The organism is Noviherbaspirillum aerium, assembly GCF_008929045.1.
Taxonomy (GTDB): domain Bacteria; phylum Pseudomonadota; class Gammaproteobacteria; order Burkholderiales; family Burkholderiaceae_D; genus Noviherbaspirillum; species Noviherbaspirillum aerium.
Genome location: NZ_VFAH01000018.1, coordinates 1 through 115,009, shown reverse-complemented (window position 1 = coordinate 115,009; position 115,009 = coordinate 1). Strand labels below are relative to the sequence as shown.

Here is a 115,009-nt window from a genome sequence, read left to right as displayed (position 1 = left end):
GGGCAACCTCTTGCGAGGTGTCGCTCACTCAAAATACTGACAGAAAAATATCTTGCGATACTTCCTATTTGTTTCTCTTGTGAGCACTTCATGTTGTTTGAGCTTGCAGCTTGCGCCGCCGGCTCGCCTCATCAAGCGCCCACACTTATCGGTTGTTGGTTGTTAAAGATCCAGTTGCTCGCAGCGGGCCAGGCCCGCCGCATCGCTGTCGAAGCGTTTTGTTCGTCAGCAGCAGAGAAACGAGATTATGCAGCATTCAAAGCGTGTCGTCAACCACCTTTCGTCCGTGCTGGTGATGTCCGAGCGGCTGGTGCCGACATCACCGCGCATGACTTCTTTAAACAATGCAGCTCGGTTCTCATTACTTTACGGCACACTTATTTCATTATCGATGCCTGACTTACACCACGTGACGGACAGTCCTCCATCTTACGTATGCTTAGCGGCTTGGCCTCGCGTCCATAGGCTATTCCGTCAATGTGCCGTATCAACGACTCGGTTTGTCACTTCATTGAAGCGAATCGACGCGTAGGCTTGCGTACTATTCTTTTCTCAAACTTTGAGCATGCCGGATGGTATCCATACACGCGTCGACCAAGCGGTCCGCCTTGGCAGCAAGATCGAACGAGCCGTCCGCGAAAAGCCAGTTCCTTATAGTCCCGTCAATTCCTGCGTGAAACATAACGGCTGCCAGAGGTACATCGATATCGGACGCGAGCTGTCCTTTCTCGACGGCAAACTCCAACATTTTAACCAAGCGAGCTCGTCCATTCAGGAATGCTTCTTGCTGACGCATGTACGCCGGATCCGCGGGATCAACAAATTCGCACTTGTTGTAGAGGATATCGAACACTTTGCGCATATGAATGTCTGTAGCGGCCTGCTTTAGAAAAAAGATGCAGACGCTTCGCAGATGGCCGAGCGGATCGTCATTGTCGGAGTTGACGCCTGAAGATGCCAGTTCCTCCATCGGCAGGCGAACACGTTCGCACATTGCGTTAAAGAGATCGCTCTTGTTCTTGAAATGCCAGTAGATAGCACCTCGAGTCAGACCGGCTGCTTCGGCAACGGCTTCCAGTGTCGTACGCGCATATCCGGCGCGGTGGAATACATCTTCCGCAGCGTCGAGTAAGTGGTTACGCGTTTCCAGTGCTTCTTCCTTGGTTTTCCTTGCCATTTGGGTAGGGAGTGTAATTGGGTCGATAGCATAAGCCAACAACATACATTCAGGTTCGTATGTATAATACACCCATCGTGCAGATAGCGAATAACAAAATGCAGTTGAAAGAGCTTTCACTGCATATTCTTGCAATCTGCAGTAACTTATTCCACTTTTCCTTCGGAAAACCGTCATGAGAGCACTTTACCGATATACCCCGCTGGCGGCTGTCTTGGCTGCTGCGCTGAACTTGTCGAGCTGCGGCGACCAAATCGCGAGCGCCCATGCACAGGCTCCCGGAGGTATGCCGCCGCCGGAAGTTTCAATTGTCACGGCGTCACCCGAGAGACTGACGTTGTCCAACGAATTGCCCGGACGTCTCGAGGCGACGCGCGTTGCCGAAGTAAGGGCCCGCGCGGCCGGCATCATTACCAAACGTGCATTCCGCGAAGGCAGTGAAGTAAAGGCTGGCGAACTGTTGTTTCGTATCGATCCCGCCCCGTTTGAAGCCGCGGTAAGCAGCGCGCAGGCTACGCTCGCACGGGCCGAAGCCAATCTGTCGCAGGCAACCACCACCGCTCAGCGATATAAGCCGCTGGTGGAGACAAATGCAATCAGCAGGCAGGAATATGACACTGCGCTGGCAACGCAGAAGCAGGCGGCCGCTGACGTGCAGTCTGCGAAAGCGGCATTGGTGACTGCCCGATTGAATCTCGGCTATGCCACGGTCAATGCTCCAATTTCCGGTCGCATCGGACGTGCATTGGTCACGGAAGGCGCTCTGGTCGGTCAGGGCTCCGCAACTCCTCTGGCGACGATTCAGCAGCTTGATCCTATTTATGTGAACATTACCCAGTCGGCATCCGAAGCGCTGAAGCTGCGTCGCGCCATGAGTGCGGGACAATTGCAGAAAGCTGGCAAGGATGAAGCCAAAGTCAGCATTGTCATGGAAGACGGCGAGATCTATCCACAGGCAGGCAAGTTGCTGTTCTCCGATCAGACGGTCGATCCCAGCACGGGCGCGATCACACTGCGGGCACTTGTGCCGAATCCGGATCGTTTCCTTCTGCCTGGCATGTATGTGCGTGCGCGGGTGGAACAGGCAGTGCGCGAAAATGCGATTACGCTACCGCAACAGGCAGTTCAGCGCACACCCAAGGGCGCGGTCGTCATGGTAGTCGGCGAGGACAACAAGGTCGCACCCCGCCCGGTGAAAGCGGACACCGCGCAGGATAACAAATGGGTGATCAGCGAAGGACTCAAAGGCGGTGAGCGCGTTATTGTCGAGGGCTTCCAGAAGGCACAGCCGGGTGCGGTCGTGAAAGTGGTGCCTTGGAATCAGGCCGCCTCGCCTGCGCCGGCTCCCGCGCAACCCGCATCTCAGCCAGGCAATCAACAGCAATCCGCTCAAACGAAATAAGAGAGCAATCGAATGGGAAAATTCTTTATTGATCGCCCGGTTTTTGCCTGGGTGATCGCGGTCTTCATTTTGCTCGGGGGTGCGCTGTCCATTACAGGATTGCCGGTTGCGCAATACCCGACGATCGCTCCTCCGTCCGTGGTCATCACCGCGATTTATCCCGGCGCGACTGCACAGACGCTGGAGAACAGTGTTACCAGTCTGATCGAGCAGGAGCTGAACGGCGCTCCGGGCCTGCAATATATGGAGTCGCAGAGCCAGGGCAACGGCCAGGCGCAAATTACGGCGACTTTCGAACCCGGTACCAATATCGATCTGGCGGCGGTCGAGGTACAGAACCGCATGCGCCGTGTCGAGTCGCGGCTGCCGCAGGCCGTTACCCAACAGGGCGTGCAGGTGACCAAGGCACGCAGCAACTTTCTGATGGTGATTTCGCTGTCGTCCAAGGACGGGAGCATGGACCCGATCGCTCTGGGCGACTATATCTCCCGCAATATTCTCAATGAAGTCAAGCGCGTGCCGGGAGTCGGTGAAGCCATCCTGTTCGGTACGGAACGCGCAATGCGCATCTGGATCGATCCCGATAAATTGGTCGGCCTCCAGCTGACGCCGACCGATGTCGCCAACGCGATTCGCGCACAGAATGCTCAGGTCGCTTCCGGTACGCTGGGCGAGCTTCCCGCACCTGGCAGCCAGCAGGTCACCGCTCCGATCGTAGTCACCGGCCAGCTCAACAGCACCGAGCAGTTCGGCAACATCGTACTCCGTGCCAATACCGACGGTTCGGTCGTGCGTCTGCGTGATGTTGCGCGTGTTGAGCTCGGCGGTCAGGCTTATGCTACATCGGCTCGGACGAATGGCAGGCCGTCATCGGCGATTGGCCTGCAATTGTCCCCGACAGCCAATGCGCTCGCTACCGCCACTGCGGTACGCGCCAAGATGACGGAACTGGAAAAGTATTTCCCTGCTGGAATTCAGTACGACATTCCCTATGACACGTCGAAATTCGTGAAAATTTCGATCGAGGAAGTCGTCAAGACCCTGCTTGAAGCGGTGTTGCTGGTGTTCCTGGTGATGTATCTCTTCCTCCAGAACATCCGCTATACCCTGATTCCGACCATCGTGGTGCCGGTCGCGCTCATGGGCACCTTTGCCGCGATGTACGCGTTCGGCTTCTCAATCAATGTGCTGACCATGTTCGGCATGGTGCTGGCGATCGGTATTCTGGTGGATGACGCCATCGTGGTCGTGGAGAACGTCGAGCGGATCATGAGCGAGGAAGGTCTGCCGCCGGCCGAGGCCACACGCAAGGCCATGGGCCAGATTACCGGCGCCATTATCGGCATCACGCTGGTGCTCATCGCCGTGTTTATACCGATGGCATTCTTCGGTGGAGCGGTGGGTGCGATCTACCGCCAGTTCTCGCTGTCCATGGTGGCTTCCATGGCGTTCTCGGCACTCATGGCCCTGACGCTGACACCCGCCCTGTGCGCTACCCTGCTCAAGCCGGTGCAGGCTGGACATCATCACGAAAAGCGCGGCTTCTTCGGCTGGTTCAACCGGAAATTCAACTCGGCCACCAATGGCTATCAGCGCGCCGTTGTCGGCATGCTCGGCAAGACGGGCCGTTACATGATCGTGTACGGCTTGATCCTGGCCGTGGTCGGCCTGCTGTTCATGCGCCTGCCCTCATCCTTCCTGCCGAATGAAGATCAGGGCTATATCCTGACCAATATCCAGCTGCCGGCCGGCGCCAGCGCCAATCGTACGCTGGATGTGGCAAAACAGGTCGAAGGCTATTTCCTCAAGCAGCCGGGGGTCGAGCATATTATCGCGGTGATCGGCTTTTCCTTTTCCGGCAGCGGTCAAAACGCGGGAATTGCCTTCGTACCGCTCAAGGACTGGAATGAGCGCGGCGCGGACACGGCGGACAAGATTGCGGGCAAGGCCATGGGGACGCTGACCGGCATCAAGGACGCGATTGTGTTCGCTTTGAATCCGCCACCCATTCCTGAACTCGGCACGGCGACAGGATTCAACTTCCGTCTGCAGGACCGCAGCGGCATGGGCCGCGAAGCCCTGCTGGCGGCGCGGAACCAGCTCCTCGGCATGGCAGGCAAGAGCAATTTGCTCGCCGGCGTGCGTCCGGAAGGTCTGGAAGATGCGCCACAGCTCCAGATCGATGTCGATCGTGACAAAGCTAGTGCGCTCGGCGTGTCGTTTGCCGACATCAACAGCACGCTGTCGGCGGCACTGGGCTCGTCTTATCTCAATGATTTTCCCAACCAGGGCCGCCAGCAGCGCGTGATCCTGCAGGCGGAGTCGACCAAGCGCGTGCAGCCTGAAGATCTGGGCAACCTGTACGTGCGCAATGCATCGGGCAACATGGTGCCGCTGGCAACCTTCATCTCGGCAAAATGGATCAATGGACCGGTCCAGATCGTGCGTTACAACGGTTATCCCTCAATGAAGATTGCGGGCCAGGCTGCACCGGGCTTCAGCTCCGGCGAAGCGATGGCGGAGATGGAGCGGCTGGCTGGACAATTACCCCCTGGATTTGGCTTTGAATGGACAGGCCAGTCGCGCGAGGAGCGCACTTCCGGAGCACAAATGCCGATGCTGATGACGCTGTCGCTGCTTGCGGTCTTCCTGGTGCTGGCCGCTCTTTATGAGAGCACGTCGATACCCCTGTCGGTGATGCTGGTGGTGCCGCTTGGCGTGCTTGGGGCGGTACTTGGCGTAACGCTGCGCGGCATGCCCAACGACGTCTACTTCAAGGTCGGTCTCATCACCATTATCGGATTGTCGGCGAAGAACGCGATTCTGATTATCGAATTCGCGAAGGACTTGCAAGCGCAAGGCAAGGGATTGATCGAATCCACGGTGGAAGCCGCCAGGTTGCGTTTCCGTCCCATCATCATGACCTCGCTTGCTTTCATCCTCGGCGTGTTGCCGCTGGCAATCGCCACGGGCGCCGGCTCTGCCAGCCAGCGCGCGATCGGCACCGGGGTGATGAGCGGAATGATCACCGCCACCGTGCTTGCCGTGTTCCTTGTGCCTGTGTTCTTCGTGGTGGTGCGACGTCTTTTCAAGGCAAGCAAGCGCCAGGAGGAGTTCTGGGCCACTCATTCACCGAAAACCGCCCCGAATGACGTAGGGGGTATCTGAATATGCTTAAGTTACGCAATTCTGTTTTCCTTTTGCTTGCTGCAGGCGTGCTGAGCGCCTGCTCCCTTGCACCGAAATACGAACGCCCGGCTGCGCCGGTCGCCACGGCGTTTCCGGAGGAGCCTTTCCCTGCCTCCAAGCCGGGCGGAGTCTCGGCAGAAACAGGCTGGCGCGATTTCTTTCATGATCCTCGATTGCAGCTGCTGGTCGAGTCGGCCCTGGTGAATAACCGGGATCTGCGCATCGCTGCATTGCGCATCGAGGAGGCACGGGCGCAATACAATGTCGTTGCCGCCGACCTGCTGCCCAACCTCAGTGCCGCAACGGGGGGATCACGAGGCCGGACTTCGGCAGCGACTTCCCCGCTCGGGAGGTCGGCAGTTTCCACCGCCTATCAGGTTGGCCTCAACCTCGCCGCCTTCGAACTTGACTTCTTCGGCCGTGTCCGCAGCCTGAACGAAGCCGCCCTGTCGCAATACCTGGCTACGGAAGAAGCGCAGCGCGCGGCGCAGATCAGCCTGGTTGCCGAGGTAGCCAAGGCGTATCTGGCGGAACGTGCGTTTGCCGAACAGCAGGAGCTGGCGCAGCGCACCCTGAAGGCACGTGAGACAGGATTCAAGCTGGCTCAGCAACGCTTCGAGGTGGGAGCATCCTCGGCGCTGGATTTGCGCCAGAATGAAGTGCTCGTCCAAACTGCGCGGGCATCGCTCGCCACCCTGGTGCGGCAACGTGCCCAGGCGCAGAATGCGCTGGCTGTTCTGGCAGGCAGGCCCTTCGCCGAACTGCCGCCGGCACGCACCCTGTCGGAGCAAAACATCGTGGCCGAGCTCCCTGCAGGCTTGCCTTCCGATCTGCTCGCCCGCCGTCCCGACATTCGCGCCAGCGAACAGCAGCTGATTGCGTCCAATGCCAACATCGGAGCGGCGCGTGCAGCCTTCTTTCCCCGTATTTCACTGACTGCCGGCATCGGCAGCGCCAGCACCGATCTGGGGGACCTGTTCGAAGCAGGCACGCGGACCTGGTCGTTCGTGCCGCAGCTGGTGTTGCCTATTTTCGATGCCGGCCGCAATCGTTCAAACCTGACTCTGGCCGAAGTCCGCAATAACATCGCGGTGGCCAACTATGAAAAAACGATCCAGGTAGCCTTTCGCGAAGTCTCCGACGCCCTGGTGGCTCGCGGCGCCATTGATGAACAGATCGATGCCCAGCGCCGGGTACTCGAGGCGCAAGCGGACCGCCTGAAACTGGCTGAGCTGCGTTATCAGAACGGCGTTGCCAGTTCCCTTGATGTGCTGGACGCGCAGCGCGAGCTGTTCTCTGCCGAGCAGACACTGGTGCAGGCCCGCTTGCTGCGCCTGACGAATGCCGTGGACCTTTATCGGTCGCTGGGCGGAGGGCTTAACGAGAAAGCCACTCCCTGATTCTGCTCAATTAGTTGCCTGGTCAATAGCGCGAACCGTTTTGGTCTCGCGCTATTTTTTGCACATGGCCACCGAAACATAGAGCGGATTGCAGGTGAGTGCATGGACGAATCGGCCTGCTTTGGGTGCAGGGCACGGCGGGAGGAGCGCCGTGTGGCGGGCCACACCAGCGACGAACAACGCCGCCATGCGCCCAAAGCAGGCCGATGCGACCGCACATTCATCTGCAATCCGCTTTAAAACGACGCATCGAGCCTTGGTCAGCACGACCAGACGGTAAAACGGCAGCCGGGATATCCGGCTGCCGTTTTGAAGATGCGTGGGTTCCATTGACGACAATACTAAATGGCCGCACCTCGCTCGGACACCGCCACAGAAGATATCATCGAGCCACCCTGCGCACGGTTTACACTAGAGCATCTCACTGATTCGGCCGCGGACGACGAAACTGTCGCTTCTTGGGATAGCCATTCGTCTGTGTTTTGCCGCCACCTTGCTTGCGCGGCCAGTTCGATCCGGCGTTCATCGAGCCCGGATTGTCGAGCCAGGCGCTTAACTGCTCGGATATCTGGGCAATACCTCCCGTAACACGCAAATACCGGTTCCTGAATGTTTTGCGAAGAAATTCATCCGCTGGTGCGGGTATGTCCTCGCGCAGACCGACCATTCGCTGGCAATTGCGCAGAGACGGAGCCGTACGAAGATCGTCCAGCGACACCGCGGTCAATTCCAGCTGCGGGAACCGAGGCTGCAAATCTTCGAAGTCACGCGTGCTGATCCCGATCAGCGCGATCATCGGCTTGAATGTGCTGTTCGGCGACGGCGGCAATTTGGGATCGAACAAAGGCTGCACATCCATTTCGGCCAGATGTGCATCTTCATCATCGGCAGCGGAACCTGCCTGCAGCGAGGCTTCCGTACCTTGGGTGGCGTAGGCGGCCTGCCTTGTGAGCGGCTGGTTCACCTGGTGTCCGCGCTTGGGCCGATGATCGGCCTGCGTTGTCTGTCCGGTCTCGGTCAGCGCGGATTGGAACAGGGAGGACAGCGCCTGCGTGCCACCCTTCTCCATCAGTTTATTGACAAGAGCAGTGGCCAATTCCTCACAAACCATGGTGACGAAGGGACGCGCCATTTCAACGAAATTCTCCGCTGCGACCTGCGGAGGAATCGGGGCCGCCTGTCTGCCCCGGTTGTGGTCCGCCGATGGCTGCGGCCGGGATGCGCGTGGCCGCTCGTTGGCCGACCGGGTCTGAGACAGTGGAGCGGCAAGGTTCTCTTCGCCGGATCGGCTCTCCTGGGCAGGTTCGTTCCCGATGGACCGCGCATCATTTGCACCCGCTGCCTCGTCACGCTGTTGCAGATCCGCGATGCTTTGCGCCGTATTCTCTTCAAGACCTGTTTGGCCATCTGTCTCGACGGCGCCCGGCATCTCCCGATTGCCATCCGTGCCTGCCTCGGCCAGCGATACCGTGGTGTCGGCCGGTTTCGGCGCATCAAACAAGTCATTCTGGGGAACCGCATCGAGCTTTTGCAGAATGCTATGCAAGCGCTGCCGGATAGCCTGGAAACCTTGCGAGATCGAGATCAGCTTGCGGTGCCGAGGCTCCGGCAGGGCGTCCTGCGCGTTGAATACGTCCTTGGCCTTAACTTCTTCCAACTGGTGTGACTTAAGTAATTCGCGGCCCTTCATTTCCAGAAGGCGTGAAGCAATTCTTTCCCACTCTTCTTCTGTCCACTTAATGACGGTGGGCGCCGCTGCCGGTTCAGGTTTACGAGGCATAACTTCTCAATACAAAATTGGTCTTGATGACGGCTCAATGGCCTTGTTTTATTCCTGTGCGTTTTCACCCGGTTCAGACAGCTGTTTCACGCTATCTGTCTATGGGCACGCAAGTTCCATTTAAGTTCCATACCACCAAATCCACAGGACAAGGGCTTGTACCGCTGCATGCTGCGAGGATAGGTCGACGCCAGCTCGCTCTACTCCAGGCGATGGACGAAATTGATGGGGGACACATGCGAACAATAAAAGGATAGCACGATCGGTCGTAAAAGAATGGCTGTTTCTTACGATTTGAATAAATCTCGGCCTTTATGAGAACAAAGAAGCAATAATGCCCGCGCAATACAAAAAGTCACAAGGTTCAGTGCCAGAAAGTCGCTGTCGGGATTGCATCCTGCAAGAGCACATCGCCGCCTTGGCGCGGCACCAGCCCCGATATCCGGGCTCTCTTGAAAAAGATGCGGTGCTTTATTTTATCTATGGCACGTTACCTAAGCCTGCCCGCTCCCGGGGACGCCTCGTCTTATCATCATGTTGATTGCGAAAACGCGCTACTAATCGAAGCTTTGCGCCTTTATGTTCTTAAGTTCGCGGCCCTCATGAAAATGCTGCAGGCATCTGCGACCATGTGCTGAATCGGGCCACACCATTCCTAGGTTTTTAGTGCATTCCTCCGCGATGTCAGAAATCCAAGACAAGAGACGTTAAGCATGCATGGTTCCACCGCTTGCAGGCTCATTCAATATCGATATGGCGCGTTCATTTGGCATCAAGTAGGAGGAATGGAATGGCTTGCCTACAGCCGTTCAATTGCACCGCGATCCTGCGCCCCTTGCCATATTGGCCTCTCCCGAAATGGAAGCGGCTGAAACGGACCGGACCGGAACACCGGCCCTCCTCCGGCTTTTCCTGTCACCAATGCGCTGCGAGAACAGCTGCATGAAAACCAGCATGGACCGGTGTATTCGCGGATCGCCGGCAGGCAGCGCGATGAACTGCCTATGCAGCGATTGCGCGTCGAAGGGTCGATGCAAGAGGTACCGCGTGTCATGCTTCGGTGATGAAAAATGAAGCCGGATCAATAAAACCGGATGACGGGCGCCAAGGCATTAAATTAAGAATCTTCTTGATAAATCTTCTTGATATTTATCAGCCTCGACTGGCGAACAAAACTTGTTTGCCACTGTCAACCTCTTCATTCATTAAACTGCTCATCGCCTGTAGGCAAACTGCAGCGAGCGGTTCGAGCCAGCTACGAGGAGCATTCGCGTACTTCATCTACATACCTATGAGGTACGCGCGGCACTCTAATCTCAGAATGAGGATGCGCAGTCGGTTTTCAAACAGGCTCTCATTCCTTCTTTATTTTCGTTAAGGAACCTCACATGCGTACAACCGTATCGGCAGCAAGGGCTGTGGAGCTTGAATTACAGCATGCACGAGAGGGAATGCTGTACTACACAAAACTGGTTGAAAACCTCGAGGATGTTCTGGAGACCCTGGCGGCAATCGAATCACCGTCAGCTGTCAGGCAGCCGAATAGCCGTACAAGGGCTGCATCGAAGACAAAGTTGAAGCCGGCCACGCGAAGCCGGCGAGCCGCATCCAGTTCTCCGGCCAAGTCGAACCTGCCTCCGACCGGAAAGGATTTCTGGCCGAGACTATTGACGGACGTCCCGCAACCAGCGGCAGAAATTTTCAAGGCAGCCGTAAGCGCGCTTGGTATTCGTCCATCCGCCGACGACAGGAAAAAGCTTACCCAGCGCATGTCCAATGCGCTTAGCGTCATGGCCAAGAATGGCGATATTCATGTGGAAGGCGACCGCCGGACGCGACGCTACGCCAGAAATCCCGGCGGCGGAAGCCATGCCTGAACATGTAATGATTTTCTACTGAACCCGTCAGCTGCAGCACAGGTAAAGGCAGTCAAGCAAACGCACGTTGGCTTGCACCGGATGGCTGCAGCCTTGCTCACGTGAGCCCAATACCTTATCGGCATCCCATCGCACGCTTGAGATGGAATGCGGCGGATGCGCCCCTTCACCAGAGTGCTCCGGTGCTGCATCTAGAGCGGTTTTACCCTGACCTGCCTGCCGATCCCGGACGGATTGCCGCCGGCACTGCGTTGTGACGCCTTGTCCCAGCAGCAATCTGGCTCGGCCTCGACTAGGCTTTGTTTGATAAGCGTTGCGAGCGGTTCAGATTGGCGCCGAGGAGCGTACGCGTACCGGGTGTACGCCGAGCACCGCAGGCGCCAATCCGGATCGCGCAGCAGCTTATCAAACACAGCCAAGCAACGGCTCAAAGTCCAACAGCCAGGCCATCTCCATCCGGACTAAGCCAGCCCTCCATTGGCGTTAATGATCTGCCCGGTAATCCAGCGCGATTCCTCGGATGCGAGAAATGCGATGACATCGGCGATGTCTTCGGGCTTGCCGAGCCTGCCAAGCGGCGTCAGCTTGGGCGCTTCCTCGCGACGGGCGGGAGGAACCATTTCAGTATCGGTCGGACCCGGCGCTACGGCATTCACAGTGATGCGCCTCGGACCAAGTTCACGCGCAAGCGCTTTCACCAACTGCTCGACGGCCGCCTTGCTGGCCGCATACAGTCCGGCGTTCGCCTTCGGCGCAATGGTAAGAACAGTCGAGATGCCAATGATGCGGCCATCCTCGCCGAGGCGTCGCGCGGCTTCCGAAAAAGTCAGCAGGGTGCCGCGAGTATTGGCAATAAAGGCTTGTTCGAAATCGACATGTGTCGCTTCCGCAATCGGCTTGAAAACAACATTGCCGGCATTGGCCACGACAACGCGCAAGCGGCCGAGCCTCTCTTCCACCGCATCGAACAGACCGGATAAATCGGTGAGCACCGACAGATCCGCCTGCAAGGCCATTGCCCTGCCGCCCTCCCGCTCAATCTCCGCGACCACAGCTGCTGCCTCCTCGCCACGTACCCGATAGGTGAGGGCAACGGCCATGCCATCGCGAGCAAGCCGCCTTGCAACGGCACGACCGATACCGCGGGAAGCTCCGGTTACAAGCGCTACGCCAGCATGTGAATTTTCCATTGTCATCTCCTGAAAAAGTAAAGGTGAATCGCGTCACCGACACAGCAAAGTCTGACATGGCAAATTGTTTTTGATAATCTGGCAAATGTTTTCAGGATTTTAAACATTGTTTTTAGAATGGATGCGGCATGGACCACTTCAATCGCATGTCTACCTTTGCACGAGTCGTCGCCGACGGAAGCTTTTCCGCAGCGGCCAGAAAGCTGCAGGTGTCTTCCGCGGCGGTAGGAAAACAGATCCAGCTGCTGGAGAACTGGCTGGGCACGCGACTGTTTGACCGTACGACACGGCAGCTCAGGCTGACCGAAGCCGGCATGGCGTTTCATGAACGCTGCACACGCATTCTCGAAGACCTGGAAGAAGCGCAACGTGCCGCCGGTGCGCTTCAGGCGCAGCCCACAGGCCGCCTGCGCATAAACAGCCCGGTGTCGTTCTCGACCCTGCATCTTGGCGGGCTGCTCGCCGACTTCCTCAAGGCCTACCCGGACATCAGCGTCGACATGGAGCTTAACGACAGAATGGTCAATCTGGTGGAAGAAGGATTTGATCTGGCCGTCCGCATCGGCAATCTTCCGGACTCCAGCCTGGCCGCGCGCCGCATCGGAAAAAGCCGCTTCGTTCTGTGTGCTTCTCCTGCCTACCTCAAGCTTCGTGGTACGCCAAGGCGGCCCGGCGATCTTGCAGGACACGACTGCGTCGAGTATGCGCTTGGCATGTCGGAGTGGCAGTTCACGAGTCGGTCGGGCAAGCGGGAATCCATCAGCGTTTCAACGCGGCTCCGGGCAAATAACGGCGCCATGCTCAGTGCTGCGGTAAGCGGGGGATTCGGCGTGACTTATGTCCCGAGTTTCATCGTCAGCCGGGATCTGGAAGCCGGCCGTCTCGTACCGCTTCTGCCTTCCTACAAAACCATGGAAACCGGCATTTACATCGTCTACCCGGCCGGTCGTCATGTGCCGGCCAAAGTGCGTGTCTTTATCGATTTTGCCGCCCGGTATTTCGGGGATCTGCCCTCCTGGGAACGTCCTCCTGCCAAACGCAGGCAGATGAAGCGGGACACCGCGTAACATGCGCTGCCGGCTTGAGGGGCCGGCACATCTACAGCCGACGATTGCCCGGCTCGGCCCGAGAATGTCATCCCGATGTTTTTCAATGCGATGCGGGCCTCCCCGAACGCCGTAAATCCGCGATGCCGAGGCATCTGCAGGTTGCCTCATACAGGCGCATTCTCGAATATCTCCCTGATCCAGTCGGTGAATACGCGGACTCTTGCCGATAGCTGCCGGTTCTGCGGATAAAGCACGGACACCGGCAAGGCGGGCGGCCTGAGACCGGGAAGCACGGCGCGAAGCTGGTCGGAGCGCAATTCTTCGGCGATGCGATAGCGCGGCACCTGTACCAGCCCAAGTCCCGCCACCGCGCATGCGGTATAGACATCCGCACCGGTGACGGATACGGACGATGCCAGCGTCAGCGCCTTCACTTCGTCGTTGATCACGAATTCAAGCGGGTAAGGCTTGCCGCTCATGGATGACACGAAATCGACGCTGCGATGCCGGGCAAGGTCCTCGAGCGTCCGCGGCGTTCCATATTCGGCAAGATAGGCAGGGCTTGCGCAGGTGACCTGCTCGAGCAATGCGACCCGGCGCCCGATCATCGAGGAATCCTGCAGATTCCCGGCGCGGAGCACGCAGTCGACTCCCTCGCGGACCAGGTCCACCAGCCGATCACCTTCGCCGATCTGCAGCTCGATTTCCGGATATCGTTTCAGGAATGCGGGCAATGCGGGAATCACGAAATGGCGAGCCAGGGTTCCCTGCAGATTCACTCGCAGCAAGCCCTTGGGCTTCGCCTTGCCAAATGCCGCCTCGGTTTCCTCCAGGTCGGCCAGCAACCGCACGCAACGCTGATGATAAGCCTCGCCATCCAGCGTGGGCATCACGACCCGTGTCGTGCGTTCCAGCAAGCGCGTGCCCAGGCGATCTTCCAGCCGCTTGATGGCATTGGTGACCGTCGCGCGCGGCAACTGCAGATCCTCGGCAGCGTGGGTAAAACTGCGCCGCTCGACGATGCGGATGAATATCTGCATTTCCTGGAAGCGATCCATCATGGCATGTCACTTTATTGTTATTGGAAATGGAATAGTGATCTCCATGGTAAGGCAATTATCAAGTTCCGGTAATAGACCATCATTCAGTCAACGCCATCAACGAATGAAAGGAAATCACCATGTCCAAGCAAGTCCAGCAAGTCGCCATCATTACCGGCGCATCCCGCGGTATCGGCGCAGCCGTCGCCGCACGCCTCGCCAGGGACGGCTTTGCCGTCGTGATCAATTATGCAAGCAGCGCGGATCAGGCCGACCGGCTTGTCGGCGCGTTGCGCGAGACCGGCGCCCGCGCGATCGCCGTCAGGGCCAACGTCGCATCCGCCGCCGAGGTGACGCAGCTTTTCGACACTACAGAGCGCGAACTCGGCAAGGTGGATGTTCTGGTCAACAATGCCGGCATCATGAAAGTCGCGCAGCTGGCCGACACCAGCGATGCACTGTTCGATCAGACCTTTGACGTCAATGTGCGAGGGTCTTTCAACACCATGCGCGAAGCGGCACGGCGCATGAACAGCGGGGGACGCATCGTGAACTTCTCCAGCACCGCGCTCGCCCTCAACATGCCGGGCTATGCCATCTACAATGCGACCAAGGCGGCGGTGGAGTCCTTCACGCATGTGTTTGCGAAGGAATTGCGCGGCAGGCACATCACCGTCAATGCGGTCGCACCGGGACCGGTTGCCACAGACCTCTTACTTGACGGCAAAACATCTGAACAGATTGCGCACTTCGCCAGCATGCCGCCGCTCGAACGCCTGGGGCAGCCCGACGACGTAGCCGACGTCGTGTCCTTCCTCGCCGGACCCGATGCCCGCTGGGTGAATGGACAGGTTCTGCGTGCCAACGGAGGCCTCGCATGACCGGCGCAGGCCGGCGAAACATTGCCGGTCTTGCAATCAGGCGGAGATAACTCATGCGCCCGGTTTCAACGTGCCGGGTTTTCCTTGCGGAAGATGTTTGATTAACTTCAAGCGAAAATTGATAATGATCAATTCAGCGATTTCATCATGGTAGATTGCCTGCCTGTCCTGGCGAGCTGGCAATCCGTCATCAGGTCACCAAGTTAACCAGCGTTCAACTCCTCCGCCTCCAATGTCAGATTTGCACATTCTTTCCGCTTCAGATGAAGAATCTTCATTACACGAGGAGCTGGAAAAATATCGCTTTCTCACCAGAATCGATGATGCAATCCGCTCGCTGGTGGATTCGGCAGATATAACGCAGACGGCAGCGACGCTACTCGGACAGACACTTGAAGTCGAGCGGTGCGCCTATGCCTACGTCAACGAGGATGACGACAGCTTTACGCTGACCGGCAACTATACTAATGGCGTGCCCAGCATTGTCGGGCGCTATGAAAGCGCCAGCTTCGGCAGCGAGTTTGTACGCCTGAGCCATCTCGGACTGCCTTACATCGTAGAGGACACTGAAACCGACGAACGGGTGAAGGACGTGCTGGAGGCCTACCGGCAGACGCAGATCCGCGCCGTTGTCAGCATTCCCGTCCTCAAGGCCGGGCGATTCCGGGCCGGCATGGCGGTCCATCAATCGACGCCGCGCCGCTGGAAGGACCATGAGGTCAAGCTCCTGACGGCGGTGGCCCACCGGTGCTGGGAATCGATCGAGCGCAATCGCATCGCGCTGGAATTGCGCAATGCCGAGGAGCGCATCCGCAACAGCCACGACTACTTGCGTCTTCTGATCAACTGCACGGAAGAAGGCTTTTATTCCATCGATTCCGAAGGCGCTACAGTCCTTTGCAATGCCGCGTTTCTGAAACTGCTCGGATTCGAGCGCGAGGAAGAGGTGATCGGCAGGAAGCTGCATGCCCTGATTCATCATTCCCATTCCGACGGTTCGCCCTATTCCGAGAAAGACTGTCCGATATACAAGGCCGCAAGAGACGGGGTCTCCGCCTATGTGCAAGATGAGAGTTTTTTCCGTAGGGACGGCTCCAGCTTTCCCGTCGAATACCGTGTGCGGCCGGTGTGGCGGAACGGGCGGCTCGACGGCGCAGTCTGCACCTTCGTCGATCTTACCGACCGCAGGCATACCGAAATGGCGCTGCAGCAAAGCGAAGCGCACCTGCAGTCGCTGTTCGAACAGACCGCGGTGGGCATTTGCGAAACGGATGGCACCGGACAGATCATCCGCGTCAACGATCGCTATTGCGAGATCGTTGCGCGCACACGTGAAGAACTGCTTGCCAGGAAGATGCAGGACATCACGCATCCCGATGATCTCCCGCGCAATCTTGCCCTGCTCCGGAAAGCCGTCGCCACCGGCCAGCCATTCGAACTCGAGAAGCGCTATGTGCGGCCGGACGGCAGCATCGTATGGGTCAACAACACGGTCAGCCTGATTCGCACGCCAGGAAGCCAGCCGGTTCACAGCATCCTGGCGGTGACGCTGGATATCAGCGAGCGCAAGCGGGTGGAAGACGCATTGAGGCAGGCCGATCAGCGCAAGGATGAGTTCCTGGCCATGCTCGCTCACGAACTGCGCAACCCGCTTGCGCCCATCGGCGCGGCGGGCGAACTGCTTGCTATCGGTCAGCTCGACAGGGAACGCATCATGCAGACCAGTGCCGTGATTTCCCGCCAGGTGCGGCATATGAGCGGCCTGCTCGATGACCTGCTTGACGTGTCGCGCGTGACGCGCGGCCTGGCTACGCTGGACAAGGCGGATCTGGATGTCAAGCATGTGATCGCCGACGCCATCGAGCAAGTACGCCCGCTCATCGAAGGCAAGAGGCATCGCCTGACCGTGGAACTGGACCCCGAACCGGCACACGTGCAGGGAGATGCCAAGCGGCTGGTGCAGATCCTGACGAACCTGCTCAATAACGCGGCCAAATACACTCCCGAACAGGGCAGCATCAGCCTGACCATGCGGGCACCGGACGGACAGGTCATCCTCGAAGTCTTGGACAATGGCATCGGCATCACCCCCGGACTGCAGCCGCATATCTTCGATTTGTTCGCGCAGGCCGAACGCAGTCCGGACCGCTCCCAGGGCGGGCTTGGCATCGGCCTGGCACTGGTCAAGAGCCTGGTGACCCTGCATAACGGAACCATCACCTGCCACAGCGCAGGCCTGGGGAAAGGAAGCCGGTTCACCGTGACGCTGCCACGCCAGGGCCGACCGGCAATCAGGGCCGCGCAGGCACAGGATGGAGTGCAAGTTCGGGCGGGCTCCTCCAAGCTGCGCATCCTGGTCGTGGATGACAATGTCGACGCTGCCCAGCTGCTCGGCATGTACCTCGAGGTCGCGGGTCATGAAGTCGCGGTCGAACATGATTCGCGGCAGGCATTGATACGCGCGGGAAGGGAGCTGCCCGATGTCTGTATTCTTGACATCGGCTTGCCTGAAATGGATGGCAACGAACTGGCACGCCGCCTTCGGGCGCAGGAAGGCACGGCGAAGATGGCATTGATTGCCGTGACCGGTTATGGCCAGGAACAGGACCGGCTCAATGCCATGGCCGCCGGCTTTAACCATCATTTCGTCAAGCCTGTGGATGCGGCAAAGCTGCTTGCCTTGCTTTCCGACATATCGAAAGCAAGGGGCATTGCGCTGGAGCAGTAATCCGCGATACGGCCGATATTGGGCATGATTTCATTATTGCCTAGCAAGGAATACGCAGGCTGGGGGCCGTATAGCCTGCACACTGTTTGTGCAACCACATCGGAGGGAAGCTGATGCACACTCCTGCCAACCGCGGTCTATACCGGTCCGCGCTTGCCCTTTGGCTGGCGGCGGCATGCATGCTCGTGTGGCTGAGTCTGGGCGTCGGCATCATCGGGAAGGATGGCGACCAGGCGAACCTGATGTATTTTGCTGTGCTTGCAATAGGGGTTGTCGGCGCGCTCGCCGCGCGATTCCGACCGCGTGGAATGGCACGCACCCTGTTCGCCATGGCGCTTGCCCAGGCATCCATCGCCGTCGTTGCCGTCGCTGCGGGAATGGGCCTTCCGTACAGCGGCCCGGCCGAGCTTCTGCTATTGAACGGGTTCTTCATCGCCGCATTCGGCGGATCGGCCTGGCTGTTCCGGCAGGCCGCACGCCCGTACTCCATGCACTCATTGCACCGCGAACGGGACGAAGCCTGATTCTCCAAACTGGGCGATACTTCCACTGATACTCGCATTATTGACGGAACCGATGAACAGCGATCAGCACAACGCCTTGCCATCCAATGCCGAGCAGGCACGACAATGGATTGGGGACCTTCGTGAACAACTTGCGCAGCGCGGCCTGGTCTTCCGCGACCCGCCGGAGGCGCCCACCACCTGCTGCGGACGCGGCTGCAATGGCTGCGTTTGGGAAGCTTATTTCCATGCGGTAGGATACTGGTGCGGCCAGGTACGCCAGATAATCACGGCAATGCCGCAAGTGCCGTAAATGCAACGGGGTCATCATCTGATTTGCCTGGAATTGATATGAAAACACCTTGCCAGCCGAAGCGTTACCGCTTTGCCGGCGGGGAGCTGGCAGGTGAAAAGTGACAAGCAAACAAGTGCGGCGAACAATGAGGAACAGATTCATGCAGCAGGCAGGCATTCCATCACCCTTTGAACCGGCGCGATAAGGCGCGGACATTCATGCGCGCCATCGATCAGTTGCCCAATTTTCAGGTCTCCCCGTTCGGGACCAATGCCGACAGCTTTCTGTTCGATCTGGTCAAGCTCGACGGCAGAACCGATGTGCCCCGCCCCTTCCTGCATCGGCACAGCTACTACCACCTGCTATGGATATCGGAAGCGCGCGGACAGCACCTGCTGGACTTCGAAACACTGGAGGTGAGGCCGCGTTCGGTTTTCTTCATCTCGCCGGGACAGATGCATGCCTGGGGCTCCGAAATTCCTCCCTCGGGCTATGTGCTCAATCTCAGTGCCGAGTTCTTCATGCAGATCTATCACCGGCAGGATGACATTCCCTTTTTCGGCATCGCCAATGCCCATCCCGCACTCTATCTGTCGGTGGAGCAGCATGAAGCATGCCTGCCGCTGCTGGCCGAGATCGAGCGCGAATATGCGCACAGGGATGCCTGGAGCCAGGATGCCATCCGCTCCTGCGTGCTGATGCTGCTGACCCGCTTGCGGCGCCTGCTGCCCGAAGGCTCCGGCGAACAGGCGGCGCCGAAGCATTACAGCCTCGCCAGGCGGCTGAAGCTGCTGATCGAACAGCACTATCTCGATTTCAGGTCGGTGAAGGACTATGCCAATGAATTGCTGGTGACCGAGCGGCGACTCAACGAGGCGGTCAGAACCGCGACCGGAAAGACCGTCATCGCGCTCATGCAGGAAAGGATCCTGCTGGAAGCCAAGCGCCTGCTCACGCAATCCGACCTCGACATCGCCCAGGTTTCCTATCGCCTCAATTTCGAGGACCCGGCCTACTTTTCCCGCTTCTTCAAGAAGCATACCGCCGTCACTCCGCTTGAATTCAAGAGAACATTTTCCGGGCCGGTGTATTGATGGCGCCCATGTCGTTCTGGCAACAAGACGGGCGCTGCGGAAAAGTCCAAGAAAAAGGTCGTTAAGTCCTAACGGTTTCCCGCATCGGTCGTTTAAGCTCTGCTTCAGATGGTTGAGGCCGTCCCCGTCCCCGTTCTCATTCACAACAACAAGACCATCCGGGACGGTACGAATAATTTCGTCAGGAGACACGATGACAACTTACCTACGATGCACGGCCTTTGCCGTCGCCATGCTTTCCCTTCCCATGGCCTTTGCGCAGAACAAGGCCGAGGATTTCCCCAACAAGGCGGTGCGCGTCATCCTGCCGTTCGCGCCTGGAGGCGCAACCGATGCGATTGCCCGTACCGTCTCGCAGAAACTGTCGGAAAAATGGGGGCAGCCGGTGATTGTCGATAATCGCGCCGGAGCGAACGGCAACATCGGCGCCGGACAGGCGGCGCGGTCGGCGGCTGACGGCTACAGCATCCTGATGGCGACATCCAGCCATGCCATCAATGCTTCGCTGTACAAGAAGCTCGACTATAGCCTGAGCAAGGATTTCGCGGCCCTCTCCAACCTGGCGACCGTTCCGCTGATCCTGGTGGCGCATCCCGATGTGCCGGCCACCTCGGTCAAGCAGCTGGCAAGCCACGCCGCCGCCCAGCCGGGAAAGCTGAATTTCGGCTCGGGCGGGGTAGGCACGGCGGCCCACCTGGCCGGCGAGCTTTTCAATACCGCCTCCGGCGCGAAAATGGTCCACATCGCCTACAAGGGCGGCGCGCTGGCGATGAACGATCTGCTCGGCGGACAGATTCAAGTCATGTTCGCCAATCTCCCCGAAGCCCAGGCCCAGGTGAAGTCGGCCAAGCTGCGTGCGCTTGCCATCACCGGCAGCCAGCGCAATCCTCAGCTCCCGGATGTGCCGACGTTTGCCGAATCCGGCTTCAAGGATATCGATCTCAAGTCCTGGTTCGGCATGTTCGCGCCGAAGAACACGCCCCAGGCGATCGTCGACAAGCTCAGCCGCGATATTGCCAGCGTCGTGGCGGACCCGTCAGTCCAGCAACGCCTGAAGGAACTGGGCGCCGAGCCCATTGGAAACCGGCATGAGGAATTCCAGGCATTCGTCAACAGCGACATCGAACGCTGGCGCACGCTTGTCCAGAAGTCCGGCGCAAGCGCAGATTAATCACAACGCAAATCACCACCGACATCACAACGGAACTCAGCAGATGATCATTGACTTAAGAACTTACACCATGGTGCCCGGACGCTTGAAGGCGTTTCTCGAGTTGTATGAGCGGGAAGGCTTGCCGGTGCAGCGCAAGCATCAGGGCGACCCGATCGGCTACTTCGTGACCGAGATCGGCACGAACAACCAGGTGGTGCACATGTGGGGCTATGAAAGCCTGGCTGACCGCGAGAAACGCCGCGCGGCGCTGGAAGCGGATCCGGAATGGGCCGCCTATCGGGTCAAGAGCGGGGCGGCGGGCAATGTGCAGCACCAGGAAAACAAGATCCTCAAGTCGGTGTCGTTCTCGCCGATGTAATACCAGTTCCGCGTGTTCCATGCCGAATAGAACCGGTAGATTTTTCGGTTAGGACGCGGCCTCATGGCATGGAATGACGCGGGATTGGTATCAGCTGGTTAAGTTCTGACGATATCCGGCGGGATGTGTCAGATTCCGAACTTCCGAGTTCGACCCGAACCAGTCAGTTGGCTTCCTCGAAAGCGGACATAGCCGTGTCGTTTTTCAACGATTAAGCTGTCACGGGCAAGGCGTCGTGGTCGAGCAACGAGTTGTGTCCGAACCGTTTCTTCCCAAGGTTTGCGACGTCTTGTGTGCTGAGGTCAATTTATGAATCTCAGGGGGCACATCCGTGAGACGCTCGCCGAAAACGATAGCCGACTGATTGACCGCCTGCTTCCATTTCGCAGGCGGCATCTTCCATGCTTTCTTATGTTGCGCAAGGCATAAAGCCGTTATCGGTAAAAAGGCTCGACCTTGCCTTTTACCTTGATCATCATCGGATTGCCCTTGCGGTCACGCGCCTTGCCGGCCGCAACCTTGATCCAACCTTCGCTGATGCAATATTCCTCGACATTGGTGCGTTCCTTGTCATCAAGCTTGATGCCAACATCGTGCTCGAGGACAGCCGCATCGTAGTAAGGGCTGCGCGGATCGACCGAGAGACGGTCAGGAAATGGGGGGAGTTGTGTCATGTCGTTCATGGACGGGAATTATCTATCATTCTCTTGCGCAAAACAATTTTTTAGCACGCGCCTGCCTTGCCGCCATGCTTTTCAAGTTTCTGCCACCGCGTCGCGGCGGGCAGATTGCGGAATCCAGCATTTCCCAATACCCGATGACCAAGCCCGCAAAGGCCCGCCCAATTGCACGGCCGATGTTGATACCGACACCGTGCAGCGAGACTGCTGCCGCTAGGTCGCCCTTGCCCTCGACCAATTGCGGAAGACTGTTTTCGACTCACAACAGCCCTACAGTTTCCTTGGAAACGGACCTCCGCCGTTATGCATGAGCGGCGAAGCGTTGGACAAAACGGCATTAGATCGGCCGCTGGATGGAGGAGTCAGGCTCCACGCGTCGGAGCCTGGGGAAAACTCTTGCTCGACTCATGGATGTTCACCCAGGGCAGCTTGCCCTCGCAATAGATACTAAGCTCTGGAACAATATTTTCATGATCTGCAACAGTCCCGAGATAAAGCATAGCGAGCCCCTTGTATGTATGCGGGTTCGAGTTGAATATTGGGGTGCCGCAAGTCGCGCAAAAGTATCGCTTTGTGCGGTCGCTTACTGCATAACTAGAAAGAACCTCGTGCCCAGAGGTGACGGCGAAGTGCTCTTCCTTTACCACGACGTATGAGGAGAGTGGCGCCCCAGTCATGCTTCGACACATTCGGCAATGACAGGCAACGACTTGCAGCGCCCTGTTAGACACTTTGTACTGAACTTGGCCGCACTTACAACTTCCGAAGGGTTCGATCATCTTTGCCCGTACGTTTGAAAGCATAAAAAGAGGAGAACTGTCTCTCGCGATGTTGCGTATTGTATATTGAATGAATTTAGCGTATCGACGTCCGGTATTGGCCGGCAAGCGTCCTGCTACCGTGCGACGCGGCTTACCGGCTCCGTGCTAGACCTCCGTCTGCTCAGCAATCTCAAGCGCATCGTCAACCTCAATGCCGAGATACCGTACGGTGCTCTCTCTAGCTTGGTGTGCCCTGGAAGAAGCTGGGCCGCCCGTAGGTTCTTCGTTCGTGGGTAGATCAACGTCGCCTTTGTTCTCCGCACGGTGTGAGTGCCATAGGCTGCTGTATTTAGACCGATTGATTCCACCCAGGAGGCCACAATGCGCGCGTACTGGCCGGTCGATAGATGGGGCAACTCAGCCACTCGGCTTGGAAACAGGCATTGGTTTGAAGGAAGATGCGCTTTCTCGATCAACGCTATGACCGACTGCCGGGTCTGCTCAGCGATCTCGCATTGCACTGGCCGGTGCGTCTTGCGCTGCATGATCATGGCGCGGTAGGATGTTTTCTGCCTGGGGCGATGTCGCAAACCCGTAAGCTAAGCAAATCCCAGCCGCGCAATTGCTGCCTATGGCAAGGTTGGACAATGCCAAGTCTCGAGCCTTATCGGCTAGTTGAAGACGTATGCGGATCGCCCAAATCTCTTTTAGCTTGAGCGGCGCCTTTTTTCAAATTAGCCGGCAGTAGACGGAATATCATGTACGTCTTCAGCAACGTTGACTTGACGATGCAGATTTTAGTCTTCGAGCAGGCTGATACCCTTAACGGTGTAGCTAACCCGACTAAAACCATTACCCTTAATGCACCGCAATCGACTTCAGGCTTCGCAAGAGACATTGCCCTTGATGCTCGTACCGATTCGATGTATCTGCTTCGTAGCGACGGGTCGATTCTGCCCTTGACAAAGTCAGTACGAAAGCGGGGACTGTCATTGTGGATCGATACATAGCGCCTTCTTGGTATGCGGCACAAATTCAGCTCGACACCGAACACGATCGACTATACGGATCCGGAAGTCCCGTAAGTCCCACTGGCGTGTATCGCATTGAGGCGTTGAGTACTGCTAAGGGGACGGTCGCTGTCAGCGGTGCGCCTACGTCAGACATGGGATCGGTACGCGCCTTTGCCGTACCTCAGTAGCCATGCTAGAAATGCCCCATTCATAGGGGCATTCTATGACTACGTGGGGTGCATGCCTAGATGTTCGACAAGTGCGAGCGAAGGATGTCCATCGTCGGTCAAATAGATATACCCGTTCTAAACGACCGCTCTGGAGTGCTGATATATTACTGCCACCGTCTTCTAATGGCCTAACCCGGAAGTTCGGCTAATTTCAGAGCGCGATGGAATCCGACAGAATTTAGCAGATCAAGTCCGGTTTGCTACATATAAGCAAGGCAGGTTTCCATCACCATCAAACAGTCGCATCCACCGGCTGCCTTTATCCCTGCATTTTCCCCAGCACCCGCACAGCCGCATTGCCGAGATGCGTACGCATGGCGGCCTGCGCCCGCTGCGCATCCCCGTCGATGATCGCTTCCATGATCATGCAATGTTCGGATTCGATCTGCGCGTATCGCCTGGCGCAGCTTTCCGGGTGGGAGAACTGCCGGGACAGGTTCATGGTGAACAACAGATGCGGACGCAGCGATTCCATGACGGAGACGAAAACGGGATTGCCTCCCGCACGTGCAATGCGCATGTGGAACATGATGTCTGCCTCGACGGAAGCCCGGTCGGAATCGCTGTGTTCATGCAAAGCCTGAAATGCCGCTTGCAGCGCGTCGACATCTGCGGCATCCCGATTCAACGCGCCGTGCCTGACGGCGCCAAGCTCCATCGTGCGCCTGAACTCGACATGCTTGCGGATGTCGTCAACGCTAGCCAAATCCCCATGGCAAAGTCCGACTGACTCCTTGCAAAGCGAAGCGCCGGGATATGCACCGTCCGTCCTGCGGCCGGCCGGCATGCCCTTGGCCCGCAGCCGGATCAGGGCCTCGCGCACAGTCGGCCGGGAGACATTGTATTTCCTGCACAGGGCGGCTTCCGTGAATTGGCATCCGCCGACTTGCAACTCGCCGCGCCGCACGGAGTCTTCGATGGCCTCGTACACCATCTCGACGAGATTGGAACGGCGGATCAATCGCGGCATGGATTCTGTTGACATCGTCGATGCTTTCGGCAACCTGATTGCTGACGGAATAGGGACGGCGCACGCACCAGGGACGTCGCACGCACGTGGCGGCGTGCATGTGGCCGCCTGGAACCCGCTGTTCCCGCTATGTGGTCAGGCTGTTCTCCGGCCTTTTTCCGGCGAGCGCGTCGGCCAGGCTCTTGAGCACCATGTCTCCCATTGCCGTTCTGCTTTCCATCGTGGCGCTCGCGCGGTGCGCCTGCAGCACGACATTGTCCATGCCAAGGAGAGCCTGCGGCACGTGGGGTTCGTCGACGAACACATCCAGCCCGGCGCCGGCAATGCGGCCGGTTTGCAGCGCATGGACCAGGTCATTTTCATTGACGAGCCTGCCGCGCGCGATGTTCACCAGGAAGCCATTGCTGCCGAGCGCTTCCAGTATCTCGGCGTTGACGATTCCCTCGGCCTTGTCCGCGGCGGCGCAAAGCACCAGCGCATCGCTTTGTTCGGCGAGCGCTTTCAGACCAGGCACGAATTCCCAGGACAGTCCCTCGATGGGCTGCAGATCGGTATAGCGGATCGGACAGCCGAATGCCGAGACGCGCTGCGCGACGGCGCGGCCCACCCTTCCCATGCCGACGATGCCGACACGCATGCCGCTGAAGCGGCGCGCCAAGGGAATGGCGCTCGGCTGCGGATGCTTGACCCACATGCCGTCGCGGACGAAGCGGTCCACCGCGGCGATGTTGCGGCAGGTCGCAAGCAGCAGCCCGAGGGCGAGATCGGCCACGTCTTCCGTCAGGGCGCCGAAGGTGCCGGTAACCGGGATGCCGCGCTGGCGCGCATAGGCAAGGTCCACCGCATCGGTGCCCACGCCGTTGACTGCGACGATTTCCAGCGCCGGCAGCTTCTCCATCAATGCCCGGCCGATGCCGGTATGGCCGCCGGTGATGACGCCGCGAATGGACTTGCCCACCTCGCGGATGTAGGCATCCTTGTCGTCCTGCTCGAAGTAGCGCCTGACGGTATAGAGCGCGTCCAGCTGTTGATTGATGGAGGGGATCAATATGGGATTGAGTTGCAGGATTTCCGGTTTCATCATCTGTTCCTTGGTTGCTTTGCTTTGTCTTGGTATGGAGAACTGCATCCGCATTCAATCCGCGACAATTCCTTTTTCCTTGATCAGGCGCGCATACTTGCTTCGGTCGGCATCGATCAATGCCTGAAATTTCGCCGCGTCACTGCCCACCGGGACGGCCCCCAGGCTGGCAAACTTGTCGCGGATCTCCGGCGTATTCACCGCCTCCTGCACATCGGCCGAAATGCGTTCGATCAGCGCCTTCGGCGTACCGGCGGGCGCCAGCAGTCCCATCCAGGAGGTAGCGCTGAATCCGGCGACCGCCACTTCGGCGACGGTCGGCACATTCGGCAGGGCCGCCGCGCGTGTCGCGCCCATCTGCGCCAGCGGTCGCAGCTTCCCGGACTTGATATGGGAATTGAGCTCAAGGATGGTCGCAATCGACATGTCGACCTGGCCCGCCAGCAGATCCTGGATGGCCGGGCCGCCGCCCTTGTAAGGCACATGCAGCAGCTTTGTCCCGGTGCCGCTGGCCAGCAGTTCCGCCGCCAGATGCATGGAGCCGCCCGAACCGGAGGAGCTGTAAGCCAGGTTGCCGGGCTTCGATTTTGCGAAGGCAACGAGTTCGCTGAGCGATTTCGCCGGCGAGTTCTGATTGACCACCAGCAAGAGCGGCAGCTCCGCGATCAGGGAAACGGCGGCAAAGGCGGTATCCGGGTTGTAGGGAATCTTCTTGTAGAGCGACGGGTTCACGGACTGGGTGCCGAGATTGCCGATCAGCAGCGTATAGCCGTCCGGCGTTGCTCTTGCCACATAGTCGGCGCCGATCATCCCAGCCGCGCCGGGCTTGTTTTCGACCACCACCGGCTGGTTCCATTTCTGCGACAGCTTCTGCGCAAGTATCCTGGTGCCGGTATCGGTTCCGCCTCCGGGAGCGAAAGGCACGACAAGCGTGACCGATCTGGAGGGGTAAGCCGCAGTCTGGGCATGGGCCGCGACGGTGATCAGGCAGGCGGCAGCCGCCGTCAATACAGCACGCAAAGTCATCATGATTGGCATCCTATCTTTAGTGTTAATCTGAATCGCCTCGGAAACTTCATTCAAAGGCTAAAGGCGCACGGACGCGGCGGCCGTCGCTGGCCGTTCGCTACCATCCTTGAAGCGGCTTGCGAGCCATCCCTGCCCTGTCCAGACGGGCTTGCGCAGCCGATGTCCAGCGATCGGGCAAACCTGCGATTGCTTGGCGGGCCGCCTCCGTCTCCAACTCTTTGCGCCTGTGCCGACGCGCTTCGTTTGAAATTGCATGGAGCAATTGTAGAAACCCTGACGGGTTTAGTCTAAGCTAGATGCTGTATCGATTAATTCAAAACCTGTATTAATGAAATTTCGACTCGTGCCTGAACATGTTTGAACTATTCCAGCTGCGCTGCTTCGTGGTCGTCGCCGAAGAATTGCATTTCGGCCGCGCCGCCGCGCGCCTGTTCATGACGCAGCCGCCGCTGAGCCGGCAGATACAGTTGCTGGAACATGCGCTGGGAGTGCGCCTGCTGGAACGGTCGACCAGGGCGGTGACCCTGACGACCGCGGGCCAGAGTTTCTACATGAATGCGCGTTATCTGCTGAAGCAGGCAGACCAGGCGGCCATCGAAGCGCGCCGCATCGATACCGGGCAGGCGGGACGGGTCACGCTCGGCTTCACCGCGGTGGCTGGCTACGATCTCATTCCGGACCTGCTCTCCGCGGCAAAAACCGAGCTGCCGGCGGTCGATATCCTGTTGAAGGAAATGGTGACCCTGGACCAGATCGCCGCGCTCAACTCCAACATCATCGATCTCGGATTCATGCGCCCCCTGAACGCCCGGCATTCCTTTGCGAAGGAACTCCTGATCGCCGAGCCGTTGATGCTGGCCGTGCACGTGTCGAATCCCCTTGCCCGCAAGAGGAGCATCCGTCCGGCAGACCTGAAGTCCGAATCCCTGATCATGCACTCTCCCGACGAGGGCAAGTATTTCTACAACCTGATCACCGCATTCCTGGGTGCGGCCGGCGTGCATCCGTCTTATGTGCAATACCTGGAGCAGAACCACACGATCCTGTCACTGGTGCGCAAGGGGCTCGGCGCTGCGATCGTTCCCGCGTCGGCGCAGCATCTGCAGTTTCAGAATATCGTCTTCAAGCCGCTCTGGAAGAGCGAGATCCAGGCCGAAATCTATCTCGTCTGGCGTGCCGACAGCCATAACCCGGCGCTAGCCCAAGTGCGCGAATTCACGCTGAAACATTGCAGGCGGATCGCTGCGTGATGAAACGCCGCGCGGGAACGCCTGGTGTTCCGGCTTGAAGGATGGACGCCGATGACGGTTCATCTGCACTGGGTATTGCAGTACATCAGCGTAATGAAGAAGAGCCCCACGGCCAGCAGTCCGTGCGCCCACAGCCAATGCTTGGCGTTCAGCACATACCCCAGCCTTACCTGCTTCGACCATCCGTACAAGGGCTGCTCGTACACGTCATAGTCGGGTGATCTGCTCGGGTCCGGAAAGTCGACATGGACGCGTATCGAATGAGAAGGCATCGATGACAATACCCAGGCATTGAAGAACAGCGCAGCGCCGAGGAGCCCGAAAGCCGCCAGCGCGAAGAACGATGCCGCTTCCGGCAAGGGATGAAACCTGGCCTCATCTTCATTCATCACCAGGAGCGCGAGACCGCCGATTGCCGCCGTCTGGATACCCGACATCCATTTCGACCATTCGCTGATATTCGCCAGCGCTTCCTCCGCGCCTTTCTGGGTGGTGGCGATGACATTCTTCTTCCGTTTTGCCGCCATCAACAGCACAGCGATGATCCAGAGGATTGCTCCCGCAATTTGCGTATCGAATGTCATGGCTGCCTCCATGTGAGGATCGCGAATGATTTCAGGCTTCCGGAGATGCGGTGCCCGTGCCTTCCCGGCTCTCGCCGCGCCCGCTCGCCTTGAAAGCGGCGGCGATGCCCTCGCGGGTCTTCTTGTACTCATGCCAGTCGAAGCGGCACAGGAACCCAGCGGCCGCTTCCGCGCCGCGGGCAAAGAGATCCTGCTTCTCCTCGTCTTCCATGCTGAAATTCAGCCAGTTGTGGTCTCCGGTGTCGATCATTGCCACCAGTTGCTGATAATCGGGGTTTTGCGCGATGAAGTCCTCATCCAGCGTATGGCGGGCGGCATCGAAGATGGCGCTCAACAATTCGGCGGGCTTCGTGATCCGGGTCGGCGCATTCCGGTTGATTCCGATCTTGACGCCGAATGTCGGCGCAAGCGGTACCCGGTAAGGCTCATGAAACAGGTTGATGGGAAAGTTGGACATGATGCCGCCGTCCATGAAGATCACTTCATGCGGCAAGACGCCGCAATAGCCCGCGCTGGCCCATTGCGCCGCCGTGTTCTGCGGACATCCCGAGACGCGGTAGGGATGGAAGAAGAACGGTATGGACATGGAAGCGCGGGCATAACCGGCCGGGTTGACCGCGCCGGGATCTTGCCAGTACAGGTGCGCCATTCTCGGAAACTCGACCTTGGTCTCCGTGGTGACGTCGGCGGCCACCATGGCAAGCCGCCCCGCCTTTTCTGCAGGAGAAAGCGCGTCGCCGGGACGTATTCCACTGCGCATGCGCAGCGAGGCCGGCACGTCGGCCAGCCTGGCTTCCAGTTCTTTCGTCGTCTGAACCCCGGCGTCCGCGAGCGCTGCGGTCAGCCATTCGAGAAATGCATCTCCCGGGTGGAGGCCAAGGTCTTCCTTCAAATTGTCCATGACCTGGATTGCCTTCCACAGCAGCTTGGTCATGCGGGCCTTGTTCAATACCGCACTGGAAAAGTCGCGCGCATCCGCATCGCCGTCGATGAACGAGGCAATCGGCATATTTGCCAGGAGGTGTGCCAGCCGGTCGGATTTTTCATCGACGGGCCTTCCCAGGGCGGCCAGCATGACGGCGTTGATGGCTCCCGCAGAGGTGCCGCCGATACCGAGGAAGCGGATGCCCGCCTTCTCCAGCACATGGGTATAACCGACCAGGGCAATCCCCAGTACCCCGCCGCCTTCCATGACGAGATCGACATACTGGTGGCCGTCATCGTCGATGAGGTCGGAATACTCCCTGTCGGCACATGTTCCGGCGGCAGCGACCGCGGCCATGACACGCTCGTTTTTAGTGAAGTAAGTGGCGTCCAGCATATGGCCTCCAGTGGCATTTTTCCGAAGAAGGGGGCATGCGCTATGCGCATCGACGCATGCGCCACACCTGGCGAGCGCATCTGCATGCGCTGCGCTATTACGATTGCGATTGCATGATGTTTAATTTGTCAGCCTGGAAGAGGATTCGAAGGCCATCAGGTTGCGAATGCGTTGCAGCACCGACGCCGGTTGAAGCAGGCGGGATGCGACGCTGTTTTCTTCAAGGTAACGCTTCACATGGTAAGGCCGAACAAACCTGATTGGCGTCCCATTGATCTCGGTAAGCATACCCGCCCACGCGTTCTCGTAAAGCCGGGCCAGATCCTCGGTATCCGCATTGGTAAACACGCTCTTGTCGCCATAGTTCATGACGGTGAATTTGGAGTCGCTGCCAAACTGCACGGAAGGCGAGAATGCTTCGGAAATGTTGGCAAACCAGTGCCGAAGTCCGAAAATATGGCCTGTCTCATGAATCAGGGTTTCCACCTGTTCCGCCGGGTCCAGATCGAATAGCGATGGATATACCACGAAGTCATGACGGCCATCATCGGGAAAGAAAGCGCTCGCTGCGACGCATCCATTGATATCACAATCCTTTTCGCTTTTTACCGAGATCTGGAAGTCCCAGGCATCTTCCTGTTCGTTAAAACGGATTGGCGCAGCGTCTCCCCAGGCATTGAGAGCCTCGCCGAACAACTGGCGAATGACTGATTTCAGTTCCTCGGGATAGGCAAAGTTGGCAAAGGATCTTTCCTGGAAGTGCCAGCGCAGCGTCTGTCCCTGATCCCACAACGGGACGAATCCCTCTGTTGTATGAATGCGGTGTTCTAGCGGCGACCTGTTTTCCGGCAGCGCATGGCCGCGCGGCTCGGTATCGCACACGATGTGCAGGTCCTTCCCGAACACATGGTACTGCTGCTCCCTGGCTTTTGCTGCGGTCTCAGCAGCTAATTTGGAAAGGATAAGTGACATGGCGTTCTCCTATGGAGATATGGAACATGAAGATGGATATGAAGAGACATGCACTTGCGCGGGGATTGCCTTCAGCCTTGCAATCCTCTTTCAAGCGCAACCCTGCCGGCCCATTCCGGATGGTCGATGAAGGGATTGCGGTTGCCCTGGACTTCAAAGATGGCCTGGTTGCGATGCCGTTCGTAGTCGGATACGGCATCACCCTCATGCCATCGCTTGAGAATCGCCAGGCGTTGCGGCGTCATCTGGCTGATGCCGGAATCGATGGTGCGCGGATAACGCAGGAGGAAATACATGGTTGCCCTGGCCGCCGGCCCCTTGCCGGAGATCGGCTCGAATTGGTCCTCCTCGCGCCGGCCGCACTGCTCCATGGTTGCCTCGGTGTCGGGAAAATCAAAATAGGCATGGTTGCCGCGGAAGGAATTGCATCTGGATTCGCAGGCGAACAGGTGATGCAGGTCTCCGCGCATCGGTTCGCGCTTGCGGAACCAGGACTGGGGAACGGTGTGCTCGCAGTTATACGGCGCGCCTGCCTCGAGCATTTCCTCGATCACGGCTTCGGGCATGTTCGAAAAAGCTTCATTGGCGCGCATTGACACGCGAAGCGCTTCCCGCCTCGCTTCGATGGCGAAAGCTTCGTCGATGAATTCCCTGGCGTCGAACACCTTGCCGCTATAGATGCTCTTGATTGCCAGCCGACGTCCTTCCTTGTGCAGGTCGATCCACAGATAGAGCAGCTTGCCGGGCGCGTAGCGGGGCTGCGTATGATGCGTGCTTTCAAGCAGCCCCGAGAGCGCGGCAAAATTCGCGTCACGGTTGCCCGACAGGACCACGGCGGCATAGTAGGCCGCGGCATCGGCGGCGTCCTGCTGCTTGTCGTAGTAGGGCCGGCCGCGGCTTCGTTCCAGCTCCCTCAGTGCGTCCTCGCGTTCCCGTGACAGCGATGCCGGCAGCGGCGACAGCGTCGAGTGCGGCGGCAGCGGAACATCCGCGTCCGGCGGATTGCTGCTGTCAGGTCCGTCAGCTCTGTCCGCTCTAAAAGCCCCGCCAGGCCTGTCTGCGCCGGCAGCAGCGCTGCCCCGAGCTCCAGGATCGCGCATGGGCAGATCCGCCGCGCCCGCGCCGTCCGTGCCATCCCCGGAAGGGTCCGCAACCGGCTGGAGCTTGCCAATGGAAATGCTGATCTTCAGCGGCAAGGTAACTTCGATGCGGCCAGCCATGTCTTCTCCTTGATGCCGCTGGTATTCGGGACGGTCATTGGTAATCCGGCGGCGGGCGGCGACTGCCAGGGCGACATAATCCGGGCGGCTTGCCTCCAGTACCGCATCCAGCGCCCTCGCCTGCTCACCGCGAGCGCTCTTGCGCCGCTCGCTCAGCAGCCGGACCAGGGCGGTCACGCGTATGCCTTCGTTGCCCAGCCATTTCACGCGGGCGTCGTCGTCGCCCGCGTAGGGCTTGCCATCCAGATCCAGCACGTTGCCGCTGGCATCCACGGCGGGGACCGCCTGATGGTGGAGCGCAATGACTTCCCACAAGCGGCTCATCGCCGGCGCGCCGGACGACCCCGGCAAGGTGTCCGCCTCGTAGTGCGCATAAACATGCGGATCGCGCTCGCCGGCGAGTTCCGGCAAGGCCAGCAGCCTGTTGTCGCGGACCACCCATTGCATCGGCTCGCCGCTCGGGTGCTGGATGATGTTGACCGGGTCGCCGACCTCGATCTTGCCCTCGACGCCGACTAGTGGCAGCCAGCCGAATTCATGGATGCCGAAGGCCCCGGCAATCCGTTCGCCGACGGCGACGAAGCTGCAGTCATGCTCGCGGTCGGTCTCGAACAGCGTGTCGGGATCGAGCCGGAACACCGTCGTCGGCATGGCTTTACCATAGGGATCGTTGCGGTAGTCGAAGGTGATGGTTGCCGAGCGCGCCTCTTCCTTCGACATCATGACGTGATTATTGGTTACAAGCACGCCGGGCGCCACGAGGAATCCGGTCCCGCGCAAGAGCATGCGCCCGACACGGTCCTTCAGCTCTATCAGGCACACCGCGCGGCCGACCGCCAATCCGATTTCAAGGAACGCGCCCGGCTCGAAGTCCGGGCGGCCGACGACACGTTCCATGCCGCGCGTGCCGAGCCAGTCACCCAGCCGCACCGCCTTGGCGGCACCGGTTTCGGCGGCGACTTGCGGCGCCATGGCAAGCAAGCGACGGGCCGCTGCCATTTGCCTGCGGGGCGTATCCGCGGGTTCGCCGCGATCCAGCATGCTCAGGGTGCGCTCGTGTTCCTTGTAGAGCGACCGCCACCTCGCGGCTGCACTGCGCCAGTCGCCGCGTCCCAGATAGTCCCCGAGCATATGCACCTCCTGTCACGAATTCTCCGCGTGCCCGGACAGGCGACAGGCGACAGGCAGGCATTGTCTCCGGCCTGCGGAAGACAATGCCTGGCCTGACGCTGCCAAGCATCACGAATACGTGCAACCGATAGTTACATTACTCAATGGGCGCGCAAGATACAGGGAACACGCTGTGACTATTGATCTAGGTCTAAATGGAGGGTGTCGTGTTGTCAGCCACGCATTGTCCGGCCACGAGAAAGCGCTTCTGACTGCCGGGTCTGATGCGGTGCCAATCCAATGCGCCCATCTAAAGGGATAAGAAGGATATCGTGATGTCGCTTGCGTACCACCGCGCCCGTGAATGATAACGCTCCCACGTCGTCACGCGCGCAATGAGATCGATCGACTGTTTCGAATGGCAAGGCATGGAATGAATTCCTAGAACGGTTTCCATGGACAATGGATGGAGCGAGCGCAGCGCGGGCTCATGCATGTGATGGCGTGGAATTGAGATGAAGTCAGCCCCCTTCGGCCGTCTTCTTCTTGAGAATGCTGATGCTTCCATCGGACTCGAGGAACATGCACTGCACGTCGTCGAGAGAACAGTCGGCTTCGTGCAGTGCCTGTTCAATATCGTTTTCGGTGACCCTTGCCGCGCGCCGCGCATCATCGAAGATGTGCCCGTCGCGGCCAAGCAGCACAGGCGTGCCGTCGACGATCTTGGCCAGGGTGCGGCTGCGCGCCGTCGCCGTCCCGACCAGAGCGTTCAGACCGATAAGTGTTGCGGCGACGATCAATCCGCCGGAGACGGATTCATCCGATCCCGACAAGGAATTGGAAACGGATTCACTGAGAAGCATGACGACCAGCAGGTCGAATGGACGGAACTGGCCCACCGTCCGCCGCCCCGAGATACGCACCATCAGCAGCAGCACGCAATAGATGATGGCGCCTCTGGCGATGAACTCCCACCAGGGTAGTTGCATGTCGAACATGGGCTCCTCCGATCCGGATGCAAGTCGATGGCGTTGATGCCGCCTGTTCGACCTCATCCGTTCGGCGGAAGTGTCATGAATTGCGCAACCACAAACTGGTGGCCGACATTTCCCGGTTCAGTTGACGAGGTTAGCCGGCATCCCTAACGGGCATAGCCGGCTTCACTACCCCGGCCGGATCAGGTGGAGAAAGCGGGGATACCCGTAATCGCACGGCCCAGGATCAGGGCGTGCACATCGTGCGTGCCTTCATAGGTATTGACCACTTCAAGATTGACCATGTGGCGGATCACGCCGAATTCATCCGAGATGCCGTTACCGCCCAGCATGTCGCGCGCCATGCGTGCGATATCGAGTGCCTTGCCGCAGGAATTGCGCTTCATCATCGACGTGATTTCCACGGCGGCGGTGCCGGCATCCTTCATCCGGCCGAGCTGCAGGCAGCCTTGCAGTCCCAGCGTAATGTCGGTGATCATGTCGGCGAGCTTTTTCTGGATCAGCTGGTTCGCCGCCAGCGGCCGGCCGAACTGCTTGCGGTCGAGCACATACTGGCGCGCCGTTTCATAGCAGAATTCGGCCGCGCCCAGCGCTCCCCAGGCAATGCCGAAGCGGGCGGAATTGAGGCAGGTGAACGGCCCCTTCAATCCGGTCACGTGCGGCAGCATGTTCTCTTCCGGCACGAAAACGCCATCCATCACGATTTCGCCGGTGACCGAAGCGCGCAAGCCCATCTTGCCGTGGATGGCCGGCGCGCTGAGCCCCTTCCATCCCTTTTCCAGAATGAAGCCGCGAATCACATCGTCGTCGGTCTTGGCCCAGACGACGAACACATCGGCGATCGGGCTGTTGGTGATCCACATCTTTGCGCCGGACAGCAGATAGCCGCCCTCGGTGGTGCGCGCGCGCGTCACCATCGACCCCGGATCGGAGCCGTGGTTGGGCTCGGTCAGGCCGAAGCAGCCAACCCATTCGCCGCTGGCGAGTTTCGGCAGGTATTTCTGTTTCTGCTCTTCGCTGCCGAATTCATTGATCGGCACCATGACGAGGGAAGACTGCACGCTCATCATCGAGCGGTAGCCGGAATCGACCCGCTCCACCTCGCGGGCGATCAAGCCGTAGGCAACATAATTGAGGCCGGCGCCGCCATACTGTTCGGGAATGGTCGGACCGAGAAGTCCGAGCTCGCCCATTTCATTGAAGATGGCGCGGTCGGTGCGCTCGTGGCGGAACGCTTCGAGCACGCGCGGCATGAGCTTGCCCTGGCAATACGCCCGCGCGCTGTCGCGCACCATGCGTTCTTCCTCGGTGAGCTGGGTATCGAGCAGCAGCGGGCTTTCCCAGTTGAAGACTTGCTTGTTTGACGCCATGACATTCCTCCATTGCACTTCAAGATCCTGAAAATGGGCACTAAAGAACCAGTATCCCTTCGTCGCATCACGAGATGCTACTCAGGCAAGCACTGTGCCGCAAGCGATAAATCCGTACAGGCTTGTGCGAAAATGGAATTCCGAAAACAGAGAGCCTTCCATCATGCGACGCAAGATTCCGAACACCGGCGCCCTGGTGGCATTCGAAGCCGCCGCGCGGCATGAGAGCTTCACGAAGGCGGCGGAAGATCTCGCCATGACCCAGAGCGCGGTCTGCCGCCAGATTTCCTCTCTGGAAACTTATCTCGGGGTTCCGCTGTTCCGGCGCACCAGGCGCGGCGTCAGGCTGACCGATGCCGGCCTCGCCTACAGCCGGCAGGTATCGGCAAGGCTGGAGGCTGTCGAGCAGGATACCCTGAGCATCATGGCGCACCAGGGGCGCAGCGCGACGCTCGAACTCGCGGTGGTGCCGACCTTTGCGACCCAGTGGCTGATGCCGCGCCTTGCCGGGTTCATAGGCGAGCATGCCGATATCACGGTCAACCTGACTACCCGCACCCGGGCATTCCTGTTCGCCGACACCCAGTTCGATGCCGCCATCTACTTCGGCGACGCGCACTGGCCCGGCACGGAAGCGCATTACCTGATGCGGGAAAACGTGGTGCCGGTGTGCAGCCCGCGCCTGCTGAAGTCGGTATCGAAGCAGGGCAAGCCGGTGTCTGCGGAGACCATCGCCACGCTGCCCCTGCTGCAGCAAGGCACCCGGCCCTATGCATGGCGGCACTGGTTCGAGTCGGCCGGGGTCAAGGCCGCCAATGACCTGGCGGGACCGCGCTATGAACTGTTTTCGATGCTGGCCCAGGCGGCCAGGCATGAGATCGGCGTGGCGCTGATTCCGCCGATGATGATCGAGGAGGAGCTTGCCAGCGGGCGCCTCGTGATTGCTTGCAACCACACCTACGCCAGCACCAGCGCCTATTACCTGATGACGCCCGAGCAGAAAGCCGGCATGCCCGCCCTGCGCGCATTCTCCGACTGGCTCGACGGACAGGCGGCGCAATATCGCGCCGCCACCGGCATGGATGAGGATATCTAGAACAGATGGACGATCAACGCATCAGCTTTCATTAAGCTTGATGCCCTGCCGTTTCACGAGGCTCTTCATTTTTTCCAGCTCCGTCTTGATTTCGGCGGCATGTTCGGCCGGAGTATTCCCCACCGGCTCCGCGCCGCTGGCTTTCAGCCGCTCGCGCACCTCGGGAATGGCAAGCACCTTCACCACGGCCGCATGCAGCTTTTTGACGATGTCGTCGGGCGTCTTGGGCGGCGCCACCAGGCCATACCAGGCGGGATCGTTCACCTGTTTCAGGCCGAGCTCGGCAAAAGTCGGCACATTCGGCAGTACATCGAGGCGCTTGGACCAGGAGACGGCAAGCGGACGCAGCTTGCCGCCGGTGATATGCGACAGCGAGGAAGGCAGGTTGTCGAACATCATGTCGACCTGGCCGCCAAGCAGATCATTCAGCGCCGGACCGGCGCCGCGGTAAGGCACATGCAGAATGAAAGTCCCGGTCGATACCTTGAACTGTTCGCCAAGCATGTGCTGGATGGTGCAGGTGCCGGAAGTGGCATAGGTCATTTTCCCCGGATTCTTCTTGAGCTGTTCAAGCAACTGCTTGACGTCTTCGATTCCGGCCTTTTGATTCACCGTCAATACGTTCGCCGTGCGCGCCAGGTTGGTCACGGGCGTGAATCCGCTGAGAGGATCGTAGCTGAGCTTCGGATTGCAGGCCGGGTTCACCGCATGCGTCGATACGGTGGAAATGCCCAGGGTATAGCCATCCGGCTCCGCCCTTGAAACGGCCGTTGCGCCGATGCTTCCGCCGCCACCGCCACGATTCTCGACAACCACCGCCTGCCCCAGTTCCTTGCCCATCCTGTCGGCCACGACGCGGGCGACGATGTCGGTGGTGCCGCCGGGGGCAAATGGAACGATCAGCGTGATGGGTTTCTTCGGATAAGCGTCGTTCTGGGCCTGGGCCTGGGTATGGGCGGCGAAGGCAAATCCTGCCGCAAGCAGCAGCGCAAAGGGTTTGAGTCTCATTTTCTCTCCTGGTGAATTGCAGCGGGCATCTAATAGATGGTGAACAGCATGTGCCCAACGTTGCGCGCCCTCTTTTGCATGCTTCATGCCAGCTTGCCTGAAATTCCAAGCCCTTGATTTTGCACGTCATTTGATGCCGCCGGCAGACTTGCCGCAGCAAGCGCGTGCGGCTATCCGCAAAGCCGGACAGCCGCTTTTCCGGGAATCCGCATGACCGGGTCTGCGCATCCGATCCGGTGTAAACGCCATGTGCGGAAGCCTCCCAAAATCGGCTAGTATTGTTTTCCCTGCCGCCCTGCTTTCCGCCTGGCGGACCGTCATCATCCCAAGCCGGACGGCAACGCATCCGACCATTTATGAGATTCGCCAAACCCAAAGTGCTGATCGCGCTTGCCGTGATTGCCGCCGGCATGCTGATCTGGGCCGTATATCTGACGGCCCAGAAAAGAGCGGCCGATGATGTGCATGCGACGGCCGAACGGCAGTTGCGAATGATCGCCGTGGATCTTGAGTCGCTGCTGGAACGCTACGAAACCCTGCCCTTCACCCTGAGCTTCCATCCGGATGTCATCAAGGCGCTGCAGCACCCGGACTCCTCGCCGACCTTGTTCGCCCTGAACGCGACGCTGGAGGCGATACAGCGGCAAGCCAAGGTCAGCGCCATTTACCTGATGGACCGCGAAGGGCATACACTGGCCGCCAGCAACTGGAACCAGCCGCTGACCTTCATCGGCCGCAACTTCGCCTTCCGCCCGTATTTCCAGAACGCGTTCGCGGGCGATTCGGGGCATTTCTACGGCATCGGGAACGCCACCAGCGAACCCGGGTATTTCATTGCCCAGCCGGTGTACGCCGCGCCGGCGGTGCGCTCCGGCACGCCGATCGGCGTCATCGCGGTCAAGATCAGCCTGGCCGAATTCGAGCAGACCTGGCGCAGCAGCGAAGATCCGATCGCATTGGCGGACCGCAGCGGCGTCGTCTTTCTGAGCAACAGGGAAGCCTGGCGCTATCACAGCATCGAGCCGCTGAACGACGCTGCGCAACTCGCGCTGGCGGACACGAAGCAGTACGCGGAAAAGTCGATTGCCGCGATTTCCTCGCTCCCCAAAGCCGATTCAGCCGGTTTCGGCCCCTACGTAGGCAAGCATGTCGGCCGCCTTCAATGGCAGCTGATGCTGTTTCCGTCCATGGCGCGCATACAGCGCGCCGCCATGTATGCCGCATTGTCCGCCGCGCTGGTGATCGGGCTTGCCGCCATTTCCCTGCTGGCGATGCACCAGCGCCGGCGCCGCATCGAGGAACGGCTTGAATCGCGCCGCGCGCTGCAGCAGGCGGCCGAAGAACTGGAACGCCGGATCGGCCAGCGCACTGCGGAACTGCTGGAAGCGAACCGCCACCTGGAAGACAAGTATGCGAAGCTGCAGGAAACCGAGCAGCTGCTGCGCAGCACGCAGGATGAACTGGTACAGGCCGGCAAGCTGGCCATGCTGGGACAGATGGCGGCGGGCATTACGCATGAATTGAACCAGCCGCTGGCGGCGATCCGCACTTTCGCCGACAACGCCGTGACGTTCCTCACCCGCGGACAGCCGGACAAGGCGCAGGACAACCTGGGGCATATCAGCGCCGCCAGCGCGCGGATGGGCTCCATCATCGGCCAGCTGAAGGGCTTTGCCCGCAAGAGCCAGAACAAGGTGGCGCGCGTCGACCTGGGCCGCGCGATCGAGGCATCGATCATGCTGCTGGAGACGGAGTTCAGGCGTCTCGATGCCAGCCTGGAGACCGACATTGCCGAGGGCGTCGCCGTTTCCGGCGACATGGTGAGGACGGAGCAGGTATTGATCAATCTCCTGCGCAATGCGCTCGATGCGGTGGACGCGCTGGATGAAGCAGGGCAGCGGCATATCTCGGTGAGCCTGCGCCGCGAAGGAGACGAAGCCGTGGTGCGCATCCGCGATTCCGGTCATGGCATCGCCGCCGATGCGGTTGCGCATCTGTTCGAACCGTTCTTCACCACCAAGCCTTCCGGCAAGGGGCTCGGACTCGGCCTTGCCATCTCTTCGTCCATCGTGCAGGCGATGAACGGGCAGTTGAGCGCGCACAATCGCAGCGAGGGCGGCGCCGAGTTCATCCTGCGCCTGCCGCTGCAATCATCGACATCACGTCAGGACGGGAGCCAACTTGTCAGTGCTTGAAGCGATCCTCGTAGAGGATGAACAATCGGTGCGCCTCGCCACCATGCAGACGCTGGAACTCGGCGGCTTCCGGGTACGGGATTTCGCGGACGCGGAGCAGGCCTTGTCCGCCATGCCGCCCGACTTCCCCGGCGTAGTGATCACGGACGTCAGATTGCCCGGCCGTTCCGGGCTCGACCTGCTCAGGCAGCTTGCCTCCATCGATGCCGATCTGCCGGTCATCATCATCACCGGCCATGGCGATGTCGAGATGGCGGTCGAAGCGATGCGCGCGGGCGCCTACGATTTCGTCGAGAAGCCTTTTGCCGCGGAACGGCTGATGGACAGCGTGCGGCGCGCGCAGGAGAAGCGACGCCTCGTGCTGGAGAACCGGCGGCTGAAGGCGGCCTGGACGGCCCACCCCGACATGCCGGGGCTCATCGGCGAGTCGCCCGCCATCGAGAAGGTGCGCATGCTGATCCGGTCGATCGGTCCCACCACGGTCGACGTCCTGATCAACGGCCAGACCGGTACCGGCAAGGAAGTGGTTGCGCGGCAATTGCATGCAGCCAGCGGACGCAAGGGGCCGTTCGTCGCGCTCAATTGCGGCGCCCTTCCCGAGACGGTTTTCGAGAGCGAGATCTTCGGCCATGAAGCCGGCGCTTTCACCAGCGCCCAGAAGCGCCGCATCGGCAAGCTCGAGTATGCGAACGGCGGCACCGTCTTCCTCGACGAGATCGAGACCATGCCCCTGCCGCTGCAGGTGAAACTGCTGCGCGTGCTTCAGGAGCGGAAGCTGGAGCGCCTCGGCGCCAATGTTCCGATCGACATCGATTGCCGCGTGATCGCGGCCAGCAAGGCGGATCTGCTGGCGCTCAGCGCGGAAGGAAGGTTTCGCGAGGATCTGTACTACCGCATCGGCGTGGTCAGCATCGACTTGCCGCGCCTCGCGGAACGGCGCGAAGACATACCCTTGCTGCTCGCCCATTTCCTGGAAGGCGCGGCCCTGCGTTTCCAGCGCCCCGTGCCGGTGTGGAACGCGGCCGAGATCGCGCAATGGCAAACGCGGGAGTGGCCTGGAAATGTGCGCGAACTGCGCAATTTCGCCGACAGGCTGGTGCTCGGCGTGATCGAACGCGATGGGATCATGCCGCACGCGAATGATGCCGGCACGCTGACGCTGCCGCAACAGATCGATGCCTACGAGCGCCTGCTGATCACGCAGGCATTGACTGCGCACGAGGGAAACGTCGCCATCGCTGCGGCACACCTTGGCATACCCAAGAAAACCCTGTACGACAAGCTGAAAAAGCACAACCTCGGCCTTGGCCGGGCAGTCGATCGTGAATGACCATTCCGAGCCGCCGGCATGCAATCGGCTCATATAACCAAAATGTATAGCTCTTATTACGAAAATAAAGAGGACAACTATGATGCGGCGCAGTAAAGTAGCACCTGTCTCCTCCAACTCTTCTTGAATTGGATTGAACCCGCAAGCTGCAAAGCCTGCGGGTTTTTTTTCGCCTTTGAAAATGTCCTGTAAAGGCGGAGAATGCCGGATTGCTTTTCGGCGCACCTCGGAAGAACGCCGCCTCCCTCATGCAAATTCAACATATCCGCGAGCGTCTTCGCGCGCTAGGCGCCAAGCCTACCCATGAACAACGCGTCCTGCGCGACTGGCTGCAGGCGCGGCCCTATGATCACGGCCGCCGGCGGCCGAAGGATTTCCTGCCGCAGCCGGTGCGCGATGCATTGCCGCAACTCGATGCCGAACTGCGCGGCATGGCACGCCTGCTCTCGACCCATCCGGCGGACGACGGTTCGGCGCGCCTGCTGGTCGGGCTGGCGGACGGGCAGACCGCCGAAAGCGTGCTGCTGCCGCGCGGCGGACTGTGCGTTTCCAGCCAGCTCGGCTGCGCGGTCGGCTGCCAGTTCTGCATGACAGGACGCGACGGCCTGCTGCGCCAGCTGACCAGCGGCGAAATTCTCGCTCAGGTGGCGCTGGCGCGCACCCAGCGCGCGGTAAAGAAGGTGGTGTTCATGGGCATGGGCGAGCCGGCGCATAACCTCGACAACGTGATGGAGGCCATCGAGCTGCTCGGCACCGAGGGCAATGTCGGACACAAGAACCTGGTGTTTTCGACGGTCGGTGATCCGCGCGTCTTCGAAAGGCTGCCGCAAGGGCCGGTCAAGCCGGCGCTGGCGCTGTCGCTGCACACGACCAGGCCAGACCTGCGGCAGCGGCTGCTGCCGCGGGCGCCGCGCCTGACGCCGAGGGAACTGGTGGAGCTGAGCGAGGAATATGGCCGCTCGACCGATTATCCGGTCCAGTATCAATGGACCCTGCTGGAAGGCGTCAATGACGGCGAAGACGAGCTGCACGGCATTGTTGCCCTGCTCAAGGGGAAATTCGCCGTCCTCAACATGATCCCCTACAACACCAATCCCGGCCTTCCTTTCAAGCGCCCCTCATGGGACAAGGCACGCGACATCGCCCGCTGGCTGCATCGCCACGGCGTGCTTACCAAGCTGCGCGACTCCGCCGCTCAGGAAGTGGATGGCGGCTGCGGGCAACTGAGAGCGCGCGCAGAGGCCTTGAAGCCCCGGCCGGTGATGGTCCGGCGCCTGTCGGAGCGAAGCTGAAGCGACCTGCTCTCGCATGACGCTACCCGCCGGCGCACGGCAGCCCCGGCGGCAAATCGCGGCTTCCTCTCGTGCATTGTCGAAACATTTTGCAAGGATGGAAATCCTGCAAGAAGGACAAGTGTCATTGACACCACATTTTGGTAGCGCTACCATCTGTAAGAAATCAACAGCGCATGCCTGCCGTACCAGCGACCTGAACTTCCGGTTTTGCTCTCAGGGTCCTGCTGCTCCCGCCGTGATTTCCGCACTCGTGATATCGATGACATTGCCACCGCCATGCGCCACCACAGCACTCATTCATTCGTCCGTCCAACAAGGAGACAAGGCATGACCAGCAGCTTGAACAGCAAGCGTCGCAGTTTTCTCAAGGCAGCTTCCGGCACCGGATTGCTGGCCATCGGCGGCAGCGCCCTTTCGCAATCTTTCGAGTTCAAGCCGAATCAGCGCTATCCCGATCCTGCGGTCCTCATTCTTGATCCGAGTTTCGCGAAATACCGGATCTACAGCAGCACTGTCGAACAGCTCGGCACCGGCATGCGCTGGGCCGAAGGACCGGCATATTTTCCGAACGCGACGCCTGGCAAGCCGGGCTACCTGCTCCTGAGCGACATACCGAACAATCGCCTGATGAAGTTCGATGAAGCGACCAACAAGTTTTCGGTGCACAAGGAAAACGTGAATTACGCCAATGGCAATACGCGCGACCGCCAGGGCAGGCTCGTGAGCTGCGAGCATTCGGTGACGCGCCGCGTCGTGCGCACGGAAAAGGATGGCCGGATGACCGTGCTGGCGGATCGCTTCAAAGGCAAGCGTCTCAATGCGCCAAACGATGTGGTCGTCAAATCCGACGATTCCATCTGGTTCACCGATCCGCTGTTCGGCATCAACGGCGAATGGGAGGGCCAGCGCGCCAAGCCGGAACAGGACACGACCAACGTTTACCGCATCGGCAAGGACGGGCAGATCACCGCCGTGGTCCGCGACCTGGTCAACCCGAATGGCCTGGCTTTTTCGCCGGACGAGAAAAAACTGTACGTGGTGGAGTGGAAGGGTACGCCCCATCGCAGCATCTGGAGCTTCGATGTCAATGACGACGGCACGGTCGGCAACAAGACCAAGCTGATCGATGCGGATGGTCCCGGTGCGCTGGACGGTTTCCGCGTGGACCGCGACGGCAACCTGTGGTGCGGCTGGGGATTCACCGGCGCCTTCCAGCCGGAGGCGACCGATGTCGGCGGCGGCATGCGCGCCCACCTGCCGCTTGGGAAATCCGAGGAATTCGACGGCGTGAAAGTGTTCGACAAGGACGGCAAGCCGATCGGCTTCATCCGCCTGCCCGAGCGCTGCGCCAATCTCACCTTCGGCGGACCCAAGCGCAACAGGCTCTACATGGCGAGTTCGCATTCCTTGTATGCGCTGTACGTCGAGGCGCACGGCGCAGTGTAGATCTCCTTATTGATCCGGCCCGAAAAATGGTTCATTTTCCGGGTCGCTGATCTTACCGTCTACCTCTGGAATTCCCGTGAGGCCGGCGCCAGCTGCCCGCGGATCAGCCATGCGCGGCTATGGCTGCCCTGCAACAGGCTGGCATTGGCAATGGCGATGCGGCCGTCGCGGTCCACGGCAAGCTTTTCCATCAGCCTGCCCTGATGGCTGCCGTTGGTGCCGCCTTTCGGGTCGGCGCTATGCGGTATTGCTGCAGGCGCGGAAAAGCTGCGTCCGCCGTCCGGCGATATCACGATTCCGAGGCCGCGCGGGTCCTTGCGGACATCGGGATACTGTTCATAAACGACCACCACCCGGCCGCGGCCATCCAATGCCAATGCGGGGAAATGCATGCTCTCCCTTCCTCCCGCCGGTACGGCAATCTCCTTCGGCGGCTTGAAGCTGCGCGCGCCATCAGCAGACTGCGTGTAGCGGATCGAATACCTGCCAAACGGACCGCCGTCGCTCTGGGCATACGCCAGGTGCAGCGCGCCGCCGGCTCCCACGGCCAGCTTCGGCGCATCGGCATACCGATCGGTCGGCGCAACCACCACTGGCGTGCCGAATGATGCGCCGCCATCGGCCGACTTCGCCACCTGGATATCGGCGCCATCGTCTTCACCGGTGGTCCATGCCAGATACAGCGTGCCGTCTTCGGCGAGCGCCAGCGACGGCGCACGCACGGGCTTTTCCTGCCCGCCACCGGCAATGCGCCGAGGACGGCTGAAGCCGCGTCCGCCGTCTTGCGAGCGGCTGAACCACAGCATGCCGTCGTATTCGGTCCAGGCGAGGTACAGCAGGCCGCCCGGTCCCGCCACCAGGTCTTGGCTGCCGTTGTGCCAGACCTTCGGATTGATTCTTCCCTTGCCGTCGCCGCCGACGGAGTCGGACACATTGAACGGCGGCGAGAAGGAGCTGCCGTTGTCGTCGGACCGCGCGATCAATATGTCGCCGCCATGGGAACCGCCGGAAAATATGATTTCCTGCCACAGCACATAAATCGTGTTCTGCGCATCCGGCGCGCGTTCCATCCGGGGGAGCCAGGAAAATGTCGAAGCGCTGCGGGATATGTTGAGCGGCTCGCCCATGCTTTCGCCGGGTTTTCCGCCATTGGCCGGAATGCGCCGGAAGAATACGTCCTTGCCTGCCTGGTCGACCCAGGCCACGGCGGCATCGCCTTGCGGGTCCAGGCTGACCGTGGCGTCGTCGACATAGCGGTAGCGTGAGTCGTTCTGCTGCCAGGGCCCCTTTTCGCCCGCTCCCTGCGCCACTTCGACAGCTTCCAGCCACGCCACCTCGGCGGCCGTCGATGGCGGCGCGGCACCGGCAAGCACCATACAGGCGATCATGCCGCCCAGGGCAGCCATTCCGGCGGCGCTGCGGGTCCTGCCCTCACGCCCGCGGCAGCAATGCCAGCGTGCCGCCATCGGCGAGTCCGCCGAAAAACTCGGCAATACATGCATCGAATACATCGTCTTCTCCCGCTGCGCGCGCGAACAAGGTGACCGAGGAATGGAATTTCATGTGATCGGGATAACCGAACAGCTGCTCGACCGATCCGCCCTTGTTGCCAAGAACGAGCCGGCAGCATTCGCGCAGGCGCGCGCCCAGCAGCGGATGGGCGAGATAGGCACGGGCTTCGTCAAGCGAGCCGATCGCGTATTTCTGCGCCATGGCGCTGTGTCCGAGGCCCGCAATCTGCGGGAAGATGAACCACATCCAGTGCGTGCGCTTGCGGCCCTGCCGCAATTCCTCGAGGACATCGGCATAGACGCTTTCCTGGGCCGCAACGAATCGCTGAAGATGGTAGGGATCGTTCATGCTGCCGCCTCCTTCTTTCTTGGTCCTTCCATACCGGTCAGGCCGTCCTGACCCATCCAGAGTTTGGAACGCCCGGCGCTGAAAAAGTTGGGCGGGACCGCATCGGATTCTGCGGTCCGGCGGCCGGCGGTCCGGCGATTCATCTATCTGCCTGCCAGCCTACCCTCCACCCGGCTCCAGCGTCACCTTCCTTTGCAGTTCCAGCAGTTCCTGCGGCCAATGACTCTTGATGTAGGCCAGCACGGCTGTAATCTGTTCATCCGACAGCTGGCTCGCATAGGCCGGCATGTCGCTCTGGTAGCCGTCCGGCGCGGTCTTGCCCGGCACCAGCCCGTTCTTCACGATGTCGAAGAGCACCTTGTCCGGGTGATGCCAGGTATGGCCCGATGCATCATGCGGCGGTGCCGGCAAACGTCCGTTGGCCAGGCGCAGGCGCCACTCCGGCTGTCCTTCAAGCTTGGCGCCGTGGCAGGCGGCGCAATGCGAAACGTAAATGCCTTTGCCGCGTTCCACCAGGCTTGCGTCCGACGGGTCGATGAAGGCGGGCGAAGATGGCGCGCCGTTGCGCAGGAAAATGCCGGCCGCGGCGAGGACTGCCACCAGCGCGACACTGATCATGAGGAGTTTTCTGGTCATGCTTGCGGACCTGTTGTGGTGACCTGTTGCGATGGATTGATCATGAGAAAGAAGGGCATCCGTCGGTATAAATTGCCGCAACCTGCACTTTATTTGATGCAACAGCTGCGGTTAGGCAGCATCGATGGATACAATATGCCCGGTCGCAAGCCGCCTGCCGTAAACAGATTCCAACGGATTTCTTCCGGTTTCATCGGTTTTCATGAAACGTCCGGTAGAAGCCGGCTTGCCTTTCGGGGTTTCAGGAGCAAGTATGTCAGAACAGGGAGAAGCCCTCAGCCAGAGGCTGGGAGCCATTATCGAGAAATTGCCGCCAACCGGGGTGACCTTGAGTCATCTTCTGGATCATGTCGGCCAGGACGGGCTGATGATCCTTATCGCCCTGCTGTCCCTGGTGTTCATCATTCCCGTTTCCATCCCGGGAGTGAGCACCGTTTTCGGAGCCGCCATCCTGCTGATTGCCGTCAGCCGTCTGTTCGGACGCAATCTGTGGTTGCCGGAATCCGTTCGCGAGCGCGAGATATCGACCGAGAAACTGCGCCCGGTATTGCAGCGCGCGCTGAAATGGCTGCATCGCCTCGAGCACGTCAGCCGTTCGCAGCGCATGGTCTGGCTGACTTCGGGCAAGACCTGGAACCTGATCAACAACCTGGCACTGATTCTCGGCGCGGTCCTGCTGATGGCGCCGTTCGGCATGATCCCGTTCAGCAATACCCTGCCAGCGCTGGCGCTGCTCTGTCTCGCTGTCGGCCTGCTGCAGCGCGACGGCCTCTGTATCCTGCTCGGGCATGCCGCCAATGTGCTCTCTATCATTTATTTCGCCCTGCTGATTGCCGGCGGCGGCATGATGCTGCGCCAGGCCTGGGAGCACTTCACCCGTTGAGGGGACGATGACGCTCCAGGAATTGCCTGAAGGCGGGCAGGCCTTCCGCCCTGTATTCAGCCATGGCGGGCGCGAGCTGGTCACTTGCGGCAAGCAGCGCGTTTAACGCCACCGGATTGCTCACCAGGTCGCTCAGCTTCCACAGGTAGGTCTTGATGCCGAAGACGATGGCGCCCGAGCGCGGCAGCTTCGCAAAGGTTTCCTGTTCGGAGCGCAGATAGCCGTGGGCAGCCCATCCATCCGCATCCATCACTCTGGCCGGCCCGGTGATCACGTCGGGATGCAGGAATAATTCGCCGTCCGGCTTCATGCCCCAGTTGCGGCGCCAGGTTCTCATGCCGGGCTCCATGCGCGCGAAGAACCGGTCGACGCGGGCCGCGAACTGTTCCATGTAATGCCTGACATGGCCGTCGTGGATCTCGCGAGGCGACTTGCCGAGGCGTGCCGCCCGCTGGCTGCGCTGCCGTTGCGCATGCCAGTCGGCCGACGCAGCCGCATCGCCCTGCGGTTCCGGCTTGTCGAACTGGCTGCGCAATGACCAACCGTTCGGAAACAGCAGCGCGCCCGATTGCAGGATGTAGCCTGCATTCGCTTCCCGCTGCGCCGGCAGCAACAACAGCATGTCTTCGCTTGCCAGCAGGGCCACGGCCACCAGCGGATCCGCGCCGCGCGGACTTACATCGATCGCCAGTCCGGTCAATGGCGACAGGACAAGATCGCCATCCCGCTGAAAATAGCCGGGATAGGTATCGAGCAGATAGGCGACCACCTCATCCCTCAGTTCCAGCTCGGCCTGTCGCACGGTATCGCCGGGAAGACGATCGATCACATGGCGCAAGCGCTGGCCGAGCAGGTGATGGCGAAGCCGGATCTGTGCCGGATAGGTGCGATCGAGCAGCAGCCATTGCAGCCCGGGCTGCCAGGCATTGATCATTACGGTATGGGGAACGGCCCGGAAGCGTTCCATGTCGTCGTTGCGCAGGCTCTCGATCAGTTCCGTGCTGACGGGCAGCCTGTCCGGATACACGCCATGCAGCGTCATGCTCTTCCTTTCCCTGCGTCATTGTCCACTGCCTCGCCGGCAGGCCTCCATACTGAGCATAGCGCTGCGCAGGCGGCGGCGCCATGTTTGCCCTGTTCCGCGCTGGCACGGTGGCACGGTGGCAGGGTGGCATGGCGGCTTGGCAGCCTGGCGCAAGGCAGCGGGCGCAATCTCCCTCATAATGAAGCGGCTTTCCTTGTCGCAGGATACCGACGCATGCATACAGGCAAACCTACCATTCTCTTGTTTGACGTCCCGGCCGCATGCCGGCGCCGCGGATATGCGGACCTGGTCCGCGCCGGCCTGGTCCTGATGGCGGCATGGCTTCTTTTCGCATGTGGCACCGTCGGGGCCGCCGACACGCTGAAGGTGGGCTCGAAACGCTTCACCGAATCCTACATCCTCGGTGAAGTCCTGATGCAGGCCGGCGCGCCGCATGCGCGGTCCGAGCACAGGCAAGGCCTGGGCAATACGGCGATCGTGTTCGAAGCGCTCAGGACAGGAAGCATCGATATGTATCCGGAATACACGGGCACGATCGAACGCGAAATCCTGAAGCAGGAAGCGCCGGTCTCGGCGGAAGAAGTGCGGCGGCGGCTGGCCGAACTCGGCATCGGCATCGGCGTGCCGCTGGGCTTCAACAACAGCTATGCGCTCGCCATGCGCGCGGACGATGCGAAGCGCCACGGCATCCGCACATTGAGCGACCTGGCGAGCCATCCGCAACTGCGCCTCGGCCTGTCGCACGAGTTTCTCGGCAGGGCCGACGGCTGGCCGGGCCTGTCACGGCGCTACGCATTCCGCCATGCCGCCATCGGCATGGATCACGGCATTGCCTACGACGCCCTGTCGCACCGCCAGGTCGATGTCATCGACATCTATGCGACCGATGCGAAGATCGAACAGCTTGGCCTGCAGGTGCTGGCCGACGACCTGCGCTACTTTCCCCGCTACGATGCGGTGCTCCTCTACCGGCTCGATGTCGAGCGCCGCTTTCCCGCCGCCTGGCAAGCGATACAGGCGCTGCAAGGCCGTATCCGGGCCGAGGACATGATACGGATGAACGCCGCGGCGGAAATCGGCGGCAGGAGCTTTGCCGCCATCGCCGGCGGCTTTCTCGGCCACGGCGTCTCCGGCACAGGCGGGAAGGAGGCCGCATCCGCTCCCGGCCTGCGCGGCAAGCTGTTCGACGGCGATCTCTGGCGGCTCACCCGGCAGCATGTCTTTCTGGTGGCCGCATCGGTAGGCGTTGCGGTGCTGATCGGCATTCCGCTCGGTATCGCCGCCGCATTCCTGCCCGTCCTGAGGCATGCGATCATGGCCCTGGTCGGCGTGCTGCAGACCGTTCCTTCGCTGGCCCTGCTGGCGATGCTGATTCCGGTGCTCGGCACGATCGGCATGCTGCCGGCGCTGATTGCGCTCTTCCTGTATGCCTTGCTGCCCATCGTGCGCAATACCTGCATCGGCCTGCAGCAAGTGCCCGCTGGGCTGAGGCAGGCGGCCCTCGCGCTGGGCCTGTCGCGCCGGCAGCGCCTGCTGCATGTCGATCTGCCGCTATGCATGCCGGTCATTCTCGCCGGCGTGAAGACCGCCGCCGTGGTGAATGTGGGCACGGCGACCATCGCCGCCTTCATCGGCGCCGGCGGCTACGGCGAACGCATCGCCACCGGCCTGGCGCTGAACGACAACACCATGCTGCTGGCCGGCGCCATCCCCGCCGCGGTCCTCGCGCTGCTGACGCAATGGCTGTTCGATCTCGCGGAACATGCCTATCGGCGCATTCAATCCTTTCCCCCGGCATCCGGCGCAACGGACAAGTGATCCGGCCGCAACTGCGGCGTTGTCATCGACGCCATGGGTTCCGAAGGCGCTTGCCCGCCGTCGCGGCGACAGGCCGCAAGCATGTCCAGTTCAGGCCGGTAAAGCCGGTTCCTTGTTGCCATCGCGCCTTGCAGCGTGTGATACAGGTTGTCGTGGCTGTAGCGGTTCGGTGACTGGCGCCGCAGGCAGGCGACATCCATCCCGAATCGCTCGCGGTATCCGTCCGACATCCACAGGATGAAAGGAATCCGCTTCTGTTCCTCCGGCGCCAGCGCATAGGTCGCGCCGTGCAGGTGAATGCCGTTCTCTCCCAGCGATTCGCCATGGTCGGACACATAGAGGAGAAGCGTGTCGAAGCGGTCAGAAAGACGCTCGAGGAGGGCAATCTTCTCGGCCAGCAGCCAGTCGGTGTAGACGATGGTGTTGTCATAGGCATTGCGCACTTCTTCCAGGCTGCAGCGCGGCAGTTCATTGGTGCGGCAAGTTGGCGTGAAGGTCTCCATCGTCCGCGGATAGCGCTTGTAATATGCCGGCCCATGACTTCCCATCTGATGGAATGCCAACAGCATGTCGCCGGCCGACTGCCGCAACTCCCGCTCAAGTCCGTGAAGCAGTATCTCGTCCAGGCAGGATTCGGCATCGCAAAGCGCTGCCGAATCGCGCTGGCGGAATTCGATGGTCTTGATGCGCGCGCTCACGCCCTTGCTGCCGGCGTTGTTGTCACGCCATTCCACCCTGATGCCCGCTTTCGCGAGGGTGTCGAGGACATTCGCCTGGCGCCGCGCCTGCGCCAGGCTGAACTCCTCGCGGCCGAGATGGGAAAACATGCAGGGCAGCGAAATTGCCGTGGTGGTGCCGCAAGACACCACATGGCTGAAATAGTGGAGAGAGGCGATCCGGCTCAGGCGCGGATTGGTGGGTCTTGCGTATCCGCCGAGCTGGAAGTTGGCGTGACGCGCGGTCTCTCCGACCACAAGGAACATCAGCAGTGGCTTGCCGCCCGCTGCCGGGCCTGCCTGCGTCAGGCGATAGGGCTGGCCGCCCGGTTCCGCGATGTCTTCGGCCGGCCGGCCGGCGATGGTCTCGGCAGCGAAGCGGGCCGTGCCATCAATCGCCGCTCCCGGCACGGAGAGATAGCGCAGATGCGCGCTGCGTTGCAGTGTCTCGAAGTGCGAGGGAAACGCCTGCCAGGCCAGCGCGGCCAGCGCCAGTCCGCCGCCGAAGAATGCGGCGCGATGCCGCAGATGGCGGCCCGGACTCATGGGCGCAATGCTCGCCCGTCCCACCAGGAACAAGGGCAGCACGCCGAAACCGATGGCATAGAACAGCAGGCGCGGACTGAACAGGCCGACCGCTTCCCGCCGGTCGGTTTCCATGAGGCTGCGGATCATCTCCTGATCGATGGCCAGTCCGAAGCTGTCCGCGCAGAAGGACGCCATCGAGCAGACGGGGAACAGGAATACGACAACTCCCTTGAGCAGCCTGCGCCCCGGCACAAGAAGCAGCGCGGCGGCATAGCCGAAAAGAAGCACCAGCAGCAGCAGCACGAGGAACAGCAGGTCCGCCAATCTGCCCTGCCAGAAGACGGCCGCCGTCTCCTGCCAGAAGCGCATGTTGAAAGTGGCCAGGAAAAAGCCGGCAACGGTCAGTGCAAACGTGACGGGCGAGCGGAAATGCCAGAAACCGCCCCTGCCCTCGCCATCATTCGGGGCATCGTGCACGGGATCGCTGGATGCGGGTACCTGCGGCATACCTGAAGGGCAGTTCCGCCGGAAAAAGTTAGCCGAGAATGGTGGGCGTGCCGATTTCAGGCATGGGAGTCTTTCCGTAGGAATGAATGAGGTTGAGCACCCGCATCAGTTCCTCCGGACTGCTCGGATTGAAATCACCCAGATGGTCGTTGGTGAGGGAATACAGCTTCAGCGTGGTGCCAATCCCGCCCTGGTCAACCACGTGCACTTTCGCCACATGCGCCAGGTTGATATGCCAGCCGTCGCCAATCTCGATAAACATGCTTTCTCCTGTACAGGTTGATCATGGTTTGACTGGGTAGACATCCGTACAGGAAAACAATTCTCCGGTTCGGCATCCCGATGCAGCGTCCTGCCAACGGGGCCCGCAGCAGCTATTGCATTACGGAAGTTAGAATGAAGGCTCATTTATTGACTGGTATGCCCGATGATGTCATCTCCATTGTGTCGGCTGCTGTGGTGCGCCGCAGGAACCGCCGGCGCGGTCATGCTGGCACTGCTGCTGGTCGCTCCACCGGCCTCGCCCTTCCTGCTGGCCTCCCTCGGCGGTTCGGCGATCTTCCTGTTCGGACTGACGCGCGCACCGGCGGTGCAGCCGCGCGCCTTGTTCGGCGGACACCTGGGCGTGGCGCTGATCGGGATTCTCTGCTACCAGCTGTTAGGGGATGCGCCCTGGGTCTATGCATTGGCGCAGGTGATAGGCCTGTGGTACATGCTGCTGACGAGGACAGTCCATCCGCCGGCCGGCGCCAATGCAATGATCATGATTCACAGCCATGCCGGCTTCGGTGCGCTCTGGAATCCGGTGCTGCTGGGTGTCGCCTCGATGGCACTGGTGGCTGTTGCGTGGAGCCGCCTCTATCCGGGGCTGGTCCACTATCCGGTGGAATGGAAGGCACCGTCGCCGCCACGAATCTTCTGGGGCGGCTGGGACGACTGATGCCGGGGTGAAGATGCCCTAAAGTCGGCGCACCCGGGTTGCACCCACGTCAACCGTCGTGGACGAATGGCTATGACAAGGAGGCTTCGCTCGCCCGCTGCATTGACTGTAGGAAAACCCCGAATGGGGTAAAGGATTTCTGTAAACCTTTGTTACGAAAGCGTTTTTCCTCTAATCCACATTCCCTGTGGAAAACTTTGTGGGTAACTCTTCCAAGCGGCGAAAAAGCCTTGAATTCATGCGGTTCCAAACAGATTGCCTGTTTCTTGAGCAAAAAATAGAACTGATAAAAATCAATGACTTAGGAGACACGGATATCGACAACTGTTGGAGCTTTCGCAAAGCTTCCGCACATCCGGCATGACATTTTTCCATGTGCACAACTCCGGCATTTTTCTTCCTGTCAAGAGGCCGTGTACGTTTTTTCTGATTGCCTTGACAATGGCTGCAGGTTTCATCCGGCGGCCTCTACAGTAACGATACGAGAGGCTGTCATTGAAAATCCAGGGAAATGGCTTGGCTGTGTTTGCCCAGCTGCGCGCGGTCCGGATTCGCACCTGTGGTGCTCGACGTAAGTCCATACGCATGCGCTCCCGCTCATCAACGCAATGCAACTCCGAATTGCCCCTGGCACTTGCCAAGTACAGCTAGAACGCTTCCGTGACAAATCCTCAGGGATCGTCAGTCTGGTCATCACGAAGCGCTCGCAATGCGAAGGCGGGACGGAACCGGCTCTCCCGCCGGCTCCGTCCCGCCTTTGCTTGCCGTTCTGTTTTTAGCGCAGGCGAGCTACGGCGCCAGCTTCTCCTGCCTGCGACTCATCCAGCTTGAAGACGCTGACCACGCGCGCAAGATTGCCTGCCTGGTCCTGCAGCGATCGGGCAGCGGCAGCCGCCTCTTCCACCAGGGCCGCATTCTGCTGGGTCGCATTGTCCATCTGCGTGATCGCCAGATTGACCTGACCGATGCCATCGCTTTGCTCGTGGCTTGCCGTGCTGATTTCGCTCATGATGCCGGTCACGTTTTTCACCGACGCGACAATCTGCTTCATGGTCGATCCGGCTTCATCGACCAGCGTGCTGCCGGCTTCCACCTTCTCGACCGAGTCGTCGATCAATCCCTTGATCTCCTTTGCCGCCTGCGCGGACCGTTGGGCCAGGGTCCGCACTTCGGAGGCGACGACGGCAAAGCCGCGTCCCTGTTCGCCGGCACGCGCCGCCTCCACCGCCGCATTCAAGGCGAGGATGTTGGTCTGGAAGGCGATGCCGTCGATGACGCCGATGATATCCACGATCTTGCGCGAGCTTTCCTTGATGGAGCCCATGGTCTGCACCACCTGGTCGACCACCTGTCCGCCCCTGGTCGCCTGGCTCGACGCCTCCACCGCCAGACGGTTGGCCTGATTGGCGCTCTCGGCATTCTGCCTGACCGTCGCCGTCAACTCTTCCATCGCCGACGCGGTTTCCTCGAGGCTGGACGCCTGCGCCTCGGTGCGTGAAGACAGGTCCAGGTTGCCGGCGGCGATCTGCGTCGTGGCGGCGGCAATGGTTTGCGTGCTGTTGCGGATGTCTCCCACGGTTCGGTTGAGCGACGAGATGAAACGGTTGAAACCGCTGGCCAGCTCACCCACTTCGTCCTCGGATTCCACGGTCATGCGCCGGCTGAGGTCGCCGTTGCCGTCCGCGATTTCGCCGAGCATCCTGGCGGCGCGGCTGACCGGCGCGGCGATGGCACGGCTGATGAAAAAGATCATCAGCAGCCCCAGCCCGCCGCCGACCAGCGCCGCGACGATGGCCGAGATCGTGGCGGAGCGGGCGACGTTGCCGAGCACTTCGACTTCCGGCACTTCCGCAATCACATACAGGTTCAGCTCGGGCACATAGGAAGAAGCGACGAAACGGGTGCCATCCGACTCGAAGGTGGCATGAACGAACTTCTTGCCGTCGAGGAGCTGCCGGCTCAGTTCGGCCGAGAAGCCCGGACTGTCCTTGAGAAAGTGCTTGCCGTCGGCCAGCGCCGAATTGCGGTGGATGAGATAACTGCCGTCCGCGCGCACCAGATAAACGAATCCCGATTCGCCGACGCGATAGCTGCGGATCGCATCGGCCATCGCATCAACGGACAATCCCAGACCGGCAACCACCGGCTTGTCGGGGGCGGCGTCCGCACGCACATTAATGAACAGCATGTATTTGTCGGCGCCGGCGTCCTTGTCGATATCCAGCGTGTACGGCTTTCCGCTGGCCAGAAAGCCGTACAGCCACTGATCGCCGGCGGCCGCCTTGTCGAGTGTCCGGTTGAGTCCGGTGTCGGTGAAGTATTTGCCGGTCGCGCCCGACACCCAGAATATGGAAGCCGCCTTGCTCTTTTCCTTCATCTGCGCGGCATAACGCTGCCAGCCGTCGATGCCCGTATCGGCCAGGCCCTGCTGTTCCCACTGCTGCAGGAAGCTGTTGTTGGCAATCGCCTGCGATGCTGCCAGCGGCTGCGCAATCTGACGCAAGATGTCGTTGCGGATTTCACCCACCGTGGCCGGCAGCTCCTGATTGACAACGCGTTCCTTCGCATTGCGGCCGGTCAGCGTAATGCTGAGAACGGAAGACACCAGTGCGAACAGCAGCAGGCAGGAAGCCATGCTGAACAACAATTTCTGCTTGATCGAGAGACGACGTATGAAGCGCACGAGGAACTCCTTGGTGGAGATGGCGGATGACGGAAAACGCGCAAAGAAACATGACGATTTGTGTAAATAAATCGTTACACATGTTGCCCGAGCGTTTCCGCTAGGTATACCCCGCGCCCAACTTGATATCGGCAATGTTGCGTGATAGCCACTATAAGAAACACCATATGAAGACCGGTAGGTTGTTTGCGATTTTCATATGCCGTCTCGCGCCAAGCGCGCAGCGTATTGCGCAGACTCGACGTCTTGACCGACTTGCAGTCGCCGCACTGCTGGCGGCAAGGCGCCGACAAAAACCGTACAGACGTACGGCAAGGAGGTGCGACTGGCAAGCGGCATGCTGATCGACACGCTTATATTGAAATGACATCTCCGGTCCATCCCTGGAGATACGCAGGCATATAAGCCTGGCGCATGGCGTTTATGAAGTTGCCCTGATAGATGAAGCCGTCACAGTCTTTACAGTATTGGTGTGAGTTGAAAATGTGTTGGCAGCCAATGTGGCGGGGTCATGCCGCGATAAGGAACCAAGCAACAAGGCATGGCAAGGCCGAGGCCTTGCGCATTGTTGACGCGGTATCGGTGTGAATCTCGTTCACCATGTGCTCAGCAGATTGTTAACTCGCAAACAGGCTCTGGCTTCACATCAATCAATGTCGTTAGGAGAAATTACCATGACTGCCATAACGATCGGTTCTTCACGTTCCTATATCCGGAACGTTCATGCTGCCGTTCATGATCTCATCGTCGCCCTGCTCGCCCTGGAACGCGGATGGCCGGCAGAGCCAAGGGGCAGGCGTCGCCGGCCTGAAGGCGTGTCCCTGCACCAGGCCTATGCGGATGTGCTGGCGGCACATGCCCTGCCCAAGGAAGCGGCCCCGGCGCGCGGGACGGGCCGGGGCATTTCGCACGCAATGCTTCCCTACCACTTGTGGTCGGCGCGCGCATTGCATGACTGACCACGACTGGCCATGACTAGCGCCGGAATGCGACGCCAGGCCAGGAAGGATGCAGACGCATTCCGCGATTACTTCAGCAATGCCGTCCGGCTTGCAATGATTGCCATCACGAGGCTCAGCGAACCGATGAAGCCCATCGCCGCCTGCATGCCGACGATCTCGGCCAGCGTGCCGACGATAGGCGGACCCATCAGGCTGCCGCTGTAGGACATGGTCGCGACACCGGCGAATGCCATCGGGCCTTCCTTGCCGGCGGCGCTGTAGACGAAGGGGAACAGCAGCGACAGGCCCATGCCTGCAGCGGCAAAGCCGGCGAGCGCGCAATACGGATTGGGTGCGAATACGGCAAAGAACAATCCGCAGGCCGAAAGCAGAGCGCCGCAGCCTACCAGCCTGCGCGCGCCGAAGCACGCCTTCATGCGATCGCCGCAAAGGCGCGCGACCAGCATCATGACGGAAAAGGCGGTCAGGGCCAGCGGCGCGAAGCCGTCGGTGACCTGGAAATGGTCTTTCAGGTAAACGCCGCTCCAGTCGGCGATGCTGCCTTCGGACATCGAGCCGAGAAAGCCGAGCGCGCCCAGCCAGACCAGCGGTCCGCGCGGCAGGCAGAATATCTTTTCCTCAACGGCTTGTGCCTTGTCGTCGCCGTCAAGGGCATCACAGGCCAGCTTGAGCATCAGCGAAACCGGAATGCCGATGAGCAGATAGTGCATGAAAGGCTTTACCTGCATTCCCGCCATCGCGCTGCCGAGCGCGGCGCCGATCAGGCCGCCTGCGCATCCCCAGGCATGCAGTTTCGACATCTCGGAACGGCCCGTCGTCTTTTCCAGCTCGGTGGCAATGGACTGCACCGAGACATTCATGCAGCTGGCCGCCACGCCCAGCAACAGCACCGCCAACATCAGCGCCAGCACATTGGGCGCGGCGCCGATGCCGAGCAAAACCGCCAGCAGTGACTGTCCGGCGATCAGGGCGGTCTTGCGGGCGCCGAACCGTGCCATCAGGCGCGATGACACCGGATGCGACAGCAGGGCTCCCAGTCCGCCGCAGAGCAATACCATGGACAAAGTGGAATGAGAAATACCCAAGCCTTCACGCAAGGCGGGAATGCGGCCTGCCCATGAACCCATGATCAGTCCGAACTGGGTGAATATCGCGGGCAGCGCGAATGCTTGAAAGGAAACCGAGGGAAGACGTTGTAACGTGGCGCTGGAATGCATCATTGATCGTATTGTTGAGTATCAGCAATACGCCTGTGATGTATTCCTTGGGGAAATAGTTTCTCAAATGAAGCTTATATCAGTCATTCAGGAAACAAATGAGAAGGTCCTGAATGTTTGAGAAACTCGCCCAATTCGATTTTACTCAATTGAATTGGGCTTCTTTCATCGTTCCTCTTTGAGATGGTGAGCGGGAAGGCCAATGGCTAATGGTCAACGGCCACCGCGCAGGCCCGGTCATGCGCGCATCTTGAAACGATGGCGATGATGCCGGATCCCTATCCTTTCCGGAGATTGGCAGGTGCTATCCGCCCCGACGTCGGAGCGACGTCTTCCGGCACTGGAAGTCAGCCATGAAAGACCTATACTTTAAAAGTCCTTCTCACCGTGATGGAGGCGATGATGTACCGCAAGATCCTGATAGCCTATAACGGCACACCCGAAAGCGCGTCCGCATTGCAGGAATGCATTCGTCTGAGACCCGATCCGGACGTCGAAATCCATCTACTGGGTGTGATCGATGATCCAACCCCTCCCATCGTGGGCGACTTCGGGACACCGATTCACTTCAATCCGGACGAGCAGATCGCAGAGGACAGGAAGAAGATGGACCGCGAGCTGACTCATGGACTGAAGATACTGAGAGATGCCGGTCTGAATCCGGTCGTTCATCTCGAGGTCGGTGAACCGGTGGCCGTGATTGATGAAGTGGCACGAAAACTGGGTGTGGAGCTGGTCATCGTGGGTCATGGTCGCCATCGTTCCTGGGCCACACGGTGGTGGCGCGGATCAACCGATGCATCATTGATCGAGAAGATTTCCTGCTCGCTGCTGGTTGCGCCCGAGCGGCACCGGCCATCGACATTAGGCTATAGAGGCTTCGGACTATAAGCTATAAGCCGGCCGCTGCGGCTTCTGTCATGTCCATCTGCGTCGCTGCCGGCCTTGTTGCCGAAGCGCCTGCGTCGCGTCCCCGAGGAGGAAGGCACTACAGCGATGGCGCGGGCGGCAGGCCTGTGACCGCCAGGATTTCCTGTTCATCGAGGGTTTCCCGGTCCAGCAGCGCACGGACCAGTGCATCAAGCTCTCTTCGATGCTCACGCAGCAGGCGCGTGGCGTCCTGGTGGCTTTCATGAATGATGCGATGGACTTCGATATCGATGAGCCGCGCGGTTTCCTCGCTGAACGGTTTCTCGCCGCCGAATCCTGCTGAGCCGCCGAGAAAGGCATTCTGGCGCGGCGCAAGCTGCACCATGCCGAGCTTGTCGCTCATGCCCCAGCGCGTCACCATGTTGCGAGCCAGATTGGTGGCTTGCTCGATGTCGTTTTCCGCACCCGTGGTACGGGTGCCGTAGACAACTTCCTCGGCCACGCGGCCGCCGAGCATGCCGATGATCCTCGCCCGCAGATAGGCTTCGGGATAGTTGTAGCGGTCGGTCTGCGGCCGCTGGTAAGTCACGCCAAGCGCCTGCCCGCGCGGCACGATGGTGACGCGATGCACCGGGTCCGCGCCCGGCACCAGCAAGCCGAGGATCGCATGCCCGCTCTCGTGGTAAGCGATGCGTTCCCGATCCGCTTCGCTCAGCAATATGGGCCGCTCGGGTCCGAGCACGATCTTTTCCAAGGCGTCCAGGAAGTCCTTGTGGCGCACATCGGTCTGCTCGCGCCGGGCGGCAAGCAAGGCGGCTTCATTGACCAGGTTCTTCAGGTCGGCGCCGGAAAGCCCGGGCGTGGCGGCGGCCAGTTCCGACAGATTCACGTCCTTGGCCAGCGGCACCTTGCGGGTATGCACCAGCAGGATGGCTTCGCGCCCGTTCTTGTCGGGAAGATTGACGACCACGCGGCGGTCGAAGCGACCGGGCCTGAGCAGCGCCTTGTCCAGCACATCGGGCTGATTGGTGGCCGCCAGCACGATGATGCCTTCGCGGCTGGAGAAGCCATCCATTTCGGTCAGGATCTGGTTGAGCGTCTGTTCCTGTTCGCTGGACCCGCCGATGGCTGTCTGCCCGCGCGCACGGCCGATGGAATCGAGCTCGTCGATGAAGATGATGGCGGGTGCATGTTCGCGCGCCTGCTTGAACAGGTCGCGCACCCGGGCCGCGCCCACGCCCACGATCATTTCCACGAACTCGGCCGCGCTCATCGAAAAGAACGGCACGCCCGCTTCCCCGGCGACCGCTCTTGCCAGCAGCGTCTTGCCGGTACCCGGCGAACCGACCAGCAGGACCCCCTTCGGCGCGGCGCCGCCCAGGCGCGTGTACTTGTCGGGATCCTTCAGAAAGTCGACCACTTCGACCAGTTCGTTTTCCGCCTCGTCGATGCCGGCCACATCATTGAAGGTCACGCGCGAGTCCTGTTCCTGATCGTAGCGGCGTGCCTTGCTCTTGCCAATGCCGAACAGCGATCCGCCCATGCCGCCGCCCTGCTGCGCGGCGCGGCGATAGAGCCAGACATAGAAACCGATGAGCAGCAGCGCCGGACCGAAGCCGTAGAGCAAGGTGGCAAGCGCACTGCTGTTCTTGATGGGCACCGCGCTGATCTCGACCTTGTTGGCAATCAGGAATTGCTCGAGGCCGGAATCGACGAATGCCGGCAAGGTGGTGGTGAAGGTGGGCGCAGTGCGGCTGGGCGTTTCCGGCAGCGGCCCGGGACGTTGCTCCCCGGCCTTGCCTTCCGGCGGCCAGGTCACCGGCGCATTGAATCGGCCTTCAATGCTTGCGCCCTGGCTATAGATGGACTTGACGTTGCCTCTGGCCACTTCCTGCTTGAAGACGGTGTAAGGCACCGTCACCGGTGCGTCGCCGTCCGGAAAGAAGGTGCGCATGATGAAGTAATTGGTGAACAGGATGGCCAGGAATATTAGCCAGGCCTTGCGCGGAGGCATCTTGGGGGATCCGGCGGCCGGACCGCCGGGCCGCTGGCCGCTTGGCGGAACGGGTTTCCTGTACAGGGGAGAATTGTCTTCGCGTTTCATATGACAATTCGTCCGGCGTGGCACCGCGATAGTTTCTCTCCCATGGCGGGCCGCAGTTGTTTTATCTCAAGCTCCGTGATCGTTGCAGGCTTGTTGACCGCAACCGGCTGCGAACGCCGCTTAGCGCGGTGACCCGGGACGCTCGATCAATCTGCTGACCGACTGCACCGTCTCATGCCGCTTGCGCACTGCCTTGCGTTGCGGACCGAGGGTACGCAGCCGCGCATAAGTGTGGTTAGCCATCTTGATGTAGACATCCCCGAGGTTTTCGAGGGCGACCGAATAGCCGGCATCGGCGCGCAGCGCGTTTTCCAGCAGCACGCGGGCGTCGCCGTAACGGCCGTTGGCCGCCTGGATCACCGCCATATTGTTGAAGGGTTCAGGCATGTTGGGATGCTCGGCCGCAAGCGCTTCGAAGGAATGGAAGGCCTCGTTCCGCCTGTCGAGCGCCATCAGCGACATGCCGCGATAAAGCCGTATCTGCGGCTGGGCGCCCACGTCGCGCGGCAGCGCGTCGATCCGGCTCAGCGCTTCCTGGTAACGGCCCGCCTGCAGCAATCCGGCAACATCCTCGGCCTCGCCCGCCGCCGCCATTGCCGCGGCCGACAGGCTGACCGCTGCCAGGCAAAGGGACGCAATGCGTTTGCTGATCAAGATGTTCAATGGTTTCATGGCTTGCGCCTCCTATGATGTTTTCATTCCCTCGCTTAAAGGTTGATGTCAGGAGCGAGGCTTGTTAATGACGAGAACGTCCCTGGCGCAGCAATCCACGAGCTGGCGGTACACCTCCGGCGCGACATTGATGCATCCCTTGGTGACATAGCGCCGCATGTCGGCACGCCCGCCCTGCAGGCGCTCGAGGCGCCGTTCTCCCGGATTGAGGAGATAAACGCGATGGATGGCCCAGAGGTATTTTTCGTTTTCCTTGAAGACGAGCACGCTGCCGTCATAGCCGGGATCCTCGACACGCCGATGCGACAGGGAATAGGTCCCTGTCGGCGTGTCCTGCCCTACCAGCGCGGGATGGCATGCGCCGGCAAAGCAGATGGTTGCGGCAAGAAGATCGACGATCACCATGCAGGTCTTCAGCCCAGCGGCTTCTTGTGCGTGACCGGGGGCGGGGCCGGCGGCGGCTCCGGCACGACCACCTCCGGCGGCGGCGGCACCACCTTCGCAACAGGGCGCACGAACAGGTATTCCCCCCGCCCCACCGCCGGATGGACGCGATAACCGCTGCACATCGCTTCATTCAATGTACTGGCGGGTCCGCATTCCACCGGCACCTCGCGCGGCCAGATGATGGCAGCGGTCGGATGCCCGGGAAGGTAATTCGGCACATGGTACAAGCCGTCCGTCACATGCAGTGCGGATTCCGAACCGACTGCTGCGCCGTTGGACGGTGTGCCCGAACCGAAGGGAAGGCGTTCGACCTGGAAACTGAAATCGCCGGCCACAGCGGCACAGGTACTGGCGGCAGCGGCGAGCAGAACGGCGTGGAATATCGCTTTCACGTTATCGTCTCCAGTGCTGGTCAGTAACGATAAAGATCGTCGGTCCGGTTTGCCGTACGCGAACCGCCGTCGGCAAGCGTACTGTCGCTGCCGCCACGTGCTTCACGCGAGGTCACCGGGCAGTTGATGCCGGTCAGCTCGAATGCCTCGCGATTGCGCTTGTCCATGCACAGACGAGCGAGTGCCGCGCCCCTGAAGCCCATATTCCATATTTCGCGTGCGTTCTTGAGCATGACGCAATTCTCATCCGTCCAGGTCGTGCCGGCGCTGAATCCGAACGACACGGCGCTACCGCCGATGGAAGTCGAACCCATGCAGGTATCGTTGCTGCTGGTGAGCGGCGTCGAGACCGCAGTCGCAACAGGGTTACGCGCCTGCGCGTGATAGACCGCATGACTGTCGATCGACAGCGACTGCCCCTGGCTGCCGACGCCGATGCCGCCACGGCTATGGGAACTGGCCGTGGACGTGGAATTGGACTGCGTCGTCGCATTTGCGGGGCCGGTGCTGGGGCTAGCTCCGCGCGTCTGCACCGGGCTTGAGCGCAGCGCCATCCCCTGTGCCGAAACCGAACCGGCGGCCACCATGGCGGCCAGCAAAACAAGTGTATTGAACTTCATGATCTCTCTCGCCTGTGATGGGGGTGGTGATTACGGGGCGCTGGCGTAACCGGTCGAGCCCGACAGGTTCGTCTTGCCGAAGAAGTAGCCGGTCGAATTGATGTTGGCGATGCCGGCGGCGTTCATCTGGTTCAGCGCTGCAGTCGTATTGGCGCCGCTTGCATAGCCTTCATTGCTGCCTGCGACGTTGACCGACTTTGTAGTGGTAGTACCGACGGACGGCGGCGTGGTGGGCGCCGTCGGGGCCGGGATAGGCGTTACGCTATAGGTCTTGCCATACTTGACTTCAGCCTGGAATCCCGACACGGTCTGGCCCGTGACATAGCTGCCCTGATTGGTGCCGGCCTTGATCAGGCTGTCGGTATGGGTGCCGGAGCCGCCGCCGTTGTAGCCCTGGGTGACCCCGGGGATATTGAGCTTGCCGCGGACTGCGGTATCGGCGAAACCGGAAGACATGGCGGAGCCTGTGCCCGAACCGGTGCTGACGTTATACGCCTTGCCCAGGCTTTCCGTCTTGGTTTCGCCGGAGACGGTTGCAGTGGTGAGGTTCTGGGACGGCGTATAGGCCCGTGTCGCATTGACGGTAGCGCTTGCCGACTGGCTGTTATGCGCATAGGAGGAGGATGTGCCGTTCGCGCCGAGCGAGAACTTGCCGTTGATGGCCGTGCCGGCGGAGACATTGCCCGATGCGGTTGCATTCGGGGGCACGAAGTTCGTGGCATGCGCCCCCGTTTGTGCAAGCAGGACTGCAAGGCCTGTGCCGAATGTTGCGATGAAATGTGTTGTTTTCATGTAGTTTCCTTTAATGTCTATTTGTGATGAACGGACGTGACCCGCTCAGGCAATAGGTGTGCGCGGCCATGGTCGGGGTTCCAGCGCTTCGTACTGGCCGGACGCGGCCAGGCGAACGGCATAAGGCGTTTGCTGTTCATGCGGCACGCGGCACGAGCCGGGAAAATCCGCGCTCCCGCTTCGTGCGGGAGGGACTTTTATCAGTGCATGGCGATGCGGCTTCCCCAAGGCAATGGGCTGGCGCAAAAAGCTCAATAATTATCAAGGTGGAGAGAAACATGGCGGCGGCTATCCCGTCGCGGCTCCCCGGAGCAAGTGCAGCGGAGACCGCATGCTCGGCTGCAGTAACTTCATGCGGTATTGCAGGGTTGAATCGAATCCGGGCATGGCGCCCGCCAGCGTGGCGGCACATGCCTGAGCATGCCGTGCCGGCGCCCGCACATGGTTTGCAAAAGACCGTTATAGTCCTTGTTCCCCGGATCGCCTTCATGCTGGCTGAAAGCGGACCGGCCCGCATGCCAGCCACTCCGCGAACGAATCGATGAACGACTATATCCGCGTACTTGAAACCTATATGCAGGCCCTCGGCGCAAGCGATTATTCCGCCATCAAGGCCCTCTTTGCCCCGGACGGCCGGGTCTGTTCGCCCTTTCTCGGAGAAATGGATGCCGGCCCGTTCTTCGACCGCCTGTCTTCAGCCTCGGCAAAGAATGTCATCACTCCCATCGACATCTTTACGAGTGCAGGCAACAAGAACCAGGCGGTTGCCTATTTCAGGTATGACTGGACCGTCAATGACGGCACCCTGATCAGTTTCAAGGTCATGGACCTGTTCGCCTTCGAGGAAGAAACGGACAAGATTCTCAGACTCGACCTGATCTACGATACGCATCCCATCCGATCGACGGCGGGAAACAAGTATGAATCCGGGACAACCTGATGTTTATGATGCTTGTGATGCCTGATATGCGACGCTGAACAAGCGCAGCATGCCGAGGCGACCGATACGCTTCAGCCGCAGCAGAACAGGCGGCAAACCCTTTGGTCAAGACGCTGCGCCATGTCTCGCAACCGCTTCATGGCAAGCCGTCCTCCGCGGGAAGCGCTCCAGCAGTACCGTCTCCCTGTCCGGCGAATGATAGAGTCAGATGGCAGGAAGGCCTCAGGCACGGCGTAGCAATACATCGCAGCGACTTCTCCATAGAGCAATGCGAGCGTTCCGCCGGGCTGCGGTGCGATGGTACGGGCCAGCATGAAGGAGCGCTTCTCGTCGACTTGATCTCCGACGCAGGCGGCGACATCGGCGTAGCTTTCCGTTTGCAAGAATGCGCTTGGCGAGCGGCTGCACAGATGCTGATTGCCGTCGCATTTCCTGGCCGGATGCGGGACGATGCAAGCCGTCCCGGAGCGCATCAATTATTTCGCCGGTAATCGCAGGCTTCTCCGTCCGCATGATCGCGGTATGCTGTCGAAACAGTCCCATCGCATGTTGCACGAAACCAATGAAAAGATTTCGCTCGCTTCATACTCTCCTGCTCCGCGCCGACAGCCATGAACTGCCCGCCGTGCTGTCCGGATTCCTGATGCTGTTTTCGCTGTTCGCAAGCTATTTCATGCTGCGCCCCGTACGGGAAGCGATGGGAATTGCCGGCGGCGTGGATCAGCTTCAGTGGTTGTTCACCGGTACATTCGTCGTCACGCTGGCGGCGACGCCGGCTATCGGCTGGGCAGTCTCGAAGATCAGGCGCCGCTATATCTGCCACTGCATCCTCGGCTTCTTTGCATCCAACATCATTGCATTCGGCATCGCCTTTGCCGTGACCGGCGACACGCCATGGCTGGCGCGCGGCTTTTTCATCTGGCTTTCCGTCTTCAACCTGGCGGCGATCTCGATCGCATGGAGCGTCCTGGCGGATATTTTCTCTGCCGAACAGGCAAGGCGCCTGTTCGCCCTCATGGCCGCCGGTGCAAGCCTGGGCGGCCTCGCCGGTCCGCTCGCCGGCGCCTTGCTGGTCACACGCATCGGCAATGAAGGCTTGCTCATGCTTGCGGCCATCCTGCTGCTCGTCACCATCCTTTGCTCGGAATTCCTGCAGCGCTGGCGTGACCGATCTCCGCTTGCAAAGATCGGCAACGTATCGGTGAAGCCTGACGGCTCGCGCGACTCCCGCCTCGGAGGCAGCGCCCTCGCCGGCGCAGCGGACGTGGTGCGATCGCCATTCCTGCTCGGCGTCGCGCTGTTCGTCGTCATGCTGGCCAGCGTCAATACCTTTCTTTATCTCGAACAGGCAAGGCTGGTGGCGGAACGGTTTTCCAGCCGCACCGAACAGACGCAGTTTTTCGCTACGCTGGACACTGTCGTGCAACTGCTCTCGCTGCTGACGCAATTCTTCCTGACAGCGCGCATCGCCACCTCGTTCGGGGTACGCGCATTGCTGGTCAGCCTGCCGCTGGCCATGGTTGCAGGGTTTCTTCTGCTGAGCATGTCTCCGCTCTTCGGACTGTTCATCGTGGTTCTTGTATTGCGCAGGGTCGGCGAATATGCATTGGTCAGGCCGGGAAGAGAAATGCTGTTCACCGTCCTGCCGCCGCATATCAAGTACAAGGCAAAGAACTTTATCGACACGGTGGTCTATCGCGGCGCCGATGCGGTCAGCGCCTGGCTGAAGTCCCTGGCCGACATGATGCTTGTGCCCGCTGCCGTGCCGCTGCTGGGTGCCGGCATCGCGGTGGTATGGGCGGCTTCAGCCATATCGATTTCCCGCACTTATCGCCGCCTCGATGCACTCGACGACAGGCCGCCGGTGCCATCCCCAATGGAAAGATTCAGATGAGTGGTGCGCTCGACCGAAGCGCGGCGTGATACGGAAGGGTACACGCTGGAAAAGACAACGGCCCCGCAGGGCCGCCGTGGATGCATGCTCGCATCAAGCTTGAGGGTTGCAAACGGAATGTTCAGGCTTAGCGCTTGAAGGTGTCCTTGACGTTGCCAACCACCCTTTGCACGGTACCTTCAGCCTGCTTTTCCACGCCCTTGGCTTGCTGATCCCGATTGTCGAAGACCTGGCCGACCTTTTCCTGCACCTTGCCGGCTGCATCCTTGATATTGCCCTTCACTTGGTCCTGGTTCATTTCATCCTCCAGCAAGAGTTGATGTTATTGGTAATGACAAAAAAGAATGAAAATGGTTCATCGACAGCAACTGCGTGCATGTGAAGTCATTGCCGACGTGCATCACTGTAATTGCCGATAGGCCAGGCTGCGCACGCGTTTTCCCGAAAAATGCTATGGTCTGCAGTCATTAGAGACAACTTCACAATAACGGCACGATGGCCGATCATGAGACACGCGGCGCGGATCCCGTCGCCGCCCTTCCAATGCACGAGACAAAAGAACAAGATGCCGTCGAGGCGGCCAAGCCGATCCCGGTCGTACTGCCGGTCCTGACAGGCATGATGGTCACATTGGTGACCGTGGCTTTCGCCAGGCTGGCATTCGGATTGATCCTGCCATCGATGCGCACGGACCTCGGCTTAAGTTACCAGCAGGCCGGAACCCTGGTGACCGCCGCCGCTCTCGGTTATCTTTTCCTGGTCATGGTGGCCGGCGTCTTCGCCTCCCGCCGGGGCGGCCGTGCCGCCGTCATGCTCGGTCTGTCACTGACGACCGCCGGATTCATCCTTCTCGGTGCCGGATCTCATTTTGGCTTGCTGTTGCTCGCGATGCTGATGCTGGGATGCGGAACGGCATTTGCCTACACCCCGGTCATCTCGCTGCTTGCGGGTTATTACCCTCATCGCCGCGGCTCGGTGATCGGCGTGACCAACAGTGGCATCGGCATCGGCATGCTGATGGCGAGCCTGCTCATTCCCTCGCTTGTCGAACTGACAGGCAATTCCGCCTGGCGCTGGGCCTGGGGGGTATTTGCCGTGGCCAGCATGATTGCATTGGCCTGCAGCCTGGCATTCCTTCCCAATCCGAAGATCGCCGTCCCCGCTTCCACGGCGGGCGGATCGGCATCGGTTTATCGCGACAAGCGCCTGATCCTTACCGGCCTGCTCTATGGCGTCGTCGGCACCACCTACATCGCGCAGACCACCTTCATGTTCAGCTATGCGCTTGAGTCTGGCATATCTGCATCGACGGCCGGGCACCTGTCCGCACTGCTTGGCGTGCTGTCGATTTTCGCCGGTCCATGCTGGGGACTGTTTTCGGATCGTTTCGGCCGCCCCGCGGCACTGCTGATTTCCGTCGCGCTCAATGTGGTCGCGACCATACTGCCCGTGCTACTTCCCACCATCACCGGCTTCACATTGCACTACCTGATACTTGGCTGCACGGTGTCAGGCATGTTTACCTCCATCCTGACCATCGCGGCCGAGTCGGTAGAACCGAGACTGGCGCCGCGCGCGACCAGTTACGTTACCCTGTTCTATGCGGTCGGCCAGCTCGCCGGCCCTGCGCTGGCCGGCTTGCTGATCGAGTACGCGGGGGGCTTCAGGACCGCCTTTACTGCCAGCACCCTCGTGCTGGCGCTCGGCTTCGTATTGGGCTGCAGGCTGGTGCGACTGTCGCGGCGGCCTGCTTGATCGGTCGCGCCGCCATCCCGTGCAATTGGCGCGAATCATGCAGTGCGGTCGGTGCGCAGGAAATCGACAAACAGGCGTGATGGCAGCGGCAAGGCTTCATAATCGCGCATGCAGATGACAAAGCGGCGGAAGGCCCATGGGTCGGCAAGCGGAATCATCTTCAAGCCAAGCTGGGCGTGATAGGGCTGCAGTGCCTCGGCGGGAATGATGCTCATGCCGAGATTGGCCCGCACGATCCTGCATGCCGCCTCGAAGGTCGCGACATGGATGCGGTTGATGACCGACTTGCCTGACTTGGCGGCCAGCCGTCGCAGAAACAGGTTCATCATGCTGTCCGGGTGCTGGCCGACCTGATCGAATTCCAGGGTCTCTTCGAAAAACACCGACTCGCGTGCCGCAAGCGGGTGATCCGGATGGACGACGGCCGTCAGGTGATCGCACTTGTAGGGCAGCACCTGCAGGTCGCGTGTGTCGGCGAAGTCCCAGCATACGCCGATGGCGGTGGCATTCTCCTCGATGGTCCTGACAATGTCACTGCTCACCTTTTCTTCCATGTCCACCTTGATACCGTCATGCATGGCAAGGAAAGCGCTGATGTCGTCGGGCAGAAATTCCACCACTGCCGACACGCTCGCATAGATATGAATATGGCCGCGTACGCCGATGGCATATTCACTAAGTTCCGCCTGCATTCTTTCGACGTTGCGCAGTACGATGCGGGCATGCTGCAGCAGCGACTGTCCGGCGGGGGTTGGCGACACACCCGCACGATGACGCAACAGCAGGGGTGTGCCAATGGAATATTCAAGATCGGCGATGCGTTTGCTGACGGCTGATGCTGCTATCGATTCGCGTTCCGCCGCATGAGCAATGTTGGCCTCTTCGCATACGGCGACAAACAGGCGCAGAGAAACAAAGTCAACCTGCCACATCCTTTTCTTGATGCTTTTCATTACCGCGCTTCCGTTAATTTCCCGATATCAATTTTTCCTGCGCAGATGCTGCGCGCGGTACGTTTTCGCATGACATACCGCTTTCCAAACTGCATGAAGTATATAGCCACGGCATGACAGCTTAGCCATTGGCGGAGGTGATGCATACAGCCGGCTGTCATTAAGAAATAAACCAGCCATGCACTGTGCTTCCATTTTGTCATTCATGGAGCAATAGTGATTTTCAGTGGCGAGACAGCAAGTCTGTCGTCGAGCATAGTCGCCTGGGCTGTACGCTTGCTTATCGAACATAGACAGGCAACGTGCGTATGCCGAAGCTTCAGGAAAGCGAAGCCACCTGCCGAGGAGAATCGATGTCGCAAGATGCGCGAAATAACGATGACTTCAGAGCGCGGGATTTTACCGGCGGTGGTTTGTTGTGCTGAGCTGAGCAGATGAGGCAAGAAATCCATGAACAGACACCGCGGAAATGACATGTTCACCCAGGTAAGCGGGCATCCGAGAGCAGGAATAACCTGTCTCTTCACTTTCCTTGCTTGTGTTTTCCTGCTTCAAAAAAATCACCGCTAGGGCGCGTTCGTCCAGACTGGACTGGCTGATTGATAAACGTAGCGTGCGGTTCGGAGTTGCGTTGCGTTCAGGTGCGGGAGCGCACGCGTACGGACGTACGCCGAGAACCGCGTATTTGGATCCGGCCCGGACCGAACAGCAGCTTCTCAAACACAGCCTAAAGCTGCGTTAAACAGCCAAGTGACCCGAAATCAGGACTAAACGCTTGGCTTGCTCTGTATCGGTGTAGGGTTGGCGTTCCATGAACGCTCTTCATTATACCAATCTCAAGTCATAACATACCACCGTCGGCAGCCAGGTTGACCCAAGTACGCGTGCATAATGAACCGATAGCACCGGGTATTTGAGTGAAGGCGTTCCAGGCATCTCAGCAGACATCGACGATCTGCTTATAGCTGTCGTAACATCGATTAGCCACGCTGCGGTCACGCAACTGCTGCCACACTTGCTCGGTCGGATTAAGCTCAGGCGAGCCGGTGGGAAGCGGCAACAGCGTTACGTTGTACAAGCGCGGCAGCTTTGTTGTCGTATGCCAGCCAGCACGATCGAGTAACACCACAGCATGACGACCTTCTGGGACAGCGGCACTGATCGCTTGTAAATAATGCGCCATGGTTTGGGCGTCGGCGTGGGGCAGTACCAGACCGACGGCAGTGTCTCTCTCGGCACAGACAGCGCCAAAGATATACGCCGACTCCGATAGCTGTTCTCGCACGACTCGTGGTCGTGTCCCTTTACGGGCCCACAGCCGTGTTTGTGTGCCGCGCTGGCCGATGCGCATCTCGTCCTGGAACCAGATATCGACTTGGGCTAGGCCGACCTCAGCGGGCAGAACTGCCTGCACTCTCCGTGAGGTCACGACGAAGAAAGCTGCTCGGAATATCGACTTGTACCAAATCCCAAACCATTCTATACCATCAGATTGCGTCTTTTTCGCCTGCCCACGTTGCGCCAGTCGAAAAAATCTAACGATCTCATGACAGGTTATGACTCGGGATTTGGTATAGAAGCGGACGAGGCCAAGACACTTGGTCGGGTCGTCTCATCCGATGGATCAGGCAGGCTTTGAATCAGTCCGCGACAATGGACGTCGAGCATGGTCATGCTGACCACTCTGCTTGACTGGTCAGCATGACGGTGCCCTCTCGCTCCTGTCTTGCCTCACCTTGCGGCGCTTCCTCGGACCGTTCGCAATTCTCAAAAAAAGGCCGGCGATGAGCTCACGCTTCATCACCGGCCTATTCCGGAACCGGGTTCCGGGCACTAATTACGCGGCGTCATGCTCTGTCTGGTGCACGCGTGAAGGTCTGCTTATTCGACAAATGCTTCCTCGCGCTTCTTTCTCAACGCCGGCATGAGCACTACGGCCATCGCAACCGCAGACAGGATCAACATCGTTGCGCTGATCGGACGCTGCAGGAAAACCATCGGATCGCTGCGTGACAGCAGCAGCGCACGGCGCAGATACTCTTCCATCATCGGACCGATGATGAAGCCGAGCAGCATTGGGGCCGGCTCTGCTCCGATCTTCGAGCAGATATACCCGAAAACACCGAATCCAGCCATCATGAACACATCGAATTCCGTGTTGTTCAGGCTGAACACGCCGATGGCACAGAACACCAGGATACCCGGGAACAGGAAGTGGTACGGCACCATGATCATTCGCACCCACAGGCCGATCATCGGCAGGTTCAGCACCACCAGCATGAAGTTGCCGATCCACATCGAGGCGATCAGGCCCCAGAACAGCGCCGGCTGCTCGGTCATCACTGCCGGTCCGGGCTGGATGCCCTGGATGATCATGGCGCCGATCATCAGCGCCATCACCGGGTTCGACGGAATGCCGAGGGTCAGCATCGGGATGAAGGAAGTCTGCGCACCGGCATTGTTGGCCGACTCGGGAGCCGCCACGCCTTCGATGGCGCCCTTGCCGAACTGGGCCGCGTTCTTCGAGACTTTCTTTTCCACCGAATAGGCTGCGAACGACGCCAGCATCGCGCCGCCGCCCGGCAGAATGCCCAGCATCGAGCCGAGCGCCGTACCACGCAATACCGGAGCTACCATGCGCTTGAAGTCTTCCTTGTCAGGCATCAGCCTGCCGACTTTCATGGAAAGCAGCGATCTGGTTTCTTCATGCTCGAGGTTGGCGATGATTTCACCCAGGCCGAACATGCCCATGGCCACCACCACGAAGTTGATGCCGTCGGCCAGCTGCGGCATATCGAAGGTGTAGCGCGGCGTGCCGGAGTTGACGTCGGTACCAACCAGACCCAGCAACAGGCCGACGATGATCATGCCGATGGCGCGCAGCAGCGAGCCGTGCGCCAGCACCACCGACGCCACCAGGCCGAGCACCATCAGCGAGAAGTATTCGGCGGGACCGAACTTCAGCGCCAGTTCGGCCAGTGGCGGCGCGAACAGCGCCAGCAGCACCGTGGCCACCGTGCCGGCGAAGAAGGAACCGAGCGCCGCAGTGGCAAGCGCCTTGCCGGCTTGGCCATTGCGCGCCATCTGGTAGCCGTCGATGGCGGTGACCACCGAGGACGATTCGCCGGGCAGGTTGACCAGGATGGCGGTGGTGGAGCCGCCGTACTGGGCGCCGTAATAGATGCCGGCCAGCATGATCAGCGACGAGATCGGCGGCAGCGAGAAGGTTGCCGGCAGCAGCATGGCGATGGTGGCCACCGGGCCGAGGCCGGGCAGCACGCCGATGGCGGTGCCGAGGAATACACCGACCAAGCAATAGAACAAATTGTTGATCGACAGCGCGGTATCAAATCCCAATGCCAGGAATTGCAAAATTTCCATGTCGGGATCTCCTTAGAACTGGAACCAGGAACCGAACATCGGCATCGGCAAGCCGAGCCCGACCACGAACACCAGCGCGCAGAACACCGCCATGCCGACTGCAACGGCAAAGAATGGCAATGCCTTGAACTTGATGCTGGCGTAGCCGCTGATCATCACCAATACCAGAATGGCAAGGATGAGGCCGGCGCCACGCATGAGGAAACCGAACAGCAAGACGGCAACCGTGATCAGAAGGAGGCTTTTGATGGAGAATTTTCCGATCGGCTCACCATGGCGTATGAATGACCGGACCAATGAGACCGCGCCTATGACGGCAAGAAGACCGCCAAGCGCCGTCGGAAAATAAGCGGGACCCATCCTGCCTGCGCTGCCCATTGCATAGTCGCGGCCGATGATGACCGCTGCCAGTCCAAGTACAAGAAATATCACCCCCGACCAGAAATCCTGAGGGTTGCGTATGAATGATGGCAAGTTCGTCTCCTTTACTTTCTAATGCCTCGACGGATGTGGCCAAGGGGGGTTTTAACAGAGCTTGCACTTTAATTATCGCGCCTGTCAGGAAGCTGAATGGAACCTGACAGAAAGCTGACAGCCGCAATCGGAATGCAAGGCAAACCAGCTGTCCCATACCCACTACGGCGCTTTTCCAATACTATTGGGCCAGATGTATGACTCGCGTGCACAATCACGCCGCATATCGGTTTCAACAATCCCTTTTTAGAAAAAATGCACGTTCTACTGGTAGAAGACGATGTTGTCCTGGCTGACGGGATCTCCCGCATTCTCAAAGGCTACGGCATGGTCGTCGACGTGACGTCAAGCGGCACTGAGGCGGACGAATTGCTCAAGCGCAGAGAGGTGGCGGTCCTCGTTCTCGATATCGGCTTGCCCGGCATCGACGGTTTCGAGGTGGTTCGGCGTTTGCGCGCGCGCGGCAGCAATTTGCCGGTGCTATTGCTGACGGCACGGGACTCCGTTGAAGACCGGGTTCGCGGGCTCGAAACCGGAGCAGATGATTATCTCGTCAAGCCATTTGCGGCGCCGGAGCTGGCTGCCCGTATTCGGGCACTGGTACGGCGCAGCGGCGCACGACCGGCCGAGCTGACAATGATGGGACTGTCACTGGATACTCATGCCAAGCGGGCGCGCGTCAATGGCGAGGTCGTGGAATTGTCGGCACGAGAATGGGCTGTTCTTGAGTATCTGATGCAACAGGCCGCGCGCGTCGTGTCGAAGGAGCAGATACTCGACGCGATTCTGCCATGGGGCGAGGGCCTGACGCTCAATGCGGTCGAGGTATATGTTTCTCGCATACGTACGAAGATTGCGGGCGCGGGCATTGTCATCCGGACGATTCGCGGTTTCGGCTACATGCTCGAAGCGAGCAAAGAGTGACGGCAAGCATCCGGTCGGATCTGCTGAAGTGGCTGATCACGCCGCTGGTCGTCATCAATTTCATTGGCGCGCTGCTGATCTACATGCTGGCGTGGGGACCGGCGCAGGATGCGCTTGACGACAATCTCGCCGAAGCCGCATACGACCTGCAGGCCCATGTCAGGCTCAACGGCAATCGGATCGAACTTGACTTGAGCGATCAGGCGGAACGGATGCTTCGCGTGAACCGGACCGACTCGTTGTTCTATGTAGTCAGGGACATCTCGGGAAACACCATTGCCGGCGATGCCGACTTTCCTCCATTTGCCCCTTATACCGCAAGCCAGAAGGCCGTTCCGTTCATGTCGAATATCGGCTACATGCATATCCGTGCCGTAGCATTGAGGGCAGAGATCGGAGGACATCCGATCTGGATAGGTGTCGCGGAAACGCTAACCAAGAGGCGCCAGATCCAGTCACGTATTCTGTTCGCCCTGATAGGCCTTGAAACCCTGTTGGTTGTTGCGTCACTGGCCATCGTATGGTTCGCCGTTTCGGAGGGCCTGTTTCCATTGCAGCGCGTGCGCCAAATGCTCGACAAGCGCAGTGCCGACGACCTGTCCGCCGTCGACGAGAAAGACATGCCAGCGGAATTGCGCCCGCTGTTGGACGCCATCAATGGACTTCTCGGGCGGGTCCACAAATTCGGCCGGGAACGGCAAGCCTTTCTTGCAGATATTGCGCATCAGTTGCGTACGCCGCTGGCAGGCTTCAAGACCCAACTGGAGGTATTGTCCGCAAGGCAGCACCACGATCCGGATGTGGCTAGATCGACCGGTCTCATGATGGCATCCGCCGATCGCATGATACGCCAGACCAACCAGCTACTCTCGCTGGCGCGCGCCGAGCCAAGCCAGTTCGAACAGAGAACGATGGCACTGGTCGAACTTGACAAGCTGATGATTGAGTCCATTCAACACTTCGTGCAGGAAGCAGACAAGAAGGCGATCGATATCGGATTCGAGTTGCAACCGGCCAGCGTAATGGGTAACCGTTTTTTGTTGCAGGACATGATCGATAATCTGGTCGACAATGCGATCCGCTATAGCGGTCCGTCATCGCGGATCACCGTGGCATGCGTGAATGACAAAAGCGACGGCGACGTGCGCATCATCGTTGAAGACAATGGACCGGGAATACCGGCAGCAGACCGAGAGAAGGTGTTTGATCGTTTCTTCCGGCTGAGCGACAAGACGCAGGGTAGTGGATTGGGTCTGGCCATAGTGAAAGATATTGCCAACGCTCATCACGCCGCGGTTGTCCTCGATACGGGCGCGTGCGGAAAAGGCACAAGAGTGACAATACGCTTTACACGCGAGAATGCCGGGATGTCGGATGCGCTTTCTAATCGCCATCATCCCTAGCGATTATTTCTTTTTGGAACGTCACGAAATGATACAAATTCAATCATGAACTTCTTTGCCTGACATCTTCTAACTTGTCTGGCAACTGCGCGGAAACGCGGTCCGTGGCGCAGTTTGTTTGTATCGCTTATCACGTTCAACGATGGAGGCAACATATGAAGAAGCTTTTGATGGCACTACTGATTTCCGCCTTGGGCAGCAGCATGGCAATTGCGCAAAGTTCGTCGACAGGCACAGGTTCCGGCTCGTCCGGTTCCTCGACATCAAGCGGCGCTGGCATGACCGGCGCAACTGATTCATCCGGCACTTCCGGAACGAAATCCAGTGCGAAGTCCAGTGACAAGACCAAAGCTAAAAAATCGACTTCCGACACGAGCACGAGCGGCGCGTCCGGCGCTTCGGGCACTTCCCGCAGCAGCGCGGCAGGCACCAGTGCACCCTCGACCGGTGGTACCGGCGCAGGAGCCATGGGCAGCGCGGGTGGTGAAGGTGGCGGTGGCGCTGGCGGCGGCAGCAAGTAAGTAGGCCTGCAAGCGAGTTTCACTCGTATCATAGGAAAGCCGAGCCGCACTTCGCTCGGCTTTTTCATCTAGTGATGCGAGTTGAAAATTTGTTGCTCCGATGGCGCCGATCATCGCACCGATATCTTGTAAACCATGCCCTACACCACAATCCACAGAGAAGCGCCGACAGAACACGATATGTATCACTTTTTCCGCATCACACCTCCCAGCGTTCACGATATGGTCAAGGCTTTTGAGCGACTCAGATTCATCGATCGGCAACCTGGTATGGCACGTTCCATATGCCTCTTTGCATCGCAGGACTAATTATCCATCCTCAATCGATCGGAATGAACTTCCGGACCCTTCAAATTCTCTAGGACAACGTACTCAAACGTTTTCGTCCTGACCATACTGACGATCCCGAATATTTTACCTGCGGCATTTCCTTGTGCCTCCTTGCTATAGTCCGGGGGCGCCAAACTCGCCATGTCGCATTCCCGCGCCTTCGTCCGCGGCCCGGCTACGGCAGCGCCAAGCCAAAGTTGGTGAAACCCTGCTTCCACCCACTGGCAAATCTTCGTGGCCTCGCCTAGTCCAGTCAGGACGAAAACGCCTTAGAGCGGCTTGCAGGTAGATGGTCGGTCGCCTCGGCTTGTCTTGGGCGCATGGTGGCGTTGTTTGTCGCTGGTGTGGCTCGCCGCACATGGCGCTTCTCCTGCCTTGCCCTGCATCCCAAGGCAAAGCGAATCTTCCGTACACTCGCTCGCAATCCGCACTAGGCTTTGTTTAAGAGGGGTATATGCTGGTCATGTGAGGTACAAATCATCGAGCACGGTATGCCATGGTGCCACATCGACATGATCTCTCTGGTGAAGAATGGAGGTTGCTGCAACCTTTGTTGCCTGCTATTCAGACCTGTGACCGGTATTAACTGAGCATAGCCTCGTGTTAAACGGCATGCTGTTTGGCGCCAATACCGGCATCGCGTGGCGCGACTTTCCTAAGCGCTATGGGCCATGGCAAACAGTCTACTGGCGCTATAGGCGCTGGACGCGTACCGGCTTGGGGGATCGTATTCTGGTTGCCTTGCAACGTAAACTTGATGCCACCGGACAGATTGTTTAGTACAAGCACACCAGAATACCAAACGCCACTGGCACACCTTCTGATTACGCAGCAAATTTTTTAAGGCTAATCATACGATGGTCTAATTACGGCAGAGACTGGTTTCTTTTCATCTATGTCTCCACCTTTCAACAGAGAGAGGCTTTATCCCTGTTTAATTTCCAACAGCAACTTTTTGTTTACTACTGAAATCCAACCTCTCTACTCCGTGCTCGCTTAGGTTGTGTTTGGTAAGCATCGCGTGCGGTTCGGAGCTGTGGGTTGACAATTACCGTTACTACTTCGCAGTTCTCTCTTTTCCAGCAATCAGCAAGCTGTTCCCGGGCACAACAGAGGAAAAAGGAAAAAGCGCAGGAACCTCCCAGCGCTTATGCCATTACTGTCATTGACGCATTCGGCCAAACAGTAGAGGATGAGCCAAGAAGCTGGGGCAGCGGGAATTTGGCTCAAGCCGGGTTCCGATACGAGTCCGGCCGAGGAGCTGAAGGAAGCTTAGAACGGATTGCGGGTGAGTGTACGGAAGAACCGGGTTGACTTGGGATGCTAGGCAAGGCGAGAGAAGCGCCGCGTATGGCAGGCCGCGGCGACCGTACATCCATCCGCAACTTATCCTAAGTATTGGCTGCCTCGGATTCACCCTCCTCTCCCACCGCCGCCGCGCCGCTATTGGCCAACGTATGGGTCAGAATGCCCAGCTTGGCCTGACGCTGCAGTTCGGCATAGGGACTTGAACGTTTTATGGAAACGCCGACAACAAGCATATCGATCAGCAGCAGCAGCAATATGCGTGACACCATCGGTATGTGACTGCCGCTGGCCTCGTCATGCTCCACTGCAAGTGTCAGATGCGCACGCTTGGCCAGTTGGGAATTGCCTGGCGTGAGCGCGATAACGCGCGCGCCGGCGCCGATGGCAGCCTCCACGGCAGGCGCCAGGTGCCTCAAGCGTCCTGAACTGGAAATCGCAACGACGACATCGCCGGACCTCAACATGGAAGCCGAGACCTCCTGCACTTGGGGATCGCTGCTGGCAAATACGTTCATGCCCAGCCTGGCAAACTTTTGCTGGGCGTCTGCAGCCACCAGGCCGCAGCTTCCGAACCCGTAGAAATCGATCCGCGGCGCCTGCGTCAGGATATCGATCGCCCGTGACAGCAGTTCCGCATTCAAGGTATCGCGTACTCCCACCATTGCAGAAATGGTGTTGTCGGCCACCTTGACGCCGACTTCCACCGGGGAGTCGCCCGCGTGAACCTGGCTGTGTGCAACCGGCACGTTGCCGGAGACGCCGGATGCCAGCTTCAACTTGAAATCCGCCAATCCCTGACATCCAAGCGTGCGGCAAAAACGGATGACCGTAGGCTGGCTGACATCGGCCTTGCGGGCAATGTCTGCGATGGGATCATTCATTACGCTGCGCGGATGCGAAAGAATGAGGCTGGCAACCTTCTGCTCGGCCGGCGACAGCTGCGGCTTGAGCTTGCGGATGCGCTCGAGGATGGGAATCGCATTGCCCCCGTCGCCCAGGTGCTCGGTCAGGATGGCCGATACGCCGGTGAACGCGGGATACGGGGCGGTAATGACGAAGGTCGGAATCTGCGACACATAATCGGTAAAGCGTCCCTTGCTTTCGAAGCGGGCGCGGAAGGGCGAGCGGGCGAAGTAGTCGCCGAGACGGGGAACGATCCCGCCGCCGATATAGAGGCCTCCCAGCGTGCCCAGCGTGACGGCGACGTTTGCCGCTACCGTGCCGAGCATGGCGCAAAAGCATTCGAGCACTTCCATGCATAGCTCATCGGTTTCGGCGAGTGCGCGCGTCACGATTTCTGGCGCTACCAGCGATTCCGCCTCATGCCTGCCGTTCCGGTCGGCCAATGCCTGATAGATGAGCTCGATTCCCGGACCCGAAACCAGCCGTTCCGCCGAGACATGCGCATAGGTTTTCCAGCAGAACTGCAGGATGGCGGCTTCACGCTCGTCCGCCGGCGAGAAAGAGACATGGCCGCCTTCACTGTTGAGCGCAATCCAGCGGCCATCGCTGGCGATCAGGCCCCCCACACCAAGGCCGGTTCCGGCACCCACCAGGCCGATCACGCTGGCCGGCCGCGCCTTGCCGCCGCCGACCTGCCGGATCTGGGAAGGGTCAAGCCGCGGCAGCGCCATGGCAAGCGCCGTGAAATCATTGACGATCAGCAGCGTATCGAGCTTCAGCCGACGGCGCGTGGCTTCGATCGAAAACGACCAGGAGTGGTTGGTCATTTTCACTTCATCGCCCTGGACCGGATTGGCGATATCGATGGCTGCATGCCGGATGGCCGGCCGGCCGCATTCCGCAAGATAGGCTTCGACCGCATCGGAGAATTCTGGGAAATCCGCGCAGCGGAACACCCGGATCATGTCTATCTTCCCGGGCGCAAGCTGCAATGCGAAGCGCGCATTGGTGCCTCCTACGTCACCCAGGAGACGAGGGCCATCAATGAAGGGAGCTAGCTGCGCATCCTGCGGAAACATCATCGTTGTGGAAGACATAAAGGTTTCATTGAGTTTGTTACGGCAACATGGCGCGCCATGTGCTGCGGCTGCCGGCTCGCCGCCTATGCGGCATTGTTAGGCGACATCTTAGCTTGAATTATTCAGAAAGGCGTGGCTTGGCTGCGGTCCCTGACCACATTAGCCTCGATACCACTTCGTGGTACGCCTTTGGCTGTCTATCCCGTCTTACAGTTTGACCATCTTGCCAGCGCGTTCCATAATTTTGCGCTATGTTCTGTCTCGCAGAACATGTTTTCAAGAATTCAGGATGCTTTACAAGAAGCTTTATGGCAGCCACCAAAACCTCACCCCATCCAGCAAATGCCCCCGCCGATGCGCTCGACATGTCGCGCATGGATGATGTGGGTGTCGCCGCAGTCAATCGGGCGCTTGCCATTCTCGACAGCTTTACCGAGGATGCAGCGGTATTGACGCTGGCCCAGATCAGCATGAAGACCGGACTCTACAAAAGTACGATCCTGCGGCTGATGCAGTCGCTTGACGCTTTCGGCTACGTCAACAAGCTCGACAGCGGCGCTTATGTGCTCGGCCCCAGGCCAATGCAATTGGCGGCGCTGGCAGCAAAGGCGCTGCATCCTGCCGAAGTCGTCATGCCGGCGCTGCGGGAACTGGTGCAGGCTGCCGGTGAGAGTGCGTCTTTTTACGTGCGCTCGGGTCCGCTGCGCCTGTGCTCCTACCGTGTCGATTCACCGCGCTCGATACGTGACAACGTGCAGGTAGGCCAGCTTCTGCCGCTGGACAAGGGAGCCGCCGGCCATGTGCTGGTAGATTTCGAGCATCAGGTCCCTGCGAACGCCGGCGGAGGCCCGCGCGCCGACATGCTGGTCCGGATTTCCCGTGGCGAACGCGATCCGGAAACGGCGGCCATTGCTTGTCCGGTATTCGGTGCCGGCAACCGGCTGCAAGGCGCGCTCACCTTGTCCGGCCCGCTGACGCGTTTCAGCGAGGCGCAAACCCGGGCCATGGTGGCGCCATTGATCGCGGCCGCCCGCAAACTCACCATCGGCTTCATGGGCGATGCGGGCATCTTCGCCCATGCGTCCTGACAGGACCTCATAGACACCGACATTTCAAGGGATCTCCATGTCAGCATTACTTGAAGGAATCAGGGTGCTGGACCTGACCAATGTATTGGCCGGGCCTTTCACTGGATATCAAATGGCGCTTCTCGGCGCCGACGTCGTCAAGGTGGAAACACCCGGATCCGGCGACCTGGCCCGTCAACTCGGCGCCGATGCGGCGCTCAACCGGCGGAAAATGGGAGCCTCCTTCCTGGCTCAGAACGGCGGCAAGCGCTCGCTGACGCTCAACCTCAAATCGGAAGAAGGCAAGGAAGTGTTCCGCCGCCTGGTTGCGGGAGCGGACGTGGTGCTGGAAAACTACCGTCCCGGCGTGATGGACCGGCTCGGACTTGGCTATGAGGCATTGAAGTCGGTCAATTCAAAGATCATCTACTGCGCCATTTCCGGTTTCGGGCAGACCGGCCCGCTGGCGGCGGCGCCAGCCTATGATCAGATCATCCAGGGCCGCTCGGGCGTCATGAGCATCACCGGTGATGCCGAGTCGGCGCCGTTGCGGGTAGGCTACCCGGTATGCGACACGATCGGCGGCATGACGGCGGCATTCGCGGTGGCGTCAGCGCTGGTGCGGCGGGAACGAAGCGGCCAGGGTGCCTTCATCGACGTCGCCATGCTTGACTCCGCAATCGTCACCATGGGATGGATTGTGTCGAACCAGCTGATCGCGGAACGCGCGCCCGTGCCGATGGGGAACGACAATTTCACCGCCAGCCCTTCAGGCACGTTCCGCACCGGCGACGGCCTGCTCAACATCGCCGCCAACAAGCAGGAACAATTTGAAGCGCTGTGCCGCTGCATCGCCCGCCCGGAACTGGTTTCCGATCCGCGTTTCGCCGAGCGCGAGGCGCGCAAGCAGCATCGCGCCGCACTCACGGCCGCGCTTGAAGATGCGCTGGCAACAAACAGTGCCGTGTTCTGGGAAGGGCGGCTGAATGCCGACGGCGTGCCGGCCGGCCAGGTCCTGACAGTGGCACAGGCGCTTGAACAGGAACAGGTTGTGCATCGGGAACTGCTGATGCCGTTGCCCTTCCCTGATGACGAGCGGCCCGAAATCAAGGTGACGCGTAGCGGTTTCACGGTCGACGGCGAGCCGACGTCGGTCGACCGCCCTCCTCCGCTCTTGGGCGAGCATGCCGAAATGATCCTGAAAGAGCTCGGTTACGACGACGGACAGATTGCACAACTGCGTGAAAAGGGTGCCATATGACGATGAATGAACAGGCAGAGGCATTGCTGAACAAGGCCAAGGCATGGTGGACCACCAGGCTCATCGATATCCGTCCGGGAATCATTCGCATCAAGGGGGAGCCGATCGAGAACCTGATCGGCAATGTCGGCTACGCCCACATGGTGTGGCTGATGCTGCGCGACGATGCGCCGACGCCTGCGCAGACGCGCCTGCTGGAAGCTGCGCTGGTAGCCGCGGTCGACCATGGCCCGCAGGCGCCGTCGATCGCCATTTCACGGATGGCAGTGACCTGCGGGGCGCCGCTGAACGGCGCCATGGCCTCGGCGATCAATGTGCTCGACGATATCCACGGCGGCGCAGGACAGCAGTGCCTGTCCCTGTTCCAGGCGATCGATTTCCATGCGCAGGACGGCACACCCGAGGCGGCGGTACAGCTTGGGCTCGATGAGTTCATTGCTGAACATGGAAAGGTTGTTCCAGGGTATGGCCATCGCTTTCATCCGGTCGATCCGCGTGCCGTCAGGCTGCTCAACCTGATCGATACCGCGCAGGCCAACGGCGAAGTGGAGGGCCGTTTCGCCCGGATCGGACGGCTGGTGGAAAAGGCGCTGGCCGACCGTACCGGCAAACAGATTCCGATGAACATCGACGGCGCCACTGCCGTCGTCTACGGCGAACTCGGCTTTGCGCCCGAGCTCGCGCGCGGCCTGTTCATCCTCTCGCGTTCGGTGGGCATACTTGCCCATGCCTGGGAACAAAAGAACCAGGGCGGCCGCATCAAGGGTCCGATGCCTCCGGACCTGGGTTATACCTATGTAGAGGATAAGTGACTGCCGCCTTTAACTTTTGCGCCGCAGCCTTCACGATGCCTGCGGGTAATCATGCACGAGCACTACCTCGTTCATGGTATGGTAATGCCAGGTGCAACAGCGCATCATTGCGGAAGCAGTTTGCTCATCCAATCCAGTTCAATGAAGGTCATGCAAACCGGTTAGCATGACCGGTCCGGCCGCCGCCATCATGCGCCATGATGCGCCGTCGGAGGAGATGCAGGGGCAGCGTCAAGCCGCGCTTGATCTGATTCTAGATCATGCAGGTCAATCGGCGCCGCTGCGGTTTGCATTGAAACGGGCGAACGGGTTCAATGGCGTCATTGAAGTGCTGCAATTCATCCAGGCGTTACATCCGCATACTCTCTTTCCAGGGGTATCACCGTGAGCATCAAGATACGAAGCGAGCGACTGTCAGACCCGCCGGCGATAGAAAGCCTGATTGCTGCAGCGTTTCATGATGCCCCGCATGCCAGCCACACCGAACAATTCATTGTCAACGCATTGCGACGTGCCGAACAATTGTCCGTATCGCTGATCGCGACGGACAGGGACAGCATTGTCGGCCATGTCTGCGTGTCGCCGATTATCATCTCGGACGGCAGCAGGGCATGGTATGGCCTCGGTCCCCTGGCAGTGGCGCCGGCCTACCAGGGAAGGAAAATAGGATCACGCCTCGTCGAACAGGCGCTGCTGAAATTGCGCGGACTGCATGCCTGCGGATGCGTTGTGCTGGGCGAGCCCGATTATTACCGCCGCTTCGGATTTGAAGCTTTGCCCGGGCTGACCTTTCCCGGCGCTCCTTCCCGCTACTTCCAAGCCATCATCTTCGCGAACGATTTGCCATCCGGTATCGTGTCTTATCACGAGGCTTTCAACGCCCGAAGCTGATCATGATAAGCACTGACCGAGGCGGTCCGCCTGGCCCGCGGGCGGGAAGAAGCGTGCCGGATTTACAATGCCTTCTTCGCTCAAGGAAAAGACATGGCCATACGGATCGTAAGACTGGGCAGTCCGCGCAGCAAGGATAAGGGGCTGCGCATCGGGACGGTGCGGCGCCCGCCGCGGGGTGTCAGGAAGGAAGACTATGCACGGAAGGATATCTACGATGTCTGGTATCCGAATCTTGCTCCCAGCGAAGCATTGCTGAAAGAGGCGCAAGCGGCCGAAGATGATCCTTCCTGGTCCCGCTTCCAACGAAAATACATCGCAGAAATGAAAAAGCCGGAGGCAAGCCGATCGCTCGACCTGCTCGCGGCGCTATCGCATCACGCGGAGATGGCGGTGGGCTGCTACTGCGAGAATGAGAGCCGTTGCCATCGATCGATACTGCGTGCCTTGTTGCTGCAACGGGGGGCCGACCTCGCCTGATCCCGGAGACCGCTGCAAAAGGCCATAATGCCTCGCATTGGTGTCCGGGACAGAAGGGTCAGCGCTTGCCGTTGAGCATGTCGTGCAGTTCAAGCCGATTGTAGGTCGCCCGCATCGCATCCTTGGCACTGATGGTCTTCTTTGCCACCATCTGCATCAGGCTTTCATTGAGGCTGCGGGACATGTTGTCGGCCTTACGCTTGATGAAGTCCGCCATCAGGTGCATCTTTTGGATATCGACGATATACGGCGCAACCTGCTGGTTGTTGTTGAAGATCATTTCGCTGGCCAGCGCATACTCCGTTCCGCTCTCGGTAGGCAGGAGATTCTGGTAAATACCCCCAACCAGCGCCTTGGACAGAGACCCGCGCTGATTCCGCTGTTCCGAAGAAAAGAAGTCGAGCAACTTGGTTATGGCGCTCTGCGCGCTGTTGGTATGCATGCTGGTCAGCGCCAGATGTCCGGACTCGCCAGCATGCAGCACCGTATCGGGTGTATGGAAATCGCGTTATATTCAGGAGCGGGAGCGCACACATATGGGCAGTATGCAGAGCACCGCAGGTATCGATCCGTATCGCGCAGCAGCTTATCAAACACATCCTACTGTAGCGTTGCGCAAATAACTTAATGAAGTCGCTCAATCTTTTGCAGTATGGAGTTGGCGGTTGCGGTCCAGACGAATGGTCGGGAGTAGGCGTTATACTGCTCAACAAAGCAGTCGATCTTGCGTGTCAACTCAGTGATAGTCTTAAATGAATTGCGTTTCAATGCTCTTTGCCTGCGCAAGCTAAATCAACGCTAGACTTGATTAAGTCAGGAACTGTAGGTAGGTGTGTAGTGGACATGATACCGAAGGTGTTGGGCTAGCCAAGTTCGGACCTTCGGGTGTTTTTGCGTGGCATATTTATCGATGACCAAGTCACATCCAGTGCCGCTGGAACGTTGTCATCAACATGGCGCAAGACTGATAGAAATTCCTGATGCCGGTGACGTGCCTTGCGTGCCCGATCACTTCGCCGCTAGAGCGTTTTCGGCTTGACTGTACTAGACGAGACGGAGAAGATTTGATCGCAGGACAAGGCGTGGTGACGCGACATGGCGAGCTCGGCGCCCCTGGGCCATGACAAGGAAGCGCACCGCGGTACTGCGGGCAAATGTTCCGGCATCGTCAGTACAGCTAAGCCGAAAACGCTTTAACCGCCATGACATGAAGCTGGCGCAGCCGACTCTCGAATCACTAGCAGCAAAGCGCCCTCCTTGTTGGTAGTGTGACCGCAACTTTTGTGCAGGGACAAAGGGTACGACTATCCGCGGATCCGGCAGCTGGCAGCAGGCTTGGGCTTTCAATCTCACATTGGCTCACGTGGTGAAGAGTAGCAGGAACACAAAGCAGGGCAACGTGCGCGCCGCTGGGTAGTCGAACGATCGCATAGCTGGCTGAATCAATTTCGTGGCTTGCTGATTCGATGGGCAAAGAAGGCAAAGAACTATCTCGTCTTCTTGCACCTGACTTGTCGCATCATCACTTGGCGAATTATAGGCTTACTGGAATAAACACTTAATCGCTTGTGCAAAAGTCGGCAGCACGAAATCAGTCATCGCTTCTTTAGCTCGCACTTAGCAGCAACACAAGGGTGTTACGCATTCCCCACAAGTGAAGCAACTTATTCGCGATTTTTTATTGCTTCGGTAGAATAGGCACCCAACGATGGACAGATCTTTACTTCAAGGTTATCTGCCGTATCATTTATAGGTAAAAAGGACATCATCTTGCCGCACATTGTTCCAGGTACAACCAAAGCGCTCGACGGCTCCATTGCTGCAATGGACCGGCTGCTGCGCGAACTGGCTGAAATCACTGCGCAAGATGATAATGATCATGCTGCACCGGTGCTTGAACTGCAGTTCGGCGATATCGCAACCAAGACCACATTGTTAACCAACAAGGGCATGCATTGCCTGTCAATTATTGCGCTGCTACCTCGCAGTGGGCGAGTGAATTATTCTTCGCGCGCGCATACCTCGCTTTCGGATGTCGTTACACCGACTGATGATATGGAGTTATTGTGGCATGCTGATGAAGGTCGCTACATCCTGCTGCGTCATATGCCGATCAGCGACTTCACGGACGATATCAGTGTCCTCGATGCGATCCTGGATACCGCGGACAGAAGCAGGGCATGGTACATATCTGCGCTTCAGTTGCGCGCAACTGCAAGCTGATTGCGGACTTTTCTAATCATAGTCTACTTGTTAAGCTTTGTATGCGATTTGATCGCAAGTAATGGAACCTGTGTCGATTATTAAGCATTAATCTACAAGATAGCGATGTAGTTAATTTCATATCCCATTGCTCACCGCATAGCTGAGAAGGCTGCTTTCATGCCGTCTATCCCAGTAGGCCTATAGTTCGCCAAGTGATGATGCCGCAAACCAGGTGCAAGAAGGCGAGGTAATTCTTTGCCTTCTTCTAGTGTGGCGTCCCGCAAATAACTTTATATAAACTGTGTTGTCGATTGGTTATGCTGCTGAAACAGGAGTATGCCATGGAACCCGGACGTCCGAAGAAAGCGGAGATCACGCTGTCGGAGCAGGAACATGCCGACCTGCAAGTATTAGCGCACTCAGGTTCCCTGCCACATAGCGTGGTACGGCGAGCTCAGATGATTCTGATGTCCGCTCAAGGCCATTCCAATACCGCCATAGCTCAGCACTTTGACCTGACCCTTCCAAGCGTTAGTCATTGGAGAAAGCGCTATCTCAGCCAAGGTATTGCAGGGCTGTATGATGTGGCGCGTCCTGGTCGGCCTCGCAGCCATGACGATGACCAGATTGCCACCCTGCTCAACAAGGTGCTCAAGGACAAACCAAAGCGAGCGACCCATTGGAGCACCCGCTTGGCTGGCGAAGAAACAGGTATTTCCAAGAGTACGGTACAGCGCTACCTGGATCTGTTCGGCGTGCAACCTCATCGCAGCAAATCATTCAAGCTCTCCACCGATCCTATCTTCGGCGAGAAGCTACGCGCCATTGTTGACCTGTATCTGACCCATCCTGACAAGGCATTAGTACTGTGCGTGGATGAGAGGAGCCAAATCTAGGCTATCGAACACAGTCAGCCTGCAATGCCAATGGGTATAGGAGAGGTTGACGGTATTGCACATGACTACTTCCTGCACGGCACGACAACTCTGTTTGCCGCATTGGACGTGGCGAGCGGCGAAGTGATCGGACAATGCAAGGCACGCCACCGGCATCAGGATTCAATTTCACCGTAGTACGGTGGGGCGACCGTATGCCGTGTATGGCTATGGCTATAAGATCCCCCGGTCTCGGTTGCGGAAACCTCTGTGCCTTCCGTCTGTGAGACTTGGATAGGATTTCGGTTTTAGATGGTTGATTATTCGACACTTTCTTACCCTTTCGCTTCGAATGAAAACTATCTTAGTGTGATGCCGGCAGTGCCTGCACTCTTCTTGTGACGTGTATTGCAGCGGCCTCTAATGCTTGCCGAATTCCTGTTTCCAAAGGAGCCCAATCCAGCCCGAAGCGGGCGCTATGGACCTTCCATAACTGATATACCTTGGCTAACGAAATTTCCACATTGTCTTCAGTGGCCAGCAGATCGGCCAGCACGAGCACGTCCACCCGGCATTCTTGCGGTGGTTGTTCATTAGCTCCTTGCTCCTGTAATGAGTGAACGCCGGCAGCAATCACGGTCCTGAATCGAGCCTGCTCATTGCTGCTTTGTTTGCGAATGAGACTTCCGTAATATGCCGCCGTGATGATGTCGCGGTTATGCCCAAGCATGAGCGAGACCTCTGCCTGTCTAAATTTAAGCTCTTCCTTCGGAAGATTTGAAGTGGTGCCTCCCAAGGTCGCGGGAACAAACGCTTTGAACAGCGCCTGATTCTCTGCAAATTGCGCTCGCAGTCCATGAGGCGTAACTCCGAGCTAGGCCTTGGTAAGGCCGAGCCGATGAGCAAGGTTCTCGTATCGTTTCAGATTCTTTTCTAAGTTTGTTGGCCTTCCGTTACCATCGTATTCCCACCCGAGATGCTTGGTTTTGCCAATCTTGGTCTGGACATATTTCAGAATCTGCCTTTGATGGTCAGATTCAATTGGTATATCACGTGAGCGTCCACTCTTACCTTCGCCAGGGTACACCCTCAGGTCGGTTCCGCGGTCCGCAATCCATGGTCGGCAGTGGAGAACTTCTTCTCTGCGAAGACCGAATGCAAGTTCAAGTCGCAGCATTAGGCCAAACCTGTCGTTTAACCTATCCGCCTCTGCGATAATCTTTGCAACGTCCACGCCATTTGCCGTGAACCCTTTACTCTTTACTGCCGAGGTCTTAACCACTAACAAATCTGGCGACACGTCTGGCAAATATTCCTGCCATCCGTGAACGAGATTTGGCTTGCCCATTTGGCTAAACACTACCTTAAGACGAGACACATAGTTCTGGATCGTTTTTGGGTTTAGACCCCGCTCAAGATACCAATTACGTACAACTAGCCTGATGTGGCGGTCACCTACATTGGTCAACTTCTGAACCGGATGTCCAAGTTCACGCAACCGACGCATAAAGGCACGGAACGCCTCTTCGGTCGCATCCTTTGTTCGTTCAGAGGCTATGCCGCCGTCAACTCGGCGAAGCTCTGCCAGTAACGTGTTCAATTGGCCTTCCCAAACTTCCATTACGTTTCTCCTTAAAAACAATAAAGGACTATCTCTACGGCACCTTCAACAAGGGAGCCTGATGGCCAAGCTGCCTTCCTGAAGGTGCAGTCGTAATTCCGCGTTCATTAGCTTCTAACAACAAGCGGGGAGAAGGACCCGTCTTAAGTATCCTAATTTCGTGTCGTTGCACCTTCTTGCTTACTACAACAACGCGCCGCTACCTTACGAATAGCGATTACCTGACCAACTGCCGTCAGGCGCTGAACATTCACGGAGTTTCTCCCGTTGCGTATCCTGTCCACTCAGGGACCGGTATGGGTGGCGCAATCACCCTTTAAGTTGCCTTGCTGTGCACGCAGGAATTCCTGCGAAGAGTCTGATGGGAGCCGGCCAGGTCTCAATGCCTGGAGCGCTACCCATCCCGCTACGAGCGGTCGTCTATCGTTGTCGTTTAGTCGTTTTGCAATCGCCAATGCTGGTCGATGCTTTGATAACCCGTGCGGGTTTTCCTAAAATTTCCGCAATTGCGGGGGTAGGGTTTTGAATATGTGTTCGGGATCGGTACTTTATTTGGCCGGAAACCCGCATAAACACTGGTGTGGCGCGACACTCTGTCCCTGTCTTAGCTCTACACCGGTAGGTGTAAAAAAGGCCAAGATCTAGCTTAAGTCCGATGGACGAAAGCGAACCGAGGCAGAGGTCGACGCTTGATAGCCGTTAGGCTTTTCGAGGTGTGGATAGGGCGTGCGCCCTAGCTCAGAGAGATGCCGAACACCGGCGTTGGGAAATCTGGGGAATGGTTAGATCACCATACCGCAGATTAGACGTGATTGTAGTGGGATACTGCTATTGATGGACACCAGGCCGCAGAGCGACAAGAAGCAGTATAGACGAAATTAAGAAGTCTTATCAACATCCAAAGAGGAGTTTTTAACAAAATTGAAAAGCAAGCCTTAATACGTTGGCATTTGCGGACGCAGGGCGCTTTTCATCCTTTACTGTACCTTAGATGTGTCGATGTGCAGGCCACTATTAATCGTTCGGGATCTATTGATCTATTGAGGTAGTTTTAAAGGGAATCAGTTATACGGAAGATCAAACAATTGTTGCACTCGATGCTGGATGCAGCGCTATGAAGGCTATTGCCTATGACGGTGGGATTAAGAAGGAAGCGGTCATCCCATCCATTGTCGCCCCATGGGGGTTGATCTCTGACGATGCGCAAGCCGAGAAAGCAGAAACTGAAACTGTCGAGGTATGTGGGAAAAATTACTTCTGTGGTGACACACCCTGGATCGTTTCGGGAAGCAGCATGACGACTGACCTGGACGATAACTGGCATACAACAAAAGAGTATAGTGCCCTGTGCCTTGCGGCTATAAAGAAGCTAGTCCACATGGGTGTGCCAAGTTTGACAAATCCGCTGGTCATAGTGGTAACCTCGGCAGGGCAATTTCAAGTCCATCGCTCCAAGCGCCCGGAAGTTACGGTGCAAACCATCAATGGCACTGTGAGGGCGATAAGCCATCCAATGGGCGCATACTTTTCTTATTTTCTTGACGATCGGGGAGTGCCGAGCCGCGAACGTCTATATCGGACGAATGGTAAGAAACGTTCCTTTGGCATCATCGAGATTGGCCATTGCACGACGGCCTTCGTACTCATTCGTGAAGGCGCCCCGATCGATAATAGCTTCAGGTCTTGTGAAGGTATGTCGCTTGCCTCCGACAGGTTGATGTAGATTCTTACCAATAAAGGTTATAACAACCAGACCCCGCTTAAGAATAGCCGACCATAGCTCCTCGACCGTGCTTTTGGCTGCTCCAGCTGCGTTCCTAAGATAGGTTTTCATCCCCGAGAACACCTGTTCAATGGGATTGAGGACCAGACTGTACGGCGGCAGGAAGCGCAATTGTGCCCCATCCCCGTCATTTCTTCTGCAATGCCCGCTACTTTGTGTGAGCCCAGATTGTCCAGCACCACGATGTCACTAGGGTGCAGCACCGGCACTAGCATTTCTTCGACCCAGGTACGGAACGTCTGGCCGTTAATAGGAACATCGATTACCTAAGGCGCCACCAACCCCTCGCAGCGCATGGCGCACACCACCGTTGTCGTTTTCTAGTGACCATAAGGAGCATGTCCAACATAGCGCGTGCCCACTTGGGATCGTCCTCGGGTCGGCGTCATGTTGGTACTTGCCCAGGTTTCATCGAAAAACACCAGGCGCTTGACCGCTAGTTAGGCTGTGTTGTTTGTCGGGCCAGCGCCACGTCCGGGTGTGTTTGCTCGGTTGCATGGACCGTCTTTATTTAAGCTGATGGCCAGCCGAGCGAGCGTATTCGTAAGCGTAGAGATACCAACCCGCACGACATGCTCAGCTTCGAGCCAGGCACAGAGTTGCTCAATGGATGAGGCTTGCGAGGTAGTAAAAGCCGCTCCATCTGCGCCCCACAGCCGGTCTGGCAAGCGCCAGTCATTGTCTTCTTTGATTATGCCAATGTTCCAACTCCTGAAGCAACATGGGCTTGGACGGCTCGCTAAGCCGAAATTTTCTTCATCTTATGTCTACTGGGATACGCTCTAAATTACAACTCTGACAGTCGAACTTCAAACTCTAAGCTTGGCCTGCTATGCGAAGGGGCTTCTGGCATCTGATGACTGGCGACATGCATTGATAGCGTTACGGTACGTCATGCGTTCGACGTAACCACCGAGTACTGGCTGCGGCGAACTGCTTTGCCGCTTCGGCATCCCGTTGGGCAATCGCTTGCGCACAATTCTTGAAGAACGCTTTTATTTGAAGATATAGGGTATTCGCACTGATGCCGGCGGCATTATCAGGATGGCGGATACCTTCCGGTGACCATGGTGCCCGTTGAACAATATCAGTGGCTTTACCAAGTACGTACACCTGTTGATTGCTTGGATGGGTGATCTCGGGATGAAGGCCGCGCGATGCCAGATAATCGGAAAGCTCCTTCGCAAGATGGGACGACAGAACGATGCCGCCTTGCGCTTCCTGATGTACCGATTCGTCGCCTGAGGCGCCTGACCGATGAGTCGCACGCTGTTTCCCATTTTCTGAAGCAGACACCTGCAACTGCCCTACGCGCGCGTTGAGTACTTTGTTAAGTGGCAAGCCGGTCTCGTAAAACAAGTGCAGGGTAAAGCGAAGCCGGCGGTGTGCAGATGTGTTCGGGACCAGGTGCAGTTGCTGTTCCAGAACGCCCCATTGCTCCACGGTGAAACTGCGAGATCTGACCTCAGTGGTTTCCCGCTCAGGTAGCCGGATTTCGTGCCAGGGATCATTGGCAAGATAATGGTTGTCTACCATGAATCGGTATAAATTCTTCAGGATGACCACGGCCTGCCGGCGAGCTGACGGTGCAAGCGGCCCTTCGAATGGCCGCCACAGCGGGCTCCATCTTTCTCTGCTGCGCGGGCCGCACCACTGTTCGCGGGGCATGGGATTTTCCAGGAAAGCGACGTAGGCTGCGCAATCCTGTGCATCCATGGACGACAAGGCGATTTTGCGGGTGATCACCGCCCACAACAAAAACCGTTCGGCTTCCTTCCAGTATGCCCGCTGTGTATGTGTGAGCGGCTCGTTTTTCAACGTGTCGGTCGGCGTATCAACCGCATCCGGTCTTGCTGAAAAAAGGCGACTGAGACTGAACGGCCTGCCTCCGTTTTTCGAGCTGAGCCACAAAACAATGGCGTCCAGATCATGTTCCGCGGAGATCTTGCATTGAGCCTGCGAGCGGCGGTTCTTGCCATGCCGGCCATCCAGATCGTCTGGAATGATCAGTTTATCGAGGGGCACAATGGCGGTAGCCGGCGCTACGACCTTAGCAAGCTTGGTTTTCTCCACACTCTTCAGGGGACTGTCCGTATGCTCGCCGATCATCAGCCCCGTAGTTGGCGCATGCACACGAAGCCAATCAACAATCCGTTCCGCCTTGGTTTTGCCAATGGCCGGGATTCCGGTCGACCATTTCTGGCCCAAGCCGTTGATACGGTCGGCAAGTTGCTTCAGTGTTCTGATGCGTACCGATCGAAGGTGTGCGGCGAGGTCGGGATGAAGCCAGGCATCCACAGGATCATTTGCGTTGGGCGGCTCCGCGATAAGTTGTTCGAGCCAGTCTAGCGCTGCAAGCTGTTTTTCAATAAGCCGGCCGCGACGCGTTTGGCGCGTAGACTGCCGGCCGTAGCGGGCGATGAAATGCTCGAGTTGTTCCGCTTCCGAGAATTCCGTCAGTCCGTGATCGTTTGCGAACTCTTCCAGCGTTGGCATCTTTGGCTGGCGTATGTCCGACCTGTGCGGGTCTATCCGTACTAGCCGGGCCGTACCTGGTCGCGCATGTCGCCTTGCTGCGGCTGCGAATTCATCCCTGATCCACTGGACGGTGCGATGCACCAGCTTTCTATCCTGGTGTTCGCCTTCGATGCGCAGATAGCGGTTCCAGCTTTCGTAGGTATCAATCCCCTGGACGACTGCTCGCATGAAGGCGATATGCCCACGGTGGAGTTTGCGGTTCGCATGGAGGCGAGACTTTTGACGATTACTGATTGTCATGGATCAAGGCTTTATCAGGCGTGACGAAACTCTTTTGGCGACTACAGGAAGATAGCTCGAAATTCGATCGACATAATTTGGATGATTTGCGTAAGTACCTGCGTCTCTCAATAATGCTCGTCGCCATTGCTGAAAAGTCGAGCAGGAAGGCCGCTAAGGCATTGATTCTATAGTGCATTTATTGAGGTCGTGAAATTATGGATCCGTTTGACATACATTTTTACGCATGTTGATTATATGGTTTCTTGATGCCGTTAAACAGATTGCCTTTCTGGTTAGAGCGGATTCCGGGTAAGTGTACGGAAGAATCGGCTTGCCTTGAGATGCAGGGCAAGGCTGGAGAAGCGCCATGTGGCGTGCCAAACCAGCGGCGAACAACGCTACCGTTCGCCTAAGACAAACCGACCTTACATCCACCTGCACTCTGCTCTAGTTCTTGGCAGGGTTTGAATCTCAACACCTTCCAATAACCCGGGTACACCGCGGAATGACGATGCTAAAACAGTCGTGCGATCACTTGGCAATTCAATCTTCCTGTCGTAGCTAAATTCAGCGTGCCTGTTCCACCCATTTACCGGCGCGAATTTCGGCATAGAGGCGTGGCATATCCGATTTCGCAAGTGTGACGAAGCTTCCGTCAGCCAGTATCGCAATCGCTCCATCGCCATCTGCGAAGATGTCGACGCGCTTTCCGGCTTTCGTGAACCGCTTGCCACGATATTCGTCCACATCCGTTCTATGGCTTGCCTGCGTCTGCTCCTGGCTCACCTGACGGTCGAGCTGGGCTGCCCTGGCAGCATAGTCCGACTGTTTTTGGATCATGCTCAGCAAGTAACGGTACACGCGTTGTCCACTTGCGCCAATGGTTTTCAGCCGTGTCTGGGCAAGCTTGAAGATGTCTTCCAGCCGATATCCGGCATGATGTGCCAGACCGCGCAATTTGCAGACTCCTGTGTCTTTCACTCCCATATCGACAATCGCCTTTAGCTCTTGTGGCAGTTGTATCGGGTTTGTTTCCCGATTTTTGATTGAAATCTCCCGTAGATCTTTTTTATAACTAAGGTCTATGTATATAGGACCAGCGGACATTTCTGTCTCTTGTTTGTGCATTTCTGTCGGTTTTGATTCTTCATGTGGCAATTCGACCAGTTCGCACAGTTCGTTGGTAAAGCAATACTGCCTTGTCGTGAAGAGTCCATATTCGGACCGCTTGGAATCAAGTTGCTTCATCCATCCCAGTTGACGAAACGCTGCGACCGCCCGTTGCACAGTCTTTTCGCTCACGCCGGCTTCTTCGGCCACACGGTCGATCCTCGCCTTGATGGGATGCGAGCCATTCTTCTGGGAGGCCCGCGTCAGTAAAGCACACAGTACCTTTCTCATACTCTTCGTCAGTATGAGAAAGGTTGGATGTGTATGCGCACGGAGAATGGCTTGCTGAATTATTTTCGGGTAACGCTGATAAGGTTGAACGATGTCTTCTAATGTATAGGCGCGCACGATCTCGCTCCGCTGACCTGAAGGCCGCAAAGTGTGAAAGGGGCACGTGTTTCGGAAGAGTGGGGACGAGTTATGTCCCGGTGATTTCGTCTTTGACGAAAAAATCTCCGTAAGCGTGCAAGAAAATGGCTGTGGCGTCTTGCACTCAGATGAACTTACGGATAGACTTTGAATTGTCGAGATTCGGTTGCCTACCCGGGTAAATCGAGTACAGCAAAGGCCCGCTCCCCAGCGGGCTTTTTGCTTTTTTCAGCCACTAATGCGTGACTCTAAGTCTTCATCTCTGTCTCCATACGCAATAAAAACATAAGTCTTTGTTTCTTATAGGGTTTCTAGTGGAAACCGCCTATTTTTGAGCTTTCAGGCTTTCCGCATGTCGCTCAAGTACCTGCCGGATCTCGTCAGCTACCGCTTGGGCCTGCTCTGCACTTTTGAAGTCGAGCCGAATCGTTGTGTCAGTCTTTCGATAATTGCAGAAAGTCGCTTTCCCGACCTTTATCTGAACAATCTCTGCCTTTGGCGGTTTAGGCTTGGCCGAAGGCAACTGAGTTTGCTGCTCGGAAAAAATTCCTGGTGTCAGTAAACTGACCTCGCCGTTAAGCAAACGAATAGCCTGGCCTTGATCGAGTTCGCCGCTCGCAATACGATTGAGTGCATCAATGACCTGCTCGTCCTTGCCTTTCTTCGCATGCGATGCCAACGCGAGCGCAGCATTGGCACCGAGAAGGTCTGGACGGGAATTCAGGATTTGGTGCGCCTCTTCCGGCAACTCTTCAAAAGACATGAGTTTTGAGATTTGCGCCTTCGATACACCAGCCATTTCCGCAAGCTGGTCCTGATGCAATTCCGGCTTCATCTTGCGGATCATGCGAAAGCCGAGATACTTCTCATAATCTGGCAAACTTGGCTGAAGCAGGTTGGCATAAAACGCATTGATATTGGCCTGTACCGCGTCACTGTCGCGCACGACCGCAGGAATTTTCTGTCGGCCAAGCTCGCGAAAGGCAGCTACGCGATTGTGTCCCGATACGATTTCATAGCCGCGATCATTTCGGCTGCGTACTGTAATCGGCGTAACCAAATCATTGTTGCGAAGATTTTCGCGCAGCTCGCTAAATTCCTCTTCGCTGAGTTTGCGTCTTCTGCCTTCCACTTCATATAACTCATCGAGCGGAATCTCGAGGTTGACCGCTCGCGATTCCGCTTCCCGCAACTGAGATTCCAGTTCTTCCACTCGAGCTTCCGCCGCATCCATTCGTTGTGCGGCGTTCAAAAACATCGCAGGCGCCGTTCGAGGCGCCCGCTCACCAGCCTTATCGACAGTGCGGGCTTTTACACCCGCAGTCTTGGCACCAAGCTTGTCATAAATACTCATGCCTTGCTCCATGAGACGGCGAGCTGATCAAGGACGTAATCCGCCAGCCGGTCAAGAGGTTCCTTGTAGCGGCGATAGGCTTCAATACTTCCGTCCGGCTTGCTCAGGTCGTAAATCGTTTTCAACTGTGCGGAAGCAGTACGTGCGGCCGTACTGTCAGGAATCTCAATGCCATTAATATGAGCACCATAGGCCTGCTTCATCCATGTCTTGACCAGGCGGGAAATTTCATTGGCCTGCACTTTTGTGTACACAATGGAAATGAAGTCGTAGCGCTTCTGCTTGGCGTTAGGCAATCCGTCGATCAATTCGGAAAAGATTCCCCAGAACTGCACGCTGGATGCAAAATCCAGTGCATCCGGAGGACATGGCATCAGCAAACCATCCGCTGCGATCATGGCATTGACGGTGAGATGCGAAAGGCTCGGCGATGTGTCAATAACAATTAGGTCGAACTCTTTGCGCAGTGGCTCAATGCCGTTCTTCAGCACTTCCCAAAACTTGAATCCGCGCTGCTCCATCGCCTTTGCCGGCAAGGCGAACTCAGCCGCAAGCAAGCCGCTGGAAGCAGGGATCACTGAAAGGTTATGCCAGTAGGTGGTTTGCACCGCATATTGCAGATCAGGATAATCGCCATAGATATAAGGCATGATGGTCTGCTCTATGTCGACATCCTGTTCCGGACTGATGCCAGCCAGTTGCGTTGCCGTACCCTGTCCGTCACAATCAATGATCAAGACTTTCAGTCCGCGCAAGGTCAAGGCCTGCGCAAGCGCCATGGACGTACTGGTCTTGGCGACGCCGCCCTTGTAATTACACACTGCAAGCACCTTGCCCGGCGTGTCCGGTGCACGGCGGGGTCGGCCGCCAATTTTCTGTACCCACTGAATTGCATCTTCCAGTGTGTATTCCTTGGCTTTCGACCCTTCGATTTTCCTGCCGGAAGGTAACTCGTGCTTCTGAGTAAGATACTTCACCTGGCTCTTGTCGATGCTGCAAAGATCAGCGATTGCCACGCTTGTGAAAGTGGGCGCTAACTTCCTTGGATGGGGTTCAACCATCGCATCACGCACCTGTGCGAGTACATCTGCAGCAGTTGCTGCGAGATGATCAAGATCCTCCATGCTGACTTGCTGCAACGTCATAGTAGCTCCCTTTTTGACGGGTAATTCCATATTTCATGAATGTTACTATGAAATATGGAAGTGCACCATGTTTACAGCAGCTTTCTGCCGTCATAATCAAAGGGAATTCCGACAGGTAACGCAGTCGAAACATGAACCGTCAGTGGAATTCGTCACCAACAGGCATCACAAAATACAGAATTCGGCTATGCAGCCGGGTTTCACTTTCGGATCGAGGGTGAAACAGGTGAACGTGTGTTTTACGCAACTTAAACGCGGTGTCTTTTAGGAAGTTGAAACCAGCAACACCTATTAGGACCAAGCGCACGTTCGTCTCAAGTTAAGAACTGGACTTTGTCGGATAACGTCGTTCGGCGGATGCCCGTAGCTTACCCACTGCCATGTCTAGCGTACCGCCGCAAGATATTTTTCAAGAGAAATGTTGCGTCCGCAAAGCACGACGCCGACTTTCTTGCCGCGATAATCCGGGGCATATTGCAACATACCCGCCAGGGCAACGCCGGCGGCACCTTCTACCATCCATCTGTCCGTCTCGACCAGCAGCTTCATCGCCGCTTTGATATCGTTTTCGCTGACAAGGGCGAAACGGTCAATCAGTTGCTGACAGAGGGTGAATGTCATTGCTCCAGGTTCTATGCCTCCAGCCGTGCCATCGGAAATCGTTTCACTTTCCTCGATTTGAATGACTTCGCCAGCAAGCAGGCTTGCGTGCATGCTGGCTGCATTGGATGGCCAGCAGCCAACCACCTCGGTTTGGGGAGAGCAAGCCTTGAATACCGATCCAATTCCGGAAATCAGTCCGCCACCACCGACGGCGACAAATATCGCATCGAATTCGCCGCCCTGTTCAAGCATCTCCATGGCGATCGTACCTTGACCGGCGATCACGTCAGCGTCGTTGTATGGAGGTATATAAGGCATGCCAGTAAGTTTCGATTGGCGCATGGCTTCCATTTCCGAAGCAAGCGCATCTCCCGCGACTTGCACAACTTGCGCATCCATGGAACGAATTGCCTCAATTTTGGCCGGTGAAGCGCCGACAGGAATATATACGGTTACTGCTATGCCCAGGGTTTTGCCGGCCAATGCCACTGCAAGTCCATGATTGCCGGAAGATGCGGTAATCACTGCGGTCCTCTGTAGCGACTCATGATGCCGGATTAATTTGTTGCTTGCTCCTCGGAATTTGAACGAACCCGTTCGTTGAAGATGTTCGCATTTCAAATAAACTTCGCAACCGCTGAGTCTGGACAGGAGAGGGCTATATTCCAAGGGGGTTTCAAGCACTTGTGGTCGGATCAAGTGATGAGCTTCAACAATATTTGCAAACAGGCTAGTCATGGAAGTGTTTTTATCAGTTGCGGCTTTGCCAGCGTCAACATACTAAAAAGTTAGCAACCCAGGGCAACGATAGACGGTTATTTTTTCAAGCCCATCTCGAAGTTAGTTCGCTTTTGGTTTTAAACGAACCAGCAGAATTAGGAAGTCTTGTTTTTACCCCGTTATATGTCACTAAACCCTGCATATGCAAAGAAGCTCAATATGCTAAAGTAATTTCCAAAAGGAAACTTGAATCTTCCCTGTGTTTTTATTTGTAGAGGGACACATGAACAAGCACCCTGGAATTAGAGCGGTTTCATTCTGACCGGCCTGCCGATCCTAAACAGGATGCCACCGGCACCGCGTTGTGATTCCTGGCCATGTCACGACCTCGTGCCTTGTTCCATCGGCAATCTGCCTCGGCCTCGACTAAGCCGGTAAGTCCGAAAACGCTCCAGTACCGGCAAATGGGCTTGATCCCTTAGGTTGATAGACATCGTGACAACGTTATTCCTTTTACGGCACGTCGTACAGGAGATGGCAATATGTGGATAGAACGCTGCAGCAACTGGAGGTGCCGCCGACCATATCAGGTCAATGAGTTCAAGGGTGAAGATGGCAATCTTTTCGGCGATGAGCTCAGGCCCGAACAGGTCACCTGTCCCCATTGCGGCCAAAGCGAAACCCGCTGGACAACCAGTATCTTCATCTCACATGCACTATCCTTCGAAGAAGAAGAGCATTTCCAGCAAACGCGGCATGATGCCTGAATGTGTGAGGCATCACTATCTGGTCGTAGGCTTTCTAGCCTTTTATGAGGCATGCTCGGCTTTACATATCGTGCTCCGGCAAGGTAATTGAAACCAGGCATGGCTTTCGCTAGTTCATCATGGACAGCGCATTACAATATCCCTGACACAGCGTGATCAAGCCATAAAGCCTTCAGGAGCCTCACATTGTTTACTCCCCAATTCACTCCATCAGCCAGTTTCGATGATCCCAAGGCCGCATTTGAGCAGGCGCGCACCATCTATGAGCGCAGCATCATGCACCTGCGGGAGTCTCTGCACCGGTTCGTTGCCGGCGAAACTTTCCCGGAGCGCGTGCGCGCCTGCTATCCGTTCGTGCGCGTTCATACCGACACCGTTGCTCGCGCCGATTCCCGACTCTCCTATGGATTCGTTGCCGGGCCAGGCACTTACGAGACCACGATTACCCGGCCCGATCTGTTTGCCAATTATTACCGTGAACAGTTTGCGCTGCTGCTGAAGAACCATGGCGCAAAGCATCAGGTGCAAATCGAGATCGGCACCAGCACCCAGCCCATTCCGGTGCATTTCTCCTTCGCGGAAAACGACCACATCGAAGGCAGCATGACCCCCGAACGGCGCCTGATGATGCGCGACCTGTTCGATCTTCCGGATCTGGCGGCCATGGACGATGGTATCGCCAACGGAACATATGATCCTCTGCCGGGGGAAGCCAAGCCGCTGTCGCTGTTTACCGCACCGCGTGTGGATTATTCGCTGCAGCGCCTGCGGCATTACACCGGTACTGCCCCGGTGCATTTCCAGAATTTCGTGCTGTTTACCAATTACCAGTTCTACATCGACGAGTTCATCAAGCTCGGCCATGAAATCATGGGCCGTCAACACGAGGCCGTGACCGGGCTCACATCGAACACGGACCAGTATGTCGCCTTCGTCGAACCCGGCAATGTGATTACCCGCCGCGTCGGCGAGAGCGTGCAGGTAGGTGACGAATTCGGTGTTCCGCCGCCGCGTCTGCCGCAGATGCCCGCTTACCATTTGGTCCGGGAGGACGGTTGCGGCATCACCATGGTCAACATCGGCGTCGGGCCGGCCAACGCCAAGACCATTACCGATCATATCGCCGTGCTCCGCCCGCATGCGTGGCTGATGCTCGGCCACTGCGCCGGCTTGAGGAATACGCAGGAACTCGGCGACTATGTGCTGGCTCACGGCTACGTACGCGAGGATCATGTCCTTGACGAAGACTTGCCGCTATGGGTACCGATCCCGGCGCTGGCCGAGGTGCAATTGGCCATTGAAGCTGCAGTGGCGGAAGTGACGCAGCTTTCCGGCTATGAACTCAAGCGCATCCTGCGTACCGGCACCGTGGCCAGTACTGACAACCGCAACTGGGAATTGCTGCCGCAACTTACTCCTGTACGGCGCTTCAGCCAGAGCAGGGCGGTTGCGCTCGACATGGAAAGTGCCACGATAGCAGCCAACGGTTTCCGTTTCCGTGTTCCTTACGGCACGCTCCTTTGCGTAAGCGACAAACCGCTGCACGGCGAAATCAAGCTGCCGGGCATGGCCAACCATTTCTACCGCGAACGCGTCGATCAGCATTTGCGCATTGGTATTCGCGCGCTGGAATTGTTGAGAGGGCAGGGCATCGACAGGCTGCACAGCCGCAAGCTGCGCAGCTTCGCCGAAGTCGCCTTTCAATGAGTGGCCAGGGGGTGAACGGAACCGGTCGCCTGGTCCGATTCATCCTGTTCACTGGTATGCCGCTGTGCCAGACAGTACGCCGATCCTTGTGGCCGGCGAGCCCGCGCGCGACGGCATGGACGATCGTTCCTCTCGCAATCCAACTATGACGGTATTTCGAACAATGACACAAGCCGATGTGCCGGCCGTGATGCGGTTGCAGGCCCGCTGCTATCACCCATCGATGCTGGAGGACGAAGCAGTGTTCCGAACGCGGCTGGACACAGTGCCTGATCTGTCTTGGGTGGTTGATGCAAACAAAGGAATCAGTGCCTATCTCGTCGCCTACCGCTCCCGGCTCGGCAAGCCGGGAGCGCTCGGTGCGTCATTCAACAACGCAGAAGATGCGGACACCCTGTATCTCCATGATCTTGCCGTCGATCCGACCTGCAAGGGAAAGGGGCTGGGACCTTCACTTGTCCGGATGGCGCTGGACCGGGCAGTCGAGGAGAGGTTCGCTTATTCGTCGCTGGTATCGGTCCAGGCCTCCAGCGATTTCTGGATGCGGCAGGGCTACGCCGTCTGGACCAAACTCGACGAGCAGCAGGCCGCGGTCCTGCATACCTATCCCGGACCGGCCTGTTATATGGTGAACACACTGGTAAACAAATGTCCTGACTGATCGTGCCGCGTCAGAAATGCATGTTCATCGTGAGCCGGAATGAACGCGATTCGATGGGATGGAAATGAATGTCGCCGGTGGCGCTTCCGGCTGGTTCGTCGGCGAGGCGCGAGGCATAGTAGTAATCAATCGCGGAATGCCTGCGGTTAGTGAGATTGAATCCTTCCAGTTCGACGCGCACCTTCTTGCTGAACTTGTAACCGATGCGTCCATTGATGGTCGCAGTGCTTTTCGAACGTACGCTATTGTCTTCGATCAGTGGCCGGGGGCCGAAGTAGCGTAACTGGAGGGCGCCGAAATACGGGCCGAGATTGTCCAGCGCGAGTGCCAGCGAGGCGACGCCTTCCAGCGCTCCTGGTATGCGTCTTCCGGCCGGATCGCTGTCGCGGAAGCGCGCTCGCGCGAAGGCGAGATCGGCATCAATGGTCAGCCAGCGGGTAGGCTTGTAGTAATTATTGAATTCAATGCCGATGCGCCGGCTCGGTCGTCCGGCTTCCGTGGTGCCTGCATCGCCGACGAAGATCAGCTCGGAATCGAAATCAAGCTGGTAAAGGGAGAGCGAACTCTGCAGGCCCGGAATAAATTCAGTGCGTACGCCAATTTCGGCGCCTTTCGAACGTACCAGCCCCGGCACCCGGTCGGCCGTGGTCCCGGTTGCGGGATCGACGGTGATCGTCGTGCCGCGTGCATCATTGCTGTGAAAACCCGTGCCAAAGTTGAAGTAATACTCGGTTTTTGCCCAGGGACCGAAGATCAGGCCGAGCTTGGGACTGGTAATGCGGTCATTGACCTTGCCCGAATTGAGCGGATTGTCGCTATCCACATCGAAGCGGTAGAAATCATGGCGCAAGCCTGCGACTGATCTGAAGCTGTCTGTCCAGCGCGTCGTATTTTCGAAATGGATGCCGGTGCTGAACTCCGCGATCCGGTCGGCTCGTGTCGTCGCCAGACGCCGGCGTGCCACCGTATGGAAAAGGCCGTTGCCGATGTTGTCATTCTGCAGCTGGATGCCGACCGTATTTTCCGAATCCTTGCCCATCAGCATGGCAGGCCAGCTATGGCTTGCATTGACGCCCGCCGTGGTGCGCTTGTCGCGCTGGTTGAACTGGTCGCCGTTGACAGGATCATTCAGGAAATAAGAGAAATTGGAGTACAGGTCCATTTCGTTGCGAACCAGATAGGCAGTCGCCTGCGTCTGACCGGCGGCAGTGGTCTTGCGCCAGGCGCCCGACAGGCTGTATCGGCTGGCGTCGCCGCCGTCGGTGGTATCGATGGTGCCGAATCGGTCGAGCCGACCGCTTTCCACCGCGCGCAATGGAATTTGATCGGTTGCATTCCACTTGCCGCGATACGCCATTGCCGTCACATTGAAGCCATTGCCCGCGCTGCCTTCGGCATAACGCAGCAAGCCGTTCAGCCGGCGATAGTCGTCGGGCTGAATGAATGGGCCATCGTTGCGGAACAGTTCGAGCGCATAGAGCAAGTTGCCGTTTCCCGACTGCGGCGAATCAGCCAGCAGGGTGCGACGGTAACCGTTCTGGCCGATGCCTATGCTGGCAATGCCTTGTTCCAACCTCTCGGCATAGCGCACATTGACCGCGCCGGCCGAAGCAAAGTCTCCTTCCGCCGCGTAATAGGGACCTTTCCGGTATTCAAGCAGGGTGGTCAGCTCAGGAACCAGGAAGTTCAGGTCAGTCCATCCCTGCCCATGGCCATGACTGCGCTGGTTGACCGGCATGCCATCGATCGTCGTGCGCAAGTCGGTACCGTGATCAAGATTGAATCCCCGCAGGTAAAACTGATTGGCCTTGCCCTCGCCGCTATGCTGACTGACGATCAAGCCGGGTGTCGCCTCGAGCAGCTCGCCGGTGCGATAGACCGTGCGGGCTTCCAGCTGCTGCTGTGTAACGATGCCGGTATTGGCAGATTCGGCAATGCCCAGCTGGCTGGTGCGCGAAGTTTCCACCACAACGGCCGGCAATTCCTTTTCCTGGGCTGACGCCAGGCCGTGGTGCATGCCAAGCAAGACAAATCCTAGCAGTGGCATCGGCAGGCGGCTGGTCAACTGCGTCTTCACTCTGTTTTGCATACGCGGCATAACGGCGGACTTGGTTATCAAAGGCATGGGTTTCCAGAAAAGGTGAATGGATGCCAAGTTGCGGAACGGACAATGATGATACGTAAAGAAGAGGGAATCGGATGCAATCTGCACGACATTTTGGCAAGCCGGCGGCTGAATATTTCGGAGTGCCATTCAAACAATGGCCCGAGCCGACGCCTTTAGGGAACCGACATTGATAAGAGCGAAGGCCGGCATCGGTCTGTGCAAAGTGGCGCTGGCCCGGCGCGGGTAGCCGCACTTGCGTCTCCTCCCCGGGAAATTCGCGCCGTAGCTCGAAACGTATAACCTGCGGCCAGGCGGAAAAGGAGGCGATCGCATGGCTTGACTTGGGATTGGTATTGCATCGCCATGCATGGGATCTGCGAAACAGTAGGACCTGCCGCGCGGCATTCGATGCATTGACCGAGGGACTTGAGCAGCATGGGAACTAAGTGCTGGGCGGTTTGTAGATGAATGTGATCGTTTCGAAATCAGGCGGCGCCCACAAGTATTGCTGTCGTGAATAACGCAAAATAAACCCGTCTGCAGCGTCTTGCTCTTGCCGCTGGATGGTTCGCAGCACGGGCGTGGAAACGCTTAACTCGGCGACAAATTGACAAGTCGTCGCGCCCGGCGTCAATCAGATATATCAAGTGTGAATGCTCTACATCATGAAGCAAAATTGGGAATATGTCTGAAAGTCTCCATACTGTTATCAACCCCGATTGAACCGCAGTACAGGAGCACTGACATGACGACATCCACATTTTCCACCTATCCCGCATCGCAGGGCGCAAGTAATTACACCGGCAACCTCGGCCGCGCATTCGCCGCTCTGATCGGCGCCTTGTTGGCTGCACGGCCTCAAGCTTCGGCGATGCCGAAAGCTGCACAGACTGAAGTGGCTGATTCCGTTAATCTGGCGAAGCTGTATCGCCTCTCCAGCGGGCGCGATTCCCTGAACCCGGCCCTGCTCGCTGAACTGAAAGCCATTTTGGAGCGCAATTCCGCCGTCTGAAGCATCATGTGATTCTGGGCTGCATACCTCCGTGCATACCCCAAGCAGCAGACCGAAAAGAAACAAGCCCCCTCCGGCAAAGCCGGCAGGGGGCTTGTTATTTCGTACCGCGATATTCGACGGACTGCTTACGACCCAGTCCGCCGGCAACCAATTGCGTTAGGCGTTCATCACCGCCACCGAACGCACATTCAGATAAGCCTCCACGGCTTCCGGGCCGCCTTCGGAACCATAGCCCGAATCCTTCACCCCGCCAAACGGCATTTCCGCCGACGGCAAGGCCGGCATGTTCACCCACAGCATGCCCACTTCCACCCGGCGCGCCAGCAGGTCCGCATTCTTCAGTGAACGCGTGAACGCATAACCGGCCAGACCGTAGGGCAGGCGGTTCGATTCGGCAATCGCTTCCTCCAGCGTATTGAAGCTGCGGATCGCCGCCATCGGGCCGAACGGCTCGTCATTGAACACCTTTGCTTCCACCGGCACATCCGACAGGATCGTCGGCTGCCAGAAGTTGCCGGCGTCGCCGATGCGCTCGCCGCCAGCCAGCACCTTCGCCCCGCGCTCCACCGCATCCTTGGTGAACTCCGCCATGGCGGTGAGGCGGCGCGGATTGGCCAAGGGGCCCATCTGCGTGCCTTCGGCCAGACCGTCGCCGATCTTGAGCGCCTGCGCATGCTTGACCAGCGCCTGCTCGAACTCGCCGCGGATGCTTTCATGCACCAGGAAGCGGGTCGGCGAAATGCAGACCTGGCCGGCGTTGCGGAACTTGGCCGCACCGGCCGACTTCACCGCCAGCGCGATGTCGGCATCTTCGGCCACGATCACCGGCGCATGGCCGCCCAGTTCCATGGTCACGCGCTTCATGTGCTGGCCGGCCATTGCAGCGAGCTGCTTGCCCACCGGCGTCGAGCCGGTGAAGGTGATCTTGCGGATCACGGGATGGGCGATCAGGTAGCTGGAGATCTCGGCCGGATTGCCGTAGACCAGGCCGAGCACGCCGGGCGGCAGGCCGGCATCGGCGAAGGCCTGGATCAGTGCGGCGGGGCCGGCCGGGGTTTCTTCCGGCGCCTTGACCAGCATCGAGCAGCCGGCGGCCAGCGCGGCGCCGACCTTGCGCACCACCTGGTTGATGGGGAAGTTCCAGGGCGTGAAGGCGGCGACCGGGCCGACCGGGTCCTTGAGCACCATCTGGCGCACGGCGATGCTGGTGCGCGAGGGGACGATGCGGCCGTAGACGCGGAAGCCTTCTTCGGCGAACCATTCGATGATGTCGGCGGCGGCTAGCGCCTCGCCCTTGGCTTCGACCAGCGGCTTGCCCTGTTCCTGGGTCAGCACGCGGCCGATGTTTTCAGCGCGCTCGCGCATGAAGGCGGCGGCGCGGCGCATGATCTTGCTGCGCTCGGCGGGCAGCATGTCGCGCCAGGTTTCGAAGCCTTTCTGGGCGGCTTCGAGGGCGCGGTCGAGGTCGGCGCGGCCGGCATGGGCGACACGGCCGATTTCCTGGCCGGTGGCGGGATTGTGAATGGCCAGCGTGCGGCCGTCGGCGGCATCCTGCCACTGGCCGTTGATGAACAGTTGTGTATTCGGATAAGTCATGGTGTGCTCGCTTTGCCCAGCGCAGGACGAGTGGATCAAGCCGTAACACGCTGCTCGTCAGGCCTGCGCGAACTGACGGGACATGGGCGCGTACGGGGTTTTAGCGCATGGCAGGCAATACTGGAACCTGCCTACATTAAATATTGTTGCCAATTTGGCTTGGCAGGGCTCTAGTGTACCAGCGATGGTGGAAAGGCATCTGACATGGTAAATTGGATATCTGACAACTCTGCCAACAGGGTTCTTTGATAATGGGATTTTCTCCTCATTTTATTGCGCGTGAAGACGAACGGATCCGGCCGTGAAATTATTGTTGAATATGATCGGCCTTATTGCCATCGCGCTTGGCATTCTGGGCATATTCCTGCCGCTTCTGCCGACCACCCCTTTTCTTTTGCTGGCCTCCGCCTGCTTCATGCGAAGCTCGCCGCGTCTACATCAATGGATGCTGAACAATCCGCTATTCGGCGAGTATCTGAAGAATATTCAGGAGAAAAGAGGCATACCGCTCAAGGGCAAGCTCATTACGCTGATCGTGCTCTGGACATCAATGGGATATTCCATCTATATCGTGCGCCCGCTTATGCTCAAGGGCCTGTTGACCGCGCTCGGCCTGGCGGTGACTGCCTGGATCCTGCATATGAAGACATTGCGCCGTGAGCCTGATCAGAAGTCGTAACGGCGACATCATTGCATAATCGGATGCAACGTCCCCTTGTCAATCGCCTCGATGAAGGCAAGATACTGGCGATTGAACTGGATGGCGCTTTTCGCACGGGTCATCGCCACATAGAGCAGATTGACCTCCTGTTCAAATTCGGCCGCATCGACGACGGTGCGCCGTCCCCGCTTGTCCACCAGTTCCTGGTAATCGTCGTCAAGCAGCACCTGATCGAACTGCAATCCCTTTGAACGGTGCGCCGTCAGCAGCAGCACATCTGCGTCGGCCGCGTTCGCGCAGGCCTGGCTGACCACTTTGTCCATCAGCTCCGGCAATGCGCTCCGGTATTGATTGACCACTGACACCAGGGAAAGGATTTCCTTGTCGGAGGTTTCGCGTCCATAGGATGCCAGCGTCTCGAAGTCGCCGAACTCCCGATAGAACGCATCCTGCACCAGCTCGTTCTGATCCGACCACAGGCCGTAAATGTCGCGCAGCTTGCCGAAGAGGGAATTGTGCAATCCGCCGATGAAGTGTACACGGCGCTGGCCGAGCAGATTGACGGCCTGATTGAATACGCCGGCATTGGTGCGGCTGATGATTGCGAAAGGACGGGCATGGTCGATCCGGTCCGGATGCCCGGCCATCGCACCGCCGCCCACGATCACATGCGTTTCCGCTTTCATGTATCGCAGCAGGGTCGTCGCGGCATTGGCGACCAGGCTGCCGAAGCGCATCGACCGCGCCAGATAATGCACCTCCGCTGCGGGCAGCATGTCCATGACATTGACATTGCCGCGAAAGCCATAGATTGATTGATGCCGGTCACCCACCAGCACCTTGCCGCAGTGTTGGCGGAACACCACGTCGGCAGTCACGAGATTCGTGTCCTGCGCTTCATCAAGCAGGATGATGTCGTAACGCTTCGACAGCACCGGCAGGGAAAGCTGGTACAGCTTCAGATAGGCGTCATGTGGAAGAGGCAATGGTTTGGTGTCATCGATGATGTCGCGCCATACCTGCTGCGCGGCGGCGGCAATGCGCAAGCGGTCGGACATGGGCAATTCTTCAGGAACGTTGTTTTCCGAAATCACCGGACTCGCGGAATACATGAAATGTTCCAGTGTCTTCACCAGCACATCCGCTACCACCAGCGAGACATCGCTGTAATGACGGAGCAGGTCGTTCGGCCGCAGCGAGCCCAGCTTGTGACGGTAGCGGTGCCCGACTGCGAGGTAAGCCAGCGAGTGAATGGTGCGACAGTCGACATTTTCGGGAAATGAGCCCGCCGCTTCCTGAGCCATGGCCTTGTTGAACGCAAGGTACAGAATCCGTGCCCGTGGGCGTGCCAGCGCGTAGCCGCGCAGCGTCGTGGTCTTTCCGGTGCCTGCGAAGGCATTGACGACGATGTTTGCGGAGCGGCTGTTGATGACTCCGGTCTGCTCGGCGGTAAAGTGCATATTCATGCTTCCACAACTGCGGCTGCCATCCCGCGGCCCAACATGGGCATGCGGTGAGCGGCGGACGAAGCCATTTCACCGATGCCCTGCCGAATGATATCTTCCAGCCGCCGGCATGCGGCGGATTCCGCTTCGGCTTTGTACATGGCAAGTTCCAGCGAAGGCAGGGGCGGCAAGCCACAGTCTTCCAGTCTGAGCGCCCGCAACCCGGAGGGCAGGCCGAGCCGGGTGCGCACGGTCACGCCGAGTCCGGCCGCCACCGCGGCCCAGACACCGGCCAGGCTCGGGCTGGTGAACACCAGCCGCCAGGGAATGCCGGCCCGGTCCAGCGCTTCGGTTGCCTGTGTGCGCATCAGGCACGGCGATTCGAGCGCAACCAGCGGCACAGGCTCGGCCTCGCGCCGTGCACGCGCGCTCCACTCATCCGGCGCCTGGCCGGCCCGACCTATCCATTGCAGCGGATAGCTTCCCATCGTTTCCCTATGCGCAGTCTCGCCGCCGGTATGCCATGCGAGTGCCAGATCAAGCTGCGCTGAGCATACCTGCGTGAGCAGCTCCGCGTTGCGGGCGATCCTCGCCTCGATGCGTACGCCGGGATGGCTGCGGGCGAAGCGGCCAAGGATCTCCGGCAGCAGAAGTTCGCCGAAATCTTCCTGCAAGCCGAGCCTTACCCAGCCTTCCAGTTCCAGTCCGCGCATGGCCATCGTGGCTTCGTCATTCAGTTCCAGGATGCGCCGGGCGTAACTCAACAGGACTTCCCCGGCATCCGTGAGGATCATGCCGCGGCCTGACCTCGTCAGGATTTGCCTCCCCGCCTGCTCCTCCAGTTTTTTCATCTGTGCGCTGACTGCGGACGTGGACCGTCCCAACCTGTCTGCCGCCTTGGCAAAGCTGCCCAGTTCCATCCCGACGCTGAAGCTGCGCAATGCGTCCAGATCGAAATTGATTTTCCGCATGGAATCGTCCTGATTTTTTGAACGGTGTGTTTCAAACAATTTGATTTTCGTAACTATCGTCTGCCTTTACGCTTAGCGTCAAGTTGTCGATGACTTCACCTCTTCTTCAGAGAAAACGCCAATGAGTCAGCTCGCGCAAGTCATCGACTCTGTCCCGCTTGGAGGTATCCGGGAGCGAAGGCAACCGGTGCACCGGAACACAACTACACCACAGGAGAAAACTGCATGATCGCGATGCAATATGGATTCACTTTCCCCGCCGACTACGATATGTCGATCATCGACCGGCGCATTGCGGAAAAAGGCCACATGATGGACGGCTTCCCAGGTCTGGTGTTCAAGTCTTACCTGACTGGACGCACCACATCTTCGCAAGCAGGGATCGCGGAAAATACCTATGCGCCGTTCTATCTGTGGCAAAACGCCGAAGCGATGAATACTTTCCTGTGCGGAGCGGGTTTCGCCGGCCTGACGCAGGCATTCGGATGGCCGTCGGTAAAAACCTGGCCGGTATGGCGTGCAAGAATCTCCGCGACCATATCCAAGGCTCGCTTCGCCACTTGCGCTTCCGTTCCTATTGCTCCTTATACGAACCTGGATGCCTTGCGCATCCAGGAGACCAAGCGTGCCGACGCAATCTTGGAACGTGAATATGGGCTCGCCGCGTTGGTCGGATTCGATCCGACCAACTGGACGCTGGTGCGCTTCCAGTTATGGGAGTCGGCCCCAACGCGCTTGTTTGCCGAAGAAAGGCGATATAAAGTCGGGCATGTGTCGGCAGGATGAAAAGGAATCGCATCAATGCAGCGCATCAATGCAGCATCGGAGCAAGGTTTGCGCAGTCGCGATGCCGGCATCGGAACCCACCTATATGATGTCTGCGAATGCTTGCGCACAGGCGCTGTAGCCGCACGATCCGGTACCTTGATGCCTGCGCAGGCATGCGAACATTAAGTGACGCGCCAGACAACGAGCGGAATGCATATCTACATCGGCACCAGCGGCTTTCAATACAAGCATTGGAACAACGGCGTCTTTTATCCGCGCGGGGTGAAGGACAGGCTGCGCTTTGCATTGAGCCGGATGACGGCCATTGAAATCAATTCCAGCTTTTATCGCATCCCTCCGCCGGAAACTGTCGAATCATGGACTCACGGTCTGCCTGAGGGCGTAAAGCTGGTGCTGAAGGCGCCTCAATCCGTGTCTCATCGACGCAGACTGAAGCGGCAAAGCGAAGGCAATGTCCGGCAAGGCAGGGATTTGCTGAATTATTTCATTGACGGCGTGCTGCGCATCCCCGAGATCAACCGTGGCCCCGTTCTGCTTCAGCTACCTGAAAGCATGGCAATCGATCTGACTCGCCTTGAGCCGGTATTGGGGCTGTTCGCGGACCGCGGTCTGCAGGTGGCCCTAGAGGTCAGGCATGCATCATGGTGTATTTCCGATACGTTTGCACTGCTCGAACGCTACCGTGCAACGCTCGTGGCATCGGACTGGCCGGAATTCCGTGCTCCCCTTATTCCCACCAGTCAGGTGATCTATCTGCGCCGCCATGGCCCGGGTGCCTTGTATGCAAGCAGTTATGACGATGACGCACTGGATGCCGATCTGGAGTCGGTTCTGCGGCTAGGAGAGTCCTGGCAATCTCTGCCATCAGTGAAGGAATGTTCTGTCGATACGGCCTATGTCTTCTTCAACAATGACATACACGGGCATGCGCCGCATGATGCAATGCGCATGTTAGCCTTGCTCAAGGAAAGATCTCCCTAAAGGCGTCAGTTCCAATCAACGCGGCAGCACTCGCTTCCTAGTTATTCCCGTACTGCAACTTCCGTGCATGTCCACAGGCACAATGGTAGAGAAGGTTTAGAATGCATTTTCGCTCCGTTGATACGCCGCAGCCTAATCTATGGAAGAAAGACCAGTCCCCCGCCCTTGGCAACCAAAACCCTTTTCGGTCGCCGTTCTGGACAGTGACGAATATCTTGCTGACAGACTCTGTGAGCGCCTACGCAGCACAGCAGCATTCAACGCAAGCGTGTTCTATGACATCGCGGTACTGACCAAGGCACAACGGCAAGACGGGTTTGATGCGTATGTACTGGATTATTTGGCGGATTGGCCACCTCCCTCTGCTGCTCTTGAAACACTCATCGCTTCGATTCGCAATGGCCCCAGCAGCAATAGCAGCAATAGCAACGGCAGCGATATTCCGATCTTCGTACTAGGTAACCAAACAGTGCCTGAACGTATAGAGGGCCTTGGCGACATTCTCATGAAATACAAGGTCCGGTATGTGTTGAAACCAGTTCAAGTGGAATATCTTGCCAAGCGGGTTGCCGAAGCAGTGGCAAAACGGGCAGGGCTTTGAATACAAAATCCAATAGCGGATGTGAAACTGCCGGGAACTTGAATGGGATGTTGTTATCCAACCACGAAACCAATACGAGCTTTGCGTTTCTTCAAACCTTAATCACCGTTTTCATGATGACTAACTTTCGAAACAGAGCGGACAATGCGTATCTGGGCACCGTCGAAGACAAAATAATGGGTATAGGCTGCGTCTTTGCATCAGCGAGTGTAAGTCTCGCCATGATGTTCTGGACTGCCCGCCTGCTGCTCAATAAAAGCATGGTGCTGTTAGGCTAAACCCGCATTCGGATGCGGAAGCGCGGAAACAGAAATGTGACTACCGCGATTTGTCGAGTGGATATGATGAAGTCATTCCTATCCACTCGCGCAAGGTTACGGCGCGCGAAGCTTCTTGGCCAGATCCGACAACCGATATGGCTTGTTCAGGAAGACGAAATCGTCGATTGCCTTATTCTGCGTCTTCAGTGCTGGAAGCGGATAACCGGAAGCGAGCAGTATCTTGATATCGGGCCGCAAGTCGCGAACATGCTCTGCCAGCTCGATGCCGTTCATGCCCGGCATCATCACATCGGAGAACAATACCGAGATGTCTTTGCTGCGATGGAGAATTTCCAGTGCGGCTTTCGCATTATTGGCAGTATAAACTTCGTAGCCGATGCTGCGAAAGAGCGCCGCCGCCAGATCCATTACGTCCTGCTCGTCGTCAACTACCAAGACTTTGTCTACACTGCTCTCGGCATTTTCATAATCATCGGCTGATGCATCAATGGCGGGTAGGTACAAATCGATCGTGGTACCGGCGCCTAATGACGACGACACCGCGATGCCACCCCCGGACTGCTTCATGAACCCATACACCTGGCTCAGTCCCAGACCTGTCCCTTTCCCAACCTCTTTTGTTGTAAAGAAAGGTTCGAATGCGCGTGAGATGACTTCCTTTGTCATTCCAGAGCCAGTGTCGGCGACCGCGACCTTCACGTAACGTCCTGCTGCAACCCCTGTTACCTGTCCTTCCGCCATATCAACGTTCATCGTGCCAATCGTGATCGTGCCGCCGACAGGCATCGCATCGCGTGCGTTGACGACAAGATTAAGCAGGGCGGTTTCGAACCGCGCGGGATCGACCAGGACCGGACGGAGATCAGGCGCCAACTCAGCGTTGAAGCCGATGCTGGAATTTCCTGCACGTCGGAGAACTGATTCGAAGCCAATGATGAGACTGTTCAGATTATGCTTTTCCTGCTTCAAGGGCTGCTGCCGTGCAAAGGAAAGCAATTGCTGGGTCAAGCTTGCACCACGCTCCACTGCGCGGCGCATGCTTTCAACAATTTTCATGCTGCTCGGGTTGTCCATGTCGAAAGGAAGGACTTGAAGACCATTGCTGAGCACAGACAGCAAGTTGTTGAAGTCATGCGCAATGCCTCCCGTCAACTGTCCGATTGCTTCCATTTTCTGGGACTGGAATAACGCGGCATTGGCGCGTTCAAGCGCTTCGGACGCCTCTTTCTTTTCCGTAATATCACGAGTGATTTTGGCGAACCCGACCAGTACGCCGTCATCATTGCGAATTGCATCAATAATGACGTGTGCCCAAAACCTTGAGCCATCCTTGCGAACTCGCCAAGCTTCGCGTTCAAACCGCCCCTCTTTTCTTGCCGTTTCCAATGCAACTGCAGGCAAACCCGCCTCGCGGTCCTCTGGGGTATGAAAGCGGGCGAACGACGTGCCAATGACTTCGTTGGCCGTGTAGCCTTTGATACGTTCAGCGCCCGCATTCCAGTTAGTGACTTCTCCGGTAGGAGACAGCATGTAAATGGCGTAATCAGTCACGCCCTGCACCAGCATCCGGAAACGCTGTTCACTTTCGTGCAAGGCCTCCTGGGCACGCTTACGTTCGGTAATATCCCGCGTTACCTTTGCAAATCCGATGTGCTCGCCTTCCGTGTCGAAGATCGCGTCAATCACAACACTGGTCCAGAAGGTCGTGCCGTCCTTTCGTACGCGCCAGCCTTCCGCTTCAAACTTGCCATGTTCTAAGGCGATGTCGAGCGCTCTCTGCGGTAAGCCGGATTCCTGATCTTCACGCGTATAGAAACGGGAAAAGTGATGGCCTATGATTTCATCGGCACGGTAGCCTTTGAAACGCTCGGCGCCAGCATTCCAGCTGGTGACAATTCCGCCGGGGTCGAGCATGTAAATGGCATAGTCACTAATCCCGGAGACGAGGAGCTCGAATCGACGTTCCGCCGTCATTTTTTGGGACGGAGAAGCAGACAGCTGATTCATATTATGTAATTCCTTTATAGCTACGAAGCCACGCATCGTTGGGTGCAATGGTACACCCATACACCTAGGCATATTCCGCGACACAAGAAGTGAAGGATCAGTGCTGCACGAATAAGTTCTTTTCCATAAAGCCACTGAACCATATGAGCATCAAACGTCCGGACTTGCACTGACGAAGGCAATCATGACCATGATGATGCTCCTGTGCGCCTCGGCAGGACCTTATACAAGGCGAATAACATTTTTCATGGAAGGACTGGAAAGATACCCAGGACTCTACAGGCGCGCTCAATCGTGTTGCAAATTTATCATGCTGGAGCCTGCAGAACTTTAATTAACGTACATGCCTGTACGAACTGCAACTCCCATCTTCAAAAAAGATTTGCAGACTCACGAAGGCTTTGCTATAGTTCGGCTCCCGTCGCGAAACGCAGCAAACAAAGCGCACGGCGACAGACACGACGCTCTGTCAGGCAACAGGTCTTTAACAACCAACAACCGATAAGTGTGGGCGCTTGATGAAGCGGGCCGGCGGCGCAAGCTGCAAGCTCAAACAACATGAAGTGCTCACAAGAGAAACAAATAGGAAGTATCGCAAGATATTTTTCTGTCAGTATTTTGAGTGAGCGACACCTCGCAAGAGGTTGCCCGCAA

The 115,009-nt window shown here is 58.5% G+C and carries 98 protein-coding genes and 3 pseudogenes; 49 read left to right on the top strand and 52 right to left on the bottom strand.

The genetic code is table 11. The annotated features are described in order from the left end of the window. On the top strand, positions 1-399 hold a 399-nt coding region (locus tag FH061_RS21790; protein ID WP_225984796.1), incomplete at its 5' end, for a hypothetical protein. Between the two features lie 142 nt (positions 400-541). On the opposite strand, the gene FH061_RS21785 is transcribed toward FH061_RS21790, so the two are convergent. Next, positions 542-1,177 carry a TetR family transcriptional regulator gene (locus FH061_RS21785; protein WP_151637952.1) on the bottom strand — a complete coding sequence of 212 codons (636 nt, stop codon included), beginning with the start codon at positions 1,175-1,177 and terminating at the stop codon, positions 542-544. Between the two features lie 175 nt (positions 1,178-1,352). Between FH061_RS21785 and FH061_RS21780 the strand changes: the two genes are divergently transcribed. Genes FH061_RS21780 through FH061_RS21770 form a run of 3 tightly spaced genes read left to right on the top strand, consistent with a single transcriptional unit; the run spans position 1,353 to position 7,168 of the window. After that, positions 1,353-2,579, top strand: a complete 1,227-nt coding sequence (locus FH061_RS21780; RefSeq protein WP_151637939.1) for an efflux RND transporter periplasmic adaptor subunit — start codon at positions 1,353-1,355, stop codon at positions 2,577-2,579. A gap of 12 nt (positions 2,580-2,591) precedes the next feature. Further along, a complete protein-coding gene (locus FH061_RS21775; RefSeq protein ID WP_151637938.1) occupies positions 2,592-5,747 on the top strand; it encodes an efflux RND transporter permease subunit in 3,156 nt (1,051 codons plus the stop codon). Between the two features lie 2 nt (positions 5,748-5,749). Further along, positions 5,750-7,168: an efflux transporter outer membrane subunit gene (locus FH061_RS21770; RefSeq protein WP_151637937.1), complete on the top strand. Its 1,419-nt coding sequence runs from the start codon at positions 5,750-5,752 to the stop codon at positions 7,166-7,168. A 51-nt stretch (positions 7,169-7,219) separates the two neighbouring features. Here FH061_RS21770 and FH061_RS21765 read toward each other — a convergent pair whose 3' ends face one another. Beyond that, positions 7,220-7,498, bottom strand: coding sequence for a hypothetical protein (locus FH061_RS21765; RefSeq protein ID WP_151637936.1), 279 nt, complete (start codon positions 7,496-7,498; stop codon positions 7,220-7,222). A gap of 91 nt (positions 7,499-7,589) precedes the next feature. Next, the gene (locus FH061_RS21760; RefSeq protein ID WP_151637935.1) at positions 7,590-8,948 is read right to left on the bottom strand and encodes a hypothetical protein; all 1,359 of its coding nucleotides are present in this window, start codon (positions 8,946-8,948) and stop codon (positions 7,590-7,592) included. A gap of 1,388 nt (positions 8,949-10,336) precedes the next feature. Here FH061_RS21760 and FH061_RS21755 point away from each other — a divergent pair. Continuing rightward, positions 10,337-10,825 carry a hypothetical protein gene (locus FH061_RS21755; RefSeq protein WP_151637934.1) on the top strand — a complete coding sequence of 163 codons (489 nt, stop codon included), beginning with the start codon at positions 10,337-10,339 and terminating at the stop codon, positions 10,823-10,825. Positions 10,826-11,286: 461 nt separating this feature from the next. On the opposite strand, the gene FH061_RS21750 is transcribed toward FH061_RS21755, so the two are convergent. Next, entirely contained in the window at positions 11,287-12,015 is a 729-nt protein-coding gene (locus FH061_RS21750; RefSeq protein ID WP_151637933.1) for an SDR family oxidoreductase, read from the bottom strand. Positions 12,016-12,143: 128 nt separating this feature from the next. Here FH061_RS21750 and FH061_RS21745 point away from each other — a divergent pair, with 128 nt between their 5' ends. Further along, positions 12,144-13,082, top strand: a complete 939-nt coding sequence (locus FH061_RS21745; RefSeq protein WP_151637932.1) for a LysR family transcriptional regulator — start codon at positions 12,144-12,146, stop codon at positions 13,080-13,082. Between the two features lie 146 nt (positions 13,083-13,228). On the opposite strand, the gene FH061_RS21740 is transcribed toward FH061_RS21745, so the two are convergent. Beyond that, positions 13,229-14,122, bottom strand: coding sequence for a LysR family transcriptional regulator (locus FH061_RS21740; RefSeq protein ID WP_151637951.1), 894 nt, complete (start codon positions 14,120-14,122; stop codon positions 13,229-13,231). Between the two features lie 122 nt (positions 14,123-14,244). Here FH061_RS21740 and FH061_RS21735 point away from each other — a divergent pair, with 122 nt between their 5' ends. The 7 genes from FH061_RS21735 to FH061_RS21705 all read left to right on the top strand — a co-directional run bounded on the left by FH061_RS21735 (position 14,245) and on the right by FH061_RS21705 (position 21,137). Beyond that, positions 14,245-14,985 carry an SDR family oxidoreductase gene (locus FH061_RS21735; protein ID WP_151637931.1) on the top strand — a complete coding sequence of 247 codons (741 nt, stop codon included), beginning with the start codon at positions 14,245-14,247 and terminating at the stop codon, positions 14,983-14,985. A 232-nt stretch (positions 14,986-15,217) separates the two neighbouring features. Beyond that, a complete protein-coding gene (locus tag FH061_RS21730; protein ID WP_151637930.1) occupies positions 15,218-17,713 on the top strand; it encodes a hybrid sensor histidine kinase/response regulator in 2,496 nt (831 codons plus the stop codon). Between the two features lie 113 nt (positions 17,714-17,826). Continuing rightward, complete coding sequence (locus FH061_RS21725; RefSeq protein WP_151637929.1) at positions 17,827-18,237, top strand: hypothetical protein; 411 nt, start codon at positions 17,827-17,829, stop codon at positions 18,235-18,237. 52 nt (positions 18,238-18,289) lie between these two features. Next, positions 18,290-18,529: an oxidoreductase-like domain-containing protein gene (locus FH061_RS31835; RefSeq protein ID WP_151637928.1), complete on the top strand. Its 240-nt coding sequence runs from the start codon at positions 18,290-18,292 to the stop codon at positions 18,527-18,529. Positions 18,530-18,729: 200 nt separating this feature from the next. Continuing rightward, positions 18,730-19,605 carry a helix-turn-helix domain-containing protein gene (locus FH061_RS21715; RefSeq protein ID WP_151637927.1) on the top strand — a complete coding sequence of 292 codons (876 nt, stop codon included), beginning with the start codon at positions 18,730-18,732 and terminating at the stop codon, positions 19,603-19,605. 193 nt (positions 19,606-19,798) lie between these two features. Then, on the top strand, positions 19,799-20,776 hold the full coding sequence (locus tag FH061_RS21710; RefSeq protein ID WP_151637926.1) for a Bug family tripartite tricarboxylate transporter substrate binding protein: 978 nt from the start codon (positions 19,799-19,801) through the stop codon (positions 20,774-20,776). Between the two features lie 43 nt (positions 20,777-20,819). Next, entirely contained in the window at positions 20,820-21,137 is a 318-nt protein-coding gene (locus tag FH061_RS21705) for an NIPSNAP family protein (RefSeq protein ID WP_151637925.1), read from the top strand. A 434-nt stretch (positions 21,138-21,571) separates the two neighbouring features. On the opposite strand, the gene FH061_RS21700 is transcribed toward FH061_RS21705, so the two are convergent. The 6 genes and pseudogenes from FH061_RS21700 to FH061_RS21665 form a co-directional block, all read right to left on the bottom strand. Beyond that, positions 21,572-21,820 carry a DUF3297 family protein gene (locus FH061_RS21700; RefSeq protein ID WP_151637924.1) on the bottom strand — a complete coding sequence of 83 codons (249 nt, stop codon included), beginning with the start codon at positions 21,818-21,820 and terminating at the stop codon, positions 21,572-21,574. 359 nt (positions 21,821-22,179) lie between these two features. Then, positions 22,180-22,596, bottom strand: coding sequence for a GFA family protein (locus FH061_RS31830; protein ID WP_404822492.1), 417 nt, complete (start codon positions 22,594-22,596; stop codon positions 22,180-22,182). 147 nt (positions 22,597-22,743) lie between these two features. Then, positions 22,744-23,280: pseudogene (locus tag FH061_RS31140) on the bottom strand (tyrosine-type recombinase/integrase). A gap of 800 nt (positions 23,281-24,080) precedes the next feature. Beyond that, positions 24,081-24,806 carry a FadR/GntR family transcriptional regulator gene (locus FH061_RS21675; RefSeq protein WP_151637921.1) on the bottom strand — a complete coding sequence of 242 codons (726 nt, stop codon included), beginning with the start codon at positions 24,804-24,806 and terminating at the stop codon, positions 24,081-24,083. A gap of 112 nt (positions 24,807-24,918) precedes the next feature. After that, on the bottom strand, positions 24,919-25,872 hold the full coding sequence (locus FH061_RS21670) for a 2-hydroxyacid dehydrogenase (RefSeq protein ID WP_151637950.1): 954 nt from the start codon (positions 25,870-25,872) through the stop codon (positions 24,919-24,921). A 54-nt stretch (positions 25,873-25,926) separates the two neighbouring features. Then, positions 25,927-26,901, bottom strand: coding sequence for a Bug family tripartite tricarboxylate transporter substrate binding protein (locus tag FH061_RS21665; protein WP_151637920.1), 975 nt, complete (start codon positions 26,899-26,901; stop codon positions 25,927-25,929). A gap of 353 nt (positions 26,902-27,254) precedes the next feature. Between FH061_RS21665 and FH061_RS21660 the strand changes: the two genes are divergently transcribed. Next, entirely contained in the window at positions 27,255-28,151 is an 897-nt protein-coding gene (locus FH061_RS21660) for a LysR family transcriptional regulator (RefSeq protein WP_151637919.1), read from the top strand. A gap of 59 nt (positions 28,152-28,210) precedes the next feature. Here the strand turns inward: FH061_RS21660 and FH061_RS21655 are convergent, their stop codons facing one another. From FH061_RS21655 to FH061_RS21630, 6 genes are all read right to left on the bottom strand, one after another. After that, positions 28,211-28,735, bottom strand: coding sequence for a hypothetical protein (locus tag FH061_RS21655; RefSeq protein ID WP_151637918.1), 525 nt, complete (start codon positions 28,733-28,735; stop codon positions 28,211-28,213). 31 nt (positions 28,736-28,766) lie between these two features. Then, on the bottom strand, positions 28,767-30,056 hold the full coding sequence (locus tag FH061_RS21650; protein ID WP_151637917.1) for a patatin-like phospholipase family protein: 1,290 nt from the start codon (positions 30,054-30,056) through the stop codon (positions 28,767-28,769). Positions 30,057-30,176: 120 nt separating this feature from the next. Beyond that, entirely contained in the window at positions 30,177-31,028 is an 852-nt protein-coding gene (locus FH061_RS21645; RefSeq protein ID WP_151637916.1) for a matrixin family metalloprotease, read from the bottom strand. Positions 31,029-31,099: 71 nt separating this feature from the next. Then, positions 31,100-33,379 carry an endonuclease gene (locus FH061_RS21640; protein WP_151637915.1) on the bottom strand — a complete coding sequence of 760 codons (2,280 nt, stop codon included), beginning with the start codon at positions 33,377-33,379 and terminating at the stop codon, positions 31,100-31,102. Between the two features lie 500 nt (positions 33,380-33,879). Further along, a complete protein-coding gene (locus FH061_RS21635; protein ID WP_151637914.1) occupies positions 33,880-34,356 on the bottom strand; it encodes a DUF421 domain-containing protein in 477 nt (158 codons plus the stop codon). 179 nt (positions 34,357-34,535) lie between these two features. Continuing rightward, positions 34,536-35,723, bottom strand: coding sequence for an acyl-CoA dehydrogenase (locus FH061_RS21630; protein WP_151637913.1), 1,188 nt, complete (start codon positions 35,721-35,723; stop codon positions 34,536-34,538). Positions 35,724-35,886: 163 nt separating this feature from the next. Between FH061_RS21630 and FH061_RS21625 the strand changes: the two genes are divergently transcribed. Next, positions 35,887-36,819 carry a LysR family transcriptional regulator gene (locus tag FH061_RS21625; protein ID WP_151637912.1) on the top strand — a complete coding sequence of 311 codons (933 nt, stop codon included), beginning with the start codon at positions 35,887-35,889 and terminating at the stop codon, positions 36,817-36,819. 21 nt (positions 36,820-36,840) lie between these two features. On the opposite strand, the gene FH061_RS21620 is transcribed toward FH061_RS21625, so the two are convergent. After that, positions 36,841-37,827, bottom strand: a complete 987-nt coding sequence (locus FH061_RS21620) for a tripartite tricarboxylate transporter substrate binding protein BugE (RefSeq protein ID WP_151637911.1) — start codon at positions 37,825-37,827, stop codon at positions 36,841-36,843. Positions 37,828-38,183: 356 nt separating this feature from the next. On the opposite strand from FH061_RS21620, the gene FH061_RS21615 reads away from it, so the two are divergent. The 4 genes from FH061_RS21615 (at position 38,184) to FH061_RS21600 (ending at position 44,093) form a co-directional block, all read left to right on the top strand. Beyond that, complete coding sequence (locus FH061_RS21615) at positions 38,184-40,022, top strand: sensor histidine kinase (protein WP_151637910.1); 1,839 nt, start codon at positions 38,184-38,186, stop codon at positions 40,020-40,022. Continuing rightward, positions 40,009-41,352: a sigma-54-dependent transcriptional regulator gene (locus FH061_RS21610; RefSeq protein ID WP_225984795.1), complete on the top strand. Its 1,344-nt coding sequence runs from the start codon at positions 40,009-40,011 to the stop codon at positions 41,350-41,352. The genes FH061_RS21615 and FH061_RS21610 overlap by 14 nt, the downstream gene beginning before the upstream one ends. 248 nt (positions 41,353-41,600) lie before the next feature. Further along, positions 41,601-42,644 (top strand): RNA methyltransferase, encoded by a 1,044-nt coding sequence (locus FH061_RS21605; protein ID WP_151637909.1) that lies wholly within the window; start codon positions 41,601-41,603, stop codon positions 42,642-42,644. A gap of 330 nt (positions 42,645-42,974) precedes the next feature. Continuing rightward, complete coding sequence (locus FH061_RS21600; RefSeq protein WP_151637908.1) at positions 42,975-44,093, top strand: SMP-30/gluconolactonase/LRE family protein; 1,119 nt, start codon at positions 42,975-42,977, stop codon at positions 44,091-44,093. 59 nt (positions 44,094-44,152) lie between these two features. Here FH061_RS21600 and FH061_RS21595 read toward each other — a convergent pair whose 3' ends face one another. From FH061_RS21595 to FH061_RS21585, 3 genes are all read right to left on the bottom strand, one after another. After that, complete coding sequence (locus tag FH061_RS21595; protein WP_151637907.1) at positions 44,153-45,604, bottom strand: sialidase family protein; 1,452 nt, start codon at positions 45,602-45,604, stop codon at positions 44,153-44,155. Next, positions 45,525-45,953: a DUF1810 domain-containing protein gene (locus tag FH061_RS21590; protein WP_151637906.1), complete on the bottom strand. Its 429-nt coding sequence runs from the start codon at positions 45,951-45,953 to the stop codon at positions 45,525-45,527. The genes FH061_RS21595 and FH061_RS21590 overlap by 80 nt, the downstream gene beginning before the upstream one ends. 159 nt (positions 45,954-46,112) lie before the next feature. Next, positions 46,113-46,589, bottom strand: coding sequence for a c-type cytochrome (locus FH061_RS21585; protein ID WP_151637905.1), 477 nt, complete (start codon positions 46,587-46,589; stop codon positions 46,113-46,115). Between the two features lie 253 nt (positions 46,590-46,842). On the opposite strand from FH061_RS21585, the gene FH061_RS21580 reads away from it, so the two are divergent. After that, positions 46,843-47,472, top strand: a complete 630-nt coding sequence (locus FH061_RS21580; protein ID WP_151637904.1) for an exopolysaccharide biosynthesis protein — start codon at positions 46,843-46,845, stop codon at positions 47,470-47,472. On the opposite strand, the gene FH061_RS21575 is transcribed toward FH061_RS21580, so the two are convergent. Continuing rightward, positions 47,462-48,514, bottom strand: coding sequence for a heme-dependent oxidative N-demethylase family protein (locus tag FH061_RS21575; protein ID WP_151637903.1), 1,053 nt, complete (start codon positions 48,512-48,514; stop codon positions 47,462-47,464). The two genes, FH061_RS21580 and FH061_RS21575, sit on opposite strands and share 11 nt — an antisense overlap. 312 nt (positions 48,515-48,826) lie before the next feature. Between FH061_RS21575 and FH061_RS21570 the strand changes: the two genes are divergently transcribed. Next, positions 48,827-50,335, top strand: a complete 1,509-nt coding sequence (locus FH061_RS21570) for an ABC transporter permease/substrate-binding protein (RefSeq protein ID WP_225984799.1) — start codon at positions 48,827-48,829, stop codon at positions 50,333-50,335. On the opposite strand, the gene FH061_RS21565 is transcribed toward FH061_RS21570, so the two are convergent. Together FH061_RS21565 and FH061_RS21560 are read right to left on the bottom strand one after the other, a co-directional pair. Further along, positions 50,296-52,086 carry a phosphoethanolamine transferase gene (locus tag FH061_RS21565; protein WP_151637901.1) on the bottom strand — a complete coding sequence of 597 codons (1,791 nt, stop codon included), beginning with the start codon at positions 52,084-52,086 and terminating at the stop codon, positions 50,296-50,298. The genes FH061_RS21570 and FH061_RS21565 overlap by 40 nt on opposite strands. 28 nt (positions 52,087-52,114) lie before the next feature. Next, complete coding sequence (locus FH061_RS21560; RefSeq protein ID WP_151637900.1) at positions 52,115-52,348, bottom strand: hypothetical protein; 234 nt, start codon at positions 52,346-52,348, stop codon at positions 52,115-52,117. 165 nt (positions 52,349-52,513) lie between these two features. On the opposite strand from FH061_RS21560, the gene FH061_RS21555 reads away from it, so the two are divergent. Further along, entirely contained in the window at positions 52,514-53,026 is a 513-nt protein-coding gene (locus tag FH061_RS21555) for an HPP family protein (protein ID WP_151637899.1), read from the top strand. A 775-nt stretch (positions 53,027-53,801) separates the two neighbouring features. On the opposite strand, the gene FH061_RS21550 is transcribed toward FH061_RS21555, so the two are convergent. Next, positions 53,802-55,709, bottom strand: coding sequence for a methyl-accepting chemotaxis protein (locus FH061_RS21550; RefSeq protein WP_225984794.1), 1,908 nt, complete (start codon positions 55,707-55,709; stop codon positions 53,802-53,804). Positions 55,710-56,383: 674 nt separating this feature from the next. On the opposite strand from FH061_RS21550, the gene FH061_RS21545 reads away from it, so the two are divergent. Then, positions 56,384-56,668 carry a hypothetical protein gene (locus tag FH061_RS21545; protein WP_151637898.1) on the top strand — a complete coding sequence of 95 codons (285 nt, stop codon included), beginning with the start codon at positions 56,384-56,386 and terminating at the stop codon, positions 56,666-56,668. 68 nt (positions 56,669-56,736) lie between these two features. On the opposite strand, the gene FH061_RS21540 is transcribed toward FH061_RS21545, so the two are convergent. Beyond that, positions 56,737-57,891 (bottom strand): MFS transporter, encoded by a 1,155-nt coding sequence (locus tag FH061_RS21540; protein ID WP_225984793.1) that lies wholly within the window; start codon positions 57,889-57,891, stop codon positions 56,737-56,739. A gap of 396 nt (positions 57,892-58,287) precedes the next feature. Between FH061_RS21540 and FH061_RS21535 the strand changes: the two genes are divergently transcribed. Then, the gene (locus FH061_RS21535) at positions 58,288-58,779 is read left to right on the top strand and encodes a universal stress protein (RefSeq protein WP_225984792.1); all 492 of its coding nucleotides are present in this window, start codon (positions 58,288-58,290) and stop codon (positions 58,777-58,779) included. A gap of 97 nt (positions 58,780-58,876) precedes the next feature. On the opposite strand, the gene ftsH is transcribed toward FH061_RS21535, so the two are convergent. The 6 genes from ftsH to FH061_RS21505 all read right to left on the bottom strand — a co-directional run bounded on the left by ftsH (position 58,877) and on the right by FH061_RS21505 (position 63,785). Continuing rightward, positions 58,877-60,862: an ATP-dependent zinc metalloprotease FtsH gene (ftsH, locus tag FH061_RS21530; protein WP_151637896.1), complete on the bottom strand. Its 1,986-nt coding sequence runs from the start codon at positions 60,860-60,862 to the stop codon at positions 58,877-58,879. A gap of 120 nt (positions 60,863-60,982) precedes the next feature. Then, positions 60,983-61,534 carry a hypothetical protein gene (locus tag FH061_RS21525; protein ID WP_151637895.1) on the bottom strand — a complete coding sequence of 184 codons (552 nt, stop codon included), beginning with the start codon at positions 61,532-61,534 and terminating at the stop codon, positions 60,983-60,985. 48 nt (positions 61,535-61,582) lie between these two features. After that, a complete protein-coding gene (locus FH061_RS21520) occupies positions 61,583-61,939 on the bottom strand; it encodes a murein L,D-transpeptidase (protein ID WP_151637894.1) in 357 nt (118 codons plus the stop codon). An 8-nt stretch (positions 61,940-61,947) separates the two neighbouring features. Next, entirely contained in the window at positions 61,948-62,373 is a 426-nt protein-coding gene (locus FH061_RS30635) for a hypothetical protein (RefSeq protein WP_192805188.1), read from the bottom strand. A 20-nt stretch (positions 62,374-62,393) separates the two neighbouring features. Then, positions 62,394-62,993, bottom strand: coding sequence for a hypothetical protein (locus FH061_RS21510; protein ID WP_151637893.1), 600 nt, complete (start codon positions 62,991-62,993; stop codon positions 62,394-62,396). 30 nt (positions 62,994-63,023) lie between these two features. Then, positions 63,024-63,785, bottom strand: a complete 762-nt coding sequence (locus FH061_RS21505) for a hypothetical protein (protein WP_151637892.1) — start codon at positions 63,783-63,785, stop codon at positions 63,024-63,026. 541 nt (positions 63,786-64,326) lie between these two features. On the opposite strand from FH061_RS21505, the gene FH061_RS21500 reads away from it, so the two are divergent. Both FH061_RS21500 and FH061_RS21495 read left to right on the top strand, forming a co-directional pair. Beyond that, entirely contained in the window at positions 64,327-64,725 is a 399-nt protein-coding gene (locus FH061_RS21500; RefSeq protein ID WP_151637891.1) for a nuclear transport factor 2 family protein, read from the top strand. A gap of 562 nt (positions 64,726-65,287) precedes the next feature. Beyond that, entirely contained in the window at positions 65,288-66,619 is a 1,332-nt protein-coding gene (locus tag FH061_RS21495) for an NTP/NDP exchange transporter (RefSeq protein WP_151637890.1), read from the top strand. A gap of 127 nt (positions 66,620-66,746) precedes the next feature. Here FH061_RS21495 and FH061_RS21490 read toward each other — a convergent pair whose 3' ends face one another. After that, positions 66,747-66,917: a CsbD family protein gene (locus FH061_RS21490; RefSeq protein WP_151637889.1), complete on the bottom strand. Its 171-nt coding sequence runs from the start codon at positions 66,915-66,917 to the stop codon at positions 66,747-66,749. 245 nt (positions 66,918-67,162) lie between these two features. Between FH061_RS21490 and FH061_RS21485 the strand changes: the two genes are divergently transcribed. Then, positions 67,163-68,374 (top strand): MFS transporter, encoded by a 1,212-nt coding sequence (locus tag FH061_RS21485; protein WP_192805187.1) that lies wholly within the window; start codon positions 67,163-67,165, stop codon positions 68,372-68,374. A 35-nt stretch (positions 68,375-68,409) separates the two neighbouring features. Here FH061_RS21485 and FH061_RS21480 read toward each other — a convergent pair whose 3' ends face one another. The 4 genes from FH061_RS21480 to FH061_RS21465 form a co-directional block, all read right to left on the bottom strand. Next, the gene (locus FH061_RS21480) at positions 68,410-69,327 is read right to left on the bottom strand and encodes a LysR family transcriptional regulator (protein WP_225984791.1); all 918 of its coding nucleotides are present in this window, start codon (positions 69,325-69,327) and stop codon (positions 68,410-68,412) included. 937 nt (positions 69,328-70,264) lie between these two features. Further along, entirely contained in the window at positions 70,265-70,741 is a 477-nt protein-coding gene (locus FH061_RS21475; RefSeq protein WP_151637887.1) for an IS630 family transposase, read from the bottom strand. 467 nt (positions 70,742-71,208) lie between these two features. Continuing rightward, on the bottom strand, positions 71,209-72,708 hold the full coding sequence (locus tag FH061_RS21470; protein WP_151637886.1) for a tripartite tricarboxylate transporter permease: 1,500 nt from the start codon (positions 72,706-72,708) through the stop codon (positions 71,209-71,211). Positions 72,709-72,720: 12 nt separating this feature from the next. After that, positions 72,721-73,182, bottom strand: a complete 462-nt coding sequence (locus FH061_RS21465; protein WP_151637885.1) for a tripartite tricarboxylate transporter TctB family protein — start codon at positions 73,180-73,182, stop codon at positions 72,721-72,723. Positions 73,183-73,437: 255 nt separating this feature from the next. On the opposite strand from FH061_RS21465, the gene FH061_RS21460 reads away from it, so the two are divergent. Both FH061_RS21460 and FH061_RS21455 read left to right on the top strand, forming a co-directional pair. Continuing rightward, positions 73,438-74,106 carry a response regulator transcription factor gene (locus tag FH061_RS21460; RefSeq protein WP_151637884.1) on the top strand — a complete coding sequence of 223 codons (669 nt, stop codon included), beginning with the start codon at positions 73,438-73,440 and terminating at the stop codon, positions 74,104-74,106. Next, positions 74,103-75,509, top strand: coding sequence for a sensor histidine kinase (locus FH061_RS21455; protein WP_225984790.1), 1,407 nt, complete (start codon positions 74,103-74,105; stop codon positions 75,507-75,509). Before FH061_RS21460 ends, FH061_RS21455 begins: the two co-directional genes overlap by 4 nt. A gap of 136 nt (positions 75,510-75,645) precedes the next feature. Here FH061_RS21455 and FH061_RS21450 read toward each other — a convergent pair whose 3' ends face one another. Beyond that, complete coding sequence (locus FH061_RS21450) at positions 75,646-76,098, bottom strand: hypothetical protein (RefSeq protein ID WP_151637883.1); 453 nt, start codon at positions 76,096-76,098, stop codon at positions 75,646-75,648. 862 nt (positions 76,099-76,960) lie between these two features. Between FH061_RS21450 and FH061_RS31825 the strand changes: the two genes are divergently transcribed. After that, on the top strand, positions 76,961-77,140 hold the full coding sequence (locus FH061_RS31825; protein WP_151637882.1) for a transposase: 180 nt from the start codon (positions 76,961-76,963) through the stop codon (positions 77,138-77,140). A 611-nt stretch (positions 77,141-77,751) separates the two neighbouring features. Here the strand turns inward: FH061_RS31825 and FH061_RS21440 are convergent. Beyond that, a complete protein-coding gene (locus tag FH061_RS21440; protein WP_151637881.1) occupies positions 77,752-79,668 on the bottom strand; it encodes a glucokinase in 1,917 nt (638 codons plus the stop codon). 290 nt (positions 79,669-79,958) lie between these two features. Between FH061_RS21440 and FH061_RS21435 the strand changes: the two genes are divergently transcribed. The 6 genes from FH061_RS21435 (at position 79,959) to FH061_RS21410 (ending at position 84,161) form a co-directional block, all read left to right on the top strand. After that, positions 79,959-80,738 (top strand): IclR family transcriptional regulator, encoded by a 780-nt coding sequence (locus FH061_RS21435; RefSeq protein WP_192805186.1) that lies wholly within the window; start codon positions 79,959-79,961, stop codon positions 80,736-80,738. 37 nt (positions 80,739-80,775) lie between these two features. Then, complete coding sequence (locus FH061_RS21430) at positions 80,776-81,978, top strand: CaiB/BaiF CoA transferase family protein (protein ID WP_151637879.1); 1,203 nt, start codon at positions 80,776-80,778, stop codon at positions 81,976-81,978. Beyond that, complete coding sequence (locus tag FH061_RS21425; RefSeq protein WP_404822490.1) at positions 81,975-82,790, top strand: citryl-CoA lyase; 816 nt, start codon at positions 81,975-81,977, stop codon at positions 82,788-82,790. The genes FH061_RS21430 and FH061_RS21425 overlap by 4 nt, the downstream gene beginning before the upstream one ends. A 166-nt stretch (positions 82,791-82,956) precedes the next feature. Next, a complete protein-coding gene (locus FH061_RS21420) occupies positions 82,957-83,178 on the top strand; it encodes a hypothetical protein (protein WP_151637878.1) in 222 nt (73 codons plus the stop codon). Further along, entirely contained in the window at positions 83,175-83,681 is a 507-nt protein-coding gene (locus tag FH061_RS21415; RefSeq protein ID WP_151637877.1) for a GNAT family N-acetyltransferase, read from the top strand. Before FH061_RS21420 ends, FH061_RS21415 begins: the two co-directional genes overlap by 4 nt. A 93-nt stretch (positions 83,682-83,774) precedes the next feature. Continuing rightward, a complete protein-coding gene (locus FH061_RS21410; RefSeq protein WP_151637876.1) occupies positions 83,775-84,161 on the top strand; it encodes a DUF488 domain-containing protein in 387 nt (128 codons plus the stop codon). A gap of 58 nt (positions 84,162-84,219) precedes the next feature. On the opposite strand, the pseudogene FH061_RS21405 reads toward FH061_RS21410, so the two are convergent. Beyond that, a pseudogene (locus tag FH061_RS21405) lies at positions 84,220-84,657 on the bottom strand (ATPase, T2SS/T4P/T4SS family); the annotation flags it as partial. 699 nt (positions 84,658-85,356) lie between these two features. Between FH061_RS21405 and FH061_RS31135 the strand changes: the two are divergent. From FH061_RS31135 to FH061_RS21390, 3 genes and pseudogenes are all read left to right on the top strand, one after another. Continuing rightward, a pseudogene (locus tag FH061_RS31135) lies at positions 85,357-85,715 on the top strand (transposase); the annotation flags it as partial. 216 nt (positions 85,716-85,931) lie between these two features. Next, positions 85,932-86,384: a hypothetical protein gene (locus FH061_RS21395; protein WP_151637874.1), complete on the top strand. Its 453-nt coding sequence runs from the start codon at positions 85,932-85,934 to the stop codon at positions 86,382-86,384. A gap of 299 nt (positions 86,385-86,683) precedes the next feature. After that, positions 86,684-87,262 carry an IS630 family transposase gene (locus FH061_RS21390; protein WP_151637873.1) on the top strand — a complete coding sequence of 193 codons (579 nt, stop codon included), beginning with the start codon at positions 86,684-86,686 and terminating at the stop codon, positions 87,260-87,262. A 343-nt stretch (positions 87,263-87,605) separates the two neighbouring features. Here FH061_RS21390 and FH061_RS21385 read toward each other — a convergent pair whose 3' ends face one another. Then, a complete protein-coding gene (locus tag FH061_RS21385) occupies positions 87,606-88,037 on the bottom strand; it encodes a hypothetical protein (protein ID WP_151637872.1) in 432 nt (143 codons plus the stop codon). 78 nt (positions 88,038-88,115) lie between these two features. Further along, positions 88,116-88,862: a phage integrase N-terminal domain-containing protein gene (locus FH061_RS21380; protein ID WP_151637871.1), complete on the bottom strand. Its 747-nt coding sequence runs from the start codon at positions 88,860-88,862 to the stop codon at positions 88,116-88,118. A gap of 1,039 nt (positions 88,863-89,901) precedes the next feature. Here FH061_RS21380 and FH061_RS21375 point away from each other — a divergent pair. After that, positions 89,902-90,585 carry a ParM/StbA family protein gene (locus tag FH061_RS21375; protein ID WP_318841041.1) on the top strand — a complete coding sequence of 228 codons (684 nt, stop codon included), beginning with the start codon at positions 89,902-89,904 and terminating at the stop codon, positions 90,583-90,585. A 942-nt stretch (positions 90,586-91,527) separates the two neighbouring features. On the opposite strand, the gene FH061_RS21370 is transcribed toward FH061_RS21375, so the two are convergent. The 5 genes from FH061_RS21370 to FH061_RS21350 all read right to left on the bottom strand — a co-directional run bounded on the left by FH061_RS21370 (position 91,528) and on the right by FH061_RS21350 (position 98,784). Continuing rightward, positions 91,528-93,423: a phage integrase family protein gene (locus FH061_RS21370; RefSeq protein ID WP_151637869.1), complete on the bottom strand. Its 1,896-nt coding sequence runs from the start codon at positions 93,421-93,423 to the stop codon at positions 91,528-91,530. A 549-nt stretch (positions 93,424-93,972) separates the two neighbouring features. Continuing rightward, positions 93,973-94,923: a helix-turn-helix domain-containing protein gene (locus tag FH061_RS21365; protein ID WP_151637868.1), complete on the bottom strand. Its 951-nt coding sequence runs from the start codon at positions 94,921-94,923 to the stop codon at positions 93,973-93,975. A 346-nt stretch (positions 94,924-95,269) separates the two neighbouring features. Next, entirely contained in the window at positions 95,270-96,298 is a 1,029-nt protein-coding gene (locus FH061_RS21360; RefSeq protein ID WP_192805185.1) for a ParB/RepB/Spo0J family partition protein, read from the bottom strand. After that, positions 96,295-97,443: a ParA family protein gene (locus FH061_RS21355; RefSeq protein WP_151637866.1), complete on the bottom strand. Its 1,149-nt coding sequence runs from the start codon at positions 97,441-97,443 to the stop codon at positions 96,295-96,297. The genes FH061_RS21360 and FH061_RS21355 overlap by 4 nt, the downstream gene beginning before the upstream one ends. A 384-nt stretch (positions 97,444-97,827) precedes the next feature. Then, entirely contained in the window at positions 97,828-98,784 is a 957-nt protein-coding gene (locus tag FH061_RS21350; protein ID WP_151637865.1) for a threonine/serine dehydratase, read from the bottom strand. Between the two features lie 524 nt (positions 98,785-99,308). On the opposite strand from FH061_RS21350, the gene FH061_RS21345 reads away from it, so the two are divergent. The 3 genes from FH061_RS21345 to FH061_RS21335 all read left to right on the top strand — a co-directional run bounded on the left by FH061_RS21345 (position 99,309) and on the right by FH061_RS21335 (position 101,901). Then, entirely contained in the window at positions 99,309-99,533 is a 225-nt protein-coding gene (locus FH061_RS21345) for a hypothetical protein (protein ID WP_151637864.1), read from the top strand. A 186-nt stretch (positions 99,534-99,719) separates the two neighbouring features. Beyond that, positions 99,720-101,240 (top strand): AMP nucleosidase, encoded by a 1,521-nt coding sequence (locus FH061_RS21340; protein ID WP_151637863.1) that lies wholly within the window; start codon positions 99,720-99,722, stop codon positions 101,238-101,240. Between the two features lie 115 nt (positions 101,241-101,355). Then, entirely contained in the window at positions 101,356-101,901 is a 546-nt protein-coding gene (locus FH061_RS21335) for a GNAT family N-acetyltransferase (protein WP_225984789.1), read from the top strand. A gap of 10 nt (positions 101,902-101,911) precedes the next feature. Here the strand turns inward: FH061_RS21335 and FH061_RS21330 are convergent, their stop codons facing one another. Then, the gene (locus tag FH061_RS21330) at positions 101,912-103,918 is read right to left on the bottom strand and encodes a TonB-dependent receptor (protein WP_225984797.1); all 2,007 of its coding nucleotides are present in this window, start codon (positions 103,916-103,918) and stop codon (positions 101,912-101,914) included. A gap of 835 nt (positions 103,919-104,753) precedes the next feature. Here FH061_RS21330 and FH061_RS21325 point away from each other — a divergent pair. After that, the gene (locus tag FH061_RS21325; protein WP_151637862.1) at positions 104,754-105,020 is read left to right on the top strand and encodes a hypothetical protein; all 267 of its coding nucleotides are present in this window, start codon (positions 104,754-104,756) and stop codon (positions 105,018-105,020) included. Between the two features lie 159 nt (positions 105,021-105,179). On the opposite strand, the gene FH061_RS21320 is transcribed toward FH061_RS21325, so the two are convergent. Continuing rightward, positions 105,180-106,619 carry an NAD-dependent succinate-semialdehyde dehydrogenase gene (locus tag FH061_RS21320; RefSeq protein ID WP_151637861.1) on the bottom strand — a complete coding sequence of 480 codons (1,440 nt, stop codon included), beginning with the start codon at positions 106,617-106,619 and terminating at the stop codon, positions 105,180-105,182. Positions 106,620-106,920: 301 nt separating this feature from the next. On the opposite strand from FH061_RS21320, the gene FH061_RS21315 reads away from it, so the two are divergent. Further along, positions 106,921-107,298, top strand: a complete 378-nt coding sequence (locus FH061_RS21315) for a YbaN family protein (protein WP_151637860.1) — start codon at positions 106,921-106,923, stop codon at positions 107,296-107,298. An 8-nt stretch (positions 107,299-107,306) separates the two neighbouring features. Here the strand turns inward: FH061_RS21315 and FH061_RS21310 are convergent, their stop codons facing one another. Both FH061_RS21310 and FH061_RS21305 read right to left on the bottom strand, forming a co-directional pair. Continuing rightward, entirely contained in the window at positions 107,307-108,746 is a 1,440-nt protein-coding gene (locus FH061_RS21310; RefSeq protein WP_151637859.1) for a UvrD-helicase domain-containing protein, read from the bottom strand. Then, complete coding sequence (locus FH061_RS21305) at positions 108,743-109,696, bottom strand: LysR substrate-binding domain-containing protein (RefSeq protein WP_151637858.1); 954 nt, start codon at positions 109,694-109,696, stop codon at positions 108,743-108,745. The genes FH061_RS21310 and FH061_RS21305 overlap by 4 nt, the downstream gene beginning before the upstream one ends. A gap of 225 nt (positions 109,697-109,921) precedes the next feature. On the opposite strand from FH061_RS21305, the gene FH061_RS21300 reads away from it, so the two are divergent. The 4 genes from FH061_RS21300 (at position 109,922) to FH061_RS21285 (ending at position 112,345) form a co-directional block, all read left to right on the top strand. Beyond that, on the top strand, positions 109,922-110,482 hold the full coding sequence (locus FH061_RS21300; RefSeq protein ID WP_151637857.1) for a DUF4865 family protein: 561 nt from the start codon (positions 109,922-109,924) through the stop codon (positions 110,480-110,482). A 192-nt stretch (positions 110,483-110,674) separates the two neighbouring features. Continuing rightward, positions 110,675-111,466, top strand: coding sequence for a DUF72 domain-containing protein (locus tag FH061_RS21295; protein WP_151637856.1), 792 nt, complete (start codon positions 110,675-110,677; stop codon positions 111,464-111,466). Positions 111,467-111,605: 139 nt separating this feature from the next. Beyond that, positions 111,606-112,067 carry a hypothetical protein gene (locus tag FH061_RS21290; protein ID WP_151637855.1) on the top strand — a complete coding sequence of 154 codons (462 nt, stop codon included), beginning with the start codon at positions 111,606-111,608 and terminating at the stop codon, positions 112,065-112,067. Positions 112,068-112,114: 47 nt separating this feature from the next. Then, positions 112,115-112,345, top strand: a complete 231-nt coding sequence (locus FH061_RS21285; RefSeq protein WP_151637854.1) for a hypothetical protein — start codon at positions 112,115-112,117, stop codon at positions 112,343-112,345. 96 nt (positions 112,346-112,441) lie between these two features. On the opposite strand, the gene FH061_RS21280 is transcribed toward FH061_RS21285, so the two are convergent. Further along, entirely contained in the window at positions 112,442-114,355 is a 1,914-nt protein-coding gene (locus FH061_RS21280; RefSeq protein ID WP_151637853.1) for a hybrid sensor histidine kinase/response regulator, read from the bottom strand. Positions 114,356-115,009: the final 654 nt, after the last annotated feature.

Bases quoted from the DNA above. Each gene is read 5' to 3' on its own strand.
- FH061_RS21785 (WP_151637952.1), bottom strand. From the start codon at position 1,177: ATGGCAAGGAAAACCAAGGAAGAAGCACTGGAAACGCGTAACCACTTA.
- FH061_RS21780 (WP_151637939.1), top strand. From the start codon at position 1,353: ATGAGAGCACTTTACCGATATACCCCGCTGGCGGCTGTCTTGGCTGCT.
- FH061_RS21775 (WP_151637938.1), top strand. From the start codon at position 2,592: ATGGGAAAATTCTTTATTGATCGCCCGGTTTTTGCCTGGGTGATCGCG.
- FH061_RS21770 (WP_151637937.1), top strand. From the start codon at position 5,750: ATGCTTAAGTTACGCAATTCTGTTTTCCTTTTGCTTGCTGCAGGCGTG.
- FH061_RS21765 (WP_151637936.1), bottom strand. From the start codon at position 7,498: ATGGAACCCACGCATCTTCAAAACGGCAGCCGGATATCCCGGCTGCCG.
- FH061_RS21760 (WP_151637935.1), bottom strand. From the start codon at position 8,948: ATGCCTCGTAAACCTGAACCGGCAGCGGCGCCCACCGTCATTAAGTGG.
- FH061_RS21755 (WP_151637934.1), top strand. From the start codon at position 10,337: ATGCGTACAACCGTATCGGCAGCAAGGGCTGTGGAGCTTGAATTACAG.
- FH061_RS21750 (WP_151637933.1), bottom strand. From the start codon at position 12,015: ATGGAAAATTCACATGCTGGCGTAGCGCTTGTAACCGGAGCTTCCCGC.
- FH061_RS21745 (WP_151637932.1), top strand. From the start codon at position 12,144: ATGGACCACTTCAATCGCATGTCTACCTTTGCACGAGTCGTCGCCGAC.
- FH061_RS21740 (WP_151637951.1), bottom strand. From the start codon at position 14,122: ATGGATCGCTTCCAGGAAATGCAGATATTCATCCGCATCGTCGAGCGG.
- FH061_RS21735 (WP_151637931.1), top strand. From the start codon at position 14,245: ATGTCCAAGCAAGTCCAGCAAGTCGCCATCATTACCGGCGCATCCCGC.
- FH061_RS21730 (WP_151637930.1), top strand. From the start codon at position 15,218: ATGTCAGATTTGCACATTCTTTCCGCTTCAGATGAAGAATCTTCATTA.
- FH061_RS21725 (WP_151637929.1), top strand. From the start codon at position 17,827: ATGCACACTCCTGCCAACCGCGGTCTATACCGGTCCGCGCTTGCCCTT.
- FH061_RS31835 (WP_151637928.1), top strand. From the start codon at position 18,290: ATGAACAGCGATCAGCACAACGCCTTGCCATCCAATGCCGAGCAGGCA.
- FH061_RS21715 (WP_151637927.1), top strand. From the start codon at position 18,730: ATGCGCGCCATCGATCAGTTGCCCAATTTTCAGGTCTCCCCGTTCGGG.
- FH061_RS21710 (WP_151637926.1), top strand. From the start codon at position 19,799: ATGACAACTTACCTACGATGCACGGCCTTTGCCGTCGCCATGCTTTCC.
- FH061_RS21705 (WP_151637925.1), top strand. From the start codon at position 20,820: ATGATCATTGACTTAAGAACTTACACCATGGTGCCCGGACGCTTGAAG.
- FH061_RS21700 (WP_151637924.1), bottom strand. From the start codon at position 21,820: ATGAACGACATGACACAACTCCCCCCATTTCCTGACCGTCTCTCGGTC.
- FH061_RS31830 (WP_404822492.1), bottom strand. From the start codon at position 22,596: ATGATCGAACCCTTCGGAAGTTGTAAGTGCGGCCAAGTTCAGTACAAA.
- FH061_RS21675 (WP_151637921.1), bottom strand. From the start codon at position 24,806: ATGTCAACAGAATCCATGCCGCGATTGATCCGCCGTTCCAATCTCGTC.
- FH061_RS21670 (WP_151637950.1), bottom strand. From the start codon at position 25,872: ATGAAACCGGAAATCCTGCAACTCAATCCCATATTGATCCCCTCCATC.
- FH061_RS21665 (WP_151637920.1), bottom strand. From the start codon at position 26,901: ATGATGACTTTGCGTGCTGTATTGACGGCGGCTGCCGCCTGCCTGATC.
- FH061_RS21660 (WP_151637919.1), top strand. From the start codon at position 27,255: ATGTTTGAACTATTCCAGCTGCGCTGCTTCGTGGTCGTCGCCGAAGAA.
- FH061_RS21655 (WP_151637918.1), bottom strand. From the start codon at position 28,735: ATGACATTCGATACGCAAATTGCGGGAGCAATCCTCTGGATCATCGCT.
- FH061_RS21650 (WP_151637917.1), bottom strand. From the start codon at position 30,056: ATGCTGGACGCCACTTACTTCACTAAAAACGAGCGTGTCATGGCCGCG.
- FH061_RS21645 (WP_151637916.1), bottom strand. From the start codon at position 31,028: ATGTCACTTATCCTTTCCAAATTAGCTGCTGAGACCGCAGCAAAAGCC.
- FH061_RS21640 (WP_151637915.1), bottom strand. From the start codon at position 33,379: ATGCTCGGGGACTATCTGGGACGCGGCGACTGGCGCAGTGCAGCCGCG.
- FH061_RS21635 (WP_151637914.1), bottom strand. From the start codon at position 34,356: ATGTTCGACATGCAACTACCCTGGTGGGAGTTCATCGCCAGAGGCGCC.
- FH061_RS21630 (WP_151637913.1), bottom strand. From the start codon at position 35,723: ATGGCGTCAAACAAGCAAGTCTTCAACTGGGAAAGCCCGCTGCTGCTC.
- FH061_RS21625 (WP_151637912.1), top strand. From the start codon at position 35,887: ATGCGACGCAAGATTCCGAACACCGGCGCCCTGGTGGCATTCGAAGCC.
- FH061_RS21620 (WP_151637911.1), bottom strand. From the start codon at position 37,827: ATGAGACTCAAACCCTTTGCGCTGCTGCTTGCGGCAGGATTTGCCTTC.
- FH061_RS21615 (WP_151637910.1), top strand. From the start codon at position 38,184: ATGAGATTCGCCAAACCCAAAGTGCTGATCGCGCTTGCCGTGATTGCC.
- FH061_RS21605 (WP_151637909.1), top strand. From the start codon at position 41,601: ATGCAAATTCAACATATCCGCGAGCGTCTTCGCGCGCTAGGCGCCAAG.
- FH061_RS21600 (WP_151637908.1), top strand. From the start codon at position 42,975: ATGACCAGCAGCTTGAACAGCAAGCGTCGCAGTTTTCTCAAGGCAGCT.
- FH061_RS21595 (WP_151637907.1), bottom strand. From the start codon at position 45,604: ATGTATTCGATGCATGTATTGCCGAGTTTTTCGGCGGACTCGCCGATG.
- FH061_RS21590 (WP_151637906.1), bottom strand. From the start codon at position 45,953: ATGAACGATCCCTACCATCTTCAGCGATTCGTTGCGGCCCAGGAAAGC.
- FH061_RS21585 (WP_151637905.1), bottom strand. From the start codon at position 46,589: ATGACCAGAAAACTCCTCATGATCAGTGTCGCGCTGGTGGCAGTCCTC.
- FH061_RS21580 (WP_151637904.1), top strand. From the start codon at position 46,843: ATGTCAGAACAGGGAGAAGCCCTCAGCCAGAGGCTGGGAGCCATTATC.
- FH061_RS21575 (WP_151637903.1), bottom strand. From the start codon at position 48,514: ATGACGCTGCATGGCGTGTATCCGGACAGGCTGCCCGTCAGCACGGAA.
- FH061_RS21570 (WP_225984799.1), top strand. From the start codon at position 48,827: ATGGCGGCATGGCTTCTTTTCGCATGTGGCACCGTCGGGGCCGCCGAC.
- FH061_RS21565 (WP_151637901.1), bottom strand. From the start codon at position 52,086: ATGCCGCAGGTACCCGCATCCAGCGATCCCGTGCACGATGCCCCGAAT.
- FH061_RS21560 (WP_151637900.1), bottom strand. From the start codon at position 52,348: ATGTTTATCGAGATTGGCGACGGCTGGCATATCAACCTGGCGCATGTG.
- FH061_RS21555 (WP_151637899.1), top strand. From the start codon at position 52,514: ATGATGTCATCTCCATTGTGTCGGCTGCTGTGGTGCGCCGCAGGAACC.
- FH061_RS21545 (WP_151637898.1), top strand. From the start codon at position 56,384: ATGACTGCCATAACGATCGGTTCTTCACGTTCCTATATCCGGAACGTT.
- FH061_RS21540 (WP_225984793.1), bottom strand. From the start codon at position 57,891: ATGATGCATTCCAGCGCCACGTTACAACGTCTTCCCTCGGTTTCCTTT.
- FH061_RS21535 (WP_225984792.1), top strand. From the start codon at position 58,288: ATGATGTACCGCAAGATCCTGATAGCCTATAACGGCACACCCGAAAGC.
- ftsH (WP_151637896.1), bottom strand. From the start codon at position 60,862: ATGAAACGCGAAGACAATTCTCCCCTGTACAGGAAACCCGTTCCGCCA.
- FH061_RS21525 (WP_151637895.1), bottom strand. From the start codon at position 61,534: ATGAAACCATTGAACATCTTGATCAGCAAACGCATTGCGTCCCTTTGC.
- FH061_RS21520 (WP_151637894.1), bottom strand. From the start codon at position 61,939: ATGGTGATCGTCGATCTTCTTGCCGCAACCATCTGCTTTGCCGGCGCA.
- FH061_RS21510 (WP_151637893.1), bottom strand. From the start codon at position 62,993: ATGAAGTTCAATACACTTGTTTTGCTGGCCGCCATGGTGGCCGCCGGT.
- FH061_RS21505 (WP_151637892.1), bottom strand. From the start codon at position 63,785: ATGAAAACAACACATTTCATCGCAACATTCGGCACAGGCCTTGCAGTC.
- FH061_RS21500 (WP_151637891.1), top strand. From the start codon at position 64,327: ATGAACGACTATATCCGCGTACTTGAAACCTATATGCAGGCCCTCGGC.
- FH061_RS21495 (WP_151637890.1), top strand. From the start codon at position 65,288: ATGAAAAGATTTCGCTCGCTTCATACTCTCCTGCTCCGCGCCGACAGC.
- FH061_RS21490 (WP_151637889.1), bottom strand. From the start codon at position 66,917: ATGAACCAGGACCAAGTGAAGGGCAATATCAAGGATGCAGCCGGCAAG.
- FH061_RS21485 (WP_192805187.1), top strand. From the start codon at position 67,163: ATGCACGAGACAAAAGAACAAGATGCCGTCGAGGCGGCCAAGCCGATC.
- FH061_RS21480 (WP_225984791.1), bottom strand. From the start codon at position 69,327: ATGAAAAGCATCAAGAAAAGGATGTGGCAGGTTGACTTTGTTTCTCTG.
- FH061_RS21470 (WP_151637886.1), bottom strand. From the start codon at position 72,708: ATGGAAATTTTGCAATTCCTGGCATTGGGATTTGATACCGCGCTGTCG.
- FH061_RS21460 (WP_151637884.1), top strand. From the start codon at position 73,438: ATGCACGTTCTACTGGTAGAAGACGATGTTGTCCTGGCTGACGGGATC.
- FH061_RS21450 (WP_151637883.1), bottom strand. From the start codon at position 76,098: ATGAAAAAGCCGAGCGAAGTGCGGCTCGGCTTTCCTATGATACGAGTG.
- FH061_RS21440 (WP_151637881.1), bottom strand. From the start codon at position 79,668: ATGTCTTCCACAACGATGATGTTTCCGCAGGATGCGCAGCTAGCTCCC.
- FH061_RS21435 (WP_192805186.1), top strand. From the start codon at position 79,959: ATGGCAGCCACCAAAACCTCACCCCATCCAGCAAATGCCCCCGCCGAT.
- FH061_RS21430 (WP_151637879.1), top strand. From the start codon at position 80,776: ATGTCAGCATTACTTGAAGGAATCAGGGTGCTGGACCTGACCAATGTA.
- FH061_RS21425 (WP_404822490.1), top strand. From the start codon at position 81,975: ATGACGATGAATGAACAGGCAGAGGCATTGCTGAACAAGGCCAAGGCA.
- FH061_RS21420 (WP_151637878.1), top strand. From the start codon at position 82,957: ATGACCGGTCCGGCCGCCGCCATCATGCGCCATGATGCGCCGTCGGAG.
- FH061_RS21410 (WP_151637876.1), top strand. From the start codon at position 83,775: ATGGCCATACGGATCGTAAGACTGGGCAGTCCGCGCAGCAAGGATAAG.
- FH061_RS21390 (WP_151637873.1), top strand. From the start codon at position 86,684: ATGCTGCTGAAACAGGAGTATGCCATGGAACCCGGACGTCCGAAGAAA.
- FH061_RS21380 (WP_151637871.1), bottom strand. From the start codon at position 88,862: ATGGAAGTTTGGGAAGGCCAATTGAACACGTTACTGGCAGAGCTTCGC.
- FH061_RS21370 (WP_151637869.1), bottom strand. From the start codon at position 93,423: ATGACAATCAGTAATCGTCAAAAGTCTCGCCTCCATGCGAACCGCAAA.
- FH061_RS21360 (WP_192805185.1), bottom strand. From the start codon at position 96,298: ATGAGTATTTATGACAAGCTTGGTGCCAAGACTGCGGGTGTAAAAGCC.
- FH061_RS21355 (WP_151637866.1), bottom strand. From the start codon at position 97,443: ATGACGTTGCAGCAAGTCAGCATGGAGGATCTTGATCATCTCGCAGCA.
- FH061_RS21350 (WP_151637865.1), bottom strand. From the start codon at position 98,784: ATGACTAGCCTGTTTGCAAATATTGTTGAAGCTCATCACTTGATCCGA.
- FH061_RS21345 (WP_151637864.1), top strand. From the start codon at position 99,309: ATGTGGATAGAACGCTGCAGCAACTGGAGGTGCCGCCGACCATATCAG.
- FH061_RS21335 (WP_225984789.1), top strand. From the start codon at position 101,356: ATGGACGATCGTTCCTCTCGCAATCCAACTATGACGGTATTTCGAACA.
- FH061_RS21330 (WP_225984797.1), bottom strand. From the start codon at position 103,918: ATGCACCACGGCCTGGCGTCAGCCCAGGAAAAGGAATTGCCGGCCGTT.
- FH061_RS21325 (WP_151637862.1), top strand. From the start codon at position 104,754: ATGACGACATCCACATTTTCCACCTATCCCGCATCGCAGGGCGCAAGT.
- FH061_RS21320 (WP_151637861.1), bottom strand. From the start codon at position 106,619: ATGACTTATCCGAATACACAACTGTTCATCAACGGCCAGTGGCAGGAT.
- FH061_RS21310 (WP_151637859.1), bottom strand. From the start codon at position 108,746: ATGAATATGCACTTTACCGCCGAGCAGACCGGAGTCATCAACAGCCGC.
- FH061_RS21305 (WP_151637858.1), bottom strand. From the start codon at position 109,696: ATGCGGAAAATCAATTTCGATCTGGACGCATTGCGCAGCTTCAGCGTC.
- FH061_RS21300 (WP_151637857.1), top strand. From the start codon at position 109,922: ATGATCGCGATGCAATATGGATTCACTTTCCCCGCCGACTACGATATG.
- FH061_RS21295 (WP_151637856.1), top strand. From the start codon at position 110,675: ATGCATATCTACATCGGCACCAGCGGCTTTCAATACAAGCATTGGAAC.
- FH061_RS21290 (WP_151637855.1), top strand. From the start codon at position 111,606: ATGGAAGAAAGACCAGTCCCCCGCCCTTGGCAACCAAAACCCTTTTCG.
- FH061_RS21285 (WP_151637854.1), top strand. From the start codon at position 112,115: ATGTTGTTATCCAACCACGAAACCAATACGAGCTTTGCGTTTCTTCAA.
- FH061_RS21280 (WP_151637853.1), bottom strand. From the start codon at position 114,355: ATGAATCAGCTGTCTGCTTCTCCGTCCCAAAAAATGACGGCGGAACGT.